The 115343-nt window shown below is 69.0% G+C and carries 90 protein-coding genes and 1 tRNA gene (1 of these 91 running past the window's edge); 37 read left to right on the top strand and 54 right to left on the bottom strand.

Annotated features, from left to right (window positions below; translation table 11 throughout):
• Window positions 1-1051: the beginning of a PAS domain-containing protein gene (locus ACJ8AT_RS11130; RefSeq protein WP_407737654.1), read on the bottom strand. Its footprint begins 1553 nt before the window's first position; only the first 1051 of its 2604 coding nucleotides appear in the window; it begins with the start codon at window positions 1049-1051; the stop codon falls past the left edge of the window.
• 238 nt (window positions 1052-1289) lie between these two features.
• On the opposite strand from ACJ8AT_RS11130, the gene ACJ8AT_RS11125 reads away from it, so the two are divergent.
• The 6 genes from ACJ8AT_RS11125 (at window position 1290) to ACJ8AT_RS11100 (ending at window position 8247) form a co-directional block, all read left to right on the top strand.
• On the top strand, window positions 1290-1574 hold the full coding sequence (locus ACJ8AT_RS11125; protein ID WP_407737653.1) for a DUF427 domain-containing protein: 285 nt from the start codon (window positions 1290-1292) through the stop codon (window positions 1572-1574).
• A gap of 387 nt (window positions 1575-1961) precedes the next feature.
• Complete coding sequence (locus tag ACJ8AT_RS11120; protein WP_407737652.1) at window positions 1962-3752, top strand: hypothetical protein; 1791 nt, start codon at window positions 1962-1964, stop codon at window positions 3750-3752.
• Between the two features lie 17 nt (window positions 3753-3769).
• Entirely contained in the window at window positions 3770-4510 is a 741-nt protein-coding gene (locus tag ACJ8AT_RS11115) for a hypothetical protein (RefSeq protein ID WP_407737651.1), read from the top strand.
• 173 nt (window positions 4511-4683) lie between these two features.
• Entirely contained in the window at window positions 4684-6489 is a 1806-nt protein-coding gene (locus ACJ8AT_RS11110) for an acyl-CoA dehydrogenase (RefSeq protein WP_407737650.1), read from the top strand.
• Window positions 6490-6508: 19 nt separating this feature from the next.
• Window positions 6509-7318 carry a hypothetical protein gene (locus ACJ8AT_RS11105; RefSeq protein WP_407737649.1) on the top strand — a complete coding sequence of 270 codons (810 nt, stop codon included), beginning with the start codon at window positions 6509-6511 and terminating at the stop codon, window positions 7316-7318.
• Between the two features lie 179 nt (window positions 7319-7497).
• Window positions 7498-8247 (top strand): hypothetical protein, encoded by a 750-nt coding sequence (locus ACJ8AT_RS11100; RefSeq protein ID WP_407737648.1) that lies wholly within the window; start codon window positions 7498-7500, stop codon window positions 8245-8247.
• Window positions 8248-8325: 78 nt separating this feature from the next.
• On the opposite strand, the gene ACJ8AT_RS11095 is transcribed toward ACJ8AT_RS11100, so the two are convergent.
• From ACJ8AT_RS11095 to ACJ8AT_RS11060, 8 genes are all read right to left on the bottom strand, one after another.
• Window positions 8326-10593, bottom strand: a complete 2268-nt coding sequence (locus ACJ8AT_RS11095) for a M4 family metallopeptidase (protein WP_407737647.1) — start codon at window positions 10591-10593, stop codon at window positions 8326-8328.
• Between the two features lie 321 nt (window positions 10594-10914).
• The gene (locus ACJ8AT_RS11090; RefSeq protein ID WP_407737646.1) at window positions 10915-12336 is read right to left on the bottom strand and encodes a M16 family metallopeptidase; all 1422 of its coding nucleotides are present in this window, start codon (window positions 12334-12336) and stop codon (window positions 10915-10917) included.
• The gene (locus tag ACJ8AT_RS11085; protein ID WP_407737645.1) at window positions 12333-13736 is read right to left on the bottom strand and encodes a M16 family metallopeptidase; all 1404 of its coding nucleotides are present in this window, start codon (window positions 13734-13736) and stop codon (window positions 12333-12335) included. The genes ACJ8AT_RS11090 and ACJ8AT_RS11085 overlap by 4 nt, the downstream gene beginning before the upstream one ends.
• A gap of 114 nt (window positions 13737-13850) precedes the next feature.
• Window positions 13851-17729, bottom strand: a complete 3879-nt coding sequence (locus tag ACJ8AT_RS11080) for an SNF2-related protein (protein WP_407737644.1) — start codon at window positions 17727-17729, stop codon at window positions 13851-13853.
• 100 nt (window positions 17730-17829) lie between these two features.
• Window positions 17830-18435 (bottom strand): hypothetical protein, encoded by a 606-nt coding sequence (locus tag ACJ8AT_RS11075; protein WP_407737643.1) that lies wholly within the window; start codon window positions 18433-18435, stop codon window positions 17830-17832.
• Between the two features lie 525 nt (window positions 18436-18960).
• Window positions 18961-19701 (bottom strand): SMI1/KNR4 family protein, encoded by a 741-nt coding sequence (locus ACJ8AT_RS11070; RefSeq protein WP_407737642.1) that lies wholly within the window; start codon window positions 19699-19701, stop codon window positions 18961-18963.
• A 57-nt stretch (window positions 19702-19758) separates the two neighbouring features.
• Window positions 19759-20868 carry a DUF4150 domain-containing protein gene (locus tag ACJ8AT_RS11065; RefSeq protein ID WP_407737641.1) on the bottom strand — a complete coding sequence of 370 codons (1110 nt, stop codon included), beginning with the start codon at window positions 20866-20868 and terminating at the stop codon, window positions 19759-19761.
• A gap of 42 nt (window positions 20869-20910) precedes the next feature.
• Window positions 20911-21180 carry a hypothetical protein gene (locus ACJ8AT_RS11060; RefSeq protein WP_407737640.1) on the bottom strand — a complete coding sequence of 90 codons (270 nt, stop codon included), beginning with the start codon at window positions 21178-21180 and terminating at the stop codon, window positions 20911-20913.
• Window positions 21181-21405: 225 nt separating this feature from the next.
• On the opposite strand from ACJ8AT_RS11060, the gene ACJ8AT_RS11055 reads away from it, so the two are divergent.
• Both ACJ8AT_RS11055 and ACJ8AT_RS11050 read left to right on the top strand, forming a co-directional pair.
• A complete protein-coding gene (locus tag ACJ8AT_RS11055; protein WP_407737639.1) occupies window positions 21406-22095 on the top strand; it encodes a hypothetical protein in 690 nt (229 codons plus the stop codon).
• A gap of 906 nt (window positions 22096-23001) precedes the next feature.
• Complete coding sequence (locus tag ACJ8AT_RS11050) at window positions 23002-23478, top strand: SMI1/KNR4 family protein (protein ID WP_407737638.1); 477 nt, start codon at window positions 23002-23004, stop codon at window positions 23476-23478.
• A 111-nt stretch (window positions 23479-23589) separates the two neighbouring features.
• Here the strand turns inward: ACJ8AT_RS11050 and ACJ8AT_RS11045 are convergent, their stop codons facing one another.
• The 3 genes from ACJ8AT_RS11045 to ACJ8AT_RS11035 all read right to left on the bottom strand — a co-directional run bounded on the left by ACJ8AT_RS11045 (window position 23590) and on the right by ACJ8AT_RS11035 (window position 25161).
• A complete protein-coding gene (locus ACJ8AT_RS11045; RefSeq protein WP_407737637.1) occupies window positions 23590-24081 on the bottom strand; it encodes a hypothetical protein in 492 nt (163 codons plus the stop codon).
• Between the two features lie 44 nt (window positions 24082-24125).
• Entirely contained in the window at window positions 24126-24980 is an 855-nt protein-coding gene (locus ACJ8AT_RS11040; RefSeq protein WP_407737636.1) for a tyrosine-type recombinase/integrase, read from the bottom strand.
• A 108-nt stretch (window positions 24981-25088) separates the two neighbouring features.
• A tRNA-Phe gene (locus ACJ8AT_RS11035) sits at window positions 25089-25161 on the bottom strand.
• A gap of 230 nt (window positions 25162-25391) precedes the next feature.
• Between ACJ8AT_RS11035 and nhaR the strand changes: the two genes are divergently transcribed.
• A complete protein-coding gene (nhaR, locus tag ACJ8AT_RS11030; protein WP_407737635.1) occupies window positions 25392-26285 on the top strand; it encodes a transcriptional activator NhaR in 894 nt (297 codons plus the stop codon).
• A 10-nt stretch (window positions 26286-26295) separates the two neighbouring features.
• Here nhaR and ACJ8AT_RS11025 read toward each other — a convergent pair whose 3' ends face one another.
• Complete coding sequence (locus ACJ8AT_RS11025) at window positions 26296-26514, bottom strand: hypothetical protein (RefSeq protein WP_407737634.1); 219 nt, start codon at window positions 26512-26514, stop codon at window positions 26296-26298.
• 203 nt (window positions 26515-26717) lie between these two features.
• Here ACJ8AT_RS11025 and ACJ8AT_RS11020 point away from each other — a divergent pair, with 203 nt between their 5' ends.
• From ACJ8AT_RS11020 to ureG, 9 genes are all read left to right on the top strand, one after another.
• Window positions 26718-28010 (top strand): glycosyltransferase, encoded by a 1293-nt coding sequence (locus ACJ8AT_RS11020; RefSeq protein WP_407737633.1) that lies wholly within the window; start codon window positions 26718-26720, stop codon window positions 28008-28010.
• Window positions 28011-28147: 137 nt separating this feature from the next.
• Window positions 28148-28651 (top strand): helix-turn-helix domain-containing protein, encoded by a 504-nt coding sequence (locus ACJ8AT_RS11015; RefSeq protein ID WP_407737632.1) that lies wholly within the window; start codon window positions 28148-28150, stop codon window positions 28649-28651.
• Window positions 28652-28658: 7 nt separating this feature from the next.
• Window positions 28659-31301 carry a VIT domain-containing protein gene (locus ACJ8AT_RS11010; protein ID WP_407737631.1) on the top strand — a complete coding sequence of 881 codons (2643 nt, stop codon included), beginning with the start codon at window positions 28659-28661 and terminating at the stop codon, window positions 31299-31301.
• A 67-nt stretch (window positions 31302-31368) separates the two neighbouring features.
• The gene (locus ACJ8AT_RS11005; protein WP_407737630.1) at window positions 31369-31998 is read left to right on the top strand and encodes a phospholipid scramblase-related protein; all 630 of its coding nucleotides are present in this window, start codon (window positions 31369-31371) and stop codon (window positions 31996-31998) included.
• Between the two features lie 6 nt (window positions 31999-32004).
• On the top strand, window positions 32005-32841 hold the full coding sequence (locus ACJ8AT_RS11000) for an urease accessory protein UreD (RefSeq protein ID WP_407737629.1): 837 nt from the start codon (window positions 32005-32007) through the stop codon (window positions 32839-32841).
• Between the two features lie 56 nt (window positions 32842-32897).
• Window positions 32898-33575 carry an urease subunit gamma gene (gene ureA / locus ACJ8AT_RS10995; RefSeq protein WP_407737628.1) on the top strand — a complete coding sequence of 226 codons (678 nt, stop codon included), beginning with the start codon at window positions 32898-32900 and terminating at the stop codon, window positions 33573-33575.
• Entirely contained in the window at window positions 33572-35287 is a 1716-nt protein-coding gene (ureC, locus tag ACJ8AT_RS10990; RefSeq protein WP_407737627.1) for an urease subunit alpha, read from the top strand. The genes ureA and ureC overlap by 4 nt, the downstream gene beginning before the upstream one ends.
• A gap of 4 nt (window positions 35288-35291) precedes the next feature.
• Window positions 35292-35957: an urease accessory protein UreF gene (locus ACJ8AT_RS10985; RefSeq protein ID WP_407737626.1), complete on the top strand. Its 666-nt coding sequence runs from the start codon at window positions 35292-35294 to the stop codon at window positions 35955-35957.
• 8 nt (window positions 35958-35965) lie between these two features.
• Window positions 35966-36727: an urease accessory protein UreG gene (ureG, locus tag ACJ8AT_RS10980; protein ID WP_407737625.1), complete on the top strand. Its 762-nt coding sequence runs from the start codon at window positions 35966-35968 to the stop codon at window positions 36725-36727.
• A gap of 12 nt (window positions 36728-36739) precedes the next feature.
• On the opposite strand, the gene ACJ8AT_RS10975 is transcribed toward ureG, so the two are convergent.
• Complete coding sequence (locus ACJ8AT_RS10975; protein WP_407737624.1) at window positions 36740-37318, bottom strand: Uma2 family endonuclease; 579 nt, start codon at window positions 37316-37318, stop codon at window positions 36740-36742.
• Between the two features lie 89 nt (window positions 37319-37407).
• Window positions 37408-37710 carry a YkvA family protein gene (locus ACJ8AT_RS10970; RefSeq protein WP_407737623.1) on the bottom strand — a complete coding sequence of 101 codons (303 nt, stop codon included), beginning with the start codon at window positions 37708-37710 and terminating at the stop codon, window positions 37408-37410.
• Between the two features lie 243 nt (window positions 37711-37953).
• Here ACJ8AT_RS10970 and ACJ8AT_RS10965 point away from each other — a divergent pair, with 243 nt between their 5' ends.
• Entirely contained in the window at window positions 37954-38877 is a 924-nt protein-coding gene (locus tag ACJ8AT_RS10965) for a CHAD domain-containing protein (RefSeq protein WP_407737622.1), read from the top strand.
• Between the two features lie 5 nt (window positions 38878-38882).
• Here the strand turns inward: ACJ8AT_RS10965 and ACJ8AT_RS10960 are convergent, their stop codons facing one another.
• From ACJ8AT_RS10960 to ACJ8AT_RS10940, 5 genes are all read right to left on the bottom strand, one after another.
• The gene (locus ACJ8AT_RS10960) at window positions 38883-40100 is read right to left on the bottom strand and encodes a sensor histidine kinase (protein ID WP_407737621.1); all 1218 of its coding nucleotides are present in this window, start codon (window positions 40098-40100) and stop codon (window positions 38883-38885) included.
• Between the two features lie 162 nt (window positions 40101-40262).
• On the bottom strand, window positions 40263-43070 hold the full coding sequence (gyrA, locus tag ACJ8AT_RS10955; RefSeq protein WP_407737620.1) for a DNA gyrase subunit A: 2808 nt from the start codon (window positions 43068-43070) through the stop codon (window positions 40263-40265).
• Between the two features lie 149 nt (window positions 43071-43219).
• Entirely contained in the window at window positions 43220-43978 is a 759-nt protein-coding gene (locus ACJ8AT_RS10950) for a tetratricopeptide repeat protein (RefSeq protein WP_407737619.1), read from the bottom strand.
• 91 nt (window positions 43979-44069) lie between these two features.
• Complete coding sequence (locus ACJ8AT_RS10945; RefSeq protein ID WP_407737618.1) at window positions 44070-45035, bottom strand: hypothetical protein; 966 nt, start codon at window positions 45033-45035, stop codon at window positions 44070-44072.
• A complete protein-coding gene (locus ACJ8AT_RS10940; RefSeq protein WP_407737617.1) occupies window positions 45032-46027 on the bottom strand; it encodes a hypothetical protein in 996 nt (331 codons plus the stop codon). The genes ACJ8AT_RS10945 and ACJ8AT_RS10940 overlap by 4 nt, the downstream gene beginning before the upstream one ends.
• 215 nt (window positions 46028-46242) lie before the next feature.
• Between ACJ8AT_RS10940 and ACJ8AT_RS10935 the strand changes: the two genes are divergently transcribed.
• On the top strand, window positions 46243-46986 hold the full coding sequence (locus tag ACJ8AT_RS10935; RefSeq protein ID WP_407737616.1) for a hypothetical protein: 744 nt from the start codon (window positions 46243-46245) through the stop codon (window positions 46984-46986).
• 23 nt (window positions 46987-47009) lie between these two features.
• Here the strand turns inward: ACJ8AT_RS10935 and ACJ8AT_RS10930 are convergent, their stop codons facing one another.
• The 6 genes from ACJ8AT_RS10930 to ACJ8AT_RS10905 all read right to left on the bottom strand — a co-directional run bounded on the left by ACJ8AT_RS10930 (window position 47010) and on the right by ACJ8AT_RS10905 (window position 53621).
• Window positions 47010-47495 carry an acyl-CoA thioesterase domain-containing protein gene (locus tag ACJ8AT_RS10930; protein WP_407737615.1) on the bottom strand — a complete coding sequence of 162 codons (486 nt, stop codon included), beginning with the start codon at window positions 47493-47495 and terminating at the stop codon, window positions 47010-47012.
• A 76-nt stretch (window positions 47496-47571) separates the two neighbouring features.
• Window positions 47572-48756: a tetratricopeptide repeat protein gene (locus tag ACJ8AT_RS10925; RefSeq protein WP_407737614.1), complete on the bottom strand. Its 1185-nt coding sequence runs from the start codon at window positions 48754-48756 to the stop codon at window positions 47572-47574.
• Window positions 48757-48986: 230 nt separating this feature from the next.
• Window positions 48987-49970 (bottom strand): hypothetical protein, encoded by a 984-nt coding sequence (locus tag ACJ8AT_RS10920; RefSeq protein ID WP_407737613.1) that lies wholly within the window; start codon window positions 49968-49970, stop codon window positions 48987-48989.
• A gap of 178 nt (window positions 49971-50148) precedes the next feature.
• Window positions 50149-50649, bottom strand: a complete 501-nt coding sequence (locus ACJ8AT_RS10915) for a DUF3592 domain-containing protein (protein WP_407737612.1) — start codon at window positions 50647-50649, stop codon at window positions 50149-50151.
• A 45-nt stretch (window positions 50650-50694) separates the two neighbouring features.
• On the bottom strand, window positions 50695-52809 hold the full coding sequence (locus tag ACJ8AT_RS10910) for an ATP-binding protein (protein ID WP_407737611.1): 2115 nt from the start codon (window positions 52807-52809) through the stop codon (window positions 50695-50697).
• Between the two features lie 137 nt (window positions 52810-52946).
• A complete protein-coding gene (locus ACJ8AT_RS10905) occupies window positions 52947-53621 on the bottom strand; it encodes a uracil-DNA glycosylase (RefSeq protein ID WP_407737610.1) in 675 nt (224 codons plus the stop codon).
• A 241-nt stretch (window positions 53622-53862) separates the two neighbouring features.
• Between ACJ8AT_RS10905 and ACJ8AT_RS10900 the strand changes: the two genes are divergently transcribed.
• The 4 genes from ACJ8AT_RS10900 (at window position 53863) to ACJ8AT_RS10885 (ending at window position 60749) form a co-directional block, all read left to right on the top strand.
• On the top strand, window positions 53863-55668 hold the full coding sequence (locus ACJ8AT_RS10900) for a CpaF family protein (RefSeq protein ID WP_407737609.1): 1806 nt from the start codon (window positions 53863-53865) through the stop codon (window positions 55666-55668).
• Window positions 55669-55866: 198 nt separating this feature from the next.
• Entirely contained in the window at window positions 55867-56841 is a 975-nt protein-coding gene (locus tag ACJ8AT_RS10895; protein ID WP_407737608.1) for a hypothetical protein, read from the top strand.
• 8 nt (window positions 56842-56849) lie between these two features.
• Entirely contained in the window at window positions 56850-58484 is a 1635-nt protein-coding gene (locus ACJ8AT_RS10890) for a hypothetical protein (protein ID WP_407737607.1), read from the top strand.
• A gap of 237 nt (window positions 58485-58721) precedes the next feature.
• Complete coding sequence (locus ACJ8AT_RS10885; RefSeq protein ID WP_407737606.1) at window positions 58722-60749, top strand: protein kinase domain-containing protein; 2028 nt, start codon at window positions 58722-58724, stop codon at window positions 60747-60749.
• Between the two features lie 21 nt (window positions 60750-60770).
• On the opposite strand, the gene ACJ8AT_RS10880 is transcribed toward ACJ8AT_RS10885, so the two are convergent.
• The gene (locus ACJ8AT_RS10880) at window positions 60771-61547 is read right to left on the bottom strand and encodes a transglycosylase domain-containing protein (protein ID WP_407737605.1); all 777 of its coding nucleotides are present in this window, start codon (window positions 61545-61547) and stop codon (window positions 60771-60773) included.
• Window positions 61548-61604: 57 nt separating this feature from the next.
• Here ACJ8AT_RS10880 and ACJ8AT_RS10875 point away from each other — a divergent pair, with 57 nt between their 5' ends.
• On the top strand, window positions 61605-62297 hold the full coding sequence (locus ACJ8AT_RS10875) for an NAD-binding oxidoreductase (RefSeq protein ID WP_407737604.1): 693 nt from the start codon (window positions 61605-61607) through the stop codon (window positions 62295-62297).
• Here the strand turns inward: ACJ8AT_RS10875 and ACJ8AT_RS10870 are convergent, their stop codons facing one another.
• From ACJ8AT_RS10870 to ACJ8AT_RS10845, 6 genes are all read right to left on the bottom strand, one after another.
• Entirely contained in the window at window positions 62298-63896 is a 1599-nt protein-coding gene (locus ACJ8AT_RS10870; protein ID WP_407737603.1) for an aspartyl protease family protein, read from the bottom strand. It abuts the gene before it with no gap.
• On the bottom strand, window positions 63893-66067 hold the full coding sequence (locus ACJ8AT_RS10865) for a penicillin-binding protein activator (protein WP_407737602.1): 2175 nt from the start codon (window positions 66065-66067) through the stop codon (window positions 63893-63895). Before ACJ8AT_RS10865 ends, ACJ8AT_RS10870 begins: the two co-directional genes overlap by 4 nt.
• 242 nt (window positions 66068-66309) lie before the next feature.
• A complete protein-coding gene (locus tag ACJ8AT_RS10860) occupies window positions 66310-69462 on the bottom strand; it encodes a protein kinase domain-containing protein (RefSeq protein ID WP_407737601.1) in 3153 nt (1050 codons plus the stop codon).
• Window positions 69463-69741: 279 nt separating this feature from the next.
• Window positions 69742-70455, bottom strand: a complete 714-nt coding sequence (locus ACJ8AT_RS10855) for a hypothetical protein (protein ID WP_407737600.1) — start codon at window positions 70453-70455, stop codon at window positions 69742-69744.
• Window positions 70456-70507: 52 nt separating this feature from the next.
• Window positions 70508-71635 carry a molecular chaperone DnaJ gene (gene dnaJ / locus ACJ8AT_RS10850; RefSeq protein ID WP_407737599.1) on the bottom strand — a complete coding sequence of 376 codons (1128 nt, stop codon included), beginning with the start codon at window positions 71633-71635 and terminating at the stop codon, window positions 70508-70510.
• Window positions 71636-71742: 107 nt separating this feature from the next.
• Window positions 71743-72189 (bottom strand): hypothetical protein, encoded by a 447-nt coding sequence (locus ACJ8AT_RS10845; protein WP_407737598.1) that lies wholly within the window; start codon window positions 72187-72189, stop codon window positions 71743-71745.
• A gap of 151 nt (window positions 72190-72340) precedes the next feature.
• On the opposite strand from ACJ8AT_RS10845, the gene ACJ8AT_RS10840 reads away from it, so the two are divergent.
• Window positions 72341-74104, top strand: coding sequence for an ABC transporter ATP-binding protein (locus ACJ8AT_RS10840; RefSeq protein WP_407737597.1), 1764 nt, complete (start codon window positions 72341-72343; stop codon window positions 74102-74104).
• A gap of 13 nt (window positions 74105-74117) precedes the next feature.
• On the opposite strand, the gene ACJ8AT_RS10835 is transcribed toward ACJ8AT_RS10840, so the two are convergent.
• The gene (locus ACJ8AT_RS10835) at window positions 74118-74378 is read right to left on the bottom strand and encodes a hypothetical protein (protein WP_407737596.1); all 261 of its coding nucleotides are present in this window, start codon (window positions 74376-74378) and stop codon (window positions 74118-74120) included.
• Complete coding sequence (locus tag ACJ8AT_RS10830; RefSeq protein WP_407737595.1) at window positions 74375-75517, bottom strand: HNH endonuclease; 1143 nt, start codon at window positions 75515-75517, stop codon at window positions 74375-74377. The genes ACJ8AT_RS10835 and ACJ8AT_RS10830 overlap by 4 nt, the downstream gene beginning before the upstream one ends.
• A gap of 397 nt (window positions 75518-75914) precedes the next feature.
• Between ACJ8AT_RS10830 and ACJ8AT_RS10825 the strand changes: the two genes are divergently transcribed.
• Window positions 75915-76295, top strand: coding sequence for a hypothetical protein (locus ACJ8AT_RS10825; RefSeq protein ID WP_407737594.1), 381 nt, complete (start codon window positions 75915-75917; stop codon window positions 76293-76295).
• Between the two features lie 1792 nt (window positions 76296-78087).
• Here the strand turns inward: ACJ8AT_RS10825 and ACJ8AT_RS10820 are convergent.
• A complete protein-coding gene (locus ACJ8AT_RS10820) occupies window positions 78088-78702 on the bottom strand; it encodes a hypothetical protein (RefSeq protein ID WP_407737593.1) in 615 nt (204 codons plus the stop codon).
• Between the two features lie 65 nt (window positions 78703-78767).
• Between ACJ8AT_RS10820 and ACJ8AT_RS10815 the strand changes: the two genes are divergently transcribed.
• Both ACJ8AT_RS10815 and ACJ8AT_RS10810 read left to right on the top strand, forming a co-directional pair.
• Entirely contained in the window at window positions 78768-79529 is a 762-nt protein-coding gene (locus ACJ8AT_RS10815) for a hypothetical protein (RefSeq protein WP_407737592.1), read from the top strand.
• A gap of 3 nt (window positions 79530-79532) precedes the next feature.
• Entirely contained in the window at window positions 79533-80093 is a 561-nt protein-coding gene (locus ACJ8AT_RS10810) for a hypothetical protein (protein ID WP_407737591.1), read from the top strand.
• Window positions 80094-80102: 9 nt separating this feature from the next.
• On the opposite strand, the gene ACJ8AT_RS10805 is transcribed toward ACJ8AT_RS10810, so the two are convergent.
• Entirely contained in the window at window positions 80103-83138 is a 3036-nt protein-coding gene (locus ACJ8AT_RS10805) for a helicase-related protein (protein ID WP_407737590.1), read from the bottom strand.
• Between the two features lie 638 nt (window positions 83139-83776).
• Between ACJ8AT_RS10805 and ACJ8AT_RS10800 the strand changes: the two genes are divergently transcribed.
• From ACJ8AT_RS10800 to ACJ8AT_RS10770, 7 genes are all read left to right on the top strand, one after another.
• Window positions 83777-85633, top strand: a complete 1857-nt coding sequence (locus ACJ8AT_RS10800) for a cytochrome C (protein ID WP_407737589.1) — start codon at window positions 83777-83779, stop codon at window positions 85631-85633.
• Between the two features lie 27 nt (window positions 85634-85660).
• Window positions 85661-86824, top strand: a complete 1164-nt coding sequence (locus tag ACJ8AT_RS10795; protein ID WP_407737588.1) for an FIST signal transduction protein — start codon at window positions 85661-85663, stop codon at window positions 86822-86824.
• Window positions 86824-89763, top strand: a complete 2940-nt coding sequence (locus tag ACJ8AT_RS10790; protein WP_407737587.1) for a response regulator — start codon at window positions 86824-86826, stop codon at window positions 89761-89763. Before ACJ8AT_RS10795 ends, ACJ8AT_RS10790 begins: the two co-directional genes overlap by 1 nt.
• Window positions 89756-90157, top strand: coding sequence for a response regulator (locus tag ACJ8AT_RS10785; RefSeq protein WP_407737586.1), 402 nt, complete (start codon window positions 89756-89758; stop codon window positions 90155-90157). The genes ACJ8AT_RS10790 and ACJ8AT_RS10785 overlap by 8 nt, the downstream gene beginning before the upstream one ends.
• A gap of 126 nt (window positions 90158-90283) precedes the next feature.
• Window positions 90284-91498: a tryptophan 2,3-dioxygenase family protein gene (locus ACJ8AT_RS10780; protein ID WP_407737585.1), complete on the top strand. Its 1215-nt coding sequence runs from the start codon at window positions 90284-90286 to the stop codon at window positions 91496-91498.
• A 1-nt stretch (window position 91499) separates the two neighbouring features.
• Complete coding sequence (locus ACJ8AT_RS10775; protein WP_407737584.1) at window positions 91500-92642, top strand: aminotransferase class V-fold PLP-dependent enzyme; 1143 nt, start codon at window positions 91500-91502, stop codon at window positions 92640-92642.
• On the top strand, window positions 92639-93661 hold the full coding sequence (locus ACJ8AT_RS10770) for a methyltransferase (RefSeq protein ID WP_407737583.1): 1023 nt from the start codon (window positions 92639-92641) through the stop codon (window positions 93659-93661). Before ACJ8AT_RS10775 ends, ACJ8AT_RS10770 begins: the two co-directional genes overlap by 4 nt.
• 61 nt (window positions 93662-93722) lie before the next feature.
• Here ACJ8AT_RS10770 and ACJ8AT_RS10765 read toward each other — a convergent pair whose 3' ends face one another.
• Window positions 93723-94100: a hypothetical protein gene (locus ACJ8AT_RS10765; RefSeq protein WP_407737582.1), complete on the bottom strand. Its 378-nt coding sequence runs from the start codon at window positions 94098-94100 to the stop codon at window positions 93723-93725.
• Window positions 94101-94443: 343 nt separating this feature from the next.
• Window positions 94444-95115, bottom strand: a complete 672-nt coding sequence (locus tag ACJ8AT_RS10760; RefSeq protein ID WP_407737581.1) for a response regulator transcription factor — start codon at window positions 95113-95115, stop codon at window positions 94444-94446.
• Window positions 95116-95486: 371 nt separating this feature from the next.
• Between ACJ8AT_RS10760 and ACJ8AT_RS10755 the strand changes: the two genes are divergently transcribed.
• Window positions 95487-95915, top strand: coding sequence for a response regulator (locus ACJ8AT_RS10755; RefSeq protein ID WP_407737580.1), 429 nt, complete (start codon window positions 95487-95489; stop codon window positions 95913-95915).
• An 11-nt stretch (window positions 95916-95926) separates the two neighbouring features.
• On the opposite strand, the gene ACJ8AT_RS10750 is transcribed toward ACJ8AT_RS10755, so the two are convergent.
• The 15 genes from ACJ8AT_RS10750 to ACJ8AT_RS10680 form a co-directional block, all read right to left on the bottom strand.
• Window positions 95927-96235, bottom strand: coding sequence for a hypothetical protein (locus ACJ8AT_RS10750; protein ID WP_407737579.1), 309 nt, complete (start codon window positions 96233-96235; stop codon window positions 95927-95929).
• Window positions 96236-96348: 113 nt separating this feature from the next.
• A complete protein-coding gene (locus ACJ8AT_RS10745) occupies window positions 96349-97653 on the bottom strand; it encodes an ABC1 kinase family protein (RefSeq protein WP_407737578.1) in 1305 nt (434 codons plus the stop codon).
• A gap of 89 nt (window positions 97654-97742) precedes the next feature.
• Window positions 97743-99623 carry a protein kinase domain-containing protein gene (locus ACJ8AT_RS10740; RefSeq protein ID WP_407737577.1) on the bottom strand — a complete coding sequence of 627 codons (1881 nt, stop codon included), beginning with the start codon at window positions 99621-99623 and terminating at the stop codon, window positions 97743-97745.
• Window positions 99624-99876: 253 nt separating this feature from the next.
• Entirely contained in the window at window positions 99877-102081 is a 2205-nt protein-coding gene (locus ACJ8AT_RS10735) for an ATP-binding protein (RefSeq protein WP_407737576.1), read from the bottom strand.
• Window positions 102082-102458: 377 nt separating this feature from the next.
• Entirely contained in the window at window positions 102459-103196 is a 738-nt protein-coding gene (locus ACJ8AT_RS10730) for a hypothetical protein (RefSeq protein ID WP_407737575.1), read from the bottom strand.
• Window positions 103197-104939, bottom strand: coding sequence for a hypothetical protein (locus ACJ8AT_RS10725; RefSeq protein WP_407737574.1), 1743 nt, complete (start codon window positions 104937-104939; stop codon window positions 103197-103199). It lies immediately after the preceding gene.
• Window positions 104940-105544: 605 nt separating this feature from the next.
• A complete protein-coding gene (locus tag ACJ8AT_RS10720; protein WP_407737573.1) occupies window positions 105545-106930 on the bottom strand; it encodes a serine/threonine-protein kinase in 1386 nt (461 codons plus the stop codon).
• A gap of 13 nt (window positions 106931-106943) precedes the next feature.
• Window positions 106944-107552 (bottom strand): imm11 family protein, encoded by a 609-nt coding sequence (locus ACJ8AT_RS10715; protein WP_407737572.1) that lies wholly within the window; start codon window positions 107550-107552, stop codon window positions 106944-106946.
• Between the two features lie 43 nt (window positions 107553-107595).
• A complete protein-coding gene (locus ACJ8AT_RS10710; RefSeq protein ID WP_407737677.1) occupies window positions 107596-107856 on the bottom strand; it encodes a DUF5985 family protein in 261 nt (86 codons plus the stop codon).
• A 31-nt stretch (window positions 107857-107887) separates the two neighbouring features.
• A complete protein-coding gene (locus ACJ8AT_RS10705) occupies window positions 107888-108145 on the bottom strand; it encodes a DUF5985 family protein (protein WP_407737571.1) in 258 nt (85 codons plus the stop codon).
• The gene (locus tag ACJ8AT_RS10700) at window positions 108138-108542 is read right to left on the bottom strand and encodes a hypothetical protein (protein WP_407737570.1); all 405 of its coding nucleotides are present in this window, start codon (window positions 108540-108542) and stop codon (window positions 108138-108140) included. The genes ACJ8AT_RS10705 and ACJ8AT_RS10700 overlap by 8 nt, the downstream gene beginning before the upstream one ends.
• A 64-nt stretch (window positions 108543-108606) precedes the next feature.
• Window positions 108607-110283: an ATP-binding protein gene (locus tag ACJ8AT_RS10695; protein ID WP_407737569.1), complete on the bottom strand. Its 1677-nt coding sequence runs from the start codon at window positions 110281-110283 to the stop codon at window positions 108607-108609.
• Window positions 110280-110822, bottom strand: coding sequence for a chemotaxis protein CheB (locus ACJ8AT_RS10690; protein WP_407737568.1), 543 nt, complete (start codon window positions 110820-110822; stop codon window positions 110280-110282). Before ACJ8AT_RS10690 ends, ACJ8AT_RS10695 begins: the two co-directional genes overlap by 4 nt.
• A complete protein-coding gene (locus ACJ8AT_RS10685) occupies window positions 110819-111652 on the bottom strand; it encodes a CheR family methyltransferase (RefSeq protein WP_407737567.1) in 834 nt (277 codons plus the stop codon). Before ACJ8AT_RS10685 ends, ACJ8AT_RS10690 begins: the two co-directional genes overlap by 4 nt.
• Window positions 111649-115343 (bottom strand): response regulator (locus ACJ8AT_RS10680; RefSeq protein ID WP_407737566.1); only part of this gene is annotated, 3695 nt, incomplete at its 5' end. The genes ACJ8AT_RS10685 and ACJ8AT_RS10680, both read right to left, overlap by 4 nt.

Here is a 115343-nt window from a genome sequence, read left to right as displayed (position 1 = left end):
CGACCGTGCCGTCCGGGCGCGTCACCCATACCGCCTGGGCGGAGGCGGTGACGAGGGAGCGGAAGCGCTCCTCGGCATGCAGGGCCTCGCGGTAGAGCCGGGCGTTGTCCACCGCCAGGGCGGCACGGGTGGCGAGCTGCTCGGCGAGGGTGAAGTCCTCCTGGGTGAAGCGGCGGCGGGACTCGGCGTTGACCAGCGAGAGCGCCCCCAGCGTGCGCCCACGGGCCGTCAGCGGCAGGATCATGGCCGAGCGCAGCCCCAGCTCCCGGGCGATGCGCAGGTGCTCGGCGTCGCGGGAGCCGGCCACCAGCAGCTCGTCCGGAATGTCCGGGAGGAACTCCGGCCGGCCGGTGCGGATGACCTCCAGCACGCCGTGCGGATCCTCCGGGCGCGGCGGGTAGCGCTCCCGCAGCTCCTTGGCATAGCGCACCTTGGCCGGGTCCACGTGGGCCACGCCCACCTGGCGCGTGGTGCCATCCTCGTTGACGATCTCGATGCCACACCAGTCCCCCAGGCCGGGCACCGCCAGCCGGGCGAGGGCCTCGAGCGTGGCCTCATAGTCCAGCGAGGAGGCCAGCAGCGTCCCCGCCTCGGCCAGGAAGCGCTTGGAGTCCGCGGCGCGCTTCTGCTCGTCGATGTCCGTGCAGGTGCCGAACCACTTGGCGATGCGCCCGCTGGCGTCCCGCACCGGCAGCGCCCGGCCGAGGAACCAGCGGTAGACGCCATCATGGCGGCGGCAGCGATATTCGATCTCGTAGGGCTCGCCCGTGCGCAGCGAGTGGTGCCAGCGCCGCAGCGTCTCCGGCATGTCGTCCGGGTGGAAGAGCCCCTGCCAGCCCTCACCCTGTGACTGGCCGGGCTCGAGGCCCGTGTAATCGTACCAGCGCTGGTTGTAGTACTCGTGGTAACCATCCGGGCGGGTGATCCACACGATCTGGGGAACAGCCTCCGCGAGCTGGCGGAAGGTCTCGCTGATGCTACCGTCGGCCAGACCCTCGGTGACAGGGTCCACCGCCAGCGCCGTGTTCACGTGGGACGGGGGAGTATCCATCGGTGTACCCGACGGTAACAGTGGGCCTGTCCCGGTCCCTTTCAGCCAGAAACAACCTTTTCTCCAGGTGACAATTGCTCTGGGGTGCGAACCGACCTCGAAGAGGGCAAGCTTCCGGGCCACTGCCCGCCTCCCGCTCCCAGGTTCCGGCGGACAGGCTTCCGTCAATGGACGAGGCAGGAAAACCGGGCTGGCGCGGCCCACGGCCCCCGAGCAGAACCTTCACAGGAGACGACTCATGGCCAAGGCAGTGTGGAATGGCACCGTGCTCGCCGAGAGCGAGAAGTACGAGGTGGTGGAAGGCAACGTCTATTTCCCCCCGGACGCCCTCCGCGGCGAGCGGCTGCGCGCGAGCACCACGCACACCACGTGTCCGTGGAAGGGCGTGGCCAGCTACTACGACGTGGTGGTGGACGGTCAGGTGAACAAGGACGCGGCCTGGTACTACCCCGAGCCCAAGGACGCGGCCCGCAACATCCGCGGCCACGTGGCCTTCTGGAAGGGCGTGCAAGTCGAGCGCTAAGTCATCGGGGCTCAGGCTTTTCAGGGGGCTGAGCCGAGCTCTACCTCTCGCCTGATGTTCCCACGTTCATCCTGCTGGACGTGCCCATTGTACGTGAGTTAGTCCAGGTGGAGGGCCGCGCCCGCTTCGCCAGAGTCGAGGCCCGTTGGGGTTGCGGTGAGGCCCTGTTCGACGTGTCGAAAGCCTCGCCCAACGTGTCGGTGGTGCCCCCCGTGTCCGAACGTTTGGACAGCCCCCTCCCTTATCCAAACGGTTCTCGGGGGACAGCGGACCGGAGCCTCCCCCGCGGGGCGTCCTGCGGTGAAGCACGGGCGCCACCCGGCGGCTCCTCCTCTTGCCCGGGGCAGCCCTCTAGCCTGAGCCCCTCCTCACAAGAAGGGGTGATCCATGCTGCTGTGGCGAAGGCTCTGCAAGGCCGTCTTGCTGCTGGCAGTGCTCGTCGCGCCCAGGGCGCACGCCGCTGACGAGACGGGCCCGGTGCGGGCCGTGGTGGAGGCGGCAGTCTCGCACGGCAGCGCGCTGAGCGGCCCCTGGGCGCCGCGCACCTCATACAGCGCGAGCCTGTGGGGCCTGGGGCCAGCGGGCCAGGGGCTCGGGGCGCGCTTGAGTTGGCTGCCACCGGCCCCCTCCACCGCAGCTGGGGAGCTGTCCACGGACGCGCTGGCGCGCTTCACCGGCGAGGGGCCGCTGTACTTCAAGGCCGTGAGTGGAGCGGCCTTCACCCCTGGCTCCTGGATGTCTCCCCGGCTGCGCGCGGGCGGTGAAGTCGGAGTGCACGCCATCCGTGGGAGCATCGGGCTGGAGCTGGGCGTGGGGGGCGTGTACGCGTTCGCGCCCTCCCAACTCGCGCATGGGGAAGGGAGAGTCTCCCTCGGGGTGGGCCTGCTCTTCGGCTTCGGCCCACCGCCCCGTGCGCCTGCCCTGGCCCCGCCCCAGCGCGCCTGGGCGCAGCAGGCCGCCACCCCTCCGGCAAGCGCCTTGCCGCCCCAAGCCCTGGGCCCCTTGTCGACAGCCCAGGGGAGCACGCCGGGGCTCACGCCCGCTCCCTGGGAGGTGGAGCCCGCCTCTTCCCCACCGGGGGATGTGATTCAGCAGATTCTTCTGCTGCGAAAGCCTTGGGACGTCCAGCGCTGGTGGGACGCGGGCCCCGGGCAGGACGTACCGCACTGGAGCCACCCTCTGTCCGAGTGGGAGCTCAAGTACCTCCAGGCCATGAGCGCGCAGACGGTGCCCGAACCCCTCCGCATGGGGCCACCGGTGACGCCCGAGCGCCTCACCCCACAGCAGCGCCAGGACATGGCGCCGCTGCTGGGCACCGGAGCCGCCGCCGCCCAGGGCTATGCCCACTGGGAGAACCGGCGGCGCATCGTCACGCACTACGTGCTCACCCACCCGGTCACCGTTGGGTACCAACTGCTGCTGTATGGGGCGTCGAGGGACATCAACCCGCTGCACTTCGCGCTGGAGCGCGGCTGGCAGATGGCCAGCGGCCAGGAGCTGTTCACCGCCCGCCCGGTGTCCCAGCTGGGCGCGGCCCAGGAGTTCTTCACGGCGCTGGCGGCGGGAGTGGCTGCTGGCGAGTTGATGACCGCCACGCGGCCGGTGCCCGGGTGGGCGGCCCCGCAGCCCGTGGAGCCGCTGGGCCCGGGCAACGCGAAGGCTCCTCCCGCGCCGCCGAGAATCGCGGCGCCTGCTCCAGAACCCGCTCCGGCGCCTGCCCCAGAGCCCGCTCCGGCGCCAGCACCGCCCCCCCCAGCGCCAAGCCCGCTCGCGCCCTCTCCGGAGCTGGTCCAAGCCCTCACGGGCAAAAACCCGACGCCCCAGGTGCCCGCTGGCCCACGCTTGCCCCGGGACGTCGCCGTCAAGCCGGATGTACCAGGGCCACTCAAGACGGGTCGCCCCATCAGCCCCAGCCCCGGGCAAAATGCGCAACTCCAGGCGGACATCAAGTACCTGAAGGAGCTACGCGCCGAGAACATCCGGGTCAATCAGCAGCAACTGACGCTCGATAACGGCCAGCGCGTGGGCATCAATCGGCCGGACCTGCAATTCGACTTTCAGGGCCGCCGCTATTATGTGGAGTACGACTCACATGCTTCGGACCGTGGCCTTGGCCACCAATCGCGCCTGACCGCCAATGACCCGGACGCCGAGATCATTCTCATCATCGTCCCTTGAGGAGGAGGCGGGCCTGAATGACGCAAGAGATGAAGGGCCTGCTGCTGGAGGACCGCTGGGCGCCTGTCACTTCGGAGATGGGCTTTCTGGAACTGGGGGCCGAGCAGGCGGCGCAAGCCTTCGCCGCCTGGGAGCGAGGGCTGCTGACGCCCCGTGGCATCTCCGTGGAGGTGCTCCCCGTCACGGGCCGCTTGGAGCAAGTGCTCTCCCGCCTACTGCCCCTGATCAGTGGGGAGAGGCGGCGGCACCTATTCATCCCCACGCGCAGCGCCTGGACCGCCTACGTCTCCGACCAGTGGACGGGGACGGATGCCGCCAGCCCCATGAGCGTCATGGCCTGGAGGCTGAGCATCCGGTGCCTGCGGGTGGTCGCCGTGCCCCACACGCTGCGCAAGAATCAAGGTGTCCGCTATGGTGCGGTGATGCTGGATGTGTTCGGCCCAGAGCAGCCAGGGAAACTCAACAACTATGTGCGCGCCATCGAGGTGGCCAATGATGGGGGCCACTGGGTTTTCGAGCAGGAGGGTGAGCCCTTCCCCTTTGAGCAGGTGGAGCGGTACCAGGCACGCAAGGTGAGGGACCGCTTCACCTTTGAGATGCTCAAGGACTACCTGCGCCACCTGGGGCTGTCCCCCTTCGAGGAGGACTTCTACATGCCTCCGGGCACCCGCGCCTGGCTCATCCAGAAGACAGGCCCCTTCACCACCGTGGGGCGGGAGTACACGCTGGAGGAGGTCCGCGCCGCCCGCGTGTTGTGACGCACCATTGGCCCCCCATGTCCAAACGTTTGGACAGCCCCCCTTATCCAAACGGTTCTTGGGGAGCGGCGGGCCGGAGCCTCCCCTGCGGGGCGTCCGGCGGCGAAGCACGGGCACCACCCGGCGGCTCCTCCTCTTGCCCGGGGCAGCCCTCTCCATAGACTGGCCCACCGATGACCTCCTCCGGCACCAACCCGCTGCTGTCCGATCGCGACGTCCGCTTCCAGCTCTTCGAGGTGCTCGACGCCGCGGGCCTCTGCGCCCTGCCCGCCTTCTCCGAACACTCGCCAGAGACGTTCGAGCTGCTGCTGGGCAACGTGAGCCGGTTCGCCCGCGAGGTGCTCTTCCCCACCTACCGGCTGATGGACGCCGAGCCTCCCTCCTTCCGCGAGGGGCGCGTCCACGTGCACCCGCTCATGCGCCGGCTCTACCCGCGGATGGTGGAGCTGGGACTGCTGACGGCCACGCGTCCCGCCGAGGTGGGCGGGCAGCAACTGCCCATGACCGTCGCCTCGGTGGCCTCCGCGTACCTCATGGCGGCCAACGCCAGCGCCTACGGCTACCTGGGGCTCACCATCGGCGCGGCGCACCTGCTGGAGGTGTTCGGCACGCCCTGGCTGCGCGAGCACTTCATGGCCCGCCTCTATAGCGGCGAGTGGACCGGCACCATGGCCCTCACCGAGCCGCAGGCGGGCAGCAGCCTCGCGGACGTGAAGACGCGCGCCACGCCCGGGCCGGATGGCACGTACCGCATCTCCGGCTCGAAGATCTTCATCAGCGGCGCGGACCAGGACTTCACCGAGAACGTGGTGCACCTCACGCTGGCGCGCATCGAGGGGGCGCCTCCGGGCACGCGCGGCATCTCGCTCTTCGCCGTGCCCACCCGCCGTCCCGAGGGCGGCCGGCTGGTGGACAATGACGTGCAGGTGGCCGGCGTCATCCACAAGGTCGGCTGGCGAGGCATCCCCAGCTGCGTGCTCAACTACGGCGAGGCGGGGGACTGCCGGGGCTGGCTGGTGGGGCCGGAGCACCGGGGCCTGGCCTGCATGTTCCAGATGATGAACGAGGCGCGCATCATGGTGGGCCTCAACGGCGTGTCCACCGCGGCGGTGGCGTACCAGGAGGCGCTGGACTACGCGCGCAGCCGCCCGCAGGGCCGTCCCGCCTGGGCGAAGGACGCCACCCAGCCGCAGGCCTCCATCATCGAGCACGCGGACGTGCGGCGGATGCTGCTGCGCCAGAAGGCCATCGTGGAGGGAGGGCTGTCGCTGCTGCTGACCGCCTCGTGGCAGGCGGATCTCGAGGGCCACTCGAGGGACGAGGAGACCCGCCGGCGCGCGGGCCTCCTGTTGGATCTGCTCACGCCCATCGCCAAGACGTTCCCGGCGGAGAAGGGCTACGAGGCCAACGCGCTCGCGCTCCAGGTGCACGGCGGCTACGGCTACTCCAGCGAGTACCTGCCCGAGGCATGGCTGAGGGACCAGAAGCTCAACAGCATCCACGAGGGCACCACGGGCATCCAGGGCCTGGATCTGCTCGGGCGCAAGGTGATGGCGGCCGGGGGCGAGGCGCTGCGGATCTTCTCCGAGGAGGTAGCGGCCACGGTGGCCCGCGCACGCCAGGCTGGAGTGGAGGCGGGCTGGTGCGAGGGCATGGAGCGGGCCCTGGGCGCGGTGGCGGAGCTCACGCTCTCGCTGGGCGCCATGGGCATGGCGGGCGAGGTGGAGCAGATGCTGCGCCACAGCGCGGACTACATGGAGCTGTTCTCCATCGTCGCCGTGGCGTGGCGGTGGCTCGCCCAGGCGGCGGCCGCGCGGGAGGGGCTCGCGCGGGGAGGCTCGGAGCGGGATTTCTATGAGGGTAAGCTGTGCGCGGCGCAGTATTGGTTCGCGGTGGAGGTGCCGCGCGTGCCCCACCTGATAGAGCTCTGCCGCTCGTGTGAGGACTCGTATACCCGCATGCACCCGGAGTGGTTCTGAGCCTGTATAAGAGGGATCCGTGTCTGTCTCTTTTCACCTGTGCCAGCCAGGCCGAGGCGCCTCGTGTGGCGCCTGCTGCGGCCTGTACAACTTCCGAGACCACTCCCGCGCCGCGCTGACCGAGCGGCTCGCCGAGCAGACCGCCCAGCTGCGCCACGTCCCCAAGGAGCAGGGCGCCTGGCGCGCCGCGGCTCGCAACATTGTCGAGTCCCGCAGCGAGGCGCCCCTGTTCTCCGCCGTGCGCGTGTGCCCCCTGCTGGGCTTCCTCGACGAGGAGCAACGCCGGGTGGGCTGCCTGGGGCACCCGAAGGTGACGGGCGGGGTGGATCTTCGCGACTGCGGCGTCTACCGCGCCTCCATCTGCGAGACGTTCACCTGCCCTTCCTTCGGCTGGCTCGAGGATGGCCAGGCGCGGCTCGTCGAGGCGGCGTGCCAGGACTGGTACCTCTATGGCCTCGTCATCACGGACGTGGAGTTCGTGCGCGGCTGCCTGCGCCTCATCGAGCGCGAGCTGGCAGGCCCGGCCCAGCCGGAGAAGCTGATGGCCCAGCCCGCGGCGCTGGCGGCCGTGCGGCGCCTCTTCGCGCTGAAGGAGACGGCGGCCGGCCGCAGCCCCCACGCTCCCATCTTCGGCCGCTTCACCCCGGACACCGAGGGCGAGCCCGTCTCCCGCACGCTCAACTACGCGCGGCTGGGCGTGCGCGCCGCCCCCGAGGACGATGTGGTGCTGTGCCTGGGCTACGATCCGGATGACGCCGCCATGATCACCGCGGCGCGCGAGCGGGTCCGCCTCCACGTCCGCGCCGTGGCGCGTGCCCTGATGGACTGAGCGCTGTCCACTGAGCCACGGAGGGAGGGAAACTCCTTCCCCACGGGTGGAGCTTCCCGCCGCCCGCAACTGTCTCCGGGTGGAAGAAGGCGCCCCTCTCCCCTCTGTCCCGAGCCTGGGCCCGCTGCTTGCAATCTGGAGCCGGCAGGAACCAGTTTACCCACATCGGGGAGGTCAGGATGGGGCGTCGTTGGGGATGGATGGGAATGGTGGGGGTGTGCGCGCTGCTGACGGGGTGCCAGGAGCGCGAGCGCCACGAGCAGGCAGGGTTCATCGCGGCGCGGGCTCCGGCTCCGTCGCGGCCGAACGGGAGCACCTCGCAGGAGCGGGCGAGCATGGAGCCCATGACAACCCCCGTGGCGCAGCAGCCCCTGGCACAGCCGGCGGCGCCAGCTCCAGCGCCGGCCACGCCTGGTGCACAGGGCATGGCTTCGGCCCAGGGGACGGCTCCGGCCCAGGCGGGGACGAGCCCCCGGGCGAACACTCCGCGCTCGAACACCGGGGCTCCAGCGGCGCCAGCGCCAGCTCGCCGCGGCACCACGGTCACCGAGTCGGCCACGCAGAACGCTCCCGAGGGCCGGGTGATGATCGGCCTCGAGGCCGTCCAGGCGAGTGACAATGAGGCCTGGTACGAGGGCGCGGCCAAGGCGGCCAAGGCAGCGCGGCAGAACGACTCGGTGCCGCTGGATCGCGTGGTCATCGCCACTGGCACGGTGGATGGCCGGGTCACCCGCGTGGAGCGAGGCACGGTCCACGTGCGCGACAACGAGGGCAACGTGTACCAGCTCCGCATCGACAAGCGGACCCGGGGGCTGCGCGAGGGCCAGAACGTCCCGCTGCGCCAGCTCGAGGAGGGCACGCCGGTGCGCGCCTCGTTCGATCTCGTCGGCGGCAGCAGCATCGCGCGGGACATCGAGGTCCGCCGCTGAGCCTGGAGCCACCCCGCAAAGACGACGCCCGGGAGCGCAGGCCCCCGGGCGTCTGACTTCAGCGCAACTGTGTCCCGCTTACTTGTACGTGCCCTTCATCGTCACCTTGGTGAACGCGGTGTAGCCGCGCGAGCAGGCGTACCAAGTACCCGCGGTCGGGCTGGTGAAGCTGCACGACTCGGTGTTCCCGGCGGTGTACGGACGGCAGTCGTAGGTAGTGGTCGTCGGCAGCGCGCCGAACTTCACGTACAGGTCGGCGTCACCCGTGTTGCCCGAAGCGCCCGCCTGGTTGAAGACCAGCGAGGTCTTCCCGGCCGGAACGGCCAGCGTGAAGCACGTCATGGAGCTCGCGGCGCCCGAGTACTGGGCCGAGGCCACGCCGTTGGTCAGCGGCGTGCCGCCACCGCCACCCCCGCCGCCGCCCGTGCCGTAGGTGCCCGTCAGCGTCACGCCCGAGTAGGTCGAGTACGCGTTGAGCATCACGTACCAGTCGCCCGCCGTCGGGTTGGTGAAGGAGCAGGTCTCCGAGTTGCCGCCGACGAACGGACGGCAGTCGTAGGTGCTGGTCGTCGGAGACGCGCCGAACTTCACGTACATGTCCGCATCACCCGTGCCGCCGCTGATGGTGAACGTGAGGCTGCCCTGGCCCGCCGGGACCGCCAGCCGGTAGTACTTCTTGGCACCCGTGGAGCCGCTGAGGCCCGTCACCGCCACGCCGTTGCTCAGGTCGACGGGGGGCGGCGGCGGGATGCCCACGCCCACGGCCTGCCACGCGGCCGTCACGGAGGCGACCTCCGCGGTGTAGCCCAGCTGCGTCGCGGCCTGCTCCGTGTACGTCTTCGCCTGCTCGTACGTGGTGGAGGAGGTGAAGATCGACGTGTTGGCCGTGTACCAGATCTGACCGGCCTTCTGCACGCCGATGCCCGTCACGACGTTGGACGACTTGCCGCGCGGGTGCGTACCACCCTTGGAGAGCAGGGCGAACGCCAGGTTCGGCGGACCGGAGGTGTAGTGCACGTCCTGGCCCGACTCGTCCGGCGCCCAGTCCAGCGAGGCACCATCCTTGGCCGGGTCATCCATGTAGCGGAGCGCGTCACCCGCGGTGCCCGGCGTCCACACGAACTCGCCGACCTTCCAGATGTCCGCGGCGGTGGACCAGGTGCCGGTGTTCCAGCTCTGGCAGATGGCACCGAAGGTGTCGCTCATCGCCTCGTTCAGGCCGCCCGACTGCCCCGAGTAGGTCAGGTTGGAGGTGCGCTCGGTCACCGCGTGCGTCAGCTCGTGCGCGGTGACGTCCGGATCAATGGCCAGCGAGATGGAGTCCACGCCGTCGCCATCGCCGTACACCATCTGGGTGCCGTCCCAGTAGGCGTTCACGTAGTTCACATCGTAGTGAACGGTGCTGATGTACGTCGCGCCCGCGTTGTCGAACGAGTCGCGGTTGAAGTTCGTCTTGTAGCAGTTGTAGACGTAGCCCAGCAGGTCGTAGTTGGTGTCCAGCGCGCTGTCACCGGTGGCCGCCTGCCCCTCGGTGCGCTTGAGCGTGCCCGGGGTGGTGGTGCCGTTGTTGGCGGTGTACACCTTGCGGCTGAGCGCGGTGTGGATCTGCGGAGCCACCAGGGCGATCCGGCCGCTCTTGGCGTCCACGTACACCAGGTTGTTCACCGGCAGGCCGTTGGCGGCATGGCCCGTGACGCGCACCTCGTGGGCCAGCACGAGCTCGCCGCTGGAGTCGCGCACGTACACCAGGCGCTCGGCCTTGGCGCTCTTGTCCAGCGCCTCGGTCTGCTTGCTCGCGAGCAGGGCGGCCGCGTCGGCGGCGATCTGCGGCTTGACCAGCGTCTGCGTCGTCATCCCGCTCTGGGTGTCACGCGCATCGCCGTTGGCGGCGAAGACGTTGCCCTTCGCGTCCACGTGGAGGATGAGCTCGCCGTTGACGACGGGCAGGCCATTCTTCAGCTGCTGGAAGCGCAGGTGCTGGCCGCCCTGGTCGGACGTCATGCTCTTGAAGGCCAGGTTCTCGGCGCGCAGGCGGAAGATCGGCGCGGCCGCGGCCAGCGAGTCCTGCACCGTCGCCTTCGCGTCCACCGGCGCCAGGCCCATGGCCGAGGCCTTGGCGACGCCGAAGTTACCGGTGACGTAGTAGGGGACGCCGTCCTTCTCGTTGGTGCCGAGAACGTGCGCGTTGCCGATTGAGTTCAGCGCCTGCTGGATGTCCGTGCCGTCCTTCTCCTCGGCGCTGGTCATCAGATCATTGGCGTCCACCTGCTGCTCGGTGGTGCCGCACGCGGCGTAGGCGAGACCCAACCATGCCGCACAGAACGTCTTCAGAAATTTGGTGCTCAAACGCTTACCTCCTCGGGGGAAAAGCGGGTCTGTCCTGACATGCGTGGGACCATGAGAGCAACTACTTTTTAGGCGAAGTAGTTTCTCACAATTTGAGCCTCTATTATAAATTTTACATGTTTAGCAGGTTTAACGGCATATACATGTTTTCGTTTTTCGAGGATTCTTTAACGTTGGCGCGCTCTTAGGCCTTGGGCCTCTTCCCACGGCCATGCTGAGTCCCCCGCACCAACCGTGAAAAAATGAGTGTTTTCGGACTCACTCCTCCGGATGGTCTGGGATGAATTTTTCACATTTGACAAAACGCCCTCGGCGGGGCGCTCAGCGCTTCGGGCTGGCCGCGGGCACGAAGCTCTTGTCGGAGAGCTTCATCTCCGTCATGGGGCCATAGCGGCGCGCGACATCACGGATGGCGGACGCCTTGCCGAGCAGGACGAGGGTCAGGTCCTCCGGGGCCGGCAGCACGCGCTGGATGACCTGGTGGATGTGCTCGCGGCTGGCGCTCGTCACGGCGGCGGCGAAGTTGTCCACGTCCCGGGCGTCGAGCCCATAGAAGGCCAGCTCCGACAGCTTCGCGGCGAGCTGTCCGCTCTTCTCCAGCGTGGGCGGGAACTGGCCCAGGACATAGGACTTGGTCGAGGCGAGCATCGCGTCATCCAGGCCCTCGCGCCGATAGCGGGCCAGCACGTCCAGGGCGAGATCAATGGCCTTCCCGGTAGCCTCGGTCTTCGTATACGAGGCGATCGCCACCACGCCCGGCTGGGTCGCGGGCACGATGGATGAGCTGGCGCCGTAGCTCAGGCCGGACTTCACGCGCAGCTCCGTGTTGAGCAGCGAGGTGAAGCGCCCACCGAAGGTCGAGTTGGCCAGCGCCAGGTCGACGCGATCCGGATCATCACGAGCGATGCCGGTGTTGCCGATCCAGAAGTACGTCTGGGTGGCGTCCGGCTTGTCCACCAGCAGCACGCGCCGCCCCTTGGCCACGGGCGTGGGCGGGGCCACGGGAGCAGGGGCCCCGGCGCGGCCCCAGCCACCGAGCGCGGCCTCCAGCTGGCTGGCGAGCTGCTTCGTGTCGAAGTCGCCCACCACCGAGAGGATGAGGCGGTCCGCCCCGAGCTGCGCCTTCGCGTACGCCAGCACATCCTCTCGGGTGAGGGCGGGGAGCGAGGCCTCGCTGCCATTCACCGGCCGCCCATAGGGGTGCCCGCCGAAGTGGAAGGCGAAGAAGTAGAGGCTCATGAGGGCGCGAGGGTCTTCGTCCTTCGCGGCGGCGAGCTCGGACACCAACCGGTCTCGCATCTTGCCGGCCTCGCCCGCCTCGAAGCGGGGGCGCATCAGCATGTCCGAGAGCAGCTCCACCATGAGCGCCGAGTCCCGCGCCAGGAACTGGCCGTCCACCACCAGCGCCTCGCGGTCGGGGTTCACGTCGAGCTGGGCCCCGAGGCCGTCCACGGTCTCCGCGAACTGCCGGGCGTCACGCTTGCCCGCGCCCTTGAGCAACAGCTCTCCGGTGAGCGCGGCCAGGCCCTCCTTGCCCTGAGGCTCTCCCAGGGAGCCCCCGCGCAGCCACGCGCTGAAGGAGATGAGCGGGACGTCGTGCTTCTCGGCCAGGATGAGCCGGGCCCCGTTCTTCAGCTCGAGGACCGTCGCCCTCGGGAGATGGACGCCCTGAACGGGCTTGGCGCCCTGGGCTCCCGCGACGGTTGCCACCAGCAGCGCCGCCAACATGACTCTGCCGTTCATCGTCCCGCCTCCTTCCCGGCCGGAGCCTGGGCTTGTTCCGTGGGCACCAGCACCCCGACGGTGCGGTGATCCGGATTGAGGATGCGCTCGGCCACCTTGCGGATCTGCTCGCGCGTCACCTGCTCGTAGCGAGCCGGCGCCTCGAAGAGCTTGTGCCAGTCCCCGAAGAAGACCTCATACGTGCCCAGCGACCGGGCCCGAGCGCTGTTGGTCTCCAGCTCGCGCCAGAAGTCCGCCACGGTGATGTTCTTCGCCTTGCGCAGCTCCGCCTCGGTGACGCCTTGAGCGCGCACCTTGTCCAGCTCCTCCCCCAGCAGCTTCTCCACGCGAGCCACCTCCGTGCCCGGCGGCATGTCCACGAGGAACCACACCAGGGAAGGATCAAAGGTGGGGGAGAACTGGCTGTTGACGTGAATGGCCACCCGCTCCTCCTCCACCAGCCGCTGGTGGAGGCGCGAGGACTCGCCCTCGGCGAGGATGTGCAACAACAGCGTCAGCGCCGGCAGATCCGGATCCTTCGCATCGATCGCGTGGTAGGCCACCTGGAGCAGTGGGGCTTGTGCCAGCCGGCGGACCAGCACGCGCTTCTCACCCTGCTGCTCGGGCTCCTTGGTGCGCACGGGCTCGGGTGGAGGCTGGGCGGGGATGGCCCCTATGTACTTCTCCGCCAGGGCGAAGACCTCCGAGGGCGTCACCGCGCCCACCACCACCATGGTGGCGTTGTTGGGCGCGTAGTAGGTCTTGAAGAAGCTCTGCAGGTCCTCCATCCGCCAGGACTCGATGTCCGAGGGCCAGCCGATGACGGTGATCTGGTAGGGATGCGCGACGAAGGCGGTGGCCTGCACCTGCTCCAGCAGCGCGCCCATGTTGTCGTTGTCCACCACCGAGCGCCGCTCCGAGTAGACGACCCCGCGCTCGCTCTCGATGATCTTCGGATCGAACGCGAGGTGGGCCATCCGGTCTCCCTCGATATCGAAGATGGTCTCCAGCGCCGAGCTGGGGAACCAGTCCACATAGGTGGTGGTGTCCTCGGAGGTGCTGGCGTTGTTCTTGCCGCCCGCGTCCGCCATGACGGCGTCGAGCTGGCCGGGGCCGTACTTCTTGGCGCCGTTGAACATCATGTGCTCGAAGAAGTGCGACAGGCCGGTGATGCCTGGGCGCTCGTTGCGGCTGCCCACGCGGAAGAAGGTGTAGAGGGACACGTTGGGGATGTCCTGGTCCGGCCAGACGATGATCTTCAGCCCGTTCTTCAGCGTCCGGGCCTCGATGTTCGCGCCGAGCGCGGCTGGCGCGGCCTTGGCGGGTGGAGCTGGTGCGGCCTTCCCAGGCCGGGCTTGGGCCCCTGCGGCCGAGCCCACCAGAAGCGTGAGCGCCACGATGAACCACTGCTGACGGTGCATCCACCCCTCCTTCACTGACGAGCGCGCCCAACTTGTGGGCTCCCCTCATATTCCCAGGAGTCGGGCGCGGTGGCTTGCTCTCTTGCGTCGGGTGAGCGCGATTCTGCCGCCTTTTCATCGCGAGGCTGGGGGAGGCGAAGCGGAGGCATCCTCCCTCTCGGGGGAGAAGCGCAGCAGCTCCATGAGCTGGTCGGGGGTGAGGGCGGCGGCTCCATTGGCCTCGGAGAGCAGGCTCGAGGCCAGCTCTCGCTTCTCGGCATGGAGGGCGACGATGGCTTCCTCGATGGTCCCTTCGGCCACGAGGCGGGACACCGTGACGGGCCGGGTCTGGCCGATGCGATGGGCTCGATCCGTGGCTTGATCCTCCACGGCCGGGTTCCACCAGGGGTCCAGGTGGATGACGTGATCCGCCGCGGTGAGGTTCAGGCCCGTGCCTCCGGCCTTCAGGGAGATCAGGAAGACATCGCCCTCGCCGCGCTGGAACGCCTCGACTCGTGACTGGCGCTCGGCCGGAGGAGTCTGCCCATCCAGGTATTGGACGGAGATGCCACGGGCCTCCAGCGCCTCGCGCGCCAGCCCCAGGAGTTGGACGAACTGACTGAAGATGAGCGCTCGGCCGCCCTCGGCGCGCAGCTCCTCCACGCGCTCCAGCAGCCGCTCCATCTTCGAGGAGGGCACCGCCGAATCCGGATCCAACAGCCGGGGGTGGCATGCGAGCTGCCGCAGCCGGGTGAGCGCCGCGAACAGCTCGAAGCGCTGGGATTCGTCCGCCTGGCTTCCCATGCTCGCGAGCGCCGCGAGCCGGAACTTCTCGTACTGCCGGCGCTCCTCCTCCGAGAGCACGACGGGCACGAGCGTCTCGATGCGCGGGGGCAGCTCGCGCGCCACCTCGGCCTTGGTGCGGCGCAGGAGGAAGGGGCGCAGCACCCGGGAGAGCGTGGCGCGCGCCACCGGATCCTTGTCGCGCTCGATGGGCTCGGCAAAGCGCTTGCGGAAGGCCTCGCGGCTGCCGAGCAACCCAGGGAAGACGATGCGGAACAGGCTCCACAGCTCCGAGAGGCGGTTCTCCACCGGCGTGCCGGTGAGCGCCATGCGCGCCTCGGCCTGGAGCCCACGAAGCGCCTTCGCCCGGGCCGTGTCCGGGTTCTTGGCCGCCTGAGCCTCGTCCACCACCAGGGTGGCGAAGGAGAGGCCTGCCAGGCGCTCGAAGTCACGGACCAGCAGCCCGTAGCTGATCAGCAGCACATCCCCAGCCTTCAGCCCCGCGAGCAATGGCTCCCGGTCGGCCTCGCGATAGGACTTCACGCGGAGGGACGGAGCAAAGCGTGCGGCCTCGAGCGCCCAGTTGAAGCAGACGGAGGTGGGAGCGACCACCAGCGCCGGTCCCGCCTTCGCGCGGTGCAGCAGCAGGGCGAGGGTTTGCAGTGTCTTGCCCAGGCCCATGTCATCGGCGAGGCACCCGCCTCCGCCCCACTCGGTGAGCCGAGCCATCCAGAGGAAACCCTCGCGTTGGTAGTCGCGCAGCTCCGCTCTCAGCCCGGCGGGGATGGGAATGTCCCGCGCCTGGGCCTTGCGAATCCGGGTGGCGAGGCGGCGCCAGTCGGGCGGGACCTGCACCTCCACGCCGGCCTCGGCGAGCGCATCCAGCACGGGCGCGGCGGCCTGGCTGACCTCCAGGCCCTCGCGGGTGGAGTGCGTCAAATCCGCCAGCGGGGTGAGCCGCTCGCGCAGCGCCTCGGTGAGGCGCAGCCAGCGCCCCTTGCCCAACGGCACGAAGCGACGACGGCCGCGCAAGGCCTCCAGCAGGGTTGCCAGGTCCACCTGGACGCCATCCACCTCGACACCTCCGCCCACGCCGAACCAGTCCCGCTCGCGCCGCACCTCCACCCTCAGGCTGCGCGAGTCCGGCACGTGGGACACCCGCCACGGTTGCTCCTCCCACTCGACTCGCAGAGCCGGGCCCGTCAGTGGCTCCAGCCGCTCGAGGAAGTCGAGGGCGGCCTCCGCCTTCTCGAGGACGAAGCGCCCAGAGGAATCCGTCGCCGGCAACCCCAGGCGCTCGCGCAGCGCCAGGGCCTCGGCGCGCTCAGCCTCCAGCTCCCGGTGCGTCACCACCCGCTCTCCGCCGCGCAAGCCGCGCACTCGCACAGGCCCCTCCCCTGCTGGCTGAGGAGGAGCCTCCGGCAAGGGACGCACGAGGAGCGAACCCTCCAGGGCCTCCTCCCCCGCGGACCGAAGGCGCAGCAGAAAGCCCGGCTCGGGAGGAACGGGACGGGCCTCCAGGGACTCGGGCAGCGAGACGGGATAGGCCGCCTCCAACCCCGCAAGGTTGCGCACCAGGGCCGGGCGCACTCCCTCGGGAAGCCGGGTCCCATATTCACGCAGCGTGGTGAGCACGGTGCGCGCGCTGGTGGGCACGCTGACCAGGGTCAGCCGCGGCAGCTCGGGCTCGAAGAGAAGCCAGGGCAGGGGCGCGTCGACTCCCACGGGCGGTGGCCGGAGAGCCTCGGGGCGGAAGGCGGTTCCCTCGATGGCGGGGTGGACCGTGAGGCCGGAGCCGCTCTCGGAGAAAGCGAGGCCGAGCGGCGCCTCTCGCACCTGGAGCGGCGCATCCAATCGCGGAACCGCGAAGAGGCGCGAGCTGTGCACCAACAGCTTCAGCGCCCGCAGCAGCAGGAAGTATCCATCCCCGGCGAGCATGTGCCTGGAGCCGAGCTCGATCAGCTCGAAGGCCTCCAGCTCTCGCGGGTCCGAGAGCATGGAGCGGAGCTCATCCCGGTCCCTCCAGCTCGCCGACGTGCCTTTGGAGAACCCTCCCCTCTTCACTGGCCGGTGCAGATACATGCGCAGCTTGGGAGCCCGCTCCTCGAGGCCCTCCAAACGGAAGGAGACGCGAACCTCCGCCAGCGAGGAGGCCCGCGCATGAGCCTGCGTGGCCTGCTCGAAGGCGCCGAGGATCTCCCGAGCAGGCACCTCGAAGAGCAGCTCGGCGAGCCGTGCGTTGAACTGCGCCTGCAAGGGCTCGGCGAGCATGTCGAGCAGGGTGTCGAGCGCGGAGAGGGCATGAACGCAGCGGGCTTCTCCCTTGGAAGTACACCAGCAGGCCAGGGCCTCCCGCTCTTCGAGCAGCGCGCGAGGATCCACCGACACACGCATCCGCGGCAGGCCACTCCATGGGCCAAGCACCTTGAGCGGATGAGGAGGGCTTCCCGGCTCTTCGACGAACAGGAGCAGGGGGCGGTCCTGGAGCGTGACATCCGGCCGGCCCGGAAGGAGCCGGGGCACTGAAAACTCTCGCACTCGCGCACGCGCCCTCTCGAGCGCCTCCTTCCAGGGGATCAGGCGCGCATCGGTGGGAGCAGGGCGTGGCGTCGAGGCTCGCTCCTGTTCGAGCTCGAGCCCCCGGCGGACGCGTTCAGCCTCGGCGCCGAGCCACGTCCACACCGCCTCCTGCAAGAGCGTCTGGGTCGCGGCGCCTCGAACGTGGCGGTGCAGATCGAGCGTCCCATCCAGCGGGGCCGTGACGGGCAGGTGCTCCAGGCCATAGAGCCCGCGCGTCTCGCGGAAGCTCTTGACGAGGAACGGCTCCACGACGGACAAGGGCGTCCACCGGGCGTGGGTGACGTGATGGGCCTCCAGCCACGCCTGAAGCTCCTCGGGTCTCTGAGGCCGCTCGGGCTTGGGAGGAGGCAGGGCCCGCTCTGATACGGAGCCACCGGCCTGAAGGAACGCGAGCCCGAGCGCGACGATGTGCTTGCAGAACCCCTGGTTGTCGAAGGTCGAGCACTGACACTCAGCAAAGAAGCCCTCCGCGTCGGTCGAGATGACGACGGAATAGGGATGGCCGTGCCGGTTGAGGACCTGGCCATGGAGGGCATCGGGCAAGGCCTCGAACGAGGTGACGCAATGCCGGGCCAGACATGTCTCTCCCTGCTTGAACAACCGTGGGCCCGCCGTCTCGGCGAGCGCATCGCGGGTGAGCAGGCGCCGCAAGGGGGACAGGGCCTCCGGGGCGGCCTGTGGAGGAGAAGACTTGGAGTGGGAGGGGGATTCAACCTGTTGGCTGGACATACGCTCGAAAAATCCAAGAGAGTCAGGGGGCGCTCAAACCTTCTTCATCCAGGCCAGCCCGCGGAAGGGGCCGAGCCGTGGGGTGGAAGAACTCCTCGAGCACGAAGCGGTGGTAGTTCGTGCTGTCGATCCGAGAGGCGAAGGTCCGCGCCGAGACACGTAGGCGGTCGGCCACGGCCTCGAACTCGGCGCGGCTCACGTCTCGCAGGGAGAGGTAGAGGCGCGCGGCGGCCCGCAGGTAGGAGAACAGTGGGTTGGGTTCCACGCCATCGGGGCGCCGCCTCAATGCGCGGTAGAGGCGCTCGAACTCCCTGTCGCGCTCGGGGCGGCCGATCGCGTCGCAATACTCGGCGGCGGTGGTCTCAATCAGGATGAAGAACGGCTCGTATTCCGGCGGAGGAGCCCGGGAGAAGTCCGGAGCCACCGCCGAGCCCGTCCAGAGCTGGGAGATGGGGAGCAGGGGGATCCAGACCACCCGTTCCAGCTCATCCATCACGGGGACGGGCAGATCCTGGTCCAGCGATACCACCCGGCCCTGCTCTCCGAGCACGGTGGGCACTCGGAGGAGCTCCGGGTGCGTTGAGTCGATACCTGCTCTCTCGAGCGCCATGATTGCATTCGGGTCCATGACCTTCCCCAACGGGTAGTGTCTCTGGTACCCAACCTAATACCTCGGGTCGTCGCATGCCAGCACCTGCACGCGGACCAGGCAGGCGGAGTGCCCCTGTTCGGTGCTCAGAGCTTGGCTGGAGGTGTCCGGCGGCCGGATGAGGACGACCTTCTTCTATGGCCCATGGCAGTGCAGACGTGCCAGCGGGAGGGCGCCCAGGAAGGCTACCCACTCAACCCGGCCTTCTATCCGCAGCGCATGCCGCTTGGCGGGCGAAAAACAAAGGGCCTCGAACCGGAGTTCGAGGCCCTGAGAGTTCTTCAAGCTGTGTGCCCAGGGGCGGAATCGAACCACCGACACGGGGATTTTCAGGCCGCCCAAGCGCCTGGCTGCCCTCCGTTCCTCCTCTGGCGGAGGGGTTGGGACGGTCGAAAAGGAACGATGTGGTTGCCCGTAATTTGCCCATGGCAGTCGCACTCCCCCGCTTGCTTGCCAACCCGCAACTTGAGGGGTCTTCCCGCAGGAAAGATCGCGCAGCGCGATTCAGACGAGAGGCGTGTTATCGCGGAGAATCTCGCTTAGTCGGCGAAACTCCCGTTGGTCCTCGGCACCCAGCTCTATAGTTACGCCGTCTCCCTCAGGGGAGCGACTGGCGTAGAGCGCAGCATCACCCCGTTCGAAAAGCGGATTCAGCGCACTGGTGTACGGCAGTTTCTGGAATCCAAGCCGACCCAGGATCCCCTCAAGGGAATCAAGCAACCCGGAAGGTACGATGCGGAGGCGTCCTTTGCCGCTGTCTACGAGTGAAGGGAGGAAATCACGCCGATGCGGCAGCATCGCCATCCGCTTGGTGCTGAAAGCCAGCACGAAGAGCATGTCTTGGAGTGATGGATACAAAGTATGAATGTAGTCGGTGGAGGTGAAAGGCTCCGCAGGATCCGCTTGGACCACCGCGCAGTCTTCTTCTCCTGATGCTGCCGCACGGTCGAGAAGATACTGATCATATGTGTCCGCCACTTGCGCCCCGATCAGGATATACCGCGCAGGGGGACGCCTCTTGCTGTTCTCGTAGAACTTCAGAACGCGCTCGATTCGAAAGTCCGTGTCTTCGGCCTGAAGGTCGCCCATGGATCTGCCGAGAGTGCGCAGGAACTGCTTGTACCTTGCAGGTAACGGCTGGCCCACGAGCTGCTCCAGTCTGGCTACCTCCTCCTGGGATGCTCCTTCGACCCTGGAGGAAAAGGCGGGATCATACTGCCGGATGTACTCCATCAACTCTCGCACGCAAGCCTCTCCTTGTGTGCCCCGAGAGGAGCCACATACGCATCGTGCCACATGAGTTCAACACTTCTTCTTGTTAACGTCACAGAGCATCTCTGTCACGACGACCTTGCAAGTATCGCATGAGGGTACGCTCTCGCGATGCTTGAAGGACCTCTTCACGAGTTTGCCTTTGCGCTCATGCTCCACGGCGACCGTCTGGCTACCTTGGCGAAAGCGCTTCCAGATTCGTGGACGAAACCAGACTTCGGACATGCTCTGCGGGATGTGGCCGCTTCTCTGAGCCCCTTGGAGGAGTTGCGGTGCGGCGCAGACTCCAGGCTTGTTCCTGCCGATCTTCTTCTTGCGAAATGAAGACAGGGCAATTTCATCGCCACGCGGGTTCGTAATGAAATCTTTCTCGGAGAGTGGCTGACAGAGAGTCCATCTGCCGTCTTTGGCTGCGAGTTGTTCAACGGCCTTCGTGAATGCCGTCGTGTAGTAACTGCCCGACATGGCAGCGTATATCTTGCTGCCGTCCCCGCATTTACAGAGAAGCACACCGATCATGTAGCCCCTGAAGGTATCGGTGCCGTCTTCCTCTATGGCCACCTTGAGAACATCCTCTATCGGCAACTCCTCTGCGACCCTCAGGAGTTCTCGCAGGAGTTCTCTGGAATGCTTCAAGGCGATGGGTGTCTCGTGGATACGATGTTCAGCTTTAGGTTCGGAGCAGTTTGGGCACTGAGTGCTCCCGTTCACGGGATCATCTCCGTAAGCCAGTCCCGTACCACCTTGTTGCTTGAATGCAGTATTGAAGGTATTCCCATTGTGCTGGGTAACATCCAGAAAGCGGACGACACCCTTGCCTTCGACTTTCACATCAAGACTATAGGATCCCCAGGTCGTCTTCCCTTTCGTCTTCGCCGAGATGAGGCCTCCTCCCGCTGTTCCCGCCTCGTCACCTGTGCTCGTGCTCAAGTGTGAGTCCTTCAACGCAATGGAGTTGCCACTGATGAAAACCGAGGTGCTTCCTGCGGCCAAGTCGCTGTCCTGTGACACATTCACATAGGGAACAGGGATAGGACCACCTGGAGATGGCGTCTTGCACACATCTGGCGGGGCACTGACATTGGTTTTTCCATCGCCCTTGTGGACGACGGAGCGCCCGTTGATGAAGGATTTGCTCATGATCACTCCAATACGATGCGCTTCATGAAGGGGACTGAATAATCAGAATTTCAGCTTGCGGATCTTCTCGCCCGGTGACTCGGACAGCTCGGGCGTGCTTGCACGTATAGGACGGCGGATCCTGGGCCGGGGAGCGTCCACTGTCGGGATGCCCTCGTTCAAGATCCGCTCGACCTCCGCAAGTGGGATGCGGACCCGACCGTTGAACGGCACCGTCTTGATGTCCCCCGAGGCAATGAGTCCCTCCAGCCTGGCCCTTATCCCGCCAGGGAGGGGAGATTCACCGGACCACGTTGCAAGCGGGGCGTCCACGGACCACTACTGTGGGTGGCCTCGGTCCGCCACAGCAGCACCACCACCCGCTTCCCAGGGGGCGCGTATGCCCGGCTGAGGGTGTGGCAGCAGACTCGCGAAGTGCGTAGGCTTGCCGTACCACCGTGCTTGGGCACGTCCTCCCTTCGCGAGAAGGCGTTCATGAAATCTCTGCTTCCGCTCCTCCTTCTCGGAGCAGCATGCGCGACTCCGCCCCCGGCTAACATGACGCCTCAAGATGCGCCCGTCCCTCGCGGACCGTGGTCGGATGTGCCCACCGTCGAGATGCCCACGGGGGACACCTCCATCCCCATCTCCTTGCTTCGAGATGTCGCGGACGCACTGCTCAAGCTCCCGGGCGCCAAGGTGTGTGACTGGGCAACGCAGCGGCCCATAGTGGGCATGTCCACGGAGTACTGCTCGACGGTCTATGTCGCTGGAGACAGCGACTCCCTGTCCTGGCGCGTGTCCGAGCCCGTCGCGGGAAACCACAAGACATGCAGGCCGTTCTTCGCGGTGAAGGATGAGGACTACCCTCCCTCTCAGGTATGGGTCGTCGGGTACGTGCACAACCATCTCTGCGCCGCGCCTCCCTCTTCGGATGATCTCATCCCTTGGCCGACGGACGCGTTCAACCCCCTTGTGACCATGGCGGAAGTCCGCTTGTGGCCGGGCAACCCGGCTCCGGCCCGCTACAAGAACACGCCGATTGAGCTGGCCTCGGCACTGGTGGCCGAGCGCCAGGACGGCACGCGCATCTTCCTCCGCTGGTTTCCCACGGGCGAGATCCAACAGTGGAGCAATGCCAAGTCTCGCTGGGTCACTCTCGGTCACTGCGCCCCAGGCAACCTCACTGGGCACGGCATGACCGTGCCTCGATGTCGTCAGGGATCTCTGCATCTGTTGAGCGAGTAGACACCTGGCCTGGAGCGTGGACCGCGCCTATGCGACTCAAGCCATGAGGGAAACCGGAGCGATGGAACGCAGCGCCCAGAGTTCTGTTGCTGGGTGCGATGGAGGAAAGAGATGATCAAGGTGTGTGCACTGGCTGTACTCGCAGCGATACTGCCTGGCTGTATCAGGCCCGCTGTCTCCTGGAAGGGAGAGGTGAAGTGGCCGGAGACCGCGCAAGACGAGCAATCGGCCAAGCTCATCGTCCCTGCCATCGAGGCAGAGGCCGCGATTGCCGCAGCGGCCGCCATCCGTGAAATGGTGAGAACCAACACGGATCCAGGACTGTTCTGGGGATGCTCCACTCCCGCGCAGGGAATGGATGTCGCCGTCTCCACAGGCCCCACGCCGGGCCTGTATTACGTGGCGCTGGGCCAACACTTTAATCGGTGCGGTGGCCCAGTCGGGCGCGTGCTCGACTGGCACTATGTGTACGCAGTCACCCCCCAAGGCGAAGTGGTAGGCGAGGCCCCGCCACCACGAGCCGAACCGCTTCCGGCCGAGCCCGAGCCCTATCGCCCAAGCACTCCTTCGCCCGAGCCAACACCCTCACCTGCCGTTCCCCTACCGGACACGGGCACCGGTACGCCCGCGTCGGCGCCACCACCGGCCTCTTCTCCTCCGCCCGCGCCCGCCCCTGCGCCTGCGCCTGTTCCTTCTCCAGCGTCACCGCCACCTACCCCACCGCCACCCGCTGCGCCAGGGTGAGTGCCCACGCCCACAGTCACTCCGAGAAAGCTGGAGCCTGCGAGCCCCCCGCTCCGGGAGGGACAGGCTCCAGTGAGAAGAGACTCAAGCCTTGAGGGAAAGTCGGATCCATTTTTCCAGGGGCACTGTCGGTCCCGACCGACCCTACACGGATTGAAGGCCATGCCCCTCCAGTCCCTCCTCGAAGAGATCTCGCACCATCACTTCCCGAATCCTCCCGCCACTCCCGAAGAGATCGACGAGTTCGAGCGGCGGGTCGGCTGGCGGCTGGATCCCGATCTGCGGGCCTTCTACCTGCATTGCAACGGGGGGACCTTGTTCAAGCGGAGGCCGGACGCGAACTATCGCTTCCTCCCGCTGTCGGAGATCATCCGAGCCCGAGTGGCGATCTTCGGAGAGGACAAGGACGAGGACGGCCCCGCCTCGATGTACGCCATCTGCGATCTCCAGGACGGAGACTACGTCCTCGTGGATATGGAGCGGCAGGAGGACAGCCGGTATCCCATCATGGACGGCTGGCATGAGGCGTGGCCAAACCCGAAGCACTGCAAGCAGATCGCCCGCTCCTTCGAGGAGTTCCTGGAGCGGGCGCTTCGCAGTGGGGGGAGCTTCTTCTGGTTGAAGAAGAGCGGACCCTGAGCAGGCGTACCCCGCCTGCTACGACGGCAGCGCCCCCCGGCGCGGCCTCTACTGGCTGGGGAGTGAGATCCCCCCAAGCCCGGCTCCATACGACCTCCCAGGAGTGGATGGTCACTCGTCTGACTGGCGGCTGCGTGCGAACTTGAGAACCCCAGCAATCTGGAACTGGAACGGGAATCCAGGTGCAGTGTTCGGTTCGAATTCGCCCGCTGCAATGGCGCTCTCGAAGTGGAGACGCGCTTCCTCGTAGCCAGGTATGTGCAGGCGCTTGATCATCTCTAGCACCTCCTCGGTGGGCACCTTCTGGTCGTAGATGAGTTCGAGGAGGCGCATCAGCCCATCGGCACCCAGGAACTCTTCGAGCTGAAGATCCTGCACCATCTCGTTGGGCTTCTTCGCCCCCTTGCCGTACTGACACCCCGAGAGCCCTCGGGGACTTGTACCGCCGTTATGCACAAGGCGAAGACCGTGTCCCTTGGGGCCGGAAGCGGGCCCTGGGAAGAAGTGCAGCCACTCGACCCAGCCGTCTTTTGCGCTGTTGATCTTCTGGCCACAGGTATCGCACGTCCACATCGTCGTCGCCTCAAGCTGCGTCTTGCCCATCGTGTCTCCTCGTTGGTGGTGGTGAAATGAGCAGGAACAGTTCTTCACCGCAAGGTGGGAATCTTCGCCGGGACGGCATGCGTCGCATAGAAGCGCCGCGTGGTGCTCGGGCTCTTGTGGTTGAGGAAGGCCGCGACGGAAGCAGGGTCAGCTCCCTTCTCGATGGCCCAGGTGGCGACGGAGTGCCGGAACCTACCGGGGGTGAATGACGGGATGCCCGCTGCCTTGCACGCCGAGATGATCGCCATGCCGTACTTCTCGCGGCCAAAGGTGCCTCGCTCCAGCAGTCGCTTCCCGGCTTCCAGCACTTCGGCGGACACGGCGGTGCGCAACGGCTCGCCGCTCTTCGTCTGAGGGCACACCAGCACTCCCGAGACTTCCTCGGCATCGCCCCGATACGGCTCCACGCTGCCCTCCTTGGCGAAACGGATCAGCTCGGTGACATGCCGGCCGGTCCCAGCCTGCACGTCCATCCCGTCGCGCCAGTGCGGAGCAAGGTGCTCTCGCGCCAGGAGGTAGTGCTCCCGAGGAATAACCTTGTCCCGCTTCCACTGCTCAGGCCTCGCTTGGGGCACGACCAGCGTCTGGAACGTCGGGTCCTCGTTCACCGAAAGCAGGTGCTTCTCCTTCCGCAGCCAGGAGTAGACGCTCTTGAGGACCGCTATCCGGTGGGGACTCTTCCCGGCGCTCTTCAACGCGGGCTTGATGTGATCCACGAGGCTGACCTTCCGCAGGTCGAGCCCCTTGAGCTGATCGGCCCACCACGCGAGGTATCGCTGCTGCTTCTCCAGCCACTCGCGGGAGTTCTTCTTCACATCCCGGTTCCAGATCAGGAACTCTTCGGCCAGGGGCGCGTCGAGGTAGATGGGCGCTCGCCCATCAGCTCGCGACCTCCTCATGGAGGAAACGAGCAGGAGGTTGCCCGTATTTTGCCCATGGCGCACGGCGGGCAAAAAAGAAGGGCGCCAGACCGAAGTCCAACGCCCTGAAATCTCTTGATTTTTTTGTGCCCAGGGGCGGAATCGAACCACCGACACGGGGATTTTCAGTCCCCTGCTCTACCGACTGAGCTACCTGGGCGGATGCCACTGCGAAGGCAGGCGCCGATTTACGGGGACTCCCTCCTCACGTCAAGCGCGTTCTGATCCTCCTGTCCCCCAGCATCCGCCCGCCAGCCCCCACACCCTCCATCCCTTACCAGCCCTCCCACTCTCGGATGCCCAGAAGCCCTCCTTCCAGGTCACTCCGCGCGCGGAACCCTGTGCCTCCTCGTGAATCCAAAGGCGCGTCCCGCCCCCTTCGAGGTACGCGTGAGCTGGCTCAACTATCACCACCTGCTCTACTTCTGGACCGTCGCCCGGGCCGGCACCATCGCCAAGGCCGGCGAAGAGCTGCGCCTCGCCCAACCCACCATCAGCAGCCAGATCAAGCTCCTCGAGGAAGCCCTCGGCCACAAGCTCTTCGAACGCCGGGGCCGCAAGCTCGTCCTCACCGACGTGGGCCGCACCGTCATGCGCTACGCCGATGAGATCTTCCGGCTCGGCAATGAGCTCAAGAACGTCGTCGGTGGCCTGCCCTCCGGTCAGCAGCTCCGCCTTCAGGTCGGAGTCGCCGACGTCGTCCCCAAGGTCGTCGCCGAGCGCCTGCTCCAGCCCGCCCTCGACGTGGGGCCCCTGCGCCTCGTCTGTCGCGAGGGCCCCCTGCCCCAATTGCTGGCCTCGCTCGCCCTCCACGAGCTGGATGTCGTGCTCGCCGATGCCCCCGGCTCCGAGCCCGTCAGCGTCCGCGCCTTCAATCACCTGCTCGGCAAGTGTGGGGTGTCCTTCTTCGCCGCCGCCTCGCACTCCCACCTCCGCAAGGGCTTCCCTCGATCCCTCGACGGCGCTCCCATGCTCATGCCCTCCGAGGCCAGCTCGGTCCGCCATGCGCTCGATCTCTGGTTCGAGGCTCAAGGCGTGCGCCCCACCATCGTCGGCGACTTCGACGACAGCGCCCTCCTCAAGGCCTTCGGACAGCGCGGGCTTGGCGTCTTCGCCATGCCCTCCGTGATCGAGGCCGAGGTCTCTCGACAGTTCGACGTCTCCGTCATCGGCCGCACCGAGGAGATCGAGAACTGCTTCTACGCCATCACCGTCGAGCGCCGCCTGCGCCACCCCGCCGTCGTCGCCATCGCCGAGGCCGCTCGGTCCAACATCTTCTCCTAGCCAGAGACTCCTACTGCCGCGTCCCCGCATCCATCGGTGGCGTGCCCGCGTCCACCGGCGGCGCGGTGATGGGGCCCGCGGGGCCCGGGGGCTCCGCAGGGACGTTCTGCACGGGCTCCGGCCCCACCTGATCGATGGGCACCTGGTTCTCTGTCCCGGGAGGCTGGGTCGTCCGACAAGCAACGGCGATGGCGGCCAGGACGGCGGCGATGATCACGGCGCGACGCATAGATCCTCCGAAGGGATTCCCGACCCTAGGGATCGCCCCCTGACAAGGCAACGAGCCGTTCGGGCTTTCGTTCGGCACCGGATGAGCGGGCATCCCTTCAGGCCACCGTGCCCCGGGCCTCCTCCCCGGCTTCCCTCGCCTCCTCGCTGAAGCCCCAGCCCCGCGTGTCCAACCTTCCTCAGGACCATTCCCCGGAGTGCCCGATGCTGGACCTCGTCGACCTCGGCAAGCGTTCGTTCTCGGCGTACCGGGGCATTGCCCCCGATGAGCAGATGGACGAGGTGCTCTCCCTCGCCGAGCGCCTGCGCGGCGCCCGCTGCCTCCAGCTCAATGCCACTCCTTACGGCGGTGGTGTCTCGGAGCTCCTCCGCTCGGGAGTTGCCCTCCTCAATGATCTCGGGCTCGTGACCGACTGGCAGATCATCCGCGGCGATCAGGAGTTCTTCCACGTCACCAAGCGCCTCCATAACGCGCTCCAGGGCGCCCCCGGCGGGTTCTCCGAGTCGGACAAGGCCACGTACCTCGCCCAGTCGCGGCTCAACTCCTCGCACCTCTCCGAGGACTACGACTTCATCATCGTCCATGATCCGCAGCCCGCCGCCCTGCCCATGCTCGGCGGCCGCAAGGGCGCGCGGTGGATCTGGCGCTGCCACATCGACACCTCGAACCCCAACCCCGAGGCCTGGGAGTTCCTCCGCCCGTTCCTCAGCGCCTACGACGCCGCCATCTTCACGCTCCCGGAGTTCATCCCCCCGCGCTTCCCCATCTCCCACGTCGCCATCCAATCGCCCGCAATTGATCCGCTCAGCCCCAAGAACCTCCCGCTCCCGGAAAAGCTGGCGCGGCAGGTGCTCGAGTGGATCGGCGTGCGCACCAACCGGCCGCTCGTCACCCAGATCAGCCGCTTCGATCCCTGGAAGGATCCGCTCGGGGTCATCGCCGCCTACCGGCGCGTGCGGGCCGAGCTGCCCCACCTGCAGCTCGCCATGGTGGGCTCGCTCGCCCTGGATGACCCCGAGGGCTGGGACGTCTACCGGCAGATCCGCGACGCCACCGCCGACGACAACCGCATCCACATCTTCACCAACCTGGTGGGCGTGGGGAACATCGAGGTCAACGCCTTCCAGTTGCTCTCGGATGTCGTCATCCAGAAGTCCATCCGCGAGGGCTTCGGCCTCGTCGTCTCCGAGGCGCTGTGGAAGGGCACTCCGGTCGTCGCCGGGCGCGCCGGAGGCATCCCCCTGCAGATGCCCGAGGGCGTCGGCGGGCTCCTCGTCGACAGCGTGGAGCAGTGCGCGGAGGCCGTGCTGCACCTGCTGCAACACCCCCAGGAGGCGCACTACCTGGGCGAGCAGGGACGCGAGCATGTGCGCCGCCACTTCCTCATGCCCCGGGTGCTGCTGGACTTCCTACGGCTGCTGGATGACCTGGCCCACGCGAAGCCACTCGAGCCGCGCGGGCTGGCCTGCACCACGCCTCCGTGCGCCTCCCTTTGAGCTTCTCGCCAGTGGCACGTCCGACTCGCCACCCACTCTGCCAGTGGCGCGTCCCACCCGGGCGCCAACCCGCCAGTGGCGAGATTTCTCGCACTGTCATCTTGACACTTAAACTGTCGAGTCTTATTGTCTGACTCGTGAGCCCGAGGAAGACACAGACCGAATGGAAGCTGGCCGAGCTGGCCGCCGAGGCAGGCGTCTCGCCGCGCACGGTGCGCTACTACGTGCAGCGAGGGCTGCTGCCCGCCCCGCCCTTCAAGGGGCCGGACACCGTCTACGGCGAGGAGCACCTGCGGCGGCTCAAGGCCATTCGCGTGCTGCAGGCGCGCTTCCTGCCGCTGGATGCCATCCAGGTGGAGCTGGCGCGCCTGAGCCCGGAGGAGCTGCGGACGCTGGCGGAGTCCGAGCTGCCCAAGGACATCCTCCCGCCGCCTCCGGCCGCGGCGCCGGAACCGCTGAAGGCCTCCGAGGTGTCCACGACGGGGCCGGCCTCGACAAGCAGGCAGGTGGCGGTGGCAGGCTATCGGCGCTGGGAGCTGGCGCCGGGGCTGGAGCTGCACCTCGCGGACACCGCGGACGACAAGACCCGTGCGCTCGCCGAACGCGTGCGCGCCCTCATCGAGCAGTCGGAAGAAAGGTAGAACCCCAATGACGACCGAGCAGGCAGACCAGAGGACGCAGTGCGGGCTGTTCACGCGGGATGGCGCGCAGATTCCGCTCCAGGGCGTGGAAGTGACAGGTGAGCTCCTCGGCGGACATGCGCGGGTGCGCGTGCGCCAGCGCTACCGCAACACCGAGCGCCGCCCCGTGGAGGCCGTCTACGTGTTCCCGCTCCCCTCGGACGGGACGCTCACCGGCTTCTCCATGGAGTGCAACGGCCGCAAGGTGCAGGGCGTGGTGAAGGAGCGCGAGGAGGCCTTCCGCACGTACGACGACGCCGTCACCGCCGGCCACGGCGCCGCGCTGCTGGATCAGGAGCGCCCCAACGTCTTCACCGCCCAGGTGGGCAACCTGCTGCCGGACGAGGAGACGCTGGTGGAGGTGGAGTTCCTCCAGGCCATCCAGGTGGAGGAGGGCAGCGTGCGGTGGATGCTGCCCACGCTGGTGGCGCCGCGCTACATCCCCGGCAGCGCGCAGGGAGACCGCACCGGGCATGGCTCGGCCAACCCCACCCACCGGGTGCCGGACGCCGACCGCATCACCCCGCCGATCGGCCAGGTGGGCTACGGCCTGAAGATGGACCTGCTGGTGGACCTGGGCCGCGAGGTGGTGGTGGAGAGCCCCTCGCACGCGCTCACGCTCGAGAAGGACGGGCCCAAGGTGCGCGTGAAGTTCTCCAAGGGCGAGGTGGCGCTGGACCGCGACTTCGTCCTCACCGTGCGCAGCGAGGACACGAGCACCTCGCTCACCACGCTCGTCACCCACCGCCAGGGCGAGAAGGAGGGCACCTTCGCCCTCACCGTGGTGCCGGACCTGCTCGGAATGGCGGGCGGGGCGAAGCGCCAGGAGGTGGTGTTCGTGGTGGACACCTCGGGCTCCATGGCCGGAGAGAGCCTGCCCCAGGCCCAGGGCGCGCTGCGGCTGTGCCTGCGCCACCTGCGCGAGGGGGACCGGTTCAACATCATCGCCTTCGAGAACAGCTATCGGACGTTCGCCCCCGAGCCGGCTGTCTTCACGCAGAAGACGCTGGAGCAGGCGGACCGGTGGGTGGCCGCGCTCAATGCCTCGGGCGGCACCGAGCTGCTCCAGCCGATGACGGCCGCCGTGCAGGGCGTGCCGGACGGCGTGGTGGTGTTGCTCACGGATGGGCAGGTGGGCAACGAGGAGGAGATCCTCCGCGCGGTGCTGGGGGCTCGGAAGACGACGCGCGTGTACTCGTTCGGCATCGGCACCAACGTGAGCGACGTGCTGCTGCGAGACATGGCGCGGCAGACGGGCGGCGCGGTGGAGTTCATCCACCCGGGCGAGCGCATCGACGACAAGGTGGTGGCCCAGTTCTCCCGTGCGCTCGCCCCGCGCGTCACGGAGCTCACGGCCACCTTCGAGGGCGTGGAGGGCACCGAGCTGGCTCCTGCGGAGCTGCCGCCGCTGGTGGACGCCGTGCCGTGGACGCTGTTCGGCCGCTACCCCACGGCGGGCCGGGGCAAGGTGACGCTCAAGGGCCGCTCGGGCCGCGAGCCGTTCTCGCTCACCATCCCCGTGGACTTCACCGCGGCCTCGGATCGCCCGGCGGTGGAGAAGCTGTGGGCCGCCGAGCGCATCCGCGCGTGGGAGTCCGCCGAGCTGGATGGCCGCCGCGCCCAGCGGATGAAGGAGCGCATCGTCCAGCTCGCCGTGGCGCACCAGATCGTCACCAGGTACACCTCCTTCGTCGTGGTGGAGGAGCGCACCGGTGAGCGCCGCGCCTCGGGCCAGCCGGAGACGCGCGTCGTCCCCGTGAACGCGCCCGCGGGCTGGGCCATGTTCGGCACCGCGAAGCAGGAGGAGGCGGAGAAGGCCGCCGATGGCGCCTCCTTCAAGAAGGACCTGGGCCAGGGGATGCCCAGGCGGCAGAGGGCCAGGGCCATCACGGGTTCCATGCCGGCCGTCGGGGGAAAGGCGCCGGGTGGGGCCCCGCCTCCGCCTGCCGCGCGCCCGGCCCCGGCTCCCATGCCTGTCGCGGCCGCGCCCATGCAATTCCAGCCGGCGCCCGCCCCGGCCGCCGAGCTCAGCCGCAACGCGAGGGCCGAAGGGATGCCCACGCCCTCGCCCGCGAAGGCAAAGGGGGGCCTCTTCAGCCGGATCGCCGACGCCTTCGTGTCCCACGGCGCGCCGTCCACCCCGCCGAGCGAGCCTGAGCCCCTGGAGCAGGAGCTGGCCAATGCGTTCGACCTGGCGGAAGCCCCGGCAGAGAGGAAGCCGGCCGAGGGCACGGACATCACCGCGCTGCTGTCCCGCCAGCTCGCCAGCGGCCTGTGGGAGGGCAGTGGTACGGGCCCGGAGCCGGTGCGCCAGGCCCGCGCCACCGCGCTCGCGCTGCTGGAGCTGCTGCGTCAGGGCATCACCAGCAACCACCCGCTGCACGGCGCCCAGGTGAAGAAGGCGGTGGATGCGCTGGTCTCGCTCGTCGCCGGGCTCACCGGCGTGCCCGAGGTAGCGGAGCTGGCGCTCGGTGTGGCGTGGCTGGTGGCCGCGGGGCCTCGCACCCGGGGCAAGATTGCCCAGGCAGCACAGCCGCTGGCGGGCCTCAGCGCGTGCATCGGCGACGAGGCGAAGCTGCGGCAGCACGTGGACACGCTCGCCACGCGGTGAGGGTTCTCTCCTGACGAGAGGGGCCTCGGGACGATAGGGTGCGCCAAACCCTCATCCCGAGGCCGCCATGCGCTCCGACTCGACCGCCCTCACCCTGTTCCAACGCCACCACACGCTGCGCGTGCGGCAGAAGAAGGAGTGGGGAGAGATCCTCACCGGCATCGAGACCCACAACCGCTACATGGTGGTGGGCGATGACGATCAGCCCCTGTTCTTCGTGGGCGAGGTGGGCGACAGCGTCAGCGCGTTCCTGCTGCGCATGTTCCTCAAGGCGAGCCGCCCCTTCACCCTGGAGCTGAAGACGCCCGACGGTGCCATCCTGCTGCGGCTGAAGCGGCCCTGGCACTGGTGGCTCTCCCGCCTGAACGTGGAGGACGGGATGGGCCGCCCCCTGGGCAGCATCCAGCAGCGCTTCGCCTTCTTCGAGCGGCTCTACGAGGTGCGCGACGCCTCGGGCGAGGTGCTCGCCATGCTGCGCGGCCCATTCTTCAAGCCGTGGACGTTCAACGTGGAGCAGAACGGCCGCGAGGTGGGGAAGATCCAGAAGCAGTGGAGCGGGCTCGGCAAGGAGTTGTTCACGAGCGCCGACAACTTCGGCGTCACCTTCGGAGCCATCGAAGACCCTCGGCTTCGCACCCTGGTGGTGGCGACCACGTTCCTCATCGACTTCGTCCACTTCGAGAAGCGCGACAACTGAGGACGGATGCGGGCCCTTGCGCACAACGAGGCGCGCCCGGAGCACGCGCCCGGCAGAGGCGTCCTCGCGCTCGAGCACGGGGCTCGCGGGACGATCGTCCGGGCCGCGCGCGCCAACAGCCCCCTCAAGCTCCTGCTGCCGCGCAACCACGGCCGGGGCATCTGGGCCTACCTGGCCAGCTTCGGCGGGGGGCTGGTGGATGGAGATTCGATCCACGTCGAGGTGGACGTGGGGGCCCGAGCCACCGGACTGCTCTCCACCCAGTCCTCCACCAAGGTGTACCGCTCGCCGCGAGGCTGCCGGCAGGAGCTCCACGCTCGCGTGGGAGAGGATGGATTGCTCGTCCTGCTGCCCGACCCCGTGTCCTGCTTCGCGGGGGCTCGCTACGCGCAGGAGACCACCGTCACGCTCGCGCCTCGCGCCTCGGTGGTCCTGCTGGACACGTTCACCTGCGGCCGGGCCGCGCGAGGAGAACGGTGGGCCTTCGAGCACTACCTGGCCCGCACCCTCATCCAGCGCGAGGGCATACCGCTCCTGCTGGATGCCGTCCGCCTGACTCCCGAGGAGGGAGCCCTGCCCGCGCGCATGGGCCGCTTCGAGGCCCTGGCCATGCTCGCGGTCTTCGGCCCAGAGGTGGCCCCTCTCCGCGAGGCCATCCTGCGGCCCCTGACTCCCCTTCGGCGCCGCGCGCCCGTCATCGAGACGGCCAGCCCGCTGGGAGAGGACGGCGCCCTGCTGCGCGTGGCCGCCACCTCCGTCGAGGAGGCCCTGTCCGCCGTGCGAGTTCGCCTGCGCGCCCTGCCCACGTTGCTGGGAGACGATCCTCTCGCAAGGAAATGGTGACGCGGCTGACGCGGTGCAGCACTATCCGCGCCTCTGGTTGTGACTGAGAGGCTCCCATGCACCTGGTCCCGCGCGAGTTGGACAAGCTCACGCTCCACGCCGCTGGCTTCCTGGCCCAGAAACGACTGGCTCGCGGGCTGCGCCTCAACTACCCCGAGGCTGTCGCGCTCATCTCCACCCAGCTGCTCGAGCTCATCCGCGACGGACGCTCCGTGTCCGAGCTGATGGACGTGGGCCGGCGGATGCTCGGGCGGGCGCAGGTGCTCCCGGGCGTCGCGGAGCTGCTCCACGAGGTGCAGGTGGAGGGCACCTTCCCGGACGGGACCAAGCTCGTCACCGTCCACCACCCGGTCTCGCTGGAGCAAGGAGATCTCTCGCTGGCGCTCTACGGGAGCTTCCTGCCCGTTCCAGCTGCCTCGGTCTTCGCCTCCACCGCCGCCGAGTCCTCGCCTCCGCCCGGCGAAGTGCTCATCCAGCCAGGAGAGATTGCCCTCAACGTGGGCCGCCCGCGCGTCACGCTCGCCGTGGAGAACCGCGGCGACCGTCCCATCCAGGTGGGCAGCCACTACCCCTTCGAGCACACCAACCGCGCGCTCGAGTTCGACCGCACGCAGGCCACCGGCATGCGGCTGGACATCCCCTCGGGCACGGCCGTGCGCTTCGAGCCCGGAGACCGCAAGACGGTGACGCTCGTCCCCATCGCACCGACCCAGCCGGCAGGAGGTACGCCATGAGCCGCACTCTCGATCGCCGCCACTACGCGGACATGTACGGCCCCACCACGGGAGATCGGGTGCGGCTGGGCGACACGGGCCTCGTCGCCGAGGTGGAGCGGGACTTCACCTCCTACGGAGATGAGTGCAAGTTCGGCGGCGGCAAGGTGCTGCGCGACCGGATGGGGCAGATGCCGGGTATCGGGGACGCGGAGGCGCTCGACTGCGTCATCACCAACGCGCTCATCGTCGACTTCACGGGCATCTACAAGGCGGACATCGGCATCAAGCAGGGCCGGATCGCCGGCATCGGCAAGGCGGGCAACCCGCGAGTGATGCCCGGGGTGACGCCGGGGATGCTCGTGGGCGTCACCACCGAGGTCATCTCCGCCGAGGGCCACATCGTCACGGCGGGCGGCATCGACGCGCACATCCACTACATCTGCCCGCAGCAGGCCTTCGAGGCGATCGCCTCGGGAGTCACCACCTTCGTCGGGGGCGGCACGGGGCCGGCCACGGGCACCAACGCCACCACGTGCACGCCGGGCGCCCGGCACATCGAGCTGATGTTGCAGGCCACGGACACGCTGCCGCTCAACATCGCGCTGACGGGCAAGGGCAACACCTCGCAGCCGGAGGGCCTGGTGGATCAGATCCGGGCCGGCGCGGCGGGGCTCAAGCTGCACGAGGACTGGGGCACCACGCCCCCGGCGATCGACTGCTGCCTGGGCGTGGCCGAGGCCGAGGACATCCAGGTCACCATCCACACCGACACGCTGAACGAGTCAGGCTTCGTGGATGACTCGATCGCCGCGTTCAAGGGGCGCACCATCCACACGTACCACTCGGAGGGAGCGGGCGGCGGACACGCGCCGGACATCATCCGCGTGTGCGGCGAGCCGAACGTCATCCCCAGCTCGACGAACCCGACGCGCCCGTACACGGTGAACACGCTGGACGAGCACCTGGACATGCTCATGGTCTGCCACCACCTGGATCGGCAGATCCCCGAGGACGTGGCCTTCGCCGAGAGCCGCATCCGCGGAGAGACGATCGCCGCGGAGGACATCCTCCACGACCTGGGAGCCATCAGCATCATCTCCAGCGACAGCCAGGCGATGGGCCGGGTGGGCGAGGTGATTACTCGCACCTGGCAGACGGCGCACAAGATGCGCGAGCAGCGGGGCCGGCTGAAGGACGAGCGGGGTGACAACGACAACCTCCGCATCCGCCGCTACGTGGCCAAGTACACGATCAACCCGGCCATCGCGCACGGCTTCAGCCACGAGGTGGGCTCGGTGGAGGTGGGCAAGCTGGCGGATCTGGTGCTCTGGCGACCAGCCTTCTTCGGGGCTCGGCCGGAGCTGGTGGTGAAGGGCGGGTTCATCTCCTGGGCGCAGATGGGAGACGCCAACGCGTCCATCCCCACGCCACAACCCTTGCAGATGCGCCCCATGTTCGGCGCCTTCGGCCGAGCCACGGGAGCCACCAGCCTGGCCTTCGTGTCGCGGCGCTCGCTGGAGGAGGGCCGGGTGAACGCGCTGGGGCTGCACAAGCAGCTGAGCGCGGTGCGCAACTGCCGAGGCATTGGCAAGCGTGACATGCGCCTGAACGATGCGCTCCCCCGCATCACCGTGGATCCGGAGACCTACGAGGTGCGCGCCGACGGAGAGCTGCTGCGCTGCGAGCCGGCCACCCGCGTCCCCCTGGCCCGCCTGTACAGCCTGTTCTGAGCGCATGTCGATCCGCTGGCGCATCCTGCAGCTCGCCGACTCGGCCTTTCCCACTGGAGGCTTCTCGCACTCCGCCGGGCTGGAGGCGGCTGCTCAACAGGGCGAGGTGCCCGACCCGAAGGCCTTGCGCACGTTCCTCGAGGGCGTGCTGTGGCAGGCAGGACATGGCTCCCTGCCCTTCCTCCGCGCCGCATATGGCCCGGAGGCGGAGCCGGCGAAGCTGGACGCGTGGTGTGACGCGTTCCTCTCCAACCACGTCGCCAACCGGACCAGCCGCACCCAGGGGCGGACGCTGGTGTCCACCATGGCACGCATCTTCTCGGAGGCGGAGCTTCAGCGCCTCCATGCCGCGGTCCGCGAGCGCACCCTGGCGGCCCACTACGCGCCCATGTTCGGCTTCGCGCTCCGAGCCCTCGCCGTGCCGCTGGAGCAGACCCAGGAGCTGTTCCTCCATCTGGCGCTGCGCGGAGTGGCCTCGGCGGCGGTGCGATTGGGGCTGCTCGGGCCGCACGAGGCGCAGCGGCTCCAGCACGAGCTGGCCGAAGTGCAGAGCGCAATCCTGGAGCGCTGCGGACCGCTGTCCTTGAACGAACTGTCCCAACCCGCGCCGCTCATCGATCTGCTCGGCGCCACCCACGATCGGCTCTATTCGCGACTCTTCCAGTCCTGAGGATCACCATGCACGACCACGAACACGATCATGACCACGACCACGCGCATGGCCATGACCACGACCCTGATCATGACCACGGGCACACCCACGAGCACTGGTCGGGCCCCGGCCTGTTCCGGGAGCGTGAGCCTCGGGTGCCTCGCGACTACCGCCAGCGCTCCTTCACGGTGGGCATCGGCGGCCCGGTGGGAAGCGGGAAGACAGCGCTGGTGCTGGCGCTCTGCCGGGCGCTGCGAGACAAGTACTCGCTGGGAGTGGTCACCAACGACATCTTCACGAAGGAGGACGCCGAGTTCCTCCACCGCAACAAGGCGCTGGCGCCCGAGCGCATCCGCGCCGTGGAGACGGGCGGCTGCCCGCACGCGGCCATCCGGGAGGACATCAGCCACAACCTCGACGCGCTCGACGGGCTGATGCACGACCTGAAGCCGGAGCTGCTCATCGTCGAGAGCGGCGGAGACAACCTCGCCGCGCAGTACAGCCGGGAGCTCGTGGACTACACCATCTACGTCATCGACGTGGCGGGCGGTGACAAGGTGCCGCGCAAGGGCGGGCCCGGCATCACCCAGTCGGATCTGCTGGTGATCAACAAGAAGGACCTGGCGCCCCACGTGGGAGCCGACCTGGGCGTGATGGACAGGGACTCACGCAAGATGCGCGGAGATGGCCCGTTCGTCTTCACCCAGGTGAACAAGGACCTCGGCGTGCCCGAGGTCATCGAGCACATCCTCGCGGCGTGGCGCGAGGCGGTCAGCAAGGCCGCGTGAGCCAGAACAGGCTCAGCCAAAGATCCGAGTCAGGGGCAGGGAGACGCCAGACAGCGAGCGGCACTCGAGCACTTCACCACCGGAGCGCACTTCCCGGCTCCGGTAACGCCCCTGCGCTGCATCAGGCTCCCGATACACCTCGATGCATGCTTTGTCCGCGTCGATCAGCCAGTACTCAGGAATGGACGCCCGCGCGTAGAGGCGCGCTTTCACATCCCGGTCACGAGCTAGCGAGGCGCTCGCCACTTCCACAACCAGCAGCGCATGATGCGGATGCTCATCTGAGGGCACCGCGCTGGCCGGCACGACAGCGAGCTCCGGCTCGGGCTCGCTCTGCCCGTCAAGCGTGAGGGGCACCTGGGGACGCACGTCAAACGCATCGCCCAGGCTCAGCACCAACAGCTTGGTCAACCGCGTGATGATGCGTGCGTGAGCAACTCCCCGAGGCGACAGCTCGACAATGACGCCCTCGAGCAACTCGACACGGTCGTCCTCATCCAGGATGCCGGACTCCAGCATTCGATGGTAAGCGTCGACGCTGAAGCGGTGCGGCGTCCCTACTGACGCCAGGGGTGCTTCCACCTGAACCATGTGAGGCTCCTCGCTCCTGGAAGATAGTCACCTCCCAGGAGCAGCGTCCACCAGGCTTCGGCCACAACTGTTAGGAGCGCCCCGGCCTGTCAGAACGAGTCGCGCACCGGCGGCAGGCGCGAGCGTCCGTCCATGTCCCGAGGCACCCCATCCGGCGTGGGCTCCGGGTTGTACTGCTGCACCTGCCGCACCATCCAGAAGGCCGCGGCGGACAGCACGCCGAGATCATCCAGCCACCCCACGATGGGAATGAAATCGGGAATCGCATCCACCGGAGACAGGAAGTAGATCACCGCTAGCAGCCCGATGAGCTTCTTCCACAGCGGGACACGACCGTCTCTCAGGTACCGGAAGAACCGGGACCCCATTCCGCGAAGACCCGTCACGTTCATGTCTCCTCCTACGCACGAGGGGCAACGTTCATTGCACCCCGATCCTACACGCCTGCTCCCTCCCTGAGCCGCCGACAGGCCATCCCATTGCCTCACACTTCACTGTCTCCCATGAGACGGCCCCACCTTCGGACCTTCCGCTCCCGCGCTCCTGCCCCGCCGAACGCTTGAAGTTCCCCGCGGGAGATCCCACGCTCGGAGACGAACGGCCACGCCTCCGCGGTGTGGCGGGGGTCCGGATCCGTGGCATCAGCCGCCAAGAAGCTCGCGCGCAAATCCGCGGTCAAGGGCGCGCGAAAGCTCATGCTCCAGCACCTGGAGCAAGCCGAGTCCGGGGTCGAGCGGCTGCCTCACCGTGACGACGCCGAAGCCCTGCATGACCTGCGCGTCGCCCTGCGCCACGTGCGCACGTACCTCACCACCTACCGCAAGCTCTTCGCCAAAGCCGTGCCCGCCAAGAGCTTCGATGCCCTGCGCGAGCTCGCCCACCTCACCAACCCGGCCCGCGACGCCGAGGTCGAGGTGAGCTGGATCGCCGGACACTCCCGAGCCCGCCGCGCCACCTCCGGAGCCGCCCACCTGCGCGCCCAGCTCACCCGGCGCCACACGCAACTGCTACGGGAGATCCGCGAGCGCTTCGCCCAAGACTTCCCCCCGCTCGCCAGCCGCCTGCGCCAGCAGCTCGAGCGCGCCGAGGACACGCACCGGCGCACCTTCGGGCAGTCCACCGCGAAGCAGGTGAGGCGCCAGGGCCGGAGGCTGCGCAAGCGCCTGGACCGGATCCAGGGACCCACTGACGTGGAGAACTGCCACCAGGCTCGCATCGCCGCCAAGCGCGTGCGCTACCTGCTGGAGCCCTTCAGCGAGCTCCGTGGCGCGCCCAAGCTCATCGATCACCTCAAGGAGCTGCAGGACACGCTCGGAGAGATGCATGATCTCCACGTGCTGCTGAAGACGATGGCCGAAGCGCCCGAGCGGGCCCGGGCGTCCAGGAGCCGCGTCCCTCGTTCGGAGCTGGCCTCGCTCGCCGCGACCGCACGCCGGCAACTGCCCCGGCTCTACGCCCAGGTGGAGCAGCGCTGGTTCGGAAGAGCGGGAGCCAAGCTCGACAGGGCCTTGGGCCGGATGGCCTCCACGGTCCGCGAGAAGGGTCATCCCAACAAGTAGCCCCGCTAGGACGCTTCCGCCAGCACGGAGCCCTGGGCCACCGAGGCCGTATCAGAGACCGGCAGCTTCACTTTGAAGCATGTGCCTCGGCCCACGGTGCTCTCCACGGAGATGTCTCCGCCCATACCGGTGACGATGCCATGGCAGATGGAGAGCCCCAGCCCCGTGCCCACTCCCACCGGCTTTGTCGAGAAGAACGGATCAAAGATGAGCTTGAGCAGATCCGGCGGGATGCCATGGCCGGAGTCCTGGATCTCCACCACCACCCAGGACCCCTCCTGACGCATGTGAACATCCACCTCGTTCCTGTCGGGAGCGCCGTCCTCGATGGCCTGGACCGCGTTGATCAGCAGGTTGAGGAACACCTGCCCCAACCGGGACTCATTGCCTCGCACCGGAGGCACGTCCTCCAGCTGCTTGTTGAGCCGGGCCCGGTGCCGCAGCTCCAGCATGATCAGGCTGAGGGACGCCTCGACCGCCCGCTTCACGTCCGCGAACCCCTCTTCCCTGTCCTGGCCGCGCGCGAACGTCTTCAAGTCCCCCACCACATGGCGGATGCGGCCAGCGCCCTCTCGCGCCTCCGCGAGCGCCTCCGCGCACTCGGCCAGCAGGCGATCCGCGACGTCGACGTCCAGCGGGCCGTCCGCGCCGCGCAAGGCCCGCCGCAGCGTCCCCACGTTCTCCGCGACGAAGTTGAGGTTCGAGGAGACGTAGCTCAGGGGGTTGTTCACCTCGTGCGCCACGCCCGCCGCCAGCGTGCCCAGCGCCGCCAGCCGATCCGCCTGGATCAGCCGCTGCTCCAGGTTCTTCTGCGGGGTGATGTCCCGAATCAAGAAGGCCACGGTGGGCCGCTGCGGCACCGACATGGACTCCGCGCTGAACCAGCGGTGCTTGCCGGCGACCTCGAGGCTGTACTCGAAGCGCGTGGGCTTGCCCGACTCCAGGGTCTCCCGGATGCGCTCCATGAAGAACGCTCCACCCTGGGGGCCATGCACCTCGGTGACCGTGCGGCCCAGCACCTTCTCACGAGGCATGGCCAGCATATGGTCCGACTGGGTCCAGATGCTCATGTAGCGCCCCTCGGCGTCGAACTCGAAGACGAGGCCGTCCGTGAGGCCGAGGACGAGGCGCAGCCGCTCCTCGGCGACCTCGAGTTGGACGCCGAGTGACTCGCCAGGAGGCTGATGGCCCGGGGCCGCCCCCTGACTGCTGGACTCTCCCATGAGTGTTTCAGCGACCTCCTATGGCGTATTGAACACCACGTGCCCGGGCCATGGCACGTGCCCGGGAGATCGCTCGGCTCCTCGATTTCCGACGAGGCGGCGGAGTGTAGGTCCAAGCTCACCCGTAGTCTGGGGTGATTCCCACACCTCGGTCCGACCGGATCAGCCCTCTTCGGGAGAGCCGTCACCCGGATCAGAGCCTTCGTCGGAGCCCGCGTCCTCGGAGCCCGTGTCCTCGGAGCCCGTGTCCTCGGAGCTGGTGGAAGAGGGCTCGGTCTCGGACGACGCGGTGACCTGCGCCTCATCCGTGCTCGCGGCGCTGGTGTCCGCATCCTCGGCCTCGTTGGACTCGGGCAGCTTGGAGATGCCTGTCACCTTCTCGGTGCCGTTCTCCAGGGCGATCAGCCGCACGCCCTGCGTGTTGCGGCCGATGACGGAGATCTCCTTCGCCTTCATACGGATGAGCATCCCGCCGTTGGTGACGAGCATCACCTCGTCCCCATCCTTCACCTGCACCAGACCCACCACCTTGCCATTCCGCTCGGTGGTCTTGATGTCGATGATGCCCTTGCCGCCTCGGCCCTGGCTCCGGTACTCGGTCTCCTCGGTGCGCTTGCCGTAGCCGTTCTCCGTCACCGTGAGGATGGTGGTGCCCTTCTCCACCACGTCCGCGCCCACCACCTCGTCCCCGTCCTCCAGGGTGATGCCCTTCACGCCGTAGGCCTGGCGGCCCATGGAGCGGACCTCGTCCTCCGTGAAGCGGATGCTCATGCCCTGCGCGGTGGACAGGAGGATGTCCTTGGTGCCGTCGGTGATCTTCACCGCGACCAGCTCGTCCCCCTCGTCAATGCCCAGCGCGATGAGGCCGCTGGAGCGCACGTTGGCGAACGCGCTCAGGTCCGTGCGCTTCACCACGCCGCGCTTGGTGACGAAGAAGACGTAGCGGTTCTCCGGGAAGTCCCGCGTCACCAGCACCTGCGCCAGCTTCTCGCCCTCGCCGAACTGCACCAGGTTGATGATGGCCTTGCCGCGAGAGGTGCGGCTGGCCTGCGGAATCTGGTGCACCTTGAGCGAGTACAGCTTGCCCTTGGTGGTGATGGGCATCAGGTACGCATGGGTGCTCGCCACGAACAGGTCCGTGACGAAATCGTCTTCCTTCGTCGTGGCGCCCGTCTTGCCTCTACCGCCGCGCTTCTGCGCCCGGTACTCGCTCAGCGGCGAGCGCTTCACGTAGCCCGTATGGGACAGGGTGACGACCATGTCCTCCTCGGCGATCAGGTCCTCGCTGGTGATCTCCGACACCTCGCCGGTAATCTGCGTGCGGCGCTCGTCGCTGTAGCGCGAGCGGATGTCCTGCAGCTCCGTCTTGATGACGCTGAGCAGGCTGCGCTCGTTGGCGAGGATGTCCCGCAGCCGGGAGATGTCTCGCACCAGGGCGATCAGCTCCTTGAACAGCTCCTCGCGCTGCAGGCCGGTGAGGCGCTGCAGGCGCATCTCGAGGATGTTCTGCGCCTGGTCCTCGCTGAAGCCCGCGCCCTCGTACTTGTGCTCCAGGCCCGCGTAGCTGGGCTCCTCGGCCCGGGCGCGGCTGACCAGCAACTCCATCTGCGCCAGCGCCTGCGCGTAGTCGATGCGCTGCAGGTTGCGGAAGCGCTCGTGCTCGTAGAGCGACGGCGAGAGGATGTGCATCAGGCCCCAGCGCGCCTCGTCCGGATCCTTCGAGGCGCGGATCAGGCTCACCACCAGATCAATCAGGTCCTGCGCGACCAGCAGGCCCTCGACGATGTGCAGGCGGGCCAGCGCCTTCTTCAGCTCATAGCGGCTGCGGCGGGTGACAACGTCCCGGCGGTGGGCGATGAACCGGTCCAGCATCTCCTTGAGGGTGAGCGTGCGCGGCTGCCCGCCGTCGATGGCCAGCATCACCGCGCCGAACGTCGTCTCCAGCGGCGTGGTGGCGTACAGGTTGTTGAGCACCACCCCGGAGATGGCGTCGCGCTTGAGCTCGATGACGACGCGCATGCCCTGCCGGTCGCTCTCGTCGCGGATGTCGCTGATGCCCTCCAGCTTCTTCTCGCGCACCAGGTCGGCGACCTTCTCGATCAACCGCGCCTTGTTCACCTGGTAGGGGATCTCCGTGATGATGATGGCCTCACGGTCTCCCTTCTTGCTCTCTTCAATCTCCGTCTTTCCGCGCAGGGTGATCTGCCCGCGGCCCGTGGTGTAGGCGCGCAGGATGCCCTCGCGGCCGGTGATGAGGCCGGCGGTGGGGAAGTCCGGACCGGGGATGAACTTCATCAGATCCAGAACGGTGGCGTCCGGGTTGTCGATGAGGTGCAGCGTCCCGTCGATCACCTCGCCCATGTTGTGGGGAGGGATGTTGGTGGTCATGCCCACCGCGATGCCGCTGCTGCCGTTGACCAGCAGGTTGGGGAACTTCGAGGGCATCACGAGCGGCTCGGTCATCGAGTCGTCGTAGTTGGGCCCGAACTGCACCGTCTCCTTGTCGATGTCCGCCAGCAGCTCCTCGGCGAGGCGGTCCATGCGCACTTCGGTGTAACGCATGGCCGCCGGCGAATCGCCGTCCACGCTGCCGAAGTTGCCCTGCCCGTCCACCAGCAGGTAGCGCAGGCTCCACTCCTGGGCCAGGCGCACCATGGCGTCATAGACGGCGGTGTCGCCATGCGGGTGGTACTTACCAATCACGTCACCCACCACACGGGCGCTCTTCTTGTACGCACGGTTGTGGGTGTTCCCCAGGTCGTGCATCGCGAAGAGGATGCGGCGGTGCACGGGCTTGAGGCCGTCACGCACGTCGGGCAGCGCGCGCCCGATGATGACGGACATGGAGTAGTCGAGATACGAGCGGCGCATCTCGTCTTCGATGTTGACGGGGATCAGCTCCCCGGCGCCGCTGTTGGAAGGCGGAGGCGCGGGGGGCGTTGCCGGCTTGTCGGTGGTGTCGTCGGCCATGGGCTTTGAACGCTCTGGGAAGGTGGGGGCGGGCCCGCTCGAAGGGGGCATCCGCCCGGCGTGGGAGCGTTCGTAACCCCCGGATCTTCTTACGTCAACAGGGGAAACGAGGGGGTGTTGGCAGGTCCGCTCGGCTGGTGTGGGAGCGGCTAGGCCACGCTCTTGGAGCGCAGGGGGGCGGCGAGCCTCTCGGCCTCGGCGCCAGTGGGCCCGTCAGGGTCGATTTCCCTGGCTTTTTCGAACGCGGCCAGGGCCCCGTCGCGGTCTCCCTTGAGCTTCAGGGCCACGCCCACGTTGAGGTGGGCGGCGGCGTTGTCGCGGTCCATCGACAGGGCCTCGCGGAAGAGAGCGAGCGCCTGGTCCACGTCACCGGACAGCAGCGCCTCCTTGCCCGCCTGCACGCGCTTCTCGGAGTCGTTGATGAACTCCACCTGGAGCACGCTCTTGCCCACCACGTTGGCGATGAGGACACGGAGGATTCCGCCCCAGTAGAAGGTGAGGCCCTCGGCGGCGACCACGGCGGCCAGGGGCAGGTCTGGCAAGAGTTGCTTGCCGCGGAACTTGAAGCGCACCTTGGTGTAGCGGCCCTTGTTGGCCCAGTGGACCATCTCGCCCTGGAGCTTCTTGAGGCTCTCCTCCATGCGCTTGGGATCGATCTCGAAGGGCAGCGCGCGGCCCTTGTCCACGGGCTCGCCCGCGGGCAGGGCCTTCTGGGCGGGCCGGGCCTCAATGGGCTCGGCTTCGATGACCTGGGCCTCCGGCGGCTTGGGAGCCTCGGGGGCCGGAGCGGGCTTCACGGGCGCCGCGCGCCGCTTCGCCGCGGGGGGAGGCGTGCGCTGCTTGGGAGCAGCGGTGCGGGTGGGCTTCTTCTTCGCCGGGGCCTTGCTGCGCGGTGAGCTCTTCGCCATGAAGCTACTCTATAAGCAAGTGTCACCCCGCGCGCCTGAGTGAGTGCGCCCACGAGCGAAGGTTCTTCACTGCGCGCGAAAATCCGGGACTTCAGGGCCACATCCCTTCCTGGATGGCCGCGTCCACCAGCCCGGCGATCACATCCTGACTCCGCTCCGAGGGCACCTGCGGCAACTCGAGGCGCGACGTGCGGAGGAACCGCTCGTCGATGACGATGTGAGGCGCGCGCTTGCGAAGCTCCTCGATCAGGCTCTGCCACGTGGCGGCCCTCGAGGCAGCCCTCAGCGCCCCGAGCCCGGTGAAGGCCGTCTCCTCCGTGATGACCATTCGCGTGTCGCCGCCGTACACCCAGAGGAAGTTCTCCAGGTGCTCGTGCTCGGTCCTCAGCACATCGCCCAGGCTCCTGTCCTCGGAGGGACGGGAGCGAGCCTGCCGCACGATCTCTATCTCGACCGTCGTGCTGCTCCGCCGGCCTCGAACCAACAAGCGCAGCTCCTGATAGCGCACCCGCTGGAGTTCCCCCTTCCCGTCGTCCACGCTCAAGGTCTCCTCGTCGAGCGTGAAGCGCCGGACCCTGATCCCTCGGTGGATCAGCCTCGAGTACTCGCCGAGCACCACGGAGAACCCCTCGGCGGTCAGCTGCTCACCCAGCCGCTCCGCCTCGTCCGCCGGCAGCCGCGCCAGGAGGGAGGGCTGAGACCGCGTCAACCGCAACCGCACAGCCGCGGGAGGCATCCGCAGCAGCCTCGACAGGACCGGCACGGCCTCCTCCAGCGAGGGAGGCGGCCGCGCGAGCGCCACAATCATACCGGCGGCCCCAACCGAGATTTCCGGCCGGGGTGACGAGAGCTCCTCCTGCTCCCGCTTGCGAGCCTCCACCTTCTCGACACGCTGGCGCAGCCGGGCGGCCTCTCGCTGTGTCTCGTCGATGGCCTCGCGCAGCGCCTTCTGCTCGCGCGCCCCCTGCGTCCGCTGCTTGTCGAGCTGCTCCCGCGTCTGGCGCAGCTCCTGCTGGACCTCCTTGAGCTTGTCGCTCAGCTCCCGCGTCTCGCTCATAACCACAGCCCCTCCTCGATGGCCTGGAGCAACAGCTCAGCCAGCAGCTCCTGGCTCTGCTCCTCGTCCACCTGGGGCAGGACGAAGCGCGGCATCTGGAGAAACCGCTCGTCCAGCACGACATGGGGTGCGCGCCGCTGAAGCTCGTTCGCCAGCCGCTGGAGGTTCTCGAACACCGAGGGAGCTCGCTGCTCCCCCAGTCCGGTGAAACGGGTGACCTGCGTGAAGGCCAGCCGAGCGCCCTTGCCGAGCACCCAGAGGAAGAGCTCCAACTGCTCATGCCTGACACGGACCGCGCGGTGCACCGGGATCTGGAAGAGTCCCGTCCCACCCACGGACACCACCTCGGGCTGGGTCTCCCACTGGGCGACGGTGCTGCGCCCCCGCATCAGCAGCCGAAGCTCCGCGTAGCGCACCCGCAGGCTCTCCCCGAGGGTCCCCTCCACGCTCAGGGCCTGCTCCTCGAGCACGAACTGCTTCACCATCACCGGGCTCGCCTTCTCCCGGCGCTCCACCGGACAGCTCACCGCGAGGAAGCCCTCCGCGCGCAGGGCCACTCGAAGCTCTTCCGCCTGGGACAAGGGCAAGCGCGCCACCACCGCGGGCGGCATCGGGGCCAGACGGAACCGCACGTCCACGGGCGCGAGCTTCAACACCCGCGACAGCGCTGGCATGGCCTGCTCCAGCGAGGTGGGGTTCCGAACGAGCGCCACAATCGCCGTGCCTGTCTCATGGGGGCGCTCCTCCACCACGGGCGCGGGCTCGGGCGGCACGAGGCTCGCTGATGGCGCGGGCTCCTCCCCTTCAGCCTCCAGCTCCTCGAGGCGGCCCCGCAGCCCGGCCACCTCGCGCCGCGCGCCCTCCAATTGTTGCTGCAGCGAGTCCCGTTCCCGCGCCTGATACACGCGCAGTTTCTCCAGGTGCTCCCGGGCTCGGCGGAGCTCCGCCTGGGTCTCTTCCAGCTTCTCGCGTAGCTCGCGGCTCTCGCTCATCCGCCCTCAGACTATCCCGCGCCGGAGCCCTCTTGCGCGTAGCGGAGCCCAGGGCCACCGCGAGCCAGTGCTTGGGAGCCTTCTTGCGCAAGAGCATGAACCCCCTGGAGATTTCCCGAGGAGCCTCGGCCATGGCGGTTTGCCCTATGCCCTCTTGCACTCGGAGTGCGACTCAGCCACAAGGCGAGGCCGCATCCCCTTGAGGAGACGAACTCATGAACGCCCAGATTCTTTTTCGTGTGCGCTGGCTGGCCGGAATGGCGGCCCTACTTTCGCTGACGGCCTGCGGTGATGACACCCAGGAGCCCACGCCACCCGCGGAGCTCACCTGTGACTCGCAGACCTACTCGACCGCCGTCCGCGACGCCGCCGAGCCCACCGCGGACGACATCTACACGGGCCTGGTGGCCATCACCCCCTCCAACCCGAAGCTGATCTGGAACGCGGACAAGAGCGCGGTGCGCATGGTGGTCTGGACCACCTTCACCGGCTACAAGCCGGGCGACTTCCTGATGACGCGTGATGTGTTCGTCACCTCCGCGCCCCAGGTGCAGGAGCTGTGCAAGACGGTCGCCGCGGATCAGGTCGTCGCGCGCGTCAACGAGTACCTCGGGCTGCCTCCGGCCACGGAGGCGGACAACGCCCGCTTCTTCGTCGAGATGTGGGTGAAGCCCGCGGACATGTTCCGCCCGTGCCCGGACCCGGAGATCGACGACGCCACGTGCGGCCTGACCTTCCCCGCCACGGCGACCGACGCCCACAAGGCGTGGATCAACAACTGGTACTCCACCAGCTACGGCTTCTGGCAGAAGACGCAGTACCCGTGGACGGGGCTGGGCTACACGTATGACTGGTGCAACGCCGACACGCACGTGGGCGCCAGCGAGTTCGTGGTCCGCTCGGGCGCCACCGTCACCGTGACGGGGCAGATCGATCGCGCCACCTACTGCGCCCCGTAGCCAGCTTGTCTCGGAGGGAGCGCTCAGCCGAGCACGGCGATGCACTGCCGGCACTGGGCCAGCAGCTCTCCCTCTTCGGTCCACAGCTCCTGGAAATCCTCCGTGAAGCCCTCGCCCGCCCAGCGCGAGCACCCCGTGCGCAGGTAGTGGGCACCGGGGCGGTCCGCCGGGCGTGGCAGGGCGTGGAAGAAGTGCACGGTGAAGTCCACGCTCGCCACGGGGTGGAGGCCCTCCACCGCCGACAGCACCGAGACGAGCTTCCCCGCGCGCTCGATGCGCCCCCGCACCTCTGCCTCGCCCTGGGCGGCGGGAGCACAGAAATGCACGGTGAGCGAGCGCACCGGGCGCCCCGGATCCGCGACCAGGTGCTCCATGGCGCGCAGCAGCTGGCCCGCCACCACGCCTCCGAAAGCGCCTCGTCCCTGGTACCAGGGCGCCTCGAAGCGGCTGCGGTAGCGCCCCTCTCCCAGGGGCGCGAGGTGGATGGCGGTGAGGAAGGGCGCGCTCATGAGCCGTGGGTTACCACGACTCCCGCGGACAAGCCCTCAACGGAGCGCGCCCGCGGCTCCAACTCTGGCTCCGCGCTCAGCCGAGCTGCTTGATCAGCCGCTCCGCCTGCTCGCGGATGGAGGCGTCCAGCGTGGGCCCGCGGCCCAACAGCTCCTTCGCCAGCTCCTTCGCCTTCGCCTCGTCGCCCAGCCGCATGCACGCCACGGCCAGGTTGATCCGCGGCTCGGGGCGCTCTGGAGCGCGGCGCACGGCCTCCTCCAGCACCTCGCGCGCATGCTTCACCGAGTCCGGCAGCTCCGGCGTGCGCAGCAGCAGGTTGCCCAGGTTGTTGGCCGGGCCCCAGTCCGCCGGGTCCAGCTCCATGGCCGCGCGCCATGCCGCCATCGCGCCCTCGGGATCCGGGGGCGTCATCCCCTCGTAGATCATCGCCTCCACCGAGCGGCTCTGCACCGAGGCCAGCCCGCGCTCGGCCAGCGCCTGGCACAGCGCGAGCGCGTCCCGGAACCGGCCCTGCGCCATCCGGAAGCGCGCCAGGTTGCCCACGGCGCTCGGGTTGTTCGGGTGCAGCTCCGCCAGCTTCTCGGCCACCCCCGCCGCGCCCTCGATATCGCCCTTGCCCGCGAGCACGTTGCTCAGCGTGTGCAGCAGGTACTCCTCCTTCGGGAACGCGTTCAGCCCCTGGCGCAGGATGTCCTCGGCCGCATCCAGCTCGCCGCCCGCCTGCAGCGCGATGGCCATCACCACGTACGAGGGGATGTGCCCCGGGTTGAGCTTCAGCGACGTCTGCAGGTGCTCGAAGGCCTCCTTGAGCTGCCCCAGCGCGAACTGCACCCGCGCCAGCTGGAAGTGGTACACCCCCATCCCCGGCTCGAGCTCCACGGCCTTCTGCAGCGCCTTGCGCGCCAGCTCGTTCTCCTCCGCCTCGGCCAGCAGGAAGCCCACGCCGTACAGCGCCTCGGCGCGCGGCGGATCCTCCGCCAGCTTCAGGTAGATGGCGCCCGCGGCCTTCGGGTCTCCCCGGCGCATGAACAGCGCCGCGCGCACCAGCTGGGCGTCCGCCTCGTCCGTCGGGGTGCCACCAGCGGCCCTGGCCAGGAGCGCCTCGGCCTTGGGCTCATCCCCATCGAACACCGCCAGCTTCGCCAACGCCAGCAGGGCTCGGCGATCCTTCGGGTTGCTCTGGAGCGCCGCCTCGGCCTCCGCGCGCCCCAGCTCCAGATCACCTGACTTCAGCAGTGCCTCGAAACGTTGAGTGCTCATACGTCCCAGATAACAGAGAGTCCACGGCTCTAGGAAGTGGACCCTTGTTTCTTGGACCCGCTCATGAGCCCGGCACGTGTAACGAACACGGGGCGGGGGCCTCAGGCCGCGTTGCTCCGCGGCTCGTCAGCGCCCGCCCCGACTCGACTGCGACACCTCACCTGGCTCCCGGCACCGAGGGGGACCCGGACAGCGAAGCTCCGAGCCGGATCCCCTCGAGCGGGCCTGGCTCACCAGCCGCTGAAGATCTTCTTCACGGCGCTGCCCACCGCGCTGCCCACGGCCTTGACGCCGCTGGCGATCGCGTGGCCCGCGTCCTTCACGGCGTTGCCCACGTTCGAGGCCGCGCCCTTGAAGAAGCTGCCGACCTTGCTGCCGATGTTCTTCACCAGCTCGAGCGGCTTGGTGACGACGTTCTTGATCGCGTCGCCGATCTTCTTGAAGTTGATGTCGACGCCGAAGCTCAGCTTGAAGCCGAGGCCGAGCGCCGCGCCCAGCTCGAACTTCGCCTTGAAGTGGCCGCCCTCGAGGCCCACCGAGGCCTTGGCCGTGGCGCCAATGCCCGCCCAGGCCTCCGCGCCGGCGTGCACGCCGCCGTAGTCGCCCAGCTTCACGTCGCCCGACACACCGGCCCGAGCGCCCGCGAACGCGTCCGCGCCGGCCTCCAGCATGTACTTGCCGTGGACAGGGTCGATGGTCAGGTCACCCTGCGCGTTCGCCTTGGCGCCCACGTAGGCGTGGCCCTCGGCGTCGGCCGTCACGGGGCCGAGCTTGGCGTGGGCGCTGGCCGCCGCGTCGATCAGCGTCGCCTGGGCGTGCAGCTCGCCGTGAGCGCGGGCCACGCCGCCCTCGAAGGACACCGAGCCGCTGCCGTTCACCGAGGCCTCGAGCGCGCTCGCCCGGTAGTTGCCCGAGACGATGCCGTTCGGGTTACCGAAGCTGCCCTCGGTCTTGGCCACCGACACGCTCTTGGAGAAGCTGCCGTCCTTCTCCACCTTGGGCAGCTTGCCGAGCAGCCCCGCCAGCGCCCCACCGAAGCCCGTGGTGGGCAGCTTCGGGGTGTTCATCGGCTTGTCGAAGCTGTAGGTCTTGTTCCAGTTGCGGTTGACCTCGCCGCTGCGCTCGAAGCTGCTCTGGAGGTGATCCGGCAGGCCCGACTTCTGCTGCGGAGCCGCCGTGTTGTGCGCCGGGGCCGTGGCAGGCTTGTCCTGCACAGTGGAACGATTGACCAGACCAGGAGTGGAGGGCTTCGTAGAGCGAACGGACATGACGGCAACCTCGGGGAAAATGAGTCGTTGCTGGATTATCGCCGGCTTAACGACGCGGTTGCTTCTGATCCGCGATCATTTTTGATCCATTGGAACCACTAGGGTTCTCTCCACCTGAGAAGAATTACAGCCGGGCTGCGAACCAGCGGGCGATGAGCTCCACGGAGAAAGCTAGCACGAGCAGAACGCCCCCCACCACCGAGCGGGTGAAGTCCAGAGGGTGCAGCCCCGGCTCGAGCACGGACTCGGTGGGATCCTGGGGGTTGTAGGCGACCCGGACCTGCTGGCCGGGCAGGTAGCGCGCCAGGGTGGACTGGACCCCCGCCTCGCTGCTCGACTCCGTGGGGCCGAGGCGGATAACCGTCGAGCCGATATGGACTCGGCCCACCAAATATTCGTAGTGGACGCGGGCCTCGTAGTGGATGCGCGAGCCGCCCCCGGCCTCGGCGGGCAGCTCCCGCCGGTGCTGCAGCTCCTCGGCGGAGACGACGGTTCCTGACGCGGTGGGCCAACGCTGGGTGCGAGCCGCCCGCCAGGCGTCACGCAGCCCCGCGACGAGCAGCCCTACCCCGACGGCGGCGAGTACCGCGCAGATGAAATGGATGACACCCCAGACGAGCCACACGCGCCCAGCCTAGCAGAGCCGCGCCGCCCCAGGGGCTCCGGATGATCAATGGCGGGAGGAGGGCTCGGGCGGGAGGAGTGGCAGCTCCACCGTGAAGACGGAGCCGCGGCCGGGCTCGCTCTCCACGAGGATGCGGCCACCCATGGCGTCCAGGATCTGCCGGACGATCCACAGCCCCAGCCCGAAGCCGCTGTAGTGCCGCTCGCTGGCGATCCGCTCGAAGCGCTGGAAGAGCCGGCGCTGGTCCTCCGCCGAGATGCCAATCCCCTGGTCCCGCACCGCCACCCGGGCGCATTGAGCGTCCGCCTCTACCTTCAGGTGGATGGGGGCCCCGTGCCCGTACTTGATGGCATTGGACAGCAGGTTCTGGAGGATCTGCTCGACGCGCAGCCGGTCCCAGAAGCCCAGCACCACCGACTCGGGGAGCTCCAGCTGGAGCGTGCACCTGGCGCGGGTGAGATCATCCCCGAAGCGCGGGGCGAGCTCGCGCACGAGCGTGGCCAGGTCCAGCTCCTCGGGCTCCAGCCGGAGCTTGCCCGCGGTGATGCGGGACACGTCGAGCAGCTCGTGGATCAGCTTGGCCAGCCGGGAGATCTGCCGCTGCACGCCCTGGAGCTTCGTGCCGACAGTGTCCAGAGCCGGGCCGCCAGAGCCGGGGGCCGTGCGCTGGAGCGCCCGCTGCAGCGCCTGGACGTTCAGGCTGAGCGAGGTGAGCGGCGTGTTCAGCTCGTGCGAGGCGATGGAGAGGAACGAGTCCCGGGCGCGGATGGCATCCCGCGCCTCCATGTAGAGCAGCCCGTTGTCCAGGGCCATCGCCGCGCGCCGGGCCAGGTCCTCCGCGAGCCGGACATCCGCCTCGGTGTAGCGCCGCTGGGAATCCGCATAGACGAACGTGAGCGCCGCGAACGTCCGGTCGCGGCTGATCAGGGGGACGCTGATGACGGATCGGATCCTCAGCTCTAAGGTGGCGCGGCGATGCTCGGGGTCTGGCAGCGACTGTTCGATGATCTCGTCTGGGAGATCGGGGATGTACATCGTCGTGCCCGTGCGCAGCACCATCCCGATGCCGCCAGGATCCTCCAGGGTGATGGGGTACTTCTCGTGGAACGTCGTCGCCTGCGCGATGCGCTCCGGCTGGAGGTGCGCCATGGAGACCCGCCGGACCTTCCCGTCCGGGGTGGCCTCGTCCACCGCGCACCAGTCGCCGAGCGTTGGGACGGCCAGCTGCGTCAGGCTGCGGAGGATCTCCTCCCGGTCCAGCGACGACGCCAGCACCTCGCTGGCCAGCGCCAGGAAGGCGGCGCGCTGCTCGGCCAGCCGCGTCTGCTCATAGAGCTGCTCGGTGAACTTGTAGGACTCGGCGCGCTCGCGCTCGGCCTGCCGCTGCTCCGTCACGTCCTTCTGGACGCAGAGCCAGTGCGGCTTGCCGCCGATGCGGAGCGCGGAGATCCGAGCGGCCGTGACGAAGGACGTCCCATCCTTCCGGCGGTTCTGGACCTCGCCCTCCCAGGACCCCTCCTTCTTCAGCTGATCGATGATCGCGTTCACAATCCGGAGGTGCTCGTCGGTCGACTGGTCGCACAGCGTGGTGATGTGCTGGCCCAGGAGCTCGCCGGGCACGTACCCGAAGATCCGATCCTCGGCCGGGTTCGTGTAGACGATGACCCCCTGCTCATCCGAGAGGGACACCCCCTCCGTCATGCTCTCGAGGATGCGCGCGTGCAACAGGACCGTGTCGGCCTGCTGCCGCTCCTCGGTCGTGTCGCGTGTGAACACGTAGACGCGCTCGCCGCTGCGGTAGAGCCGCTGCCGGTACCACCGGCCCCACGGCTCGTAGTAATGCTCGAACTGCTCCACCTGTCCCGTCTCGATGGCGCGGAGGAAGGCCCGGTGGAAGTCACCTCCTGCCGAGCCTGGGAAGGCCTCCCAGAAGATGCGGCCGAGCAGCTCCTTGCGAGACTTGCCGAAGAGCCGCTCCGTGCTGGGGTTCACGTAGAGGTATGTCCCATCGCGCCGGAAGACGGCGACGCTCTCCTCCATCTGCTCGAAGAGGACGGTGTCGATCCCTGCATCCTCAGCCTCCGCGCAGAGTCCCCGCGAGTGGGAGATCTGACCGCTGCCCGGGACTTCCTCCGCGGATGGGACTCTGAGTTGGGACATGGAGCGCCCCCATCCTGCTCCAACCCACAGGACGGCCGAGGGCTTCCCGCTGGAATCGGCCCGTTGAGTGTCGAACAGCGCACAGGCTCGCGATGGCAGGTGCGGAGGAGCAGGACGGCGGTGAACCCGGCCGCAGTCTAGGCAGGAAGCCGCCAGTCGATCGGTGGTTGCCCTCTCGCCTCGAGCGCGGCGTTGATCTGGCGGAAGGGGCGGCTGCCGAAGAAGCCTCCCGCGGCCGACAGCGGCGAGGGGTGCGGCGACTCGATCACCACGTGCCGCTGTGTATCGATGAGCTTGCGCTTCTTTCGCGCGTAGTTGCCCCACAAGAGGAACACCACCGGCTCGGGCTTGGCGGCCACCGCCCGGATGACCGCGTCGGTGAACTCCTCCCAGCCCTGCCCCGCGTGGCTGTTGGGCTCGGCCTGCCGCACCGTCAGCACCGCGTTGAGCAGCAGCACCCCCTGCTCCGCCCAGGCCACCAGCGAGCCGCTCGCGGGCGGCGGCAGCCCCTGGTCGCTCTGCAGCTCCTTGAAGATGTTCACCAGCGAGGGCGGGGGCGGCACTCCCGGCTGCACCGAGAACGCCAACCCATGCGCCTGCCCCGGTCCATGGTACGGGTCCTGCCCCAGCAGCAGCACCCGGACGCGCTGGTATGGCGTCAACCGGAACGCCGAGAAGAGATCCGCCTCCGAGGGATAGACGGTGGAGCGCCGCCGCTCCGCCTCCACGAAGCGCTCGAGCTTGTGGAACGAGGGCGACTCCAGCGCCTCCTTCAGCACCTCGCTCCAGTCCGCCGGCAGGTTCTGCCTCATGCACCCTCCCTCAGAGGTCACATTCCATCACGCCTACGTGCCAGGTGGGGTGGAAAAGCGGCGGGACACGGGGAGATACCCTGAATCCCTCCGAGGCGCACGCTCTGCCGCGGTCCGTCGTCCGAACCCCCGCCCGCGCCCGCCGGGGCTGGAGCGGATGTAGGCCGGCCGTCCTCCAGGCAGGGAAGCCTCCGCGGGATCTTGGGTTCAGGGCCCCGCTCGCGCTAGCCTCGGGGGCGCCATGTCGATGTACAACGAGTCGCTGCGCGCCTTCCTGAAACCGGTCCTCCCGTACCTGGATGACCCGTCGGTTTCGGAAATCATGATCAACGGCCCCGCCGACATCTGGATCGAGCGCAAGGGCATGCTGTCCAAGACGGACGCCGTCTTCTCCGAGGAAGGCCTGATGGGCGCCGCGCGGAACATGGCGCAGTTCGTCGGCCGCATCCTCAGCGATGAGCGCCCCCGGCTCGACGCGCGCCTGCCCGACGGCAGCCGTATCCACGTGGTCATCCCGCCCATCGCCCGGCGCGGCACCACCATCTCGATCCGCAAGTTCTTCAAGGACAAGCTGACGATCGATTCCCTGATCAAGTTCGGGTCGTTGACCCCGCAGATGGCGCGGCTCATCGACGCGGGCATCCACACCAAGCTCAACATGCTGGTGTCCGGCGGCACGGGCTCGGGCAAGACGACGCTGCTCAACATCGTCTCCTCGCTCATCCCCGACGAGGAGCGCATCCTCACCATCGAGGACTCGGCGGAGCTCCAGCTCAACCAGTCCCACCTGGTGTCCTTCGAGAGCCGCCCGCCGGACAAGTTCGGCAAGGGCGGCGTGGACATGGGCGACTTGCTCCACTCGGCCCTGCGTCTGCGTCCGGACCGCATCGTCGTGGGCGAGGTGCGTGGCGGCGAGGCCTTCTACCTGATGCAGGCGATGAACACCGGCCACGGCGGCTCGCTGGCCACCTGCCACGCCAACACCCCCACGGACACCCTGCGCCGCATCGAGTCGCTGTGCCTCATGTCCGCCGTGGAGCTGCCCATGGTGGCCGTGCGCGCCCAGGTGGCCAGCGCCATCAACTTCATCGTCTGCTGCGAGCGCCTCCACGACGGCAGCCGCAAAACCATCGCGCTCTCCGAGGTGCTGCCCCTCAACGAGAAGGGCGACTACCGCACCCAGGACATCTTCGTCTTCACGCCGGTGACCAAGGACGAGGACGGCCACGTGCTCGGCTACCACGCGCCCACCGGCATCATCCCCACCTTCGTCGGCAAGGCCCGCGCCTACGGCTTCAGGGATCTGGACGAGGCCTTCTTCGATCCGGCCACCTACGGACTGCCGCCGCCGCCCACCTTCCAGGTCGGCTCCTCGTATGAGGTGCGCTGGGCGCCCTCGCTCAAGCACCGCGAGCGCGGCCAGCCGGATCCCTCCGAGTACAAGCGGCAGTGGCTCGACTTCGAGAAGAAGCTCCAAGACGACGCGCGCCAGGGCAAGGAGGGCCAGCCGCCCGCCCCCGCCGCGCCGCCCGTGCAGGTGCAGGTGCCCGCCAGCCTCCCCATGGGTGCCAAGCCGTCCGCGGCTTCCGCGAAGCCGGCCTCGGCTCCCGCGCAGCTCCGGCCCGCCGGACGCCCTGCCGCCGCTGACGCCTTGTCGGACCAGGACAAGACGCCGCCGCCCACCCGCAGCCCTTTCGCCCGCGCTGAGGAGGACGAGCTCAGCGCCCCGTCCGACGACACCCACTCGGGCATGCCTCCCAAGGACGAGCCCAAGGTGGAGATCGCCGAGGATCTGCTCGCCGAGGCCTCTCCCAAGCCCGCGGCCTCCCCGCCGCGCCGTCCAGCCCCCGCGGCCGTACCTGCTCGCCCCACCACGGGCGCTAGCAACGCCGTGCGCCCGGGCGCCGTGCCCCCTCGCCGCCCCGCTCCCGCGCCGGGCTCCTCCGCGCGCCCCGCCGTGTCCGAGGAGGGCGCGGAGAGCAGCGGCCCCAACAACGGCGAGAAGACGCAGATCCGCTCTCCGCCTCCAGAGCGCCCGCGACGCTGAGAGGGCTCTCGGTGAGAGGGGCTCGCGCCTGCAATTCGCCCACAGGGGTAGTAGGTCGCTGTCCCACCACCCCGAGGTCGCAGAAGAGTGCCCGGGCCCCCAACTCGGAGTGAGTCCCGGGAGGAGAAGAGGCCCGGAGAGAGCCAAGGCAAGCGCCACAGTCTTGCTCTAGTGGCGGCATGAGGAGAAAGTCGCCCCGTGCTGACACCCCTCCTCGTCACCTTGGCCCTGCTCCACCAGGCTCCTGCCTCACCGGGAGAGCCCATCACCGTGCTGATCGCCCCGCCGGACACCGTGGGGGTTCCGGCGCACGTCGTGGAGTTCGCTCAGGAGCACCTCGCCGAGCAAGCCAAGTCCCGCGGCGTCACCGTGGTCCGGATGAAGGACTTCATCCGCAAGGTCCCCGCCGCCAAGCGCCGGACGCTGATGAAGTGCAAGCGCACGGAGCTCAAGTGCCTCACCGCGCTGGGCCAGGCGGCCAACACCGAGGTGGTGCTGGTGGCGGAGCTGCTGCAGCGCATGGACGGCTACCGCGTGGGCACCAAGGTCTACAAGACACAGGACGGAGGGCTTGTGGCCGAGCACCTCATCCCCGGGGTCCGAGAGGATGGGATGCTCGACGCGCTCACCCAGTCCCTGGATGTGGTGGTGCCGATGATGACCAAGGCGCTGCGCCCCTCGGCGGCTGGGCCCGAGACGAAGCCGCCCGAGACGAAGCCGCCCGAGGTGAAGCCTCCTCCCGTGGGGGAGAAGCCGCCCGAGGTGAAGCCTCCTCCCGTGGGGGAGAAGCCGCCCGAGGTGAAGCCTCCCCCCGTGAAGCCCGAGCCCGTGACTCCGGCCCCGAGGACCAACCTGCGCCGCTGGGCCTGGGCGCCCGCCGCGGGTGGTGTCGCCCTCGCCGGTGTGGGCACGTACTTCTTCCTGCAGGCACAAGACCGATACAACCAGTTGGACAAGAAGGGGGCCTCGGACGCACCGCTCGACGGAGCGAAGCTCGCGAGCGAAGGACGCCAGAAGCAGAACCTGAGCCGGATCTTCTTCGGGCTCGGCGCGGCGGGGCTCGTGACGGGCGGAGTGTTCTATCTGTTCCCTGGAGATGAGAAGCCGGTACACCCCACCGTGACCCTGGGTCCCGGTGGAGGCATGGTGGGTGTGGTCGGGACGTTGCCTTGAGGAGAGTCATGCAGAACAACTGGAAGCCGCGCCTCGTCGCGGTAGCGCTCGTCAGCGGGTTCGCCGTCTACGGCTGCTTCAACTTCGAAGACGCGCGGTCTCGCTGTGAGCAGGATGGCCGCTGTTCCCAACCCGATGGCGGAGTGATGTGCACCCCGACCAGCACGGATGACGTGCCCGACGACGCGTTCCAGGACAGCAACTGCGACGGCGTGGATGGCATGGCCGACGGGGGCATCTTCGTGGATCCGCTCGCCGGCAGGGAGGGCGCCCCGGGTACGGCGGCCGAGCCGGTGAAGAGGCTCGGAGAGGCGCTCGATCGCATCCGGCAGGGAACGGCGCCCCGGCTGGTGTACCTGGCGCAGGGGACCTACAACGAGTCTGGGCTCGTCCTGGATACGCAGGTGTCGCTGTACGGCGCCTATGGCGGGCGCGACAACTGGCAGCGCCAGAGTGAGTACGTGACCCACGTGGATGGTGGCCCCGTGGGGCTCGCGATCAACGGTATCCCCGAAGACGCGGGGATGGTGCTGGACCGGCTGACCGTCAGCTCCGCGAACGTGCTGGATTCGGGTGTGCCCTCCATCGCCTTGCAGGTCATCGACTCGCAGGGCGTGCGGCTGCGCTACGACACGTTCTCGGCGGGCCAGGGAGGCCCGGGCACCGACGGCACGAGCGGCGGGCGAGGCTCGGATGGAGGAGCCGGCGAAGATGGAGGCACCGCTCCCTCCAGCCCTTCAGCGCCAGGAACGCTGGGCCAGGGAGGCTCCAGCACCTGTGCGAGCACGGATCAGTCGGGTGGCGCCGGCAAGCCAGGAGCGTTCGGCGAGACCGCGGGAGCGAGCGGCAGCGCGGGACATCCCCCGCCGACCGGAGGTGTGGGCGGCCCCGGAGGTGATGCGGGCGCCACCGTGGTGATCGACATGAGCACCGGCGAGAAGCGGTGCAGGGCCGGCAATGGCGGAGATGGCCAGATGGGCGACGCGGGCGTCGTGGGCACCGCCGGCACGAGCGGCGATGGCATGGGCGTGCTGAGCGGCAATCTCTGGGTGGCCAACCAGCAAGGAGGCAATGGTGGCACGGGTACGCCGGGAGGAGGAGGAGGCGGCGGCGGCAGTGGTGGCGGCTGCTCCACGCAAGGCTCGACGGTCGGGGCCTCCGGCGGAGGAAGCGGTGGCGGTGGTGGCGGCGGCTGCGGTGGCGGTGGCGGCGGCGGCGGCGGTGGCGGCGGTGCGTCGATCTCCGTGCTGATGATCCGTTCGAATGTGACCCTGGAGGGGACCACCACGCTGCGCACCCGCGGTGGAGGGCGCGGTGGCAACGGCGGCGAGGGTGGCACTGGCGGCCAGGGCGGGCCGGGTGGAGCCGGTGGCGGTGGCGGCTACGTCCCAACCATGGCCTACACCTCCTTCGGAGGAAGCGGAGGCGATGGTGGACCCGGCGGACCCGGTGGACCCGGTGGGCCTGGCGGCGGAGGCGGCGGTGGCCCGTCCGTCGGCGTGTGGTGCGGCCAGGATGCGGGCTTCGTCAACTCGGGGAGCGTGGACGACCAGGTCGCCAATGGCGGCCCGGGAGGTACCTCTGGCGCTGGAGGCAACGCGGGGCAGCCCGGGCATAAAGCCCTCTACCCGGGGTGCCCTTAGCGCCGCTCCGTGGCATGATTGGTGCTCGAACGGTGCGGAAGCGCGGGGGCCGACGGCCTGCTGATCCGCTACCAGCACAGCGATCCGTCCCCCTCGTAAGGTCAAATCCCTGCGCCCTACCCGCCAGGGCCACCGGGCCCGGCAGCTCAGATCGCCTGTCTGCTGGGCTGCTTTCCTGGAGACGACAGATCGGCGACAGTCTCGCAGTCTGCTAGGCTGCGAGCCCTGAATTCCCCGATGGCCTCCGCGCGCACTTGTGAAACCTGTGGTCTCGAAGTTCCGCCCGGCGCCGGAGTGTGCCCTCGGGACGGGACCGTGCTTCTCTCGTCCTATATGGCGCGAGATGACGAGGACACCCAGATCGAGGTCCTCTCGGACGTGTGGGCCTCCGAGCCCCCCGCCCGCGGCCGCAATGCCCCCTTCGCCTGGGGCGAGGAGCCGCCTCCCCGCAGCCACATAGCGGAAAACACGGATGCGTCCGCGGCCAACCCCCTGTGGGGAGAGGAACCCCCCACGCGAGACCAGCTCATCGGCATGAAGCTGGGCGAGTACGAGCTGCGCTCGCGCATCGGCGTGGGTGGCATGGGCTTCGTCTATGACGGCATCCAGCCGCTCATCGGCAAGCGCGTGGCGGTGAAGGTGCTGCGGCCCGAGCTGGCCCAGGCCCCCGAGCAGGTGGCCCGGCTGCTGGCCGAGGCCCGCGCCGTCAACGCCATCCGCCACCGCGGCATCATCGACATCTTCGGCTTCGGCCAGGTACCGGACGGACGGCAGTACATCGTCATGGAGTTCCTGGATGGGCAGCCGCTGGATGCCTATCTGGCCGAGAAGCAGCGGCTGCCGCCCACCGAGGCGCTCTCCATCCTCGACGAGGTGCTGGCCGCGCTGGGCGCCGCGCACGGCGCGGGCGTGGTGCACCGGGACCTCAAGCCGAGCAACATCTTCCTGGTCCGCGAGCCCGGCGGCACGCGCTACGTGAAGCTGTTGGACTTCGGTCTGGCCAAGCAGGGCCAGAGCGGCGCCGCCGCGCGCACCGCGCAGACGCGCACGGACATGGTGGTGGGCACCCCCGAGTACATGGCGCCAGAGCAGGCTCGCGGCCAGGCCGTGGGGCCGATGACGGACCTGTACGCCATGGGCGTGGTGACGTTCGAGATGGTCACCGGCCGGCTGCCCTTCATCGGCACCTCGCCGGTGGATCTGCTGATGAAGCACGTGGACGCGCGCCCGCCGCGTCCCTCGGAGTTCGTGCCCGAGCTGCCGCCCGCGCTGGATGCCTTCATCCTCCAGATGCTGACGAAGGATCCGGAGGCGCGGCCCAGCTCCGCGGATGCCCTGCGGCAGCAGCTCCACCGCCTGCGGCGCACCATGCTGCGGCCCACGCGCGCCCAGACCGCGGCCCAGGCCGCCGCGGGGGGCCGGGTGCCCACGCCCGCCCCTGCCCCCGCAACGATCATCGCCGATCCCACCACGGCTCCTGTCCCCGCCGTTGGCCCCTCGCCCGCTGGCGCGGCGCCGGTACAGCCGCAGGCCCAGGCTTCGGAAGCCGCCCAGCGCTCCGAGCCCGCCACCGTCCCCCACGAGATCGTCCAGGTGGCGGAGGCGCCCGCGCGCCAGCCCGTCACCCCGGCGCCCATCGCGTCCGAGGTCATCCCCGCCGACGTCCGTGCCGCGATTACTCCGTCTCCCATGCGGCGGGTGATGCCGGTGGTGATCGGCGCCGTGGCGTTCCTGGCCGTCGTCGGCCTGCTGATCTGGGGCCGCAGCACGCCCACGCCGGCCCCGACGCCTCCGGTCACGAACACGCCCGTCACCGGCACGCCGCCCGACAAGCCAGCTCCGCCGACGCCCACGCCGACTCCTCCCGAGACGTCTCCGGCCCACCCGGTCGGCGCCACCCCTCCTCCGGTGTCCCCGAACCCGGTGACTCCCAACCCGGCCACCCCGCCCATCGAGCCTTCAAAGCCGCCGGAGACGGGCAAGCCCGTGGCTCAGGACGATACCTCGAAGGCCCAGCCACCCAGGCCTCGTCCCCACCCGAGCGGCAACGTGCCCGGCTCGGCCGAGGTGCTCGACGACATCAGCCGGCTCGAGCGTGACATCCAGGCCAGGCTCAAGGTGGACAACAATCTCCCGGCGGCGAAGTCCGCGCTCGGGCAGCTCAAGCAGCTGCGTGCCGAGACCCTCAAGGCGAGGGATGCCGAGGATCTGCGCAAGGTCTCGCAGATGCTCAACTTCATCGAGGGCAACGTCCTGAAGCGCTAGGGGCGCCGGCAGGGTGCCGCCCTACTTGCGCTGGGTGCAGAACACCGGCTGCCCCATGGCGTTGTTCACCTTGTCCTGGCTGAGCAGCTCCATGCCCGCCGTGTACTTCAGGATCAGATCGCGGTTCTGCTTCATGATGGCGGCGTTCTGGCAGGTCTTCAGATCGTTGTAGTAGCCGTACGGCGGCAGCGCGAGCTGCAGCTCGGCGAGCTCCGACAGCGAGAGCTTGTCCAGCTCCTTCCCGAAGAGCTTGTAGGCGGCATCCTCCACGCCCACCACGCCGCGCTCGAAGGTGATGATGGCCAAGTCGTACGCGATGAGCTGATCCTTCTGGAGGAAGCCGTGCAGCTTGTTGGCGGCCACCGTCAGCTCCGTGGCGTCGCGCACCCCCAGCTTCCACGCGAGGCGGAAGGCCAGCAGCCGCTCACAGCCGCCATCTCCCGGGGGCTGGCCTCCGGTGGCCACGCCCAGGAAGAGCCGCCACGCCCACGCCGTCCCATCCTCGCGCGGCGTCTGGAAGAAGCGGGGGCACCCCATCTGGGCGATGTAGATGGCCACCAGATCCTTGGGCAGCCGGCTGAAGTCCGGCCGGTTGAAGGTGATGGGCCGGTCCGGCTTCACGTACATGCCGGCCACCAGGCTCATCCGCTCGCCTTCGATGCCGCTCTTGAGCTTCTTCTCGACGTCATACTCGCTGTCCATCGTTGGCAGCTTGCTGGCGTTGTAGAGGTAGGAGATCGGGATGAGCACCCCGGCCAGCCCCAACAGGAACAGGACGATCCAGATAATGGCCTTCACAGCCGTAAGGCTACCAGGGCAGCGCCTGACGCGCTCGTGGGTTAAAACGGGGAAGACATGACGCAATGGCACCCGGCCACCCTGGTCGCCCGTTCGCCCGCGGCGGATGGATTGACCGACCTGACGCTCGATCTCTCGGAGACCCCTCTGCGAGGGGCTCACCGGCATCCGGGCCAGTATGTCCATCTGCGGCTGCCGGGCCATGACGAGGGGCTGTTCGCCCTGGCCTCGCCGCCGAGCAGCTCCGCTCGGTGGGATCTGCTGGTGAAGGACGGGAGCCCGCTGACGGACGCGCTGATCCAGCTCCCCCTGGGTGGACAGGTGGACGTGAGCCCGCCCGAGGGCCAGGGCTTCCCGCTGGAGCAGGCCCGGGGCAAGGACCTGCTGCTGTTCGCCACCGGCTCGGGCATCTCTCCCATCCGCTCCGTCATCGAGAGCATCCGGCGAGAGCGCGCGGCCTATGAGCGGGTGACGCTGTACTTCGGCGTGCGCACGCCCACCTCCTTCGCCTACGCGCGGGACTTCGAGGCCTGGGAGAAGGCGTCCATCCGGGTGATCCGCACGGTGAGCCAGCCCGACGCGGGCAGCTGGCAGGGGCTCACCGGCTACGTGCAGGCGCACCTGATCGAAGAGCCGCTCCGGCCCGGCACGCTGGCCTTCCTCTGCGGCCAGCGGGAGATGGTGCAGGGCGTGATGAAGGCGCTCCGGACGCGCGGGCTGCCCGAGAGCGCCATCTTCCAGAACTTCTGATCAGCGCCGCTCCACCTGGGGCGAGGCGTAGTCCACCTGGTAGAGCGCCGCGGCCGGATCGCTCTCCTGGTTCCCAAGGGGGTTCTGCGGCGTCCACGCGGCCACGCCCACCCAGCGCCCATCCGGGCTGAAGCGCACCCGGCGCACGGACCAGCCGAAGTCGCGCTGGCCCTGGGGCTGATCCTTGCCCTCGGTGAAGAGGAAGAGGTGCTTGTCCCAGCCGCCCGTGGCCAGCGCGTGGCCATCCGGAGAGATGCTCGCGGTGGCCACCACGCCGCCGTGCACGGACCACTTGCGCAGGATCTTCCCCGAGGAGGCGTCCACCAGCGCGCCCGCGTTGAAGGGGGCCTTGGGCTCCTCGATGCGCTTCTTCTCGCGCTCGTAGACGGCCCGGTTGCGCTCGGCCTTCTGCTCCGAGAAGGCCACGCCCAGGCGCTGGCCCTTGGCGTCGACGGTGACATCATTCACGTAGCCCTCGAAGGCGAAGTCCGCCTTGGGCTCCAGCGCCAGCCCCTGCGCCTGCGCGCCCGGGGGCGCTCCCGTCTTCGCGGTGAGGATGGCCTCGTGGGTGGACTCGTCGAAGGCGATGTCGAAGCGCTCGGTGAAGGGCGTGCCCAGCACTCCCTGGGCCCCCGAGGGGACGCACACGTCACATACCGCGATGTCCACGCCCTCCACGGGCAGGGACTTGAAGCGCAGGGCCTGGGCTCGCGCCAGCTTCGCCACCGTGTTGCCGAAGGGCGTGGGCACCGTGACGGTGTCCTTGAGGAAGGCCACGTCGATGCCCGCCTGGGTGGCCGTCTCGATGTTGAGGATGATGGCCGGGGCGCGCGTGTCCATCGCGAAGGAGGCCTGCGCCTTGCCGTTCACGGCGCCACGCACCACGGCGAAGCCGCCGCGCCGCTCGAAGATGACCCGAGCCTGATCCGCCCGGAGCGACTCCTCGCGGGTCTCCCACACGCGCACGTGCTTGTCCCAGCCGCCCGAGTAGAGCGTCCCGTCCGCCGCGAAGGCCAGCGCGCTCACCTGCCCCGCGTGGGCGCGCGCCTCGAAGACGAAGGAGAGCTGCGGCACGGTGAAGATGGAGACGAGCCCCCGCGCGCTGCCCGCCACCAGGTAGTGGCCGCTCGGGTGGAAGGCCACCGCGGTGAGGGGCTCCTCGGTGAGCACATGCCCCCGGGGCTCGCCGGTGGCGCCATCGAAGAGCCGCACCTCGCCGTCACGCCCCGCCGTGGCCAGCAGCGAGCCGTCCGCGGAGAAGGCCAGCGCCTCCAGGTCCGCCTCGTAGGGGTTGACGTCCTGGTCGGACACCAGCACCGCCGGCGTGGCCAGCCTCCACAGCGCGAGCAGGTAGAACTTCGAGCCCAGGTGCGTGTACGCCACGCGCGAGCTGTCCGGGGAGAAGGCCAGGGACCAGACGAAGTCCTTGTTGTTGAGCAGCGGCCCGTCCTCCAGCCCCTGGGCGGCTCCGGCGAGGTAGCCACCGGGCGTCGCCTCCAGCCGCGAGAGCGTGTCCGGAGCGAGCGTGGCCTTCCCGTGCGAGCACCCCACCGCGAACGCCAGCACCGCGCCGAGCAGCAGACGCAGGCGGTGGCTCATGAGCCCGAGCCTCCCGTGGCGGTGCCCTCCGGGTTGAGCTCCTTCACGCCCTTGTTGTCCACCGACAGCAGGAAGAGCGGCTTCACGGCCTCGCGCTTGTCGCTGAAGGAGGTGCGGCCCGTGGCGCCCTCGAAGTTCTTCAGGTTGGAGAGCGCATCGCGCAGCTCCGCGCGGGTCTTCGGCTTCTGCTTCTGGATGATCTGGCGCAGCATCAGCGCCGAGTCGTAGCCGATGGCCTCCAGCAGCCCGGGCTCCTTGTCCACGTCCTTGTAGGCCTCGCGGAAGGCCTGGACGAACTTGCGCGTGGCGGGCCGCTGCGAGTCGGCGAAGAAGCCGTCCACGTACACCGAGCAGGTGACGAACTTGCCGCCGCGCTCGATGAGCTCCGGCAGCCCCGAGCGGCCCTTGGGGCTGCTCCACGTGTTGGTGCCCAGCAGCGTCACCGTCTTCAGGTCCTTCTTGCCCGTCGTCTTGCGGATGCGCTCCAGGTCTCTCGGATCGCACGCGTTGGTGACGATGTCCTCCACCGCGAGCGCCGGGCCCACCAGGCTCACGCGCTTCCAGTCGTCCGGGATGAAGATGGCCTCGAAGTCGATCACCGGCTCCAGGCCGCTCTTGAGCTTCTCGACGGCCTTGCGCTTGCGGAAGGCGTCCATGTTCTCGGAGTTCACGTCGCGGACGCCCTCGAGGTAGTCGGCCCGGTCCTCCAGGTAGTAGCGGCCCACCAGCTTCTTGGCCTCGGTGGTGAAGGTCGTCTGATCGTGCGCGTAGCTCTCCGCGCCGCGGACGACGCCGCCGTGGGACACCACCTCGTCCCAGAACTCGTTGGCCATCTCCACGCCGTAGGGGATGTTCGGGTAGAGCGTGGCGAAGTGCTTGAAGCCGCGAACGTTCATCGCGTAGTCGGCGATGGCCTGCGCCTGGGCCGAATTGGTGAGCATGTTGCGGAACACGTTGGCGCCGATGTCGGTGATGCCCTCGGTGCGAGTCATCGTCAGCAGCGGCACCTGAAGCTCCTCGGCCACCAGCGCGGCGCGGCGCGAGTCATCCGGCAGCAGCGGCCCCAGCACGCCGATGGCGCCCTCGTCGAAGGCGAGCTGCTCCATGGCCTGCCCGGCCTGCATCACCTCGCCCTGGGTGTCCTTGACGACCAGCTCGATGTCGCTGCCGTTGAGCGCGAGCTGCACGCCGCGCAGCACCGCCTCGCCGATGGGCTTGAAGCGGCCGCTCATGGGCAGCAGCACGCCCACCGTCTTGGGGTGCACGTCCACGCGGCGGGTGGAGCGCGACAGCAGCTCCTTGGCCTGCCCGGCGAACGGAGAGTTGGGGGCCTCTTGCAGGAAGCGCTGCAGCGTCTCCTCCAGCCGCGTCCAGTCGCGCAGGTGGTAGTAGATGCGCGCCAGCTTGAAGGTGAGCACGGGCCAGGCCGGGTGGCGCGGAGACATGCCCTCCGACACGCGGGCGATGTCCACGAAGGCCGCGCGGCCCTCCACAAGCTGCTCCACCCGGGCCACGGCGGCGGCCTGAGCCTCGGGCGTCTTCGCGTCTCCGGCGGCCTTCACGGCGATGTCGAGCGCCACGCCGTACATGCCGGCGCCCTCCGCGGCGCGCTCGGCGTCCTCGCGCAGCTTGTCGCGCTCGGGACCCTCCGGGGCGCGCTCGGCGAGGCTGGAGAGCGTCTGGTACGCATCCCGGTACGCGCCCACCTCCAGCGCGGAGAGGGCCAGCTTGCGCTTGGCGTCCTCGGCCTGGGGATAGAGCGGGTTCTCGAAGAGCAGCTCATTGAAGGCCTTGCGCGCGTTGGCGTAGTCCTCGGACTCGAAGTAGAGGACGCCAGCGCGGTAGAGCGCCTCCTGGCTCGCGGTGGTTTCCGGGTACGCCTTGCGCACCCCGAGCAGCACCTCGGCCGCCTGCTTCTTGTCCGCAGTTCGCGCCGCGGTCTCGATGGCCTGGGCCAGCGCCGCGTCCGCCGCGTTGTCCTTCTTCGCCTCCACGCGAGGCTTCGTCGGGAAGGGAGGCGTCTCCGCGTTCTCCCCGTGCTCGACAGGATGGTTGGGGACCTCGGGGCCTCCGCCGCCTCCTCGCACGGGAGTGGTCGTCTTCGGACAGGCGGTCAGCAGCAGCGCCAGCGCCAGCCCCAGGGCTCGGCGCGAAGTGGAGAGGACTTCCATGGTGGGGGGGTGCATAGCAGTGTGGGTGCGCCTCCGTCGACAATCCAGCGACGGGAAGATTCCGGGGAAGACGTCCCAGCACTTGCAGAGCCCGTGCCCCACCCACTGGCTGACACTCCGCGGGCTTGCCTCGAGGATTGTGGGCGCTCGGCCACGCCGCGCGGCCCGGAGGGCTCACCTGCGCCGAGCCACCTGACCTATGACGCGAGGCACGGCTCGGGCGCAAGGACGTTCCCTTGCACTCAGCCGGCGACGGCCGCCAGGGAGCGGCGCGGCTGCAGGGCCCGGCGCACCTTGGCCGCGAGCACATCCGGGTTCACCGGGTAGGTGAGCACGTCATCCGCGCCGGCATCGAGCCCCGCCTCCACCACTCCCGGATGCTCCGGGGGAGCGAGGATGAAGATGGGCAGCGCGGCGGTGGGTGCGGCGGAGCGCAGCGAGCGGGTAAGCGCGGCGGCCTCCCCATCCGGCAGGCGCGAGCCAAGCACCAACGCGCTGGCGCCTCCGGCGAGCAGCTCCTGAATCCGCGCCGCCGAGTCCGCGAGCACCACCCGGATGGCATCCGCGAGGAAACGCGCCTGGAGCGTGGCCGAGCGAGCCGGATCCGGCTCGGCGAGGACGATGATGGGCGAGGTGGCATCACCGAGCACCAGGTCGGCCACCTCGGCGGCCAGGGCCTCCAGGGCCGTGGCGGGCACGCGGCCCTCTTCCCGCAGCCGCACGAGCGCACGCGAGGCATCATCGGGCGTGGGAGAGGCCTTCCCCAGCGCCTCCATCAGCGCGGTGGCGGCACTCAGCGCCAGGGCCGCTCGACCCGGCGGAGGAGCCGCCTTGCCCTCTGTCTGGGTGCCAAGCACGGAGGCCAGCTCCCCCGCATCTCGGCCGAGCAACGCGCGCACGGCCTCGGACGAGGGCTTCACGAAGATGTCCTTGCCCTCGAGGCGCGAAGCGCAGGCCATGGCATACGCCGCGGCCGAGGCCCGCTCGGCCTCCGCGCGCCCTGCCCCGAGCCGCAGCGCCACACGCCGCGCCAGCTTGGCCAGCGCCGCGCCCTGCACTCCCGCGCCCCCCAGGGCCGCCAGGGCCGCATCCAGCACCCGCGCATGCAGCCGCGCCGCGCGTCCCAGCGGGCCCGCCTCGCCGCCCAGGGCCTCCGCGAGCGAGGGCAGCACGCGCACCTCCACCGTGGGCGCCACTCTCAGCAGCCGGGCCACCACCGCGGGCGTGTCCTGGATCGTGTCACTGGCGATGAGGGCCACCTCGATGCCGCCTAGGGCCACGGCACGCTCGGCCTCCGCGCTGGAGCTGCCCGCCGCCGCGACGCCCTGCCTCGAGAACAGGCGCACGGCTGCATCCCGCTGCTCCGGATCATCCGCCACCACGAGCAACATGCGCGCCAGGGAGCGCGGCGGCGTGCGCGTGGGCTGAGGCGCAGGAGCGGGAGGAGGCGGCTCGGCCTGCTGCACCGGCGGCGCCGGCTGCGCTGGCGGAGGCGAGAAAGAGGTCTCATCGAGGACGCGCTCGCGGGTGCCGGTGTGCTTGTCCGCGAAGGGCATGACGCCGAGCTGCGTCTCCGACGCGCTCACCTTCATCATGTTGGCCCAGTCGGGGCCCAGCTGGGGATCATCGCCCCGGTAGAAGCGGCTGATGGTGCGGCGGATGGCCCCCTCGCTGGCGAGGATGCCTCGCACCGCATAGCCCGTGCGGAACTGGAGCTCGTCCAGCCGCTCCAGGTTCTGCGGCTCGCGCATGGCGCAGAACAGCTCCTTGCCCTGAAGGGTGAGGGGCACGGCCTCGAAGCGCTCGGCGTGCTCCAGCGGCAGCAGCGACAGCAGCGGGGTGGGCACGGGCAGCGCGCGGATCTGGTGCTCGGCGATGAAGGGAATGCCGAGCTGCTCGCCAATGGCGGCCACCAGCTCCTCGTCCGTGACGAGCCCCTCGGCCACGAGCCGCTCGCCCAGCCTGCCGCCCTCGCGGCGCTGGCGCTCGAGCATGCCTCGGAGCTGTGCCTCCGTGAGCTTCCCGGCCGCGAGCAACAGCTCTCCCAACGGACGGCGCACCGACGGACGCGGGCGCAGCGCACCGAGCTGCAGAACCTGAGCGGACGCGGAGCGCGGCGGGATGACGATGCGGCGCGAGGCCTCGGGAGCCGTTTGCGGCTGGGGCACCGGGCTGAGTCGCCGCCCCGGCTCCGGACTGGCGCTCTGAACCTGCGCGGGCGGCGCGGCGGGGCGTGCAATCTCCGGCCGGCTGTTGGTGCGGATGGCCACCGTCTTCTCCCCCGCCATCGCCGCCGCGGCGGCCTGCGGCTGGGGGACCGGAGCGGGCGTGGGAGGCTTCGGCGCCGCGGCGCGCTGCGGCTCCTGCAAGAGGGCGGCTCGGACGGGAATGGTGCGCGACCCGCCTGGAGGAGAGGCCCCCTCCGCGCCGAGCCGGATCTCCTCGCCGCGCGGCTCCACCGTCCCCGCCGTGCTGGTGTCCAGCGGCGAGCGGCGCGTGGGGAAGCAGCGCGCGAAGAGCTTGGCCACATCCTGCGGGCCCACGCGCAGGCGATGATCAAAGAGGAAGTTCTGCAGCGCGTCCGACACGTCGCGCGCACGCTGGAAGCGAGCCACCGGATCCGGCGCCAGGGCGCGGGTGACGATGCTCCACAGGGGCGCGGGCACGCCCGGCACGGGCACCACCGTCTTCACGTCGAACGACGAGATGTTGCGGATGATCTGGAAGTAGTCCGGCCCGCTGAAGAGCTGCTGCCCCGAGAGCAGCTCATAGAGCAGCAGCCCCAGGAGGAAGAGGTCCGCGCGCTGATCCACCGGGCCGCCGCGCACCTGTTCGGGGGCCAGGTAGCCCACCTTGCCTTTCACCACGCCGGCCTGGGTGCCGCCCTGGACGTTGGCGGCCTTGGCGATTCCGAAGTCCGCCAGCTTCACCTCGCCCGCGGCGGCGATCATCACATTGGACGGGTTGATGTCGCGGTGGATGATGTTGAGCGGCCGGCCGGAGGCATCGAGCTTCTCGTGCGCGTAGGCGAGGCCCTCGGCCACCTGCTGGACGATGAAGCACACCTCGCGCAGGCCCAGGCCCACCTGCAGCCCGGCGGCGGCCCGCTGGAGCGTACGGAGGTTCTCTCCGTCCACGAACTCCATCACCATGTAGTAGTGGCCGCGCGCTCCACCGAGATCAAACACCTGGACGACGTTGGCGTGCTGCAGCGACACCGTCAGCTTCGCCTCGCGCAGGAACAGCTCGATGAACTCCTTGTCCTGCGCGAGCGAGGGCAGGACGCGCTTGACCGCGACAGGCTTCTCGAAGCCCTCGGCTCCGACGACCTTCGCGAGGAAGACTTCCGCCATGCCGCCCGCGGCCAGCTTACGGACGAGTCGGTACGTGGCCACGTGAACTCCCCCCGACCTTGTGGTGGTGGCAGCCCAGATGTGCATGGCCTCGCGAGTTGGTGAGGGCCCGCTCGCTATGATCTCGATGAACGTCGAGTCGCGGGCACTCGGCGCCCTCACACCACGTGAAAGCGTCGAAGGCTGAGCAGGCACACGCCCACCGCCGAGGTAGGAGCGGCTCCACCGAGGTAACCACGGCGCGCGCACACGGCCAGCCCCAGGCGGCCTCATCGCGCGGGGTGTCAGGCCATCAGAAGATGAGAAGGATGGAGCTCGAGCTCAGAAATGGCCCGCCAGCCCCGCGACGAGTCCGCCCGAGGGCCTCACGCTGATGAGAGGGATCCAACCCACCTGAGTGCCAACCGCTGCGCTGCTCTCACGCTCATACGCGTGGGACAGCTCGTAGCCGATGACCGCTCCCGTGATGGGACACAAGAACAGGGAGACGATCCAGCCTCCATCGAAGGCATTGCTCAAGGGGAACGCGGCGAAGACCCCCCCCACGAACCCCAAGGTCGCGCCGAGCAACGTCGGGAGAAACCGGCCCGCCCCTCCCATGAGGGCCCCGCCCACCTTGACCCCGAGCGCCACTCCGCCCGTCAGCCCCACCGTGGCCAGTCCCAGCGAGAAGAGAATCGAAGAAGTGCTGACGTCGCAGTCCTCGCAGAACGAGATCGACATGAGGTACAGGCTTCCGGGAACCACGCCCACGAAGCCCAACCCGAACCCGACCAGAGCCTCGAGCGCAATGCGCGGCACCCCCAGCCCCACGTCCCCCGAGGACTCCCACCGGTGCGGAATGAGCTCGCCCCGGGACGGCTCCTCGCCGTCATAGCCCCCGTCAGGGCTTTCGCCGGGGGACGCGCCCTCCGGAGCATCAGGATCGGGCGAGGAGGCCGCGGGGACCAGCGGAGGCGGCGACGGAGCCTGGGCAAGCCCCTGGAACGGCAGCAGTGCCCACAGCAGCACGGACACGAGGTACACACGAGCCATGCCCGAAGCGTAGCGCTTCAGGCCGCGACGTGAGAATCCAACTCGCTCTGGCCTAGCCGAACAGCTCCTTCACCTTGTCGAAGAAGGTCTTGGACTGCGGGTGGGACTCCTCGCCCGACAGCTCCGCGAACTTCTCCAGCAGCTCGCGCTGCTTGGCGGACAGCTCCGTGGGCGTCTCGACGATGACGCGCACGTGCTGATCTCCGCGCTGCTGGCTGTGCAGGTGCGGCACGCCCTTGCCCTTCAGCCGGAACACCTTGCCGGACTGCGTGCCCGTGGGAATGGTCATCTTCACCTTCCCATCCAGCGTGGGCACGTCGATCTTCGCCCCCAGCGCCGCCTGCGTGAACGAGATGGGCACCTCGCAGAACACCTCGTAGTCCTCACGCTGGAACAGCGGGTGCTCGCGGACGATCACCGTGACGTACAAGTCTCCCGCCGGCCCGCCTCGATCTCCCGGCTCGCCCATGCCCGACAGGCGCACCCGCGTGCCGTTGTCCACGCCGGCCGGGATGTTCACCTCGAGCACCTCCTCGGAGGCCACCTTGCCCGAGCCGCGGCACTTCGAGCACGGATCCGGAATCACCGCGCCCGTGCCGTTGCAGTCGCTGCACGCACGCGACACCGCGAAGAAGCCCTGCGTGAAGCGCACCTCGCCCACCCCGCCGCAGGTGCTGCACGGCTTGGGAGGCATGCCGCTCTTGCTGCCCGAGCCGCTGCACACCTCGCACTTCTTGGGACGCGGAATTGGAACCTTGGGGCGGCAGCCGAACGCCGCCTCCTCGAAGGCGATCTCCAGGTTGTAGCGCAGATCCGCGCCCCGGCCCGGGCTCGTCCGGCCGCGCCCCCGGCCTCCACCGAAGATCTCTCCGAAGATGTCCCCGAAGATGTCGTTGATGTTGACGCCCTGGAAGCCGCCAAAGCCCTCGAAGCCCCCGCCGCTGGCGCCGGCATGGCCGAACCGGTCATACCGGGCGCGGCGCTCGGGATCGCTGAGCACCTCGTACGCCTCGGAGGCCTCCTTGAACTTCTCCTCGGCCTCCTGGTTCCCCGGATTGCGGTCCGGGTGGTACTGGAGGGCCACCTTCCGGAAGGCGCTCTTCAGCTCCTGCGGGCTGACGTTCTTCTGGACGCCAAGAACTTCGTAATAGTCGCGCTTCTGTCCCGCCGCCGCTGGCATCTCGTCAAACCCCTGGATTTATTGGCCTTTTCAACCTGCGTAAAAACCTGATCCACTATAACGCAGGGTTTGAGGCCAGCAATCCAGGGGTGTGAACGAGCCGGGGGCTACACCAGCCAGACACGGTTGGCTGTCAGCTCCATGCGAGCCAGCCGGCGCTTGAGTGCCGGGTCCACCGGGCCGATCGCGGACCACTTGGGGACCACGAAGTGCAGCTCGGCGTTGTAGAGCTTGGCGGCGCTGGCCAGCAGGCTCCACCGGTTCTCGGTGACGGGATCCTCCACCATGTCCGGAGTGACGATCTCCAGGATGATGGGGGTGCGGGCCGAGTCCGTCTGCCGGCAGGTGAAGTCCGGCCGATGATCCTCGATGGTTCCCGAGAGGACAGGCGGAGGCATGAAGCCCGGTAGCCTCGCCTTGATGTCCGTGTAGCCGATCGTCCGGAAGTACTCCGCCATGAGCCACAGGAGCCGCCGGCGCTCCTCGTCCTCGACGACCGGCTCACAGCCTGGACTGAACAGCGCCTCTTTTTGGTTCGTGTCGTTGATGTCCATGGCTCCCGGAAAGCTGTCCGCCACACTCGCCTACAGCAACGTACGGGCTAGCGTGCGCAGGCTGGTGGGCGGCTGGGCAGCCGAGGAAGCGTGGCCCCTTCCCTGAAGCGTCTTGGACCGGCCCCGCTGGGGTGAGAGAGTCCGCGCCGCCTTGGCGCCCCGTCCCTCCCCGCACCTCTATCGTCGCCTGCTGAGCTATCTGCGGCCGTACCGGCGTTTGCTCGTGGCGGGCCTGGGAGCCTCGGTGCTGGCCGCGGCGGCGACCTCCGGGTACGCGTGGCTGGTGGGGCCGCTGCTGCGCGCGGTGCTCACGGGCGAGGCGGTGCTGGTGGCGGGCCTGAGGCTGCCTCCGGACGAGCTGCTGCGCCGGTTGCCGCTGCTGCTGGTGGCGGTGGCGGTGGTGAAGGCGACGGCCCAGTTCCTTCAGGGCGGGTGGATGCAGCGGCTCGGCCAGCGGGTGATGGCGGACTTGCGAGGCTTCTTCTACTCGCGGCTGCTCACCCAACCTCCGGCGTTCTTCGAGCGGCGGCACTCGGGCGAGCTGCTCTCGCGCTTCACCGCGGACGTGCCGCTGGTGGAGTTCTCGGTGACGCAGGCGCTGTCCTCCTATGTGAAGGACGGGATGCAGGTGCTGGCGCTGCTGCTTACCTGCGCGTGGATCGACGCGAAGCTGTTCCTGCTCACCTTCGTGGTGATGCCGGCGATGGTGATTCCGGTGTCGCGCTTCGCGCGCTCGGTGAAGAAGGTGACCACGCGCTCTCAGGCGAGCCTGGGCGCGCTGAGCTCGCTTACCTCCGAGCAGTTGCAGAACCTGCCCGTGGTGCAAGCCTACGGCGGAGTGCCCCGAGCGCTGGAGACCTTCGACGCGGAGGCCGAGCGCTACCTGGGAGAGATGCGCCGCTCGCTCTTCCTGCGCGGGGCCTTCACGCCCACGGTGGAGATGCTGGGCATCGTCGGCGTGGCGCTGGTGGTGATGTGGGGCGCGCGAGCGGTGGCGGCCGAGCCCGCGCTGGCGGGGCGGTTGCTGTCGTTCCTCGCGGCGGCGCTGTTGCTGTACCAGCCGTTGAAGTCGCTGAGCGGCACGCTCTCGCAGGTGCTCACGGGCCTGGTGGCGGCCGAGCGCCTCTTCTCCATCGCGGACGAGCCCGCTCCGCCGGACGAGGGCCGAGAGGCGGGTCCGCTGGCGAAGGCGCTGGTGCTGGAGGACGTGCGCGCCACCTATCAGGATGGCCGTGAAGGCCTGCGCGGGGTGAGCCTCACGGTGCCCGCGGGCGGGCGGGTGGCGCTGGTGGGAGCCTCGGGAGCGGGGAAGACGACGCTGTTCTCGGTGCTGCTCGGCTTCCTGCCCACGAGCGGGGGCACGGTGCGCTGGGATGGCGTACCGCTGCCAGAGCTGAAGCCCTCGAGCGTGCGCGCCCAGATGGCGTGGGTGCCGCAGGAGCCCGTGCTCTTCTCCGGCACGGTGCGCCACAACCTGCTGCTGGGCCGTCCCGAGGCGAACGACACGGAGCTCTGGGAAGCCCTGGCGCTGGCGCACGCGGAGGACTTCGTGCGAGCGCTGCCGGGAGGCCTGGAGGAGCCGGTGGGAGAGCGAGGCTCGCGGCTCTCGGGTGGACAGCGGCAGCGGCTGGCGCTGGCGAGGGCCTTCCTGCGCCGCCCCTCTCTTCTGTTGCTGGACGAGCCCACGAGCGCCTTGGACGCGGCCAGCGAGGCGGCGGTGGGGGCGGGGCTGGCGGAGCTGATGAAGGGCCGCACGGTGCTCGTCATCGCGCACCGGCTGTCCACGGTGCGGGACGCGGATCTGATCGTCGTGCTGGACGCGGGCCGGGTGGTGGAGTCCGGCACCCACGCGGAGCTGGTCGCGCGCCAGGGCCGCTACGCACAACTGCTGGGTGAAGGCGCCGTCGCCGCCTGAGGCGTGGCCTCAATCACGCGATAGGGCGACGTTCCCACGAACTTGCTGGCGAGGCTCGCTCTGCCTCCCATTGCTCCGGAAGATCGAGCACGACTCGAAGGCTCGGATCTTCGCCCACCAAGTGACTCAACCCGACGACGCGCGGGATCTCGCTCTCCTCGTGAGCGCCGCCGCACAGGAGTTGCCAGTCTCCTTCGGCGTGTGACACCAGCAAGACAGGGCTCCGCTTCTCGAAGACATGCGAACACACGAAAGCGGCGATCTCCTTGCTCATGGCTTCCACTCCTCGGGGGTTCGTGGTCCTTTGGATCGGTTGCACGTCCGACATGCTGGAGCGAGGTTGTCCTGCGTGCTCGACCCGCCCTTAGAGTATGGAGTCTGGTGATCAGCCTCGTAGGAATTCGGCTGGCCTGCATTCGGCTCCAGCTCTGTATCGCAGTACTCGCATCGGGGAACGCCGTTCGCGTCCTTTGCCTTCTCCAAGCCCGCAGCACGGTCGCCCTTTGAGAAAGTGCGCTTCCCCTGTGATGCGGTGGAGAGAACGTAGACGCCGCCGACTCCCGCGCCAACCGAGGTCGCCACAGTGCCCACCGGCACCGCGATGCGCTCCAGCACCAGCATGCCCTCGGCTGAGAGGGTCAGCACTGGCACGGTGGCCTCCGCGCCCCCGAGCGCCACCGGGAGCGTGCCACTGGTCCCTCCCGCGGTGCCCCAGGTGACGATGAGGGTGGTGGTCAGCTTGGAGAGCACTTCCACCTGCTCTCCGCGCGTCATGTTCTCGAAGCGCTCCAGGTACTCCGGAGAAGAGGCGATCAGGGCGGCCACCCCTGTCGGCAGGTTCCGCAATGCCGCGAGGCTGTCTGACGGATACGTCAGCAGCTTCCCAATCGCGAGAGCCAACTCGACGAGTGCATCCTGCGCCCCGTCCAGCGTGCGGCTGATGACGTCTGCGTCGTCGTACACCTCGACCTGCAACGAATCGAACACGGGCTGGAGCCGCTCGTCCGCCGGCCGGAAGACGTAGCCATTGCTGACGTAGAAGCGCCCCAGCTCGAAGCCCAGCGCGCGGAAGGCTCCGTCCCGCCATTCCACCGGACCCGCCTTCTGCTGCGTGCGCCCACTGAGAACCCACGCCAGGTAGCCATCTGGCCGCAGCACGGCCACCCGGTTGAAGCGCCCCACCCGGCGCAGCAGCTCCTCCCGGGACACCTCGCCGCCCGCCAGCACCTCGCGCAGCAGGTAGCTGGCCCCCAGGCGCGGCGGGAAGTTGGCCAGCGACATCGGCTTCTGCAGCAGCACTGCCAGCAACCGGGACGCCTGCTTCGGCGTGAGGGCACTGTCCCCCACGGGCCACTCGTCCTGCATCTCCAGGCCCGCGGACAGAAGCAGTTGCTCGAAGGCATCCTGCTGCACGGCGCCGCTGGCCACCTCTGTACCCGCCAGGCGCCCGGCCCCACTGCGGTGCAGCCTCAGCGGGTTGCTGGGGCCAGCATGGAAGGAAGGCTGGGATCCCCTGCGGTGAGGTGCACCGCCCGCTGTATCCCGCAACACAGCTCCCTGATCAGGAGGCCTCACCGCAGCACAGCCGGTGGTCAGCAGGGCTGCGTACAGCAGGAGGGCCGTCCACCTGCGCAGCAGTGCCTCAGCGTGCATTGTTCACTCTCGGCAGAACGGAAGCGAAGGCTCCCGGGACGCAGCATCCCGCCCACCGTCGGATCCAGCAACGCGCCCACGAAGAGGTGCCCCCTCAGTCGTCCCCCAAGCTTCATGTCTTGCCCCGGGCCGCCCGCTTTGCGAGCGTCACCTTGGAATGTCGCGCGAGCCGTCTCCGCCCAACCTCAACGCGCTGCTGCTGGGGCCCGCACTGGCGCTGGCCGCGCTGGCGTGCTGGGCCGTCGCGGTGCGTCAGGCCGCCCTCGCCACCGCCGCCACCACCACCCTCTTCCTAGTGCCCATCGTCTTCCGGTTGATGACGCGCACCTGGTACCGCGGGCTCGTGGTGCGCGGGGTGGGCCTGTTCTTCCTCGGCTTCCACGTGCCGGTGTTGATCTTCGGATTCTTCGCCCGTGCCAACATCGGCTGCGAGCCGGGCAAGTGCATGGGACTGGTCATCCTCGGCACCCTCCTGGGCCCCATCATCGGCGGCGTGTTCACCGTCGTTTATTGGCTGGTCGGTCGGCCCCCGGTCTGACTTACCGGATATACCCGGGCTACCTAATTTCCCGGGAAATGCTTGTGACCGCCCGACCGAGCCTTGCCCCCGGTGTAGTTGCGGCTGCGACCGCTCCCATCACCGTTCTGTTCGCTTCCTGGCTCCTGGTGGTCTGGAGCGGAGGGTCCGATGAGCTCTCGCGGCTCATGAGCGCGGCGGGGCCGTTCGCGCCCCTGGTGGTGCTCTCGGGGCTGGTGGAGCTGGCCTTCCTCACGTTGATGGTCTGCCACATTGGCACCGGGCGGCTGGTGCCCCTGGCCGTCATGCTGGGCATGGCCACCCTGCCCTGGACGGTGGGGCTGCTGGGCACCGAGGCCATCGTCAGCCGGACGGTGGCGGCGCTCGCCGGGATGGGGGCTTCGGATGCGCGCAACGCCCTGGCGCTCGGGGTGGGAGAGGCCATGGCCTCGCGGATGCTGGGCGCCTGGATCAGCGCGGCGCTGCTCATGGGCGTGGGCCTCGGGCTGGCCATGGCCGGAGTCTCCGCCGCGGGGAAGTGGCACCCCGCGCCTCGGGGCTCCACGGCCAGCCTGTTATTCGGCATCGCCGTGGCCTTCGTCTTGGCGGCCCTCGCCCTGGTGGGAGCCCTGGAGGCGCGCCAGCTCTTCACGCTGCTCACGCACCTGCCCCAGGCGCCCCTCTCCGAGCGCGTCAACCTCCTGAGCGGGGCCGCGGAGGACATGGCGCACCTGCGGCCCATACGCCAGGCCTGTCAGGTCCTGCTCGCCACCCTGGGGGGAGTGCTCTTCGTCTGGCGGGCCCTCCGCGACGCAAGCCCCGCGCGAGGATGGATGGGCAGCGCCTTCCTCGCGGCCGCAGTCACCTCGCTGCTCATGCTGGATGGCCACCCGCTGCGCTTCGCCGAGCAGCGCGCCCATCAGGAGGGCCTCGACTCCATCACCCTGCCCATGGGCTTCGAGGCCCTCCCCACGCTCCGGGCCTCCACACCTCGGCCGCTCGCGGCCATGGCCTCGCTGGAGAGCGTCGTCTCGAGCGCTGGGCACCGCCTCTCCTGGAGCAACTCGCCCAAGCAATTCGCCGAGGCCCTCTCCGCCTCGCTCCACTCGGCGCGGGGCGTGCCCGCTTCCTCCGGCGCCCTCCCCGAGCCCGTGATGCCCCTGCTGGTGGACGCCCGCCTCTCCGGGAGCGCGGTGCGCCAGTTGCTCGAGGCGAGCCGCCTGGCCGGCGCGCACTCGGTGGAGCTGGTGGGGCAACACCCCCTCGCGGCCAGCCCCGCGACGGTGGAGTGGCTCGAGGCTCGACAGCCCCTCTTCGCCGTCCTCGCGGCCAGGGCCGGCACGCTGGAGCTGCTGCTCCCCTCCGCCATGAAGGAGCCCTTCGCCCTGTCCTGGCGTGCTCGGTTGGACAGCGGTGGCACGCTCCGCCTCTCTCCCGTGCAAGGGGGCGAGACCCTCACCCTCTCCTTGAGCCCCTCGCCCGCCGAGGTGCCCGAAGTGCTCGCGGGGAGGTTCGTGGGGTTGGAGATCTCGGACGATGTCTCCTTGAAGCAGCTCGGCGCCGCGGCGCAGGCGCTCGAGCTGGCGGGGGCCTCGACCGTGGTGCTGTTCGACTCGGACTCGCGCGTGGCCTGGCCCGCTCATGGCGGCACCGCCACCCTGTGGAGCACTCCCACTCCCGGCCCCCTGGCGCCGGAGATCCTCCACCGCGCGGCCGAGATCCAGCGCTATGGGCTGCAGGTGCTGCAGCTGGCCATGGCCGCTCAGCTCGTGAAGGCGCCGCGCCCCCGGGCTCCCCAGCTCGTCGCCGACGCTCAGAGCATCCGCATGAGCATCACGAACGCGGCGATGACTCCGATACCGAACACCACCCACATCATGATTCCCTCGTACTTGGAGGATCGCGGGACGTTCGGCGCGGCCTCGGAGGTGGGCTTCATCGCCCGGGGCGTGGGCGCCGGGGCCTCCGGCTCCTTGGGCCGCTCGGCGGTGTGGGTGACGACGGAGGCCTCCCGCATCTCGAGGCCCTCCCGGGCCAGCGCGAGCACCCGCTTCATGTGGAGTATGTAACGGTCCTCGCCCTCGTAGTTCTCCAGCGCCAGCGCGGCCCGCATGAGCCGGAAGGGCACCAGCTGCGGATCCGTGTGCACGACGGCCGCGGCCGGGTTCGCCTTCGAGCCGCCCTCGGTCTCCACCCGTCCGGTGCGCAGCCCTTGTCCGCTGGTCCACACGTAGTGGTCTCCCAGCAGCGTCAGCTCCTGGCGCTGGACCCGGCCCTCCATGTCCACGAGCGACAGCAGCTCCGCCCCCTGCGCGCACATGTGCCAGACGGACTTCTGACCATTGTCCCCGGGAGGCCCCTCCACGGCTCGCACCCGGTACAGCGCCTGCACTGCGGCCTTCAGCTTCTCTGGCGAGGGGTTGTTCATCCAGCGGCGGAGCCTAGCATGCGTGCGTGCGTCCCCTCGCCACCGAGGCTAGCGTTACGGCCACCATGAGCCGCTCACGGGGAAGAGGCAGCGACTTCGTCCACCACTTCGAGGGCGCGCAGACGCTCGACGGGCTGCTGGAGCTCGCCGGCAGCCCCTGTGACACCTCGGAGGTGATTGTCCACATGCGCCAGGCCCACTCCGAGGGCCAGCCGCACACCTCCGTCATTCCCACCCTGTTTCCGAGCGAGCCCCGCTTCCCCTCGCCCGAGGTGGCCCAGCGGCTCTTCGAGAACCTGCTGGGGCTGTGGGACTTGATTGCCGAGGGCAAGCCGGTACGAGGCGCGGAGGAGCCCCGGCCCCCGCGGCCGAAGAAGGTGAAGCCCGTGAGGCCCCCTCCCTTCGCCCCGGGCGAGCCGGGGAGCGAATTCGTGGAGGCTGCCTGGCGTTATCTGGAAGACGAGGAGAAGGAGCGCACGCGGCGGATGCATTCCTTCGACAACCGGCAGGATGCGCTGCTGGGCGAGCTTGACGGCGCGGGCCTCACGGACGAAGGATATGCGGTAGCCCGCCACCTGCTCTTCGAACTGCACGCCATGTTGGAGCTGGGCTGGCCGCCGGGACTTGCCAGTGTGGATCCGGCGGCGCTGAGGGAGGACACGGAGGCTCCGCCAGTGCCCCAGGCCCTCACCGCGTATGCGGAGGAAGCGCTGTTCGAGGCGGAGCAGGATGAGGAGCACCCCCTCTCTGCCGAGGAGCTCGCGCGGGTGCGCACCCTGGTGCGGCGCGGGCTGGCGGCGCTGTGGAAGGCCCGGAAGGGAAGTTGACGGATGGCACGAGACAAGGACGACAACGACGGCGGCGGATTCTCCGGCAAGCGCAACAAGAGCTGGCGCGAGATCGACGCGATGCGGGGCAAGAGCAAGAGCCACTCGCGTCACGATGACCCGGCGCAGCAGCGGATTGAGCGCAGCGCGTCGTATCAGAAGTACAAGACCGCGGCGGACGCGCTGTTCACCGGCGGCGAGCTGCCCCAGGGGCTGGCCGAGAAGTTCGACCCCGAGGGCAAGCGCAAGACGCAGAAGCAGGCGATGCAGAAGCTGCAGCAGGCCGAGTCTCGCCAGGAGTGGGTGGCGGGCGTCGTCGAGTACCTGGAGAAGTACCCGGAGCTGCCCGAGGACACGTACTTCCTGGACAGCCTGTTGGATCATCCGCGCGAGCGGATCGCCGACAAGGCGCTGACGAAGCTGGAGGCCATGGAGGCCGAGGGCAAGCTGAAGACCAAGGTGCCCAAGAGCCTGGACGAGCGGCTCAAGTCCATCCAGCTCACCAGCATGGATCCAGAGATGCAGGGCCGGGCCAAGGCCCTGCGCGAGAAGCTCAAGGCCTGAGCCAGCCGCTCAGCGGTTGATGACGAAGCCGCAGGCCGAGTCGAGCACCACCTTCGCCCCCGCGAGCGTCCTCAACAGGCGCTCGTAGTGCAGGCGCTCCGCGTCGAGCTGCTCGTCCAGGGCCTCGGCGGAGAGCCCCTGGTGTCCCAGGGATAGCCGCATGCGAGCCACCGCGGTGTCGCGCTCGGCCTCGATGGCCTTCTTCGCCTTCGCCGCGAGCTTGCTCAGCTCCGTCTCGGCGGCCTTCTGGCCCACCGGCACCGCCGCGTCCACGAAGCCGCGGATGTCCGGGAACGCTCGCGTCACCTCGTCGCCCTTGAGCGCGCGCCCCTCCGCCTCCAGCACCGGCAGCAGGTTCGCGTCCGCCTTGGCCCCGCCCGGCGCCTCCGCCACCGCCACGTGCAGCAGCGTGCGCTCCAGGAAGCGCGCGAGCTGACGGCTCGGCACACGGGCGCCCGGAGAGGTGTCCTCGGGCTCGGGCAGTTGCACGTGGTAGAGCAGCTCCAGCCCGCGCGCCTTCAGCGGCCCACGCTTCTCGATGTAGCGGAACCCGCTGCGCCCGTAGGGCCCGTCTCGCAAGAAGCCGAACAGCGCCTCCACGAGCGAGTGCCCGGTGGCGAAGTACTCCAGCTCCTCGGCCTCCACCGCCGTGTCGCGCCAGAAGGTGCCCAGCACCGTCCGGTCCTCCATCACGTCCAGCCCCGGCAGCGCCTCCACGTTGAGCGCGTGGCCGAAGTGGAAGGCACACTGGAAGGCCTCCACCTCCTCGTCCGTGTCCACCCGGAGCCCCACCCGCTTCGCCAGCTCGGTGACGGTCTCCTCCAGGCGCTCGTCCAGGTCTCTCGCCACGCCCCAGAGCCCGTCCTCCAGCGGCTGCTCCTCTTCCTCCTCCTCGTCCGCCTCGATGCCCATGCGGGCCTGGGCGCGCGTCACCAGCCGCTCCACCGCGGGCTTGTCGAAGGAGCGCAGGTCCAACAGCGGATCATACGCGCGCTTCACCTGCGCCCGCGCCGCCTCGACCTTGGCCTTCAGCTCCGCCGCGTACGCCACTCGGGCATCGCGAGGGAGCAGCGCCAGGTCCGCCAGCCGGTTCTCCACTTCCTCCAGCACCGCGTCCAGGCCGCCCACCGTCTCGCCGAAGACGCCCACCGCGTCCGCCAGCAACATCAATACGTCCGCGGCGAGCGTACCCACCGGATCAAACACGTGGATCTCCACCGGCTTCGTCTGGCCGATGCGGTCCAGACGGCCGATGCGCTGCTCCACCGTGGCGGGGCTCCAGGGCAAGTCGTAGTGCACCAGGTGGTGGGCGAACTGGAAGTTGCGGCCCTCGCCGCCCACCTCCGTGCACAACAACACCTGCGGGCCCTCGGGGTCCCTGAAGCGCGCCACCTGCCTGTCCCGCTCCACCAGCGGCAAGTCCCCATGGTAGCCGAGCGCCTCGACGCCCTCGCGCCCCAGCTCCGTCTGGAGCGCCTCGAGCGTGTCCCGGCTCTCGGTGAAGACGAGCACCTTGGCATTCGCCTCCGAGGCCCAGATGCCGCGCAGCACCCCGAGGAAGGCCACCAGCTTGGCGTCCCTCGCCGGCAGCTTCAGGTCCGCCGCCTTGAGCGCCGGGTTGGCCTTCACCGCTCCGGCGAAGGCGGCGGGGCTGGACTCGAGCCGGCGCAGCACGTTGGCCAGGGGCGCGCCGCGCAGGTTCGAGCCCGCCAGCGCCGCCAGCGCCGCATCGCGCGTCTTCAGCTCCTCGGCGGAGAGCTGCACGGGGTGCCGGTGCAGCCGCCGCGTGGAGAACCCACCCACCACCGCGCGCCGGTTGCGCACCAGCCGCTCCGACAGGCTGTATGTCTCCGCCAGGTGCTCCAGCAGCGCCTCGCGCACCTTGAGCGCCTGGAGCTTCGCGTCGTCCGGGAACCGCTTCGCCAGCGCCTTCACCGCCTTGGCGGGCTCATTGCCCTCCAGCAGCGCGCGCACCGCGCTGGACAGCTCCTCCTGCCGGGCCAGCCGCTCCTCGAAGCCCTTCACCGTGGGCGCCGTGGCCGCGTCGATCAGCGTGAGCAGCCCGTGGTACTCGGCCGGATCCAGCTGCATGGGCGTGGCGGTGAGCAGCAGCAGGCCCCAGCTATTGCCCGCCAGCGCCTGGGCCGCCTCGAAGGCCTTCTCGCCCTTGAGGTGGTGCGCCTCGTCGATGATGACCAGGTCCCAGAACGCCCCCTCTTCAGCCACCGCGCGCCGGTGCTCCTCGGTGCGCGAGAGCAGCTCCAGGCTCGTCACCACCAGCGGGAAGCGCTCCCACGGGGACACCTCGGGCTGCTCCTTGAGCGACTGCGCGTAGCGGTCCGAGTCCATCAGCGTGAACAGCTGGTTGAACTTGTGGAACAGCTCCACCAGCCACTGCACCGTGAGGTGGCTCGGCGCCACCACCAGCACCCGCCGCGCCAGCCCCGACAGCCGCAGGGCGCTGAACACCATGCCCGCCTCAATCGTCTTGCCCAGGCCCACCTCGTCGGCGAGCACGAAGCGCGGCCGCCGCGCCGACAGCACCCGCTGCACCACGCCCACCTGGTGCGGCTTCACCATCACCCGGCTGGCCAGCAGCGCGCCCAGCGCGTCGCAGCGCCGCTCGTCATCCAGCACCAGCGCCTGCTTGCGCAGCATGAACGCCTTGGCGTCCCCCACCCGGCCCTCGCGCAGCGTGGAGAGCAGATCCGAGCGCGGAGGCAGCGCGCGCACCTCGGACTCGGGCATCTCGTCCTCTTCTCCCGTGTCCGCGTAGCGGATGACGTAGCGCCGCAGGCCTCGCGCGCCGGGCTCCTCGCGCACCACCGTGGCCTGCCGCCCCTTGGTGGTGACGATGGGCTCGCCTGAGGGCAGCGCATGGGCCACCAGCGCGCCACCCTTCGTGGAGACGAGCACCGGTGCGTCCTCCCGGGCAGGGAAGAACACGAGCGCCTTGGCGCCTCCGTCCTCCAGCATGGCGAGGTGCCCCACGCCCCACTCGGGCTGGGGGAGGTAGCGGACCTTGAGACCTTCGACGAGGGACATAGGCAGTCGGCAGCGCGGGGAAGAAAAGGGGCTCGCCTCTTAACGCCCCGCCCGCGCGAAGGCCATCCCGCAGCGCCTGGGACTGCCGCTCTCAGGAGCCCCCAGGCCCGCCGCCCGCGCCACACAACCCGGTGAGTCAACCTCTCTTGCTCAGTCCGGCCGCCCGAAGCGCCGCCCGATCCGCGAGCCGAGCCGCCTCCTCACAAGCGTCCTCCAGCTCTCTCCATTCTGTACACTGTGTGTAAAACACATACCACTTTGGGCGTATATCGCCGCGTATCCAGCCGCTGCTACCGTTCGTTTGCAGCAAGGACTGAACAGGGAAGTCAAGAAAGCTCGAGCCCATGTCCCGTTCCCTTCCGGGAAGAAGGGAGCCCGAAAATGTCTCATTCTCTCAAAGAAGGGGACGGAAACAGGGGGAATCCGACGGTTTCGGTTCAACAGGTCAGGATATTTTTCTTACTTGTTGAACTGTTCTTTCCGAAACGGATATTCTTTTTATGGCTCGAAACAATCTCTTCCGGGGAAAGCCGGAAATGATGATCCTCTCGGGTTCTCAGGATAAGAAGAGAGCTCAGGGGACATAACAAGAAGCCGGGGATGCCCTCTCATCTCCGGGTTCGCAAGGAGGGGCCACCATGCGTGAGACGAATGCACCATCGGCGACGAAGTACGAGACCACCCACCGGGTGGGGTCGTTCGGTGTAGGCTTCCTGCTCGTTGCACTGGCAACCCTGGTGTCCGCCTGCGGACCTCAAGGCGAGCCGGAGGCTGCCTCCGCGATGAGCGCCCACTCCCAGGCCCTGCAGGACGACGGCGACGACAGCCTCACCCCCCCGCCGGGCAACACCAGCGCGGTGGCCCTGGCGCTCGCGGTGGAGAACGGCTCGGGCGCGCCGCTGCGCCTGCGCGCCGGCCAGGCCTTCTACGTCAACACCCTCGACATCCGCTCCAGCATGAACGCCACCAGCGACGAGGGCGTCAGCGGGCTGGACCGCACGGGCGACTTCAGCGGCCTGGGCTGGGGCGGCATCAACCTGGCCGAGCAGGCCTTCGAGCTGCTCGCCGGCCCGGACGGCTACCACCGCCGCCGCTTCTACCGCGACGCGGCGTGGATGCGCGTGCCCAGCTTCTTCCTGGTGGAGCAGGTGGACGGCAACGGCAACATCCTGGCCGCGCCCGTCGTCCTGAACGCGGGCTCGGACGACAAGCGCCGGGACGATGACGACTTCTTCGTCCGCCGCTTCCGCGCCATCCAGTGGACGTACGGCTGCCCCACCGTCACCGACTGCACCGGGTCCACCAGCTTCATGGAGGAGGCGCTGGTGGAGCTGCGCAACGCCCGCACCCCGTGCAAGAGCAAGATCCTCACCCTGGACCCGCGCACCAAGGCGCTGCGCCTGCGCTGGTCGCTGCGCCCGGTGGCCCCCTACACCATCCCCGTGGAGCAGGTGGCCCAGCCGGCCTACGCCTACGGCTTCAACATCGACGTGAACCCGGTGACCGCACCCCAGGCGGATGGCACCTATGCTCCGGGTACGGCCATCCAGTTCCAGCTCACCCTCAAGGATGGCGCCGGCAACCGGCTGCACCCCCAGGGCTCCCTTCCCACGTATAATGAGGTCATCTCGGGCCAGAGCACCTCGGGCATCGAGTACTACAACGCGTTCTTCGATCCCACCGCGACGTACTACCGGAGGAAGCACCGCGAGCGCATGCTGATGACGCAGATCATCGGGCCGGCCCAGCTCATCAAGCCCATCCGCTCCGTCATCGACATGGACGCGTTCGTGGATCCGAACACCGAAGTGCAGACGGTGGCGACGTTCGAGCGCGACGGCGTCTTCTCCCAGTTCCAGACCTTCCCCAAGGGGAATGATCTGTTCGGCGGCGCGTTTGATCCGGCCCACGCTGGGTGGGATGCTCCGGTGAGTGACAAGTGGACCTACCAGCTCCCCGCCAACGCCGTGCCCGGCACCTATCTGGTCACCGTGAAGGGCCGCCGCGTGTACATGGGCGAGGACATCCCCGCCAGCAAGACCATCGAGATCCAGGTGGGCACCGCGCAGCACACCCTGGCGCCGCTGACCACCGGCCCGTGCAACTCCTGCCACAGCCAGGGCGGCGAGCTGGCCAACGTGCTGCACGCCAACGACAACCGCGCCGCGTGCGCCGGCTGCCACACGCCGCTGGGCTTCGAGCTGGAGGGCCCCATCTTCGTGCGCGTGCACTTCATCCACTCGCGCTCCAACCGCTTCGGCGCGGACCTGGCCCAGTGCAGCAAGTGCCACCTGAACAATGAGAGCATCCAGCGCACCAGCAAGGCCGCGTGCTTCTCGTGCCACAAGGCCGACGACACCAAGAAGAAGCACAATGGCAAGGTGCCCCCGAGTATGTTCGGCGACCTCACCAACATGTACGTGGGCGGTGGGCGCGAATCCTTCCAGCAGTGCACCAGTACCTGCCACACTACACACCCGAAGAGCGGCCTCTAGCCGCTCCACTCAATCAGGAGGTCCTCCATGGCACAGGTGAAGATGCAGACGGCTCGAACCTCGGAGAAGGAGCCCGTCGCGGCCGCGGAGGACCTGATGAAACAGCTGGGTGCCATCACGCCCAAGCTGGTGATGATGTACGCCTCGCGCGAGCGCGACCAGAGCGCGCTCAACCGCGCCATCCGTGAGCGCCTGCCCAAGGGCACCCGCCTGGTGGGCGCCACCACCGCGGGCGAGCTGGACAACACCGGCATCTACTCCGGCCAGGTGGTGCTGGGCGCGCTCTCCGGCGACTTCGACGTGGGGCTGGGGCTGGGCACCGGGCTCACCGCCGACGCGGTGTCCGCGGGCGCCACCGCCATCCGCCGCGCCTGCGAGGAGCTGGGCGTGCGCCAGGCGGATCTGGATCCGCGCAAGTACGTGGGCCTCGTGATTGACGACGGCTTCCGCTACAAGAAAGAGGAGCTGCTGCTGGGCATCCTCGAGAAGAACCAGACGCTGGTGCTGGTGGGCGGCGGCGCCAGCGACAGCAACCCGGACATGAGCAAGCAGTCCGCGCAGCTGCACGTGGACGGCGAGGTGTCCACCGACTGCGTGCTGGTGGCGCTGTTCCGCACCAACGCCCCCTTCGCCGCGCTGCGCTCGCACTGGTACATCCCCACCGGCGAGCGCATGACGATCACCAAGGTCGACGAGACGCACACCCGCGCGCTGGAGATCGACGGCAAGCCGGCGGCCTTGCGCTACGCGGACCTGCTCGGGTGCCGGCCGGACCAGCTGGAGTTCGGCACGCCCCAGGGCTTCGCGGTGCGGCCGACCGCGCTGCGAGTGGGACGCGAGTACTTCATCCGCGCCCCGTGGAAGCCCATCCTCGAGGATAACTCCATTCTTTTCGCCAACTTGCTGGAGGAGGGCTCCGAGCTGGAGCTGATGAAGATTGGCGACATGGCGGGGATGACCAAGAGCTTCTTCACGGAGGAGCTGCCCAGGCGGGTACACAACCCCCAGGCCGCCCTCCTGTTTCACTGCGGTGGTCGTATGTGGTACGCCAGCTCCACGGGTAAGATACCGGAGCTTGCCGAGACCTTGCGCTCCGCGCCGACGGCGGCTGGAATGAATGTGCACTTCGAGATCTACTCGGGGTTCCACATCAACACCACGCTGACCGTGCTGGCGTTCGGATCCAACTGATGAGCCTCTCCCCCCCCGCGCAAACCGAAAGCCCTACCCACCGCATCCTCCTCCTCACCAGCGAGCGCGAGACTGAACAGGTCCGCAGCGCGCTGCGCCGTGTGGCGCCGCAAGCGGAGGTGGAGCGCGCCACCAACGCCGAGACACTCGCCGCGGCGCTGAGCAAGCCCTGGTCCCTGGCGGTGATCGGCACCGAGTCCCCGGCGCTGCCGCTGTCCCAGGTGCAGGCGCTGTGGAAGGACAAGGGCGGCACCACGCCCTTCGTCGTGCTGTCCCGTCAGTGGAGCGACGAGACGCTGAGCGCCGCCACGCAGGCCGGCGCCCGGGACTACCTCACCGAGGAGCAGCTGGGGCGGCTGGGGCTGGTGCTCGCGCGTGAGCATCAGGTGCTCACCAGCCACCAGCAGCACATGGCCTCGGAGGCCGAGCTCAAGCAGAGCAACTGGCTGCTCAACACCATCATCGACAGCCTGCCCTTCCTCCTCTTCGTGAAGGACGCGAAGGAGCTGCGGCTCAAGGTCGCCAATCGAACTTTCGCCGACTCGTTCAAGACCACCAAGGACTGGCTGGTGGGGAAGCTGGATCACGACTACTTCCCCAAGAAGCAGGCCGATGCCTTCGTGGCGGATGATCGCGAGGTCATCGCCAGCAAGCGCATCAAGGTCTTCGACGAGGTGGCGCGCGTCATCGACAAGGACCGCATGTTCGGCACGCGCAAGGTGCCGCTGATGAACGAGCAGGGCGAGGTCCTCTACGTGATGGGCGTCACGGAGGACATCACCGACCGCAAGGCGAACGAGGACGTGCTGCGCACCTCCAAGGAGGAGCTGGAGGCGGCCAACAAGAAGCTGGCCGAGAGCCTCGAGGAGATCAAGCGCACGCGCTCGGTGTCCGCGCGCTCACTGGCCAGCTACCAGCAGCGCGCGCTGCAGATGGAGCTCATCCGCCAGCAGAACGAGGACCTGGACCGGCTGGCCACGGAGCTGGCCATCGCCAAGCGCAACGAGGAGGAGCGCGCCCGCGAGGCCGAGGCCGCCGCCCGCCTCAAGAGCGAGTTCCTGGCCAACTTCAGCCATGAAATCAGAACGCCGCTCAACGGCATCATCGGCTACTGCGATCTGCTCATGCGCGAGGAGGGCAGCCGCCTGACCGCGCATGGCCGCCGCGACTTGAACGTCGTCAAGACGAACGCCAAGACGCTGCTGGCGCTGATCAACGACATCCTCGATCTGTCGAAGATCGAAGCGGGCCGCGTGGAAGTCGTCGTGGAGCGCGTGGACATCCAGGAGCTGGCCGAGGAGTGCCAGGCCACGGTGCGCGAGTACCTCAAGGGCAAGGACGTCGCGCTCACGCTGAACATCGAGGAGCGGGCGCGCTACCTGCGCACCGACGCGCTGAAGCTGCGGCAGGTGATGCTCAACCTGCTGAGCAACGCCGCCAAGTTCACCGAGTCCGGTGAGGTGGCGCTGGGCGCCCGGGCCGAGGGCAACGAGCTGGTCATGACGGTGGAGGACACCGGCGTGGGCATCCCGGCCGATCAGGTGGACTACATCTTCGAGAAGTTCCGTCAGGTGGACGGCTCCACCACGCGCAAGGTGGGCGGCACGGGCCTGGGGCTGGCCATCGTCCGCGAGCTGAGCAAGGTGCTGGGCGGCAACGTCAACGTCACCAGCGTGCTGGGCCGCGGCTCCACCTTCACGGTGCGCCTGGCGGGCGTGCTGGAGACGTCAGGGCCGGCGCCGACCCACCCGGTGGAGCAGCCCGAGCCCGTGACGGTGGAGGAGGTGGCGGCGAAGCTGGCCCCGCTGGCCGCCGGCAGCACGGTGCTGGTGGTGGATGATGATCCGCTCATGCAGCAGCTGGTGGTAGGCCAGCTGGAGCCGGCGGGCTTCAAGGTGATTCCGGCCGACGACGGCGTGAGCGCGCTGCGGCTGGCGCGCGAGGTGAAGCCCCAGGCCATCCTCCTGGACATCCACCTGCCGCGGCTGGACGGCTGGAGCGTGCTCAGCCAGCTCAAGAGCGAGCCGACGCTGGCCAACATCCCCGTCATCCTCGTGTCCGTGGAGGAGCAGCGCGCGCGCGGCTACTCGCTGGGCGCGTGCGAGTACCTGGTCAAGCCCGTGGAGCCGGACCGCCTGGTGGAGGTGGTGACGCGCACCCTGGGCACCCAGGCCCTGGCCAGCGGCGAGGTGCTGGTGGTGGATGACGACTCGAGCACCCGCGAGCTCGTCAGCCGCAGCCTGCGCCGCGCCGGCTTCTCCACCTCCGAGGCCCACAGCGGCGAGGACGCGCTCCTCAAGGCGCGCGTGTCTCCGCCCGTCCTGGTGGTGCTGGACTTGATGATGCCCAACCTCGACGGCTTCGAGGTGCTGCGGCGGCTGCGCACGGAGAACCTCCACATGCCGGTGGTGGTGCTCACCGGCAAGGACTTGGACCTCAGCGAGCAGTCCACGCTGCGCGACGGGCTGATCGCCTTCGTGCGCAAGGGCGGCCACGCCATCGACGAGGTGATTGGCCAGGCCAAGACGCTGCTGTTGCAGAAGCGCTCGACCACCAGCACGCGCCCCCCGCGCATCCTCTACGTGGAGGACAACCCCCAGAACCGCGACATCGTCCGGCGCTACCTCGGCAACAACTTCGAGCTGCTCGAGGCCGAGGACGGTGAGCACGGCCTGGAGCGCACCCAGCGCGACACGCCGGACCTGGTGCTCATGGACCTGTCGCTGCCGCGCGTGGATGGCTGGGAGGCCACCCGCCGCATCCGCGCGCTGCCGGCGGCCGTGTCCAAGGTCCCCGTCATCGCCGTCACCGCCCACGCGGGCCGCGAGTACCAGGACAAGGCCCTGGCGGCCGGCTGCACCGCCTACCTGACCAAGCCCCTGGATCGCGACCAGCTGCTCGACACCATCCGCAAGCATCTGGGGAAGAGCCATGCCTGAGGGGAAGCTCCGCGTCCTGGTCGTGGATGACGACCCGGATCTGCTGGATCTGGTCGAGCGCTCGCTGAGCGCCTACGGCTTCGAGGTGGAGACGCACCTGTCCGCGCTGGGTGTCTCCACCCGAATCCAGCAGTCCGTACCGGACGTGGTCCTCATTGACGTGAACTTCCCCTCGCTCAAGGGGGACAAGGTGGTGTCGCTGGCGCGCGCTCAGGCGCCGGCGGGCACCACCTTCATCCTCTATTCGGCCTCGGATGAGTCCCGCCTGCGCGTGCTGGCCAGCAGCTCGGGCGCGGATGGCTACCTCTCCAAGAGCGTCCAGGGCGCCGAGCTCGCGCAGAAGATCGAGTCCTTCCGCCACAAGCCCCGCCCTACTCCCGTGCCGCTGGTCTGAGCTCCACCGCTTTCGCTGACTCGGCTGTCTCCTCTCTTGATTCGCCCGTGCTCGCTGGAGGGCTAAGCCTTGCGTACACCTGACTACAGTGAGGCTGAAAAGTTACGCCGCCAACTGGAGTCCCCCATGTTCAACCCCCTGCTGAAGAAGTGGGTGGGCAAGGGGGAGCTGGACTACGAGGTCTACATCAAGACGGGGACGCTGCTGAACCTGCAGACGCCCTCGGAGGAGCTCGTGCACCATGACGAGCTGCTCTTCCAAGTCACCCACCAGGCGCAGGAGCTGTGGCTCAAGCTCATCTCCCAGGAGGCGGTGGAGGTGGTGGCGGAGATGGACGGCGACTTGCTCTGGCCGGCCACGGGGCGGCTGGAGCGGATGCTGCGCACCATGCGCTGCCTGGTGGCGGAGATGAACATCCTGGAGACGATGACGCCGGACACGTATCAGATCATCCGGCGCAGCCTGGGCAACGGCAGCGGGCAGGAGTCTCCCGGGTACAACGCCATGCGCCTGTCGGCGGAGGCGATGGAGGCGGCGCTGGAGCGCACGCTGATGCGGCGCGGGAACCTGCGGCTGCTGGACGTGTACAAGGTCGGCGCGTTCGGCTCGGAGGACCTGAAGCGCATCTGCGAGCAGTTCGTGGACCTGGACGAGCTGTTCCAGACGTGGCTGTACACGCACTACCAGATGGTCCGCCGCATCATCGGCGTGGACCGCTCCATCAAGGCGCTGGACGGCCTGCCGACGCAGGTGCTGGCGGGCCGGATGACGCTGCCGCTGTTCCGCAAGCTGTGGGAGGTGCGCGCGGAGATGACGAACGCGTGGCGGCGCGACGGTGGCTACGCGCCCGGAACCCGGAGGGCCTCGGAGCCCCCCGCCCCGGCGCACGCGCGGGCCCCAGGCGGCGAGGCCCACGGGGCCCCCATGCCGCTCCCCCCTGCGGCGAGTGCGCCTCCCGCCGCGCCGGCGCCGCACGCGCCGAGTGCGCTCCCCACCGAGCCCGCCCGGGTGATGGCCCCTGCCGCGCAGCCTGCTCCGATGATGAGCCCGGCCCAGGCGCTCGCCACGACGGCGGCCCAGGTGGAGCCCTCCTCCACGGCGAGCGCGCCCACCCCGAGCGCCCCGGTGGATGATCCGTGGTCCCGGCCCGAGCCGCCCCGCCGCGGCGAGGCGCAGCCCGCTCCCCCGCCGCCGGAGAATGACGATCCGTGGTCCCGGCCCGAGCCGCCCACCTCGCGCCGCGCGGCCCAGGCGAAGGAGGACGCAGCCTCCGGTGGCAGCTCACAGGATCCAGTCGGGATGGACTGGACCCGGCCTCCGAAGGATCAGGGACAATACTGATATGGACACCACGCTCGCGGCGGTCCGCGCTGAGTTTCCCCTGCTGGAGAAGTGCACCTACCTCAACAGCAACTCCACGGGCGCGTTCCCGCGCGGCATGGACGCGGTGTTCCAGCGCTACTCGCAGACGCTCCAGAACTGGCGGGACGAGGCGTGGGAGGGCTGGTGGGCGGACTGGCTCGGCTACATGGACGCGGTGGCGCGCTTCATCGGCGGGCCGCCCGGCTCGGTGGTGACGGACTCCAACCTCACCACGCTCATGGGACGGCTGGCCACGTGCTTCGACTACCAGGGCGAGCGCCGCCGCGTGGTGACCACGGATCTCGAGTTCCCCACCGTCCCCTTCATCTGGAAGGCCTTTGGCCGCTACGGCGCGGAGGCCGTGGTGGTGCCCACCGAGAACGGGCGGATGGACGAGGAGCGGCTGTGCGCAGCCATCGATGAGCGCACGCTGCTCGTCAGCATCACGCACGCCTTCAGCTCCACGGGGGCGATGTTGGATCTGGCTCCCGTGGTGAAGCGCGCGCACGAGGTGGGCGCGCTGGTGGCGGTGGATGCCTACCAGTCCGTGGGCGCCGTCCCCGTCGACGTGGAGGCGCTGGGCGTGGACTTCCTGCTGGGCGGCGCGCACAAGTGGATGTGCGGCTCCATCGAGAGCGGCTTCCTGTACGTGCGCCCCGCCCTGCTGCCCACGCTGCGGCCGGCGGCCACCGGGTGGATGGCCGGGGAGAACCCGCTCACCTTCGAGCCCTCGCGCGATTGGGCCAACACGGCGCGCAGGCTCGCCGGAGGAACCCCCGCCGTGCTGCCCTCCCAACTGTCGCGGGTGGGGCTGGAGCTGCTGGCCAAGGTGGGCATGCCCACCATCCGCGCGCACTCGCTGCGGTGCACGGCGCGGGTGATGGAGCGGGCGGATGAGGCGGGCTTCACGGTGGTGACGCCTCGGAAGGAGTCCCAGCGCGCCGGCGTGGTGGCGCTGCGCTTCCCCGGGGACGCGGAGGTGGCGAAGCGGATGGTGGCGCGGGGCTTCATCTGCAGCTACCGGGGCATGTTGCGCGTGGCGCCGCACTTCTACAACACGCTGGAGGAGGTGGACCGCTTCATGGACGCCCTCGTGGCGGAGGCTCGGAGGCAGAAGGCATGAGCACCCTGGAGTTCACCCCACGCGGCCTGCTGCACCTGCTCTTCAACGGCGCGCGGGCCATTGATGTGGTGCAGACGGCGCACGAGCTGGGCCTGCTGGAGGACCTGGAGGCCGGCCCCGTGACGCTGCGGGACTTGAGCCAGAAGCACGTCCTGGTGCCGGGGCGGCTCTACAAATTCCTGGACTGCCTGGAGAGCATGGGCCTGGTGAAGCGCGTGCAGGAGACGGACGCGATCAGCGAGGCCCGCTACACGGCGGTGAAAGGGCTGCGCGAGGCGGCCGACAAGGTGGTGGGCCCGCGCTCGCTGGAGCGCGACCGCGAGAAGTACGGCTGGAAGGAGCTGCACGGCCACCTGCCCGAGGTGCTGCGCGGGCAGAAGAGCATGCCCCGCGAGTCCTTTGACTGGCCGCCGCAGACACCCGAGCAGGTGGCGGGCTTCGAGGCCAGCATGGCCGCGGGCCTGGGCCCCATCCTCGAGGTGTTCCGCACGCACGGCGACAGGCTGTGGGGCGAGGGCCAGCGGCTGCTGGAGGTAGGCGGCGGGGATGGCACGCTCGCGGCGCACCTGCTGGAGCAGCACCCGGGGCTCGCCGTGGATGTGTACAACCTGCCGGCCACCGAGGCCCTGGTGACGCGCACGCGCGAGGCGCACCGGCTGGGCGCGCGGCTGGGCTTCATGGGCGGAGACTTCCTGAAGGAGCCGCTGCCCAAGGGCTATGACGTGCTCTCCTTCGTGCGCGTGCTGCACGACTGGCCGGCGGAGACGGCGCGCGAGCTGATGAAGGCCGCCTACGCGGCGCTGCCCTCCGGTGGCCGGATCCTCATCTGCGAGGAGTTCCGCACTCCCGAGCGGCTGACGGCCCAGTTCTTCTGGTCCTACTTCCTCATGGGCGTGGACAGCTGCGTGAGCCGGCTGCGCGAGGTGGAGTACTACCTGCAGGCGCTGAAGGAGCTCGGCTTCCGAGCGCCCGAGGTGCTGCCGGGCCCGTTCGAGCTCGTGGTCGCCACCAAGCCCTGAGACAGCAGGCTGGGATGGGACGCAGCCTTCCCACCCCAGCCACACGGAAAACCCGAAGGGCTCAATGGCCCGAGCCGGAGTTGCCCGAGCTGCCCGGCGTGCTCCCCGGCTGGCTACTGCCGGGCTGCATCGTGCCGGAGTTGCCCGAGCCACCCGAGGCGCCGCCCGAGCCACCCGAGCCGCCGCCCGAGCCGCCCGAGCCGCCGCCCATGCCGGGGCTCGGATTGACCGGCGTGCCCGTGCCCGAGCCGGTCGAGCCAGAGCCCGTCGCCCCACCCTCGCCTCCGCTGGTGGTGCCGGTGCCCTGGCCGCTCTGGCCACTCTGGCCGCTCTGGCCGCCGTTCTGCTCCGACTGCGCGCCCTTGCATCCCCAGCCCAGCAACGTGGCCGCGGCCACTGCGCCTACCACCACCGTGCTCCTGAAAGCCTTCATCCGCATGTGCACTCTCCCAGCAAGAAAGAAGCGGGCGGCACAATAGGGCTGCCAAGCCCAACGCGGCATTGTCCTCAGGTTGGGGCCTCTGGGCTCCAAGTCGACACTCGAGGCGGAGAGGCGCGAGCAGCCAAGGCAGCAGCGGACCGGGGCAGGGGAGGAAGCGTCTCTACCCCGGCCCGCTGGACAACGTCCTTCAGGGCACCGGCGGCGAGAGAAGGCAGGGAAGGAGGGATCCCACCGCCAGGGCTTGAGGACAAGATGAGTCCGCACGCCGACAGCCTCCATTGGCCCCAGGTCCAACCCGCGGCTGGATGGGCAACACCGCGGGCGGCCAGGCGGGCTATAGCTACGCGGGGCGCTCGATGCCCAGCTGGCACGCCAGCATCGCCATCTGCGTCCGGTTCTCCACATCCAGCTTGCGGTAGATGCTGGTGATGTGCGCCTTCACCGTGCGCTCGGTGATGCCCAGGCAGGCGGCGATCTTCAGGTTGTCCGCGCCCGAGGCGATGTAGCTCAGCACCTCGCGCTCGCGGGACGTGAGCCGCTGGAGCACCCCGCGCCCCTGCGCCGAGTCCTCCCCCTGCACCGCCGTGGGGAACAGATCCGGGGGCACCAGCCGCTCGCCGCGCGCCACCCGCTCCACCGCCTCCAGCAGCGTCGCGCATGTCACGGTCTGCTTGCACAGGTAGCCCGCGGCTCCGGCGCGCAGGCAGCGCTCCACCTGCTCCACCTCCCGGTGGGCGGACAACACGATGGGGCGCACGTGCGGATGGAAGTCATGGAGCAGCTCCACCGCTCGCATGCCATCCGAGCTCACCTCGCCACTGGCGTGCTCCAGCCGCAGATCCACCAGCGCCACGTCCGGAGGCTGCTGCCGCAGCCGAGCCAGGAAGTCCTCCACGGTGGTGCTGCGCACAACCACCGGGATTCCGGAAGTCTCGAAGACGGTGACCAGGCTCTCCAGCAAGACTTGCTGATCCTCGAGGATGCCAACACGGATGAGAGAACTCGTTTGCATGGCTTATCGCTTCAGCGAATTGAGGCAACCGCCTCCAAGGGGCCCGCGGTGCCAGTGAGAATCTAAGACCGGGGCTGATCGTGAAAGAAGTGGCTACCTGGAGCAATCCGCGTCAGTGTCCAACAGGCAACCCCAGAGGTTGCATCCGCGCCTGCCTCCTCGCCCTTCAGAATTCCCGCCTTCCCGTATCCCCCACCAAAACGGGCGGGCTATCCAGCGATTCTCCGTGTTGAACGCTTCACTGCTTTATTTGGAGATGCCTGCCCGGCTGGTGGGTTTGAGCGAGTTCCTTCATCCCCCCCCTTCAATTGCGTCACGGAGAGAGGTCATAATCTCTTCACTGGCTCATCACCCTGCCCCCTGGGGGAACCATGTCGGAAACCAAGATCCGAATCCTCGTTGTCGACGATGATCAGGATCAGCTCGTGCTCGCTGAACGTTCGCTGTCATCCTACGGCTTCGAGGTGAAGACCCACCGGTCCTCGCTCGGCGTCTCCAATCTGGTGCGTTCCGTCGCGCCGGATATGGTGCTGCTGGACGTGAACATCCCCGCGCTCAGCGGAGACAAGGTGCTGTCGCTGGCGCGCGCTCAGGCGCCGCTGGGCACCAAGTTCATCCTCTACTCGGCGTCGGATGAGTCCAAGCTGCGCTCGCTGGCGCTGTCGTCCGGCGCGGACGGCTACATCTCCAAGAGCGTGCAGGGCGCCGATCTGGCCAAGAAGCTGACGGACCTCTACAAGCGAGGCCGCTCGGCGACGAGCCCGACGTCCAACACGTCGAATCACGCCATCAACAAGTAGAGCGGCCCGGCTCAGGGGCCGCTGTCCACGGCGGACGGCTCCAAGGCTGCGCGCTCCTCTCTGGGCTCCGCGTCGATGCGGTGGATGAGCAGCGCGTGCGTCGCGGTGGTCACCGCGAAGTGCACGCGGACTCCCTGCGCCGTGGTGGCGAAGCCCTCCTCCTCGCGCGTCAGGAACAGGGGCAGGCGCTCGGGCGGGAGCCGCTCGGCCAGGAGGGAGAGGTTCTCCAGGTGAGTCTCCAGCTGCAGCTGCACCTGCGCGGGCAAGCTGTGGAGCCGGGCCTTCGCGGCCCGGGTGTAGAAGAGACGTCGATGGCGCATGCGATGGCCTCTCGGCATCGAAGCTAGGCATGCGGGGGGAGGCCTGAACCTCCCAGCGCGCGAGCAGGCAATCGGCCGCCCTGTCACTGCCCTGCTGGAGCCAGGCGCCTGGCTCAGCCCAGCAGCGCCGCCACCTCCAGGTACACGCGCCGGAAGTCTCCCCGCGCGCCGATGAGCCGCAGGTTCTGCGCCAGGCCGCCGGTGGAGCGGAAGAACATGACGGCCTCGGGAGGCGGGCGGATCTTCAGGAAGCGCGCGGCGTTCCTGGCGAAGTGGCGCTTCAGGTCGCGGCTGATCTCGCAGGTGGCGAAGTCGTACGCGTGCGCGCGCATGGGCCGCCCGGCGATGTGGAGCACTTCGTGGATGAGCGCCTCGGCCTCGGGCTCGGGCAGCTCCAGCGTGAAGCCCACCTCGCGGCTCAGGCCGAGGGTGTCCACGGGCTTCAGGTTCACCGCCTGGAGGAACATGCGGCGGTTGGCGTCCACGAAGCGCTCGGAGAAGCCCTTGATGGAGCCGAAGTCCAGCAGGCCCAGCCGGCCGTCCTTCATCACCATGAAGTTGCCGGGGTGCGGATCCGCGTGGATCTCCCCGGCGCAGAAGAAGGGCCCGTAGATGGCGAGGATGAGCTGGCGCGCCACGCGGAAGCGCTCCTCGGGGGAAGGCGCTGTCACCACCCAGTCCTTGAGCGTCTGGCCCTCCAGCAGCTCCAGCGTGAGCACGCGCCCGGAGGTGCGCTCGAGGATGACTTCGGGGACCTTGAGCTCCGGCAGCCGCGCGGCGCTCTGGGCGAAGCCGAGGCACAGCTGGGCCTCGCGGAGGTAGTCCAGCTCGAGGAGGAACTCCTCGCGCAGCTCCTGGAAGTAGGCCGTGCCATCCATCGCCTTGGAGGCCTTGGAGAGGGTCTTCACCACCATGCCCAGGTTGTCCAGGTCGCCCTTGAGCGAGTCCCCGACGCCGGGGTACTGCACCTTGACGGCCACGGGCCGGCCATCCCCGAGCACGGCGCGGTGCACCTGTCCCAGCGAGGCGGCGGCGAGCGGCTCGCGGTGGAACTCGCGGAAGAGGGCCTCGGGAGCAGCGCCGAGCTCCTCGCGGATGACGCGGGCCACGGTGGCATAGCCCATGGCGGGGGCCTGGTTCTGCAGGCGGGCGAGGATCTGACGCACTTCGGGGGTGAGCAGATCCGGATCCATGGAGACGGCCTGGCCGAACTTCATGGCGGCGCCCTTGAGGTCTCCCAGGGTGGCGACGAGCTTCTCGGCCATGCCCTTGGTGAGCAGGTCCGGCTCCTGACCGGCCAGGCGCCGGGCGCCGCTCTTGAGCACATCCGCGCCGAGCTGCGCGGACAGGCCCGCCAGCTTGCGCAGGCGTGTGAGGCGCCCCTGGGGAGGGAGCTTGTCGTCGGAGTCGGAGGCCATGGCGCCTGATGATTAACGAGGAGGCGCTCCTCGGACGCAAGGGGGGCTCGCACGGTGCCCGGGCCCTGCTGCCTGTCAGGCGAGCGGGTTCAGGGGTGGGCAGAGGAGAGCGCCGCACCGCGCAGCCGGGCCCGCAGGGTGCGCCAGCGCTTGAGCGACTCGAGGTGCAGCGGATCCACCCGCAGCGCGGACTCGTAGGAGCGCAGGGCCTCCTCGAGCTTGCCTTGCGCGGCGAACGCATTGCCGGTGGCCAGATGAAGGATCGCATGCCCCTCCGGGACGCGATGCTTCTCGACGAACCTGCGCCGGCACTCCTCCAGCGCGGAGACGGTGAGCCCCGCGGACAGACACCGCTGCAAGCCCTCCAGGTTGCGCAGGCTCGCGTCGTACTCCGCCCGGCGCTCCGGATGGCCGAGCACCCGGAACGCCTCCGTCACCCGCTCCAGGGCCCGCTCCGCCTGCGCTCGCTGGGCCGTGGACAACGGGGACTTCAGCAGCGGCTCGAGCGCCAGCCGCGCCTCGCGGGCGTTCACCCGCACCGTGTCGAAGTCCGCATCCCACGCCGCCCCCAGGATGCGGTAGTGGTCTCCCTGCAGCCGGCTCGCGAAGCGCTGGAGCACCAGCTCCGCCCGCTCCTCCTCCCGCGCGCTGCTCACGGCAGGGGCGCGCGCCACCACCCGCTCGCCCGCGAGCAACCGCTCGAAGGTCTCCAGGAGACCGGGCGCGCTGTCGCGCAGCTGCACCCCGAAGCCCGGCGCCATGTTCCATTGCCGCGCCTGCTCGGCCGACACGTGACGCACCACCTGTCCCGTGCAGGGGAGCTCTCCCCCCGGCAGCCGCAGCAGCAAGCCCACATCCCCGAGCAGCGCGGGCGGCGGCGCCTCGGTGTGCAGAAAGAGCCCGGTGCGCCCCACCCGCTCGCAGCGCAGCTCCGCCGAGCCCAGCGCTCCCGCCACCCTCACCCGAGCGGTGAGCGCGGGCGGCTTCTCCGGCTCCGGCACCAGCAACGCCCGCAGCGCCTGACGCAGCTCCGACGCCGTGGCGAAGCGGTCCTCCGGGCGCTTGGCCATGGCCCGCGCGAGGATTTGAGAGAGCGCCGGAGACACCTCCGGGCGCACCTCGTGGGCCAGCCGCGGCGCCTTGATCAAATGCGCCAGCAGCACCTCGGCCGGGTGCTTCCCGGTGAAGGGCAGCTTCCCCGTGACGAGCAGGTAGCCCATCACCCCCACCGAGTACAGGTCCGCGCGCGCGTCCACCGGCTCGCCGGAGCACTGCTCGGGGGCCATGAACTCCGGGGTCCCCAGCACCGAGCCGTTCTGCGTGGGCGTCAGGCCCATCGGCTCCGTCAACAGCTTGGCGATGCCGAAGTCCAGCAGCTTCACCCGATGGCGCCCCTCACCGCCGGGCACCAGGAAGACGTTGGCCGGCTTGAGATCTCTGTGGACGATGCCATGCGCGTGCGCCGCCCCCAGCGCGTCGCACACCTGCGAGAGCAGCTCCACCACCAGCGCCGGCTCCAGCGGCCCCTGCGCGAAGGAGGCCAGGCTCTCGCCCTCCAGGTACTCCATCACCAGGTACGGGCGCCCCTCCCGCAGAGACAAGTCGTACAGCGTGACGACGTTCTCATGCTGGATCAGCGTCAGCGTGCGCGCCTCGGAGAGGAAGCGCGACACCAGCCGCTGCTCCTGGGCCAGGTGCGCGTGCAGCACCTTCACCGCCACGCGCTTCTGGATCAGCGTGTGCTCGGCCAGCCAGACCGAGCCCATCCCGCCCCGGCCCAGCTCGCGCACCACCTGGAAGCTGCCGAACGTCTGTCCGACGAAGTCGTCCCGCTCGGACACCGGCTCGAAGAGCTGCGTCGCCCCCCGGACCGGCTGCGCCGTCTCGCCACCAGAGCGAACGAGTGTTGGACAGCCCGCCTTCTCGCGGTGCGGACTCGCGCAATGGCAGACGGACAGGGGCGCTTGCACGGCAGCTTCCAGACGGTGTCGAGAGGGAAACGTCCGGGGTCCCACCCACGCCCGGACCCCCTCCTCCAATGCGGGAACCGTGCCGGACTCGGATCACCCCCGTCTCTCGCAGGGGACACCTCAAGCCGTTGATCAGATGCGGTAATTGGCGAGTGTCCGCCATACAGCACCCACCCCAGGCCCAACGTAGGAGGGGGAGCCGGTAAGAACACCAGCCTCTCCCCCGGAAGAATCTTCAGCCCGCGGCGGTCTCTCAACGAGCAGCCTGCCCCATCAAGAAGGCCACCGCCTCGACCAGCTCCTCGGACACGGGGGGTTGCTCGTTCGCCTCGGGGAGCTCCGGCAGGCGCAGCACGGCCTCCTGCAAGGCCACGTCCTCCAGCCGCTGGGCGCGCAGCGGCAGGCGCACCGTGAAGGTGGAGCCCAGGCCCAGCCCTCCGCTGACCACCTCCACGGAGCCTCCGTGCAGCTCCACCAGGTGCCGCACGATGGCCAGCCCCAGCCCCAACCCGCCCTGCTCCCGGCCATTCTCTCCCTGGCAGAAGCGCTCGAAGACGTGGGGCAACAGCTCGCGCGAGATGCCCTTGCCCGTGTCGCGCACCACCAGCTCCACCCCGGCGCCGCTCCGGCGCGCGCTCAGCGACACGTGGCCGCCCTGGTCGGTGAACTTGATGGCGTTGGTGAGCAGGTTCCACAGCACCTGCTGCAGCCGGGTGGCGTCCGCCAGCACGCTCTCGTTGAGCGGCCCCAGCTCGGCGTGGAGCTGCACCCCGCGCACCTCCGCCGTGGGGCGCACGCTCTCCAGCGCCGCCTCCACCACCTCGCGCAGCGCCACCTCCTTCAGGTTCAGCAGCAGCTTGCCGCTGGTGATGCGCGAGACGTCCAGCAGATCCTCCACCAGCTGGCGCTGCAAGCGGGCGTTGCGCTCGATGATGGTCAACCCGCGGCGCTGGCTGGGCTCGTCCATGTCGTGGCGCTTGAGCAGCATCTGCGTCCACCCGAGGATGGAGGTCAGCGGCGTGCGCAGCTCGTGCGAGAGCGTGGCGAGGAACTCGTCCTTGAGGCGGTTGGCCTCCTGGGCGGCGCACTGGGCGCGCTGGGCCTCGCGGTAGAGCAGCGCGTTGTCCATGGCCACCGCCGCGCGCCGGCCCAGCTCCTCGGCCAGCGCCAGGTCTCTCGGATCATACCGGCGGCGCCTGCCGGAGAGGGCGAAGGTGAGCACGCCGAAGTTCCGCTCGCGGGCGCGCATGGGCACGTGGATGCAGGACTGGAAGCCCACCTCGCGCAGCAGCGCCGCGTGCTCCGGGTCGGCCACGAGCCGCTGGAGCAGCGTGTCGGACACCTGCAGCAACAGCTCGGGCGTCCCCGAGGCGAGCACGCGCCCCACTCCGGAGGGGCTGTCCTCTCGCGGGGGGTAGCGCTGGTGCAGCGCCAGCACCTTCTCGGCCTTGGGGGAGTCCACGTGGGCCACGGCCACGCGGGTGAGCCCCGCCTCGGGCCGCTCCTCGTCCAGCACGTCCACCGCGCACCAGTCCGCGAAGCGCGGCACCACGAGCTGGGCCAGGCGCCCCAGCGTGGCGCGGAAGTCCAGCGAGGAGGACAGCACCACGCTGGCGTGGGACAGGAGCTGGGACACCTGGTGGTTGCGGCGCTCGTCGTCGATGTCCGTCGCCGTGCAGAGGAAGCCCCGCCACAGCCTCCCTGCCTCGGGCAGCGGCGTCACGCGCAGCCGGTACCAGCGCCACGCCTCCGCGTGCCCCATGCGGTGCTGGGCCTCCCACGCGTGGCCCGAGCGCAGCGCCTCGCGCCACCCGGCCTCCACCGCCTCGCGCTCGTCCGGGTGCACGGCCTCCAGGAAGGTGTCTCTCCCCGCCCCGGCGCCCGGCCCCGCCATCAGCCGCTCCCAGGCGGGGTTGCACCAGGCGTGCTCCTCGTCCGAGCTCGAGGCCCACACCGCCTGCGGCATGGACTCCAGGATGGCGCGCGAGTGCGCCTCGTTCTGGCGCATCAGCAGCTCGCGCTCCTGCTGCCGCAGCCGCAGCTCGCGCTGGCGCAGCTGCTCCTGGCGCTGGTACAGGTCCACGAAGACGGCCACCTTGGCGCGCAGCACGTCCGGGTCCAACGGCTTGAGCAGGTAATCCACCGCGCCGTGCGAGTAGCCGCGCAGCACCTGCCGCTCCTCGTGGTAGATGGCCGACAGGAAGAGCAGCGGCACGTGGCGGCTGCGCTCCTGGGATTTGATCAGGCGCGCCGTCTGGTACCCATCCAGCTCCGGCATCTGCACATCCAGCAGGATGGCGGCGAAGTCCTCCTCCGCCACGCGCCGCAGCGCCTCCGCGCCCGAGTGAGTCTGCACCAGCCGCTGCCCGAGCGGCGCCAGGGCGGCCTCGAGCGCCAGGAGGTTCGCCGGGTGATCATCCACCAAGAGGATGCTCGCGACTGGAAGTTCTTCCGTCATGTCGGCTATCCCCCACCTGCTGGTCCAAAAGGTGCCTACGACATGCGAATTGAGGATTGGAGCGGCAAGTGGATCGCCCCCAATCTGTCGCGCACCGAGCCACTGACTGCCTCGCGAAGCAGGCGCGCAGGTGGGCGGCTCTGAGGAACAGGGCGCGCGAACTGTTGGCTCGCGGGCACTCCAGCGTCAGGAGCGGCTACCGCGTCGGGCCCGGATCCAGACTTTCAACCTGTTGGAAGTTTTGTACTGCTGGATCCAGACTTCCAACCGGTTGGAAGTGCGCGGCTGTTCCGAACACCCCTGCGCTTCAGCGCCCAGCGGTCCTCCAGCAGCAGCCCCTTCATCTCTTGCATCATCAGTCGTCCGCCTGGGGTGCGTCACAACACGCGGGCGGCGCGAGCCTCCTCCAGCGTGTACTCCCGCCCGACGGTGGTGAAGGGGCCTGTCTTTTGGATGAGCCACGCGCGGGTGCCCGGAGGCATGTAGAAATCCTCCTCGAAGGGGGAGAGCCCCAGGTGGCGCAGGTAGTCCTTGAGCATCTCAAAGGTGAAGCGGTCCCTCACCCGGCGCGCTTGGTACTTCTCCACCTGCTCGAAGGGGAAGGGCTCACCGGAGTGACCGAAGACCCAGCGGCCCCCATCATTCGCGGCATAGATGGAGCGCACATAGTTGAGGATCTTCCCCGGCTGCTCCGGGCCAAACATATCCAGCATCACCGAGCCATAGCGGCCTCGATCCCCACGCAGCGTGTGGGGCACGGCGACCACCCGCAGACATCGGATGCTCAGCCACCGGGCCATGTAGCGCATGGGGCTGGCGGCATCCGTCCCGGTCCACTGGTTGGTGACGTAGGCGGTCCAGGCGCTGCGCGTGGGGATGAACAGGCGCCGTTGGGTCTCCCCACCGCTTAGAGGCAGCAGGCGGGAGAGGACTTGCTCCAGGGTGCCCGAGACGGGGAGCACCTCGATGGTGCTGTCACGGGATATCGCCAGCCCTCTCTGCCACGTGGCGAAGGCTTGCGCCGCCTGCTCCGCCCCCAGTTCCAGAAAGCCCATCGTCGAGGTGACAGGCGCCCAGCGGTCGTCCAGCAGCAGCCCCTTCATCTCTTGCGTCATTCAGGGCACGCCTTCTTGCTCAGGGATGATGATCCGGATGACGGTGGCGTCCGGGTCGTTGGCGGTGAGGCGCGCTTGGTGACCAGGGCCACGGCCCGAAGCAGGAGAGTCATACTCTACAGAGTACCTGCGGTTGTCGTAGTCGAATTGCAGGTCCGGCCGATTGATGCCCACGCGCTGGCCGTTCTTGAGCGTCAGTTGCTGCTGGTTCACCCGAATGTTCTCGGCGCCGAGCTTATCCAGGTACTCGATGTCCACCTTGAGTTGCGCATTTTGCCTGGGACTGGGGCTGATGGGACGGTCCAGCGGCAACAGGTCTGGCACCTTCGCCTTGACGGCGGCGTCCCGAGGCAGGCGTGGGCCAGCGGGCACCTGCGGCGTTGGGTTCTTGCCCGTGAGCGCTTGGACCAGTTCCGGAGAGGGCGCGACCGGGCCCGGCGCCGGAGCGGGCGGTGAGGGCGCCGGAGCGGGTTCTGGAGCAGGCGCCACGGCTCGCGGCGGAGCAGGCGGAGTCTCCACCTTGCCAGGGCTCACGGGCTCCGGGACACCCCACCGGGGCACGGGCCGCGTGGCGGTCATCAACTTGCCAGCGGCCACTCCCGCCGCCAGCGCCGTGAAGAACTCCTGGGCCGCGCTGAGCCTGGACACCTCCCGTGTGGTGAACAGCTCCTGGCCGCTGCCCATCTGCCATCCCCGCTCCAGCGCGAAGGAGAGCGGGAGGGAATCCCTCGTCAACCCATACAGCGCCACCAAGAGCTGAACGGTGGCGGGGTGCGTCACCGCGTAGTGCTTGACGATGCGCCGCCTGTTCTCCCAGTGGGAGTACCCCTCGGCGGCGGCGGCTCCCGCGCCCAGCCGCCGCTCCATGTCCTCGAGCTGCTCGGGGGTGAGGCGCTCGGGCGTCACCAGCGGCCACATGCGGATGGGCTCGGGCACTGTCTCCGCGCTCATGGCCTCGATGTATTGGCGCTCCCACTCGGACAGCGGGTGGGCCCAGTGCTGAATGTCCTCCTCGGGGCCCGAGGCCCACCAGAGCGCGACGTCCTCGGGTTTTCGCAGGAGCAGAATCTGCTGAATCACATCCCGCTGGCCGGCGGGGACGTGCGCCACCTCCGAAGGAGCGGGCGAGTACCCCGCCGTCCTCACCTCTGCCGCGGATGAGGGGCCCGGGCCCAGCGGCGGGAAGGCGCCTGCTGGACTCTGGGCGGACTGCTGCGCCCATGGGCGCTGAGGCGGGGCGAGGGCAGGCGCACGGGACGGTGTGCCGAAGCCGAAGAGCAGGCCCACCCCGAGGGACACCACTCCTTCCCCGTGCGAGAGTTGGGAGGGCGAGAACGAGTACATGCCCGCAACGCCCAGCTCCAGCCCAATGCGCCCACGGATGGCGTGCACCCCGACTTCGCCGCCAGCGCGCAGCCGTGGAGACACCCAGGAGCGGGGGTTGAAGGCCGCTCCACCGAGCGCCTTGAAGTACAGCGGCCCCTCGCCCGTGAAGCGGGCCACCGCGTCCGTGGACAGCTCCCACGCTGCGGAGGAGGTGGCCGGGGGCAGCCAGCTCAACCGCGCCCCGAGCCCCTGGCCTGCTTGCCCTAGGCCCAACAGGCTCACGCTGTACGAGGTACGCGGCGCCCAGGGGCTGCCCAGCGCGGTGCCCTGCGAGACACCCGCCCCCACCACGGCCCGCACCGGGCTCGTCTCGTCAGCGGCGTGCGCTCCGGGCGCGACGAGGACAGCCAGCAGCAAGAGGCTGACAGCCGCATGGAACCGTGAGGGCTGGCGCGCTCCGAGGTTCCTCTTGCGGCAAGCCCTTCGAGGGCCGCTCCTCTGGCGCTGGCGACTGCTCTGCTCCGCTTCGGCCTTCCAGCGAATGCGCCACGGCAGCATGGGTCACCCCTTCTTGCGAGGAGGTGATCAGGGTAGAGGGCAGCCCTGGGGAAGAGGAGGAGCCACCGGGTGGCGCCCGTGCTTCACCTCCGGCCCCCCTGCGGGGGCAGCCTCCCGCCCGCTGCTCACACCTGGACGCGTTCCACGTCCCTGCTGCCGCCCCACGTAGCGCCGTGCCGCTGCAACGGTCCTGCCTGCTGGGTCGCTCGTCGCGCGCCTGGCTCGTTGTGCCTCACCGGCCCGAGTTGGAGCTGTCCGGCGCGCGCTCTCTCCGGTCAGGAGTGAACCCACCGGTACTGACCAGTCGGGAGCGGAGGTGCCGGTCCTGAACGTTCAGGAGCGGGCCTGCCGGTACCGACCGGTCAGGAGTGGCCCTGTTGGTACTGACCGGTCAGGAGTGAACCCCGCTAATCTATACAACCTGCCCCGTCATTTTCTCAGACCCGATGTGATGGGTCAGGTCCTCACGGATTCTGCGGGGGAGCGGAGGTGGGAGGATGCTTGCGCGCTGGAGGGATGAAGGGCACGTAGCAGGTGCCCTTGAACATCTGGCCGCCGAGTCCCTGGCATCGCTCCAACTCCCAGATGGTCGCATTCCAGCAGCCCCCATTGAGAGCGACCAGCCACTTGCGAGGGCAACGTCCCTTCTCATCGGGCCGTACCTGTCCTGGCTGCGGCTCGGGCAGAGTGTCCTCGCTCATCCCCTCATTCGTCGAGCCAGAGGGCGGCTTGTCCAGGGCCGCGACCGTTGCGGCTTCCCCGAGCCCTGTGGTGCCTGCATCCGCGGAGCCGGGCCTCGCGGGCTCGGCGCGTGCCACGGAGGGCTGCTCCAGAAGCTCATGGGAGACCGTCCTTTCCAGCCAGACGGCCAGAGCCAGCCCCGCCGCTGCCGCTGGTATCCAGAGCCATGCGCGCCTCCGAGGCGCTCGGAGCCTGAAGGGTTGCCGGGAGTGTCTCACCGGTGAGGCGGGCTCCAGCTCCCGCGCCAGTTGCGCCGCGGTGCCGCGCTGCCCGGGGTGCACCGAGAGCAGGCGCAGGATGAGGTTGCGCAGGGAGGGCTCCACGTCGGGGCTGCTCAGCAGCACGCGAGGCAGGCGCACGCCCTCCAGATGCCAGGTGCCTTGCTCATCCCGGAAGGGCTCGGAGAGCTCCGGGTACTCTCCGGTGAGCAGCCGACACGCGGTGACGCCCAGGGCATAGAGATCATCCGCGGCACAGGGCCGGTAGCGAGCGGTGGTGCTGCCGTGGAATTGCAGCTCGAAGAGCCAGGACTGTGGAGAGCGATAGAGCGGAGTGCCCGGAAAGCCCATGGCCGGGGTGAGCGCCGTGGTGCCCAGGTAGAGGCCGGTGCCAAGGTCCATGAGCATGGCTCGGTCATCGGCGCGGCGCACCAGGACGTTGTCGCCCTTGAGGTCTCGGTGGAGGGCGCCTTGAGCATGGAGGGTGGCCAGCGCTTGAGCCAGCTGGCCCAGCCAGCGCCGCACCCGCTCGGCGGCCAGCGGCTGAAGCCGGGCCTGTTCATACAAGGGCTCGCCGTCCACCCACTGCATGACCAGGAAAGGATGGAGCGTGCCAGCGGGAGATGGCCAGGAGCCCTGATCCACCAGGCCCGGGATGCTGGGGTGGTGGCAGCGGGACAGCAGCGCCCCCTCGCGGGCGAAGCGAGGGTCGTCCGGGTGCAGTGCCAGCTTCAGGGCCACGGGGGAGGCGTGTTCGTTGTGCCGGTGCACGGCGCGGTAGACGGCGCCGTTTGCGCCGCGGCCGGCCCAGGCCTGTACGCGCCAGGACCCGATCACCGTGCCCGGAGGGAGCGCCGCGGGGTGGAGCGCGAGGGGAAGGGGGCTGTCCATGGCGTGCCTGGAGCTACACCTCTTCGAACTTCGCCCCTGTAGCGCTCATGCGCTCCAAGGCGTCCTTGATCTCCTCTGAAACGATCAGGTCGCCGGGCCACCCCTCGGGACGGAATACCCTGGCGTCTCCAATCGTCGCCTTGTCGACGCGCATATGGTCCACGGCGTAGTACTGGCCCACCTTGTCAGGAAGGCCATCCTCCGGCTGCCAGAACTGCACCTTGGAGGCTTTCTCGTCGATGCAGCGAATCAGGCGAGTGGCTACCAAGACCAGGTACTGATCCGGCTGACCTTCGATATCCACGGGAAGGAGTTGCACGTCATCACGAGCCAGTTCCGAAAATACGGTCGCAAGCTTGACGTGAACGATAGGGATCCTTGAGTTCGTCTCGGAGAAGTCCAGCGGCTTGCCGTTCTGCTCGATAAGTATCTTCAAGCGCTCCTCGAAGCTCACTGGCCTTCCGTGCCTGAACGCCCAGTCGTCCAACCTGCCGCCGTTGCTGTCGGTGGGGTTCTTCAGGTGCCAACGCCCCCGGACATACAGATCGTCGTAAAGTTCGAAGAAGCGCCTGGGCATGGGTCCCTTATTGCGGCCTTCACCTCCTCCATCAACTGGAACCACCCCTCCCGCGAGGACTGTTCTCGCCGGCACCCCGGCCCGCGCGCTACGAGCGGCTGCCGCGTCCGGCCCGGTTCTTGTCCCAGATGGCGTAGAGGATGATCAGGAACGAGACGAGGCGCAGCACATAGACGTAGTAGCGCCGCTCGTCATCCACCTGCAGCAGGGTGAGGGCCAGCCAGTTGACGCTCATCGCCGCGAAGGCGAGCGCGAAGAAGGCGAAGAGCCGATCCCTCGAGCTCCTCCAGAAGCGCAGGAAGAACAGGGCACACGCCAGGCAGGCCACCACCAGCGCGCCGCCGATCATCGCCTTGAGCGTTTCGATCACCGGCGCCTCCTCACTGCGAATCCCAGATGAGGCCGTAGAGCAGCGTGGCCACGCCCACCAGCGCCAGCCCCCCCCGCCACAGGGACAAGTCCAGCTGCGGGAAGACCACCATGTCCAGGAACAGCACCACGTTGTTGAGGGTGAGCGCCGCGAAGCACAGCCCGCTCCACAGCAGCAGCCGCATGCGCGAGCGGCCATAGCTCCTCAGCAGCAGCACCGCGCACGTGAGGCTCGTCAAGGCGCAGAGGATGTAGACCGCTTCAACCATTGCCCTCGTCCTTGTCCCGCTTCAGCCGGAAGGCCTCCGCGAATCCTCGCACCTTGTCGAGGGGCTTGGAGAAGATGAACGAGATGACACTCACCCGGCGCGTGCTGTACGTGGCCTGCAGCTCGCCCACGTCCTGGTCGTCGTCGGCGCTGGCCGGGGCGTAGCGATAGACAGGAGCGCTGCCAGCGGCCTTCCCCAGCAGCCGGCGCGCCGTCAGATCCTCCAGCCGCGCCGTAGCAGAGGACTCGGTGATGCGCAGCTCCTGGCTGACCTCGCGGGCGCTCCACTCTCGATCCGGACGAGCCCGCAGCAGCAGCAGGACCTCCAGCTTCTCGATCGAGTCGATGTGCGCCGCGATGAAGCGCTGGACCCGCGGGGGGATGACCGCGTCACTCACAGGCCCACCTTGCCCACGATGCTTTGTAAATCAACTAATTTCCACAAAGCACCTGGGGGGATGTTCACGCCTGAGAAGCCCGGCGCCACTCGGTCGCTTGGTGTTCGCGCGTCCGAGGGAGCTCGACGCGGAAGAGGGCGCCCTGGCCGGGGGTGCTCTCCACCGTGACGGAGCCGCCCAGGCCGGTGGCGATCTCGTGGACGATCCACAGCCCCAGCCCGAAGCCGCTGTAGTGCTCATGGGGCACGGCCCGCTCGAAGCGCTCGAAGATGCGGTGGCGATCCTGCTCGCGGATGCCGATGCCGTGGTCCTTCACCTCGAGGGTGGCGTGGGTGGACTCCTCGCGCACGGCCAGCTCCACCGGCGCGCCCGCGCCATACTTGAGGGCGTTGGTGAGCAGGTTCGTCACCACCTGATCCACCCGGCCGCGATCCCAGCGGCCGAGGACGGGGTTCTCCGCCCGCACCGTGAGCGGGCAGCCCGCGCGAGCCGCCTCCTCCGAGAAGCGAGCGGCCACCTCGCGCACCACCACCGAGAGGTCCACCTCCGCCAGCTCGAAGTCCAGCCGGCCCGCGTTGATGCGGGAGATGTCCAGCAGGTTGTCCACGAGCTGGGCGAGCCGGCTCACGTTCTGCTCCAGCGTCTCCAGCTTGGCCACGTACTGCGTCACCGGCACCGGCTCCTCGTCGCGGCGGGCGGCGGCGCGCAGGGCGCCCTGGATGTGCACCTTGAGCGAGGTGAGCGGGGTGCGCAGCTCGTGGCTGGCCATGGAGAGGAAGTCGTCGCGCACGCGCACCGCGCGCTGGAGGTTGCGCTCGGTGACTTGCAGGGCCGTCACGTCCAGCATGGCCAGCAGCACCGTCTCCGCGCGGCCATGCATCTGCGGCAGCCGGGAGGAGAAGGCCAGCGCCGCGCCGCGCTGCTCGCCATGCGTCCACTCCACGGGCACGCCCGAGAGCACCTCGCCCCGGGCGGCGCGGGCGGCCGGCAGCTCCTCGTGGGGCAGCGGCTTGCCCTCCGCGTCGGTGAAGACCAGCTCCGAGTGCAGCGCCCGGGCCTCGGGGTAGACGAGGCACCCGCTGGCCAGCTCCTGCGCGGTGCGGTTGGCGAAGAGGATGTGGCCGGTGCCCGGCTCCACCAGCGCCAGCGGGCTGGGCAGCGCGGCCAGCACGGCCTCCAGCCACCGCTGCTGGTTGCGGCCCGCCTCCATCTCCTTCTTCAGCAGCTCCTCGCGCCACCGCGAGCGCTCCACCTCCAGGCGCTGGTGGGCCTCGGCCAGCTCGCGCTCGTGCTCGCGGCGCTGGGCCTCGCGCAGCGCCTCGGCCTGGCGGCGCAGCATGTCCGTCTTGCGGAACAGATCCACGAAGACGCTCACCTTGGAGCGGAGGATGTCCGGCTCGTAGGGCTTGAGCAGGTAGTCCACCGCGCCCACCGCGTAGGCGCGGAACTCGGGCACCTCGCCGCGGGAGAGGGCGGTGAGGAAGAGGATGGGCGTGTTGCGGCTCTTCTCGCGCTCGCGGATGAGCTGCGCCGTCTCGAAGCCGTCCATCTCCGGCATCACCACGTCCAGCAGCACCACGGCGAAGTCCTGGTGCAAGAGCTGGCGCAGCGCCTCGCGGCCGCTGCGGGCGGTGACGAGCTGATGGCCCAGCGGAGCCAGCGTGGCCTCCAGCGCCATCAACCCCTCGGGCTGATCATCCACCAGCAGGATGGGGACCTTCTCCCGGGGAAGAATACTCACGGTTGCACCTTCATTCGCGGCGCATAGGACAACCGCGCCAGCCAGTCCTTTACCTCAGACAACGGCACGCGCTCCACACCCTCGACGGGCGCTCCCTCGCCTATCACGGCGACGTGCCCACCGCGCTCGCGCAGCGTGCTCAGCCCCGCCCACCCATCCTCATGTCCGCCGAATAGCAGGCCCACGGCGGACGGGCCATACGCATCCGCGGTGGACTCGAAGAGCGGATCCATCGCGGGCCGCTGGCCATGCTCGGCCGGCTCGCGCGAGAGGCAGATGCCGCCGCGATCCACGAGCAGGTGGTAGCCCTCGGGCGCCAGGTACACCCGGCCGGCCACCAGCTCGTCCTTGTCATCCGGCTCGAGCACGGGCAGGGGGCAGCGCCGCCCCAGCGAGTGGGCCAGCCGCTCCTGGCAGCCGCGGTGGAAAACGAGGACCACGGGCACGGACAGCCGAGGCGAGAGCGTGGCCAGCAGGGCCTCCACCTCCGCCTCGGCGCCTCGCGGCGCGCCCACCACCAACACCCCGAGGGGACTCATGCCATCCTCCGGTAGACGCGGCCTGTGCCTTCCAGCTCCTCGTACGCCGCCGCGTGGGGCGTGCGCGCCACGGTCTCCTTGCGCCCCAGGCACAGGAAGCCGAACCGCGCGAGGCTCTCATGGAGGCGCTCGTGCACGCGGCTGGCCAGCGAGCGACTGAACGCCAGCAGCGTGTCCCGGCAGAGGATGACCTGGAACTCGTTGAACGAGCCGTCGGTGGCCAGGTTGTGCTGGGTGAAGAAGATGTTGTCGCGCAGGGCCGGGTGCATCACCGCCCAGTTGCCATCCCGCGTGTAGTAGTCCGCCAGCGCGCGCCGGCCACCGGCCTCCTGGTAGTTGCGCACGTCCTGCTCCCCCGGGAGCGACAGCACGCCGGTGCGCGCGTCCGCCAGCAGCCCGTCGCTGGCATCCGAGGCGTAGAGCCGGCAGCGGCCCCACAGCCCCTCCTCCATCAACAGGATGGCCAGGGCGTAGGTGTCCTCGCCCGAGCCGCAGCCCGCATGCCACACGCGGATGGACGGGTAGGTGCGCAGCATGGGCACCACCCGCGTCCGGAAGGCCTGGAAGAAGGCCGGATCGGCGAAGAGGGAGTCCGGCGGACAGGCCAGCGCGCGCAGCAGGCCCTCCATGGCCTCGGGGCTGTGCAGCACTCGCCCCTGCAGCGTGGAGAAGGTGTCCAGCCGCTCCTCGCGCAGGTGCCGCCGCAGCCGCCGCAGGAGCAGCGGCCGCGCGTAGCTGCGCAAGTCGAAGCCGTACTGGCGCCGGGCCCCCTCGAGGAGCAGCTCCAGCTCCAGCGTCTCCAGCTCCGCGCTGTGCGTGGCGGGTGTCACTCAGCGGCCTCCGTGCGCGGCGGCTTCGGCGAGCTACCGCCGCGCGGCGAGTGCAGCCACACGCGCAGCAGGCTGAGCAGCTTGTCGATGTCCACCGGCTTGGTGATGTAGTCGGACGCGCCGGCCTCCAGGCACTTCTCGCGGTCGCCCTTCATCGCCTTGGCGGTGAGCGCGAGGATGGGCAGGTGGGCGAAGCGCTCCATGCCGCGGATGGCCTGCATGGCCTGGTAGCCGTCCATCTCCGGCATCATCACGTCCATCAGCACCAGCTCCACCCCGGCCTCGCGCTCGAGCAGGGAGATGCCCTCCTGGGCGCTCTCGGCGAACACCACCTTCATGCCGTAGCGCTCCAGCACGGTGTTGAGGGCGAAGATGTTACGCACATCGTCGTCCACCACCAGCACCTTGCGGTTCACCAGGAGCGGATCCATGTGGCGCGCCTTCTCCAGCATGCGGCGCTTGGGCTCGGGCATCTGGGCGGGGGCGCGGTGGAGGAACAGGCTCGTCTCCTCCAGCAGGCGCTCGGGGCTCTGGGCGTCCTTGATGACGATGGCCTCGGCCACCCGCCGCAGCTCCGTCTCCTGGGCGCGCGACAGCTCGCGGCCCGTGTAGACGATGACGGGCGGAGTGGCCGCGCCATGCTCGGCGTGCAGCTTGCGCAGCAGCTCCGCGCCCGGCATGTCCGGCAGGCCCAGGTCCAGCACCACGCAGTCGAAGCGCCGCGCGGCGATGGCGGAGACGGCCTCGGCCGCGGTGCCCACGGCTACGGTCTGCACGTCGTCGCTGCCCAGCAGCTCCAGCAGCGTCTTCCGGTGGACCTCGTCATCCTCCACGATGAGGAGGCTGCGGCCCTTGCGGTCCACGAAGTCGCGCAGATCCTTGAGCGCGTTGGCGGCGGCCTCGGGGTCCGCGGCGGCCCTCAGGTGGCCGAGCGCGCCCAGGTTGAGCGAGCGCTCCCGGAAGTCGCCCTCGGAGAGGGTGTAGACGGGCAGCGCGCGCGTGGCGGCGTCGTGCTTGAGCCGATCCAGCACCACCCAGCCCGCCATGTCCGGCAGATCCAGATCCACCGCCACGGCCACGGGCCGGGCGTTGCGCGCCGTCTCCAGCGCGGCCTCGGCCTCCGTGGAGACGACCATCTTGAAGCCCACCCCCTGGGCCGCCGCGCGCAGCCGCGCCGCGTGGTCCGGGGCCGTGGTCACCGCCAGCAGCACGGGGTCTCCCGGGAGGATGGACGCGCTGTCGTCCTCGATCTCCACGCGGGTGACGGCCGGCGTGGGCTCCTCCTGCTTCGGGACAAGAAGAGAAGCAGTGCTGAAGCCAGGGATATGGACAGGAGCGGCGAGAATGGCGGTGACAGGAACAGCGCCGGGCACCGGCAGGGCATGGCCGCCGGCGATGGCCTTGTCCACCACACTGCCCTGCTCCACGGGGCGCGGGGCCACGTAGTTGAGCGGCAGGTAGAGGGTGAAGGTGCTGCCCTTGCCCACTTCGCTCTCCAGGCGGATCTCGCCGCCCAGCAGCCGGGCGATCTCGCGCGAGATGGAGAGCCCCAGGCCCGTGCCGCCGTACTTGCGCGCGGTGGAGCCGTCGGCCTGCTGGAACGCCTCGAAGATGATCTGGTGCTTGTCCTTGGGGATGCCGATGCCCGTGTCCTTGACCACGAAGGCCACCACGGTGGGGGCGGTGCGGAGGATGGGGTGGTCCGGCGTGAAGCCGCTCTTGGCGGACTGGATGTGGAGGGTGACCTGGCCGTTCTCGGTGAACTTGAAGGCGTTGGACAGCAGGTTCTTGAGCACCTGCTGCAGGCGCTTGGCATCCGTCTGCGACTCCAGGGGCAGCTCGGAGCCCACGTCGATCTTGAAGTCCAGCGCCTTCTTGTCCGCCACCTGGCGGAAGGTGCGCTCGACGAACTCGCGCAGGTCGCTGAAGCGCAGCGGGCCCACGTCCACCGTCATGGTGCCGGACTCGATCTTCGACAGATCCAGGATGTCGTTGATGAGCTCCAGCAGGTCCGCGCCGGAGGCGTGGATGGTCTTGGCGAACTCGACCTGGCGGGCGCTGAGGTTGCCCTCGGTGTTGTCGCTGAGCGTCTGGCTGAGGATGAGCAGCGAGTTGAGCGGGGTGCGCAGCTCGTGGCTCATGTTGGCCAGGAACTCGCTCTTGTACTTGGAGGTGAGCGAGAGCTGCTCGGCCTTCTCCTCGAGGGCGCGCTTGGCCTGCTCCACCTCCAGGTTCTTGCGCTCCACCTCGTTCTTCTGCTCGGAGAGCAGCTTGGCCTTCTCCTGCAGCTCCTCGTTGGTGCGGCGCAGCTCCTCCTGCTGGCGCTTGAGGAGCTCCTCGGACTGCTGGAGCGAGGTGGCCTGCTGCTGCAGCCGGTTGTTCTTCTCGGTGAGCTCCTCCTGCTGCTTGCGGAGCTCCTCGGTGAGGGCCTGGGACTTCGCCAGCAGCGCCTCGGTGCGCATGTTCGCGGCGATCGTGTTGAGCACGATGCCAATGGACTCGGTGAGCTGCTCGAGGAAGCCCAGGTGCACGTCGCTGAAGCGGTGGAAGCTGGCCAGCTCGATGACGGCCTTGATGTCACCCTCGAAGAGCACGGGGAGGACGACGATGTTGCGCGGCACCTCCTCGCCCAGGCCCGAGTTGATGCGGATATAGGTGTCCGGCACGTCGGACAGGAGGATGGGCTCCTTCTCCAGGGCGCACTGGCCGACCAGGCCCTCGCCCAGCTTGAACGAGTTGGAGAGGCCCTTGCGCTCGCGGTACGCGTACGAGGCGAGCAGCTTGAGGATCTGCTCTCCCTCCTGGCGCTCGGAGATGTAGAAGACGCCGTGCTGGGCATCCACCAGCGGCGCCAGCTCCGAGAGGATCACCTTGGACACGGTGAGCAGATCTCGCTGGCCCTGGAGGACGCGGGTGAACTTGGCCAGGTTGGTCTTGAGCCAGTCCTGCTCCGTGTTCTTGCGCGTGGTGTCCTTCAGGTTGCGGATCATCTCGTTGATGTTGTCCTTGAGGGCGGCCACTTCGCCCTGGGCGGACACGGTGATGAACCGGGTGAGATCTCCCTTGGTGACGGCGGTGGCGACCTCGGCGATGGCGCGCACCTGGGTGGTGAGGTTGGCGGCGAGCTGGTTCACGTTGTCGGTGAGGTCGCGCCAGATGCCGGCGGTGCCGGGCACGCGGGCCTGGCCACCGAGCTTTCCTTCGATACCCACCTCGCGGGCCACCGTGGTCACCTGATCGGCGAACACGGCGAGGGTGTCGATCATGCCGTTGATGGTGTCGGCCAGCTCGGCGATCTCGCCCTTGGCGTCCACGACGAGCTTGCGCTTGAGGTCACCGTTGGCGACGGCGGTCACCACCTTGGCGATACCACGCACCTGGGTGGTGAGGTTGGTGGCCATGGAGTTCACGTTGTCCGTGAGGTCCTTCCACGTACCGGCAACCCCCTTCACGATGGCCTGCCCGCCCAGCTTTCCTTCCGTACCCACCTCGCGAGCGACGCGCGTCACTTCCGAGGCGAAGGACGACAGCTGATCCACCATCGTGTTGATGGTGTTCTTCAGCTCGAGGATCTCGCCCTTGACGTCGACGGTGATCTTCTGGCTGAGGTCGCCGTTGGCGACGGCGGTGGTGACCTGGGCGATGTTGCGGACCTGGTCGGTCAGGTTGCGGGCCATGAAGTTGACGTTGT

Source organism: Hyalangium sp., assembly GCF_045802625.1.
In the GTDB taxonomy this organism is placed as follows: domain Bacteria; phylum Myxococcota; class Myxococcia; order Myxococcales; family Myxococcaceae; genus Hyalangium.
The sequence above is the reverse complement of the archived record's forward strand: the minus strand, read 5'-3'. Positions and strand labels throughout refer to the sequence as shown.

Bases quoted from the DNA above. Each gene is read 5' to 3' on its own strand.
- ACJ8AT_RS10825 (WP_407737594.1), top strand. From the start codon at position 75,915: ATGTCGCGCGAGCCGTCTCCGCCCAACCTCAACGCGCTGCTGCTGGGG.
- ACJ8AT_RS10780 (WP_407737585.1), top strand. From the start codon at position 90,284: ATGTTCAACCCCCTGCTGAAGAAGTGGGTGGGCAAGGGGGAGCTGGAC.
- ACJ8AT_RS10940 (WP_407737617.1), bottom strand. From the start codon at position 46,027: ATGAGCGAGAGCCGCGAGCTACGCGAGAAGCTGGAAGAGACCCAGGCG.
- ACJ8AT_RS10720 (WP_407737573.1), bottom strand. From the start codon at position 106,930: ATGGACAGCCCCCTTCCCCTCGCGCTCCACCCCGCGGCGCTCCCTCCG.
- ACJ8AT_RS10930 (WP_407737615.1), bottom strand. From the start codon at position 47,495: ATGAGCGCGCCCTTCCTCACCGCCATCCACCTCGCGCCCCTGGGAGAG.
- ACJ8AT_RS10690 (WP_407737568.1), bottom strand. From the start codon at position 110,822: ATGAGTCCCCTCGGGGTGTTGGTGGTGGGCGCGCCGCGAGGCGCCGAG.
- ACJ8AT_RS10855 (WP_407737600.1), bottom strand. From the start codon at position 70,455: ATGGCTCGTGTGTACCTCGTGTCCGTGCTGCTGTGGGCACTGCTGCCG.
- ACJ8AT_RS10925 (WP_407737614.1), bottom strand. From the start codon at position 48,756: ATGAGCACTCAACGTTTCGAGGCACTGCTGAAGTCAGGTGATCTGGAG.
- ACJ8AT_RS10800 (WP_407737589.1), top strand. From the start codon at position 83,777: ATGCGTGAGACGAATGCACCATCGGCGACGAAGTACGAGACCACCCAC.
- ACJ8AT_RS11050 (WP_407737638.1), top strand. From the start codon at position 23,002: ATGCCCCTCCAGTCCCTCCTCGAAGAGATCTCGCACCATCACTTCCCG.
- ACJ8AT_RS10935 (WP_407737616.1), top strand. From the start codon at position 46,243: ATGAACGCCCAGATTCTTTTTCGTGTGCGCTGGCTGGCCGGAATGGCG.
- ACJ8AT_RS10775 (WP_407737584.1), top strand. From the start codon at position 91,500: ATGGACACCACGCTCGCGGCGGTCCGCGCTGAGTTTCCCCTGCTGGAG.
- ACJ8AT_RS10745 (WP_407737578.1), bottom strand. From the start codon at position 97,653: ATGGCCTCCGACTCCGACGACAAGCTCCCTCCCCAGGGGCGCCTCACA.
- ACJ8AT_RS10960 (WP_407737621.1), bottom strand. From the start codon at position 40,100: ATGGGAGAGTCCAGCAGTCAGGGGGCGGCCCCGGGCCATCAGCCTCCT.
- ACJ8AT_RS11000 (WP_407737629.1), top strand. From the start codon at position 32,005: ATGCGGGCCCTTGCGCACAACGAGGCGCGCCCGGAGCACGCGCCCGGC.
- ACJ8AT_RS10795 (WP_407737588.1), top strand. From the start codon at position 85,661: ATGGCACAGGTGAAGATGCAGACGGCTCGAACCTCGGAGAAGGAGCCC.
- ACJ8AT_RS10770 (WP_407737583.1), top strand. From the start codon at position 92,639: ATGAGCACCCTGGAGTTCACCCCACGCGGCCTGCTGCACCTGCTCTTC.
- ACJ8AT_RS11020 (WP_407737633.1), top strand. From the start codon at position 26,718: ATGCTGGACCTCGTCGACCTCGGCAAGCGTTCGTTCTCGGCGTACCGG.
- ACJ8AT_RS11075 (WP_407737643.1), bottom strand. From the start codon at position 18,435: ATGGACCCGAATGCAATCATGGCGCTCGAGAGAGCAGGTATCGACTCA.
- ACJ8AT_RS11120 (WP_407737652.1), top strand. From the start codon at position 1,962: ATGCTGCTGTGGCGAAGGCTCTGCAAGGCCGTCTTGCTGCTGGCAGTG.
- ACJ8AT_RS11085 (WP_407737645.1), bottom strand. From the start codon at position 13,736: ATGCACCGTCAGCAGTGGTTCATCGTGGCGCTCACGCTTCTGGTGGGC.
- ACJ8AT_RS11115 (WP_407737651.1), top strand. From the start codon at position 3,770: ATGACGCAAGAGATGAAGGGCCTGCTGCTGGAGGACCGCTGGGCGCCT.
- ACJ8AT_RS11045 (WP_407737637.1), bottom strand. From the start codon at position 24,081: ATGGGCAAGACGCAGCTTGAGGCGACGACGATGTGGACGTGCGATACC.
- ACJ8AT_RS10910 (WP_407737611.1), bottom strand. From the start codon at position 52,809: ATGTCCCAACTCAGAGTCCCATCCGCGGAGGAAGTCCCGGGCAGCGGT.
- ACJ8AT_RS11110 (WP_407737650.1), top strand. From the start codon at position 4,684: ATGACCTCCTCCGGCACCAACCCGCTGCTGTCCGATCGCGACGTCCGC.
- ACJ8AT_RS10785 (WP_407737586.1), top strand. From the start codon at position 89,756: ATGCCTGAGGGGAAGCTCCGCGTCCTGGTCGTGGATGACGACCCGGAT.
- ACJ8AT_RS10975 (WP_407737624.1), bottom strand. From the start codon at position 37,318: ATGGTTCAGGTGGAAGCACCCCTGGCGTCAGTAGGGACGCCGCACCGC.
- ACJ8AT_RS10945 (WP_407737618.1), bottom strand. From the start codon at position 45,035: ATGAGCGAGACGCGGGAGCTGAGCGACAAGCTCAAGGAGGTCCAGCAG.
- ACJ8AT_RS11065 (WP_407737641.1), bottom strand. From the start codon at position 20,868: ATGAGCAAATCCTTCATCAACGGGCGCTCCGTCGTCCACAAGGGCGAT.
- ACJ8AT_RS10870 (WP_407737603.1), bottom strand. From the start codon at position 63,896: ATGAGCCACCGCCTGCGTCTGCTGCTCGGCGCGGTGCTGGCGTTCGCG.
- ACJ8AT_RS10885 (WP_407737606.1), top strand. From the start codon at position 58,722: ATGGCCTCCGCGCGCACTTGTGAAACCTGTGGTCTCGAAGTTCCGCCC.
- ACJ8AT_RS10985 (WP_407737626.1), top strand. From the start codon at position 35,292: ATGTCGATCCGCTGGCGCATCCTGCAGCTCGCCGACTCGGCCTTTCCC.
- ACJ8AT_RS10710 (WP_407737677.1), bottom strand. From the start codon at position 107,856: ATGATCGGCGGCGCGCTGGTGGTGGCCTGCCTGGCGTGTGCCCTGTTC.
- ACJ8AT_RS11125 (WP_407737653.1), top strand. From the start codon at position 1,290: ATGGCCAAGGCAGTGTGGAATGGCACCGTGCTCGCCGAGAGCGAGAAG.
- ACJ8AT_RS10705 (WP_407737571.1), bottom strand. From the start codon at position 108,145: ATGGTTGAAGCGGTCTACATCCTCTGCGCCTTGACGAGCCTCACGTGC.
- ACJ8AT_RS10750 (WP_407737579.1), bottom strand. From the start codon at position 96,235: ATGCGCCATCGACGTCTCTTCTACACCCGGGCCGCGAAGGCCCGGCTC.
- dnaJ (WP_407737599.1), bottom strand. From the start codon at position 71,635: ATGCCAGCGGCGGCGGGACAGAAGCGCGACTATTACGAAGTTCTTGGC.
- gyrA (WP_407737620.1), bottom strand. From the start codon at position 43,070: ATGGCCGACGACACCACCGACAAGCCGGCAACGCCCCCCGCGCCTCCG.
- ACJ8AT_RS10765 (WP_407737582.1), bottom strand. From the start codon at position 94,100: ATGCGGATGAAGGCTTTCAGGAGCACGGTGGTGGTAGGCGCAGTGGCC.
- ACJ8AT_RS10835 (WP_407737596.1), bottom strand. From the start codon at position 74,378: ATGAGCAAGGAGATCGCCGCTTTCGTGTGTTCGCATGTCTTCGAGAAG.
- ACJ8AT_RS10815 (WP_407737592.1), top strand. From the start codon at position 78,768: ATGAGCCGCTCACGGGGAAGAGGCAGCGACTTCGTCCACCACTTCGAG.
- ACJ8AT_RS10905 (WP_407737610.1), bottom strand. From the start codon at position 53,621: ATGAGGCAGAACCTGCCGGCGGACTGGAGCGAGGTGCTGAAGGAGGCG.
- ACJ8AT_RS10875 (WP_407737604.1), top strand. From the start codon at position 61,605: ATGACGCAATGGCACCCGGCCACCCTGGTCGCCCGTTCGCCCGCGGCG.
- ACJ8AT_RS10790 (WP_407737587.1), top strand. From the start codon at position 86,824: ATGAGCCTCTCCCCCCCCGCGCAAACCGAAAGCCCTACCCACCGCATC.
- ACJ8AT_RS10950 (WP_407737619.1), bottom strand. From the start codon at position 43,978: ATGGCGAAGAGCTCACCGCGCAGCAAGGCCCCGGCGAAGAAGAAGCCC.
- ACJ8AT_RS10730 (WP_407737575.1), bottom strand. From the start codon at position 103,196: ATGACGCAAGAGATGAAGGGGCTGCTGCTGGACGACCGCTGGGCGCCT.
- ACJ8AT_RS10970 (WP_407737623.1), bottom strand. From the start codon at position 37,710: ATGAACGTGACGGGTCTTCGCGGAATGGGGTCCCGGTTCTTCCGGTAC.
- ACJ8AT_RS10755 (WP_407737580.1), top strand. From the start codon at position 95,487: ATGTCGGAAACCAAGATCCGAATCCTCGTTGTCGACGATGATCAGGAT.
- ureA (WP_407737628.1), top strand. From the start codon at position 32,898: ATGCACCTGGTCCCGCGCGAGTTGGACAAGCTCACGCTCCACGCCGCT.
- ACJ8AT_RS10820 (WP_407737593.1), bottom strand. From the start codon at position 78,702: ATGAACAACCCCTCGCCAGAGAAGCTGAAGGCCGCAGTGCAGGCGCTG.
- ACJ8AT_RS11090 (WP_407737646.1), bottom strand. From the start codon at position 12,336: ATGAACGGCAGAGTCATGTTGGCGGCGCTGCTGGTGGCAACCGTCGCG.
- ACJ8AT_RS10735 (WP_407737576.1), bottom strand. From the start codon at position 102,081: ATGACGGAAGAACTTCCAGTCGCGAGCATCCTCTTGGTGGATGATCAC.
- ACJ8AT_RS10845 (WP_407737598.1), bottom strand. From the start codon at position 72,189: ATGGACATCAACGACACGAACCAAAAAGAGGCGCTGTTCAGTCCAGGC.
- ACJ8AT_RS10900 (WP_407737609.1), top strand. From the start codon at position 53,863: ATGTCGATGTACAACGAGTCGCTGCGCGCCTTCCTGAAACCGGTCCTC.
- ACJ8AT_RS11055 (WP_407737639.1), top strand. From the start codon at position 21,406: ATGACGCCTCAAGATGCGCCCGTCCCTCGCGGACCGTGGTCGGATGTG.
- ACJ8AT_RS11005 (WP_407737630.1), top strand. From the start codon at position 31,369: ATGCGCTCCGACTCGACCGCCCTCACCCTGTTCCAACGCCACCACACG.
- ACJ8AT_RS10810 (WP_407737591.1), top strand. From the start codon at position 79,533: ATGGCACGAGACAAGGACGACAACGACGGCGGCGGATTCTCCGGCAAG.
- ureC (WP_407737627.1), top strand. From the start codon at position 33,572: ATGAGCCGCACTCTCGATCGCCGCCACTACGCGGACATGTACGGCCCC.
- ACJ8AT_RS11010 (WP_407737631.1), top strand. From the start codon at position 28,659: ATGACGACCGAGCAGGCAGACCAGAGGACGCAGTGCGGGCTGTTCACG.
- ACJ8AT_RS11040 (WP_407737636.1), bottom strand. From the start codon at position 24,980: ATGAGGAGGTCGCGAGCTGATGGGCGAGCGCCCATCTACCTCGACGCG.
- ACJ8AT_RS10890 (WP_407737607.1), top strand. From the start codon at position 56,850: ATGCAGAACAACTGGAAGCCGCGCCTCGTCGCGGTAGCGCTCGTCAGC.
- ACJ8AT_RS11025 (WP_407737634.1), bottom strand. From the start codon at position 26,514: ATGCGTCGCGCCGTGATCATCGCCGCCGTCCTGGCCGCCATCGCCGTT.
- ACJ8AT_RS10760 (WP_407737581.1), bottom strand. From the start codon at position 95,115: ATGCAAACGAGTTCTCTCATCCGTGTTGGCATCCTCGAGGATCAGCAA.
- ACJ8AT_RS10805 (WP_407737590.1), bottom strand. From the start codon at position 83,138: ATGTCCCTCGTCGAAGGTCTCAAGGTCCGCTACCTCCCCCAGCCCGAG.
- ACJ8AT_RS11100 (WP_407737648.1), top strand. From the start codon at position 7,498: ATGGGGCGTCGTTGGGGATGGATGGGAATGGTGGGGGTGTGCGCGCTG.
- ureG (WP_407737625.1), top strand. From the start codon at position 35,966: ATGCACGACCACGAACACGATCATGACCACGACCACGCGCATGGCCAT.
- ACJ8AT_RS10865 (WP_407737602.1), bottom strand. From the start codon at position 66,067: ATGGAAGTCCTCTCCACTTCGCGCCGAGCCCTGGGGCTGGCGCTGGCG.